102 protein-coding genes (1 of these 102 running past the window's edge) are annotated in these 115,343 nt (G+C 64.5%); 60 read left to right on the top strand and 42 right to left on the bottom strand.

The features are described from left to right. The 10 genes from modB to AC1DT7_RS11645 form a co-directional block, all read left to right on the top strand. A protein-coding gene (gene modB / locus AC1DT7_RS11690; RefSeq protein WP_478036125.1) for a molybdate ABC transporter permease subunit crosses the window boundary here: on the top strand, positions 1–467 show its 3' portion. It extends 223 nt beyond the left edge of the window; 467 of the gene's 690 nt are visible here — the last part of the coding sequence; its start codon lies off the left edge, out of view; it ends in the stop codon at positions 465–467. Continuing rightward, a complete protein-coding gene (locus AC1DT7_RS11685; protein ID WP_478036124.1) occupies positions 457–1,059 on the top strand; it encodes an ATP-binding cassette domain-containing protein in 603 nt (200 codons plus the stop codon). The genes modB and AC1DT7_RS11685 overlap by 11 nt, the downstream gene beginning before the upstream one ends. Positions 1,060–1,304: 245 nt before the next feature. Beyond that, positions 1,305–1,574, top strand: a complete 270-nt coding sequence (locus tag AC1DT7_RS11680) for a hypothetical protein (protein ID WP_478036123.1) — start codon at positions 1,305–1,307, stop codon at positions 1,572–1,574. Between the two features lie 321 nt (positions 1,575–1,895). Further along, entirely contained in the window at positions 1,896–4,331 is a 2,436-nt protein-coding gene (locus AC1DT7_RS11675; RefSeq protein ID WP_478036122.1) for a TonB-dependent receptor, read from the top strand. Between the two features lie 26 nt (positions 4,332–4,357). Further along, the gene (locus AC1DT7_RS11670) at positions 4,358–5,596 is read left to right on the top strand and encodes a parallel beta-helix domain-containing protein (RefSeq protein WP_478036121.1); all 1,239 of its coding nucleotides are present in this window, start codon (positions 4,358–4,360) and stop codon (positions 5,594–5,596) included. Positions 5,597–5,606: 10 nt separating this feature from the next. Continuing rightward, positions 5,607–6,773: an SO2930 family diheme c-type cytochrome gene (locus AC1DT7_RS11665; protein ID WP_478036120.1), complete on the top strand. Its 1,167-nt coding sequence runs from the start codon at positions 5,607–5,609 to the stop codon at positions 6,771–6,773. After that, positions 6,770–8,023 (top strand): D-arabinono-1,4-lactone oxidase, encoded by a 1,254-nt coding sequence (locus AC1DT7_RS11660; RefSeq protein ID WP_478036119.1) that lies wholly within the window; start codon positions 6,770–6,772, stop codon positions 8,021–8,023. The genes AC1DT7_RS11665 and AC1DT7_RS11660 overlap by 4 nt, the downstream gene beginning before the upstream one ends. Then, positions 8,023–9,165 carry a DSD1 family PLP-dependent enzyme gene (locus AC1DT7_RS11655; RefSeq protein ID WP_478036118.1) on the top strand — a complete coding sequence of 381 codons (1,143 nt, stop codon included), beginning with the start codon at positions 8,023–8,025 and terminating at the stop codon, positions 9,163–9,165. The genes AC1DT7_RS11660 and AC1DT7_RS11655 overlap by 1 nt, the downstream gene beginning before the upstream one ends. A gap of 120 nt (positions 9,166–9,285) precedes the next feature. Beyond that, positions 9,286–10,410 (top strand): hypothetical protein, encoded by a 1,125-nt coding sequence (locus tag AC1DT7_RS11650; protein WP_478036117.1) that lies wholly within the window; start codon positions 9,286–9,288, stop codon positions 10,408–10,410. Beyond that, the gene (locus AC1DT7_RS11645; protein WP_478036116.1) at positions 10,407–11,042 is read left to right on the top strand and encodes a TetR/AcrR family transcriptional regulator; all 636 of its coding nucleotides are present in this window, start codon (positions 10,407–10,409) and stop codon (positions 11,040–11,042) included. Before AC1DT7_RS11650 ends, AC1DT7_RS11645 begins: the two co-directional genes overlap by 4 nt. A 264-nt stretch (positions 11,043–11,306) precedes the next feature. Here the strand turns inward: AC1DT7_RS11645 and rpoC are convergent, their stop codons facing one another. Together rpoC and rpoB are read right to left on the bottom strand one after the other, a co-directional pair. Next, a complete protein-coding gene (gene rpoC, locus AC1DT7_RS11640) occupies positions 11,307–15,575 on the bottom strand; it encodes a DNA-directed RNA polymerase subunit beta' (protein WP_478036115.1) in 4,269 nt (1,422 codons plus the stop codon). 74 nt (positions 15,576–15,649) lie between these two features. After that, the gene (gene rpoB / locus AC1DT7_RS11635) at positions 15,650–19,801 is read right to left on the bottom strand and encodes a DNA-directed RNA polymerase subunit beta (protein ID WP_478036114.1); all 4,152 of its coding nucleotides are present in this window, start codon (positions 19,799–19,801) and stop codon (positions 15,650–15,652) included. A gap of 324 nt (positions 19,802–20,125) precedes the next feature. Here rpoB and AC1DT7_RS11630 point away from each other — a divergent pair, with 324 nt between their 5' ends. Beyond that, positions 20,126–21,457: a hypothetical protein gene (locus AC1DT7_RS11630; RefSeq protein ID WP_478036113.1), complete on the top strand. Its 1,332-nt coding sequence runs from the start codon at positions 20,126–20,128 to the stop codon at positions 21,455–21,457. 142 nt (positions 21,458–21,599) lie between these two features. Further along, a complete protein-coding gene (locus tag AC1DT7_RS11625; protein WP_478036112.1) occupies positions 21,600–23,039 on the top strand; it encodes a hypothetical protein in 1,440 nt (479 codons plus the stop codon). Between the two features lie 213 nt (positions 23,040–23,252). On the opposite strand, the gene rplL is transcribed toward AC1DT7_RS11625, so the two are convergent. Continuing rightward, entirely contained in the window at positions 23,253–23,630 is a 378-nt protein-coding gene (gene rplL / locus AC1DT7_RS11620) for a 50S ribosomal protein L7/L12 (RefSeq protein ID WP_372848553.1), read from the bottom strand. Positions 23,631–23,708: 78 nt separating this feature from the next. Continuing rightward, positions 23,709–24,230, bottom strand: a complete 522-nt coding sequence (rplJ, locus tag AC1DT7_RS11615; RefSeq protein ID WP_478036111.1) for a 50S ribosomal protein L10 — start codon at positions 24,228–24,230, stop codon at positions 23,709–23,711. A gap of 464 nt (positions 24,231–24,694) precedes the next feature. Here rplJ and AC1DT7_RS11610 point away from each other — a divergent pair, with 464 nt between their 5' ends. Then, positions 24,695–27,154, top strand: a complete 2,460-nt coding sequence (locus AC1DT7_RS11610; RefSeq protein WP_478036110.1) for a PhoX family protein — start codon at positions 24,695–24,697, stop codon at positions 27,152–27,154. Between the two features lie 117 nt (positions 27,155–27,271). On the opposite strand, the gene AC1DT7_RS11605 is transcribed toward AC1DT7_RS11610, so the two are convergent. Continuing rightward, entirely contained in the window at positions 27,272–28,756 is a 1,485-nt protein-coding gene (locus tag AC1DT7_RS11605; protein ID WP_478036109.1) for an FAD-dependent oxidoreductase, read from the bottom strand. Positions 28,757–28,804: 48 nt separating this feature from the next. Here AC1DT7_RS11605 and AC1DT7_RS11600 point away from each other — a divergent pair, with 48 nt between their 5' ends. After that, positions 28,805–29,290: a MarR family winged helix-turn-helix transcriptional regulator gene (locus tag AC1DT7_RS11600; protein WP_478036108.1), complete on the top strand. Its 486-nt coding sequence runs from the start codon at positions 28,805–28,807 to the stop codon at positions 29,288–29,290. Here the strand turns inward: AC1DT7_RS11600 and arsC are convergent. The 5 genes from arsC to aroQ form a co-directional block, all read right to left on the bottom strand. Further along, positions 29,287–29,625 (bottom strand): arsenate reductase (glutaredoxin), encoded by a 339-nt coding sequence (gene arsC / locus AC1DT7_RS11595; protein ID WP_478036107.1) that lies wholly within the window; start codon positions 29,623–29,625, stop codon positions 29,287–29,289. The two genes, AC1DT7_RS11600 and arsC, sit on opposite strands and share 4 nt — an antisense overlap. A 3-nt stretch (positions 29,626–29,628) precedes the next feature. Then, positions 29,629–30,291 (bottom strand): hypothetical protein, encoded by a 663-nt coding sequence (locus AC1DT7_RS11590; protein ID WP_478036106.1) that lies wholly within the window; start codon positions 30,289–30,291, stop codon positions 29,629–29,631. A 148-nt stretch (positions 30,292–30,439) separates the two neighbouring features. Then, complete coding sequence (gene accC / locus AC1DT7_RS11585; protein WP_478036105.1) at positions 30,440–31,792, bottom strand: acetyl-CoA carboxylase biotin carboxylase subunit; 1,353 nt, start codon at positions 31,790–31,792, stop codon at positions 30,440–30,442. A 6-nt stretch (positions 31,793–31,798) separates the two neighbouring features. Beyond that, positions 31,799–32,269: an acetyl-CoA carboxylase biotin carboxyl carrier protein gene (accB, locus tag AC1DT7_RS11580; protein ID WP_478036104.1), complete on the bottom strand. Its 471-nt coding sequence runs from the start codon at positions 32,267–32,269 to the stop codon at positions 31,799–31,801. Positions 32,270–32,323: 54 nt separating this feature from the next. Beyond that, on the bottom strand, positions 32,324–32,758 hold the full coding sequence (gene aroQ, locus AC1DT7_RS11575) for a type II 3-dehydroquinate dehydratase (RefSeq protein WP_478036103.1): 435 nt from the start codon (positions 32,756–32,758) through the stop codon (positions 32,324–32,326). A 147-nt stretch (positions 32,759–32,905) separates the two neighbouring features. On the opposite strand from aroQ, the gene thiS reads away from it, so the two are divergent. Together thiS and AC1DT7_RS11565 are read left to right on the top strand one after the other, a co-directional pair. Next, complete coding sequence (gene thiS / locus AC1DT7_RS11570) at positions 32,906–33,904, top strand: sulfur carrier protein ThiS (RefSeq protein WP_478036102.1); 999 nt, start codon at positions 32,906–32,908, stop codon at positions 33,902–33,904. Continuing rightward, positions 33,904–34,704, top strand: a complete 801-nt coding sequence (locus AC1DT7_RS11565; protein WP_478036101.1) for an alpha/beta hydrolase — start codon at positions 33,904–33,906, stop codon at positions 34,702–34,704. The genes thiS and AC1DT7_RS11565 overlap by 1 nt, the downstream gene beginning before the upstream one ends. Here the strand turns inward: AC1DT7_RS11565 and AC1DT7_RS11560 are convergent. Next, positions 34,701–35,294, bottom strand: a complete 594-nt coding sequence (locus AC1DT7_RS11560; RefSeq protein ID WP_478036100.1) for a class I SAM-dependent methyltransferase — start codon at positions 35,292–35,294, stop codon at positions 34,701–34,703. The two genes, AC1DT7_RS11565 and AC1DT7_RS11560, sit on opposite strands and share 4 nt — an antisense overlap. Before the next feature lie 142 nt (positions 35,295–35,436). On the opposite strand from AC1DT7_RS11560, the gene AC1DT7_RS11555 reads away from it, so the two are divergent. Then, positions 35,437–35,607 carry a CsbD family protein gene (locus AC1DT7_RS11555; protein WP_478036099.1) on the top strand — a complete coding sequence of 57 codons (171 nt, stop codon included), beginning with the start codon at positions 35,437–35,439 and terminating at the stop codon, positions 35,605–35,607. Positions 35,608–35,691: 84 nt separating this feature from the next. Here AC1DT7_RS11555 and AC1DT7_RS11550 read toward each other — a convergent pair whose 3' ends face one another. From AC1DT7_RS11550 to AC1DT7_RS11460, 19 genes are all read right to left on the bottom strand, one after another. Then, positions 35,692–37,335, bottom strand: coding sequence for a thiamine pyrophosphate-binding protein (locus tag AC1DT7_RS11550; protein ID WP_478036098.1), 1,644 nt, complete (start codon positions 37,333–37,335; stop codon positions 35,692–35,694). A 344-nt stretch (positions 37,336–37,679) separates the two neighbouring features. Next, positions 37,680–38,012 (bottom strand): Grx4 family monothiol glutaredoxin, encoded by a 333-nt coding sequence (grxD, locus tag AC1DT7_RS11545; RefSeq protein WP_478036097.1) that lies wholly within the window; start codon positions 38,010–38,012, stop codon positions 37,680–37,682. A 15-nt stretch (positions 38,013–38,027) separates the two neighbouring features. Further along, on the bottom strand, positions 38,028–38,261 hold the full coding sequence (locus tag AC1DT7_RS11540; RefSeq protein WP_299912837.1) for a BolA/IbaG family iron-sulfur metabolism protein: 234 nt from the start codon (positions 38,259–38,261) through the stop codon (positions 38,028–38,030). 5 nt (positions 38,262–38,266) lie between these two features. Further along, the gene (locus AC1DT7_RS11535) at positions 38,267–38,590 is read right to left on the bottom strand and encodes a DUF1476 domain-containing protein (protein WP_478036096.1); all 324 of its coding nucleotides are present in this window, start codon (positions 38,588–38,590) and stop codon (positions 38,267–38,269) included. Between the two features lie 127 nt (positions 38,591–38,717). After that, a complete protein-coding gene (locus AC1DT7_RS11530; RefSeq protein ID WP_478036095.1) occupies positions 38,718–39,719 on the bottom strand; it encodes an NADPH:quinone oxidoreductase family protein in 1,002 nt (333 codons plus the stop codon). Further along, a complete protein-coding gene (gene leuD, locus AC1DT7_RS11525; protein WP_478036094.1) occupies positions 39,682–40,314 on the bottom strand; it encodes a 3-isopropylmalate dehydratase small subunit in 633 nt (210 codons plus the stop codon). The genes AC1DT7_RS11530 and leuD overlap by 38 nt, the downstream gene beginning before the upstream one ends. Further along, a complete protein-coding gene (locus tag AC1DT7_RS11520; protein WP_478036093.1) occupies positions 40,311–40,496 on the bottom strand; it encodes a hypothetical protein in 186 nt (61 codons plus the stop codon). Before AC1DT7_RS11520 ends, leuD begins: the two co-directional genes overlap by 4 nt. Positions 40,497–40,646: 150 nt before the next feature. After that, on the bottom strand, positions 40,647–42,089 hold the full coding sequence (gene leuC / locus AC1DT7_RS11515) for a 3-isopropylmalate dehydratase large subunit (protein WP_478036092.1): 1,443 nt from the start codon (positions 42,087–42,089) through the stop codon (positions 40,647–40,649). A gap of 135 nt (positions 42,090–42,224) precedes the next feature. Continuing rightward, positions 42,225–42,617, bottom strand: coding sequence for a Fur family transcriptional regulator (locus tag AC1DT7_RS11510; RefSeq protein WP_478036091.1), 393 nt, complete (start codon positions 42,615–42,617; stop codon positions 42,225–42,227). Next, positions 42,610–43,017 (bottom strand): MerC domain-containing protein, encoded by a 408-nt coding sequence (locus AC1DT7_RS11505; RefSeq protein WP_478036090.1) that lies wholly within the window; start codon positions 43,015–43,017, stop codon positions 42,610–42,612. The genes AC1DT7_RS11510 and AC1DT7_RS11505 overlap by 8 nt, the downstream gene beginning before the upstream one ends. 133 nt (positions 43,018–43,150) lie before the next feature. Next, complete coding sequence (locus AC1DT7_RS11500) at positions 43,151–45,331, bottom strand: TonB-dependent receptor (protein ID WP_478036089.1); 2,181 nt, start codon at positions 45,329–45,331, stop codon at positions 43,151–43,153. A 97-nt stretch (positions 45,332–45,428) separates the two neighbouring features. Then, entirely contained in the window at positions 45,429–45,755 is a 327-nt protein-coding gene (locus AC1DT7_RS11495; protein WP_478036088.1) for a hypothetical protein, read from the bottom strand. A 267-nt stretch (positions 45,756–46,022) separates the two neighbouring features. After that, a complete protein-coding gene (locus AC1DT7_RS11490; protein ID WP_478036087.1) occupies positions 46,023–46,997 on the bottom strand; it encodes an NAD-dependent epimerase/dehydratase family protein in 975 nt (324 codons plus the stop codon). Then, complete coding sequence (locus tag AC1DT7_RS11485; protein ID WP_478036086.1) at positions 46,998–48,452, bottom strand: hypothetical protein; 1,455 nt, start codon at positions 48,450–48,452, stop codon at positions 46,998–47,000. It abuts the gene before it with no gap. A 24-nt stretch (positions 48,453–48,476) separates the two neighbouring features. After that, positions 48,477–49,328: an alpha/beta hydrolase gene (locus AC1DT7_RS11480; protein ID WP_478036153.1), complete on the bottom strand. Its 852-nt coding sequence runs from the start codon at positions 49,326–49,328 to the stop codon at positions 48,477–48,479. Positions 49,329–49,378: 50 nt separating this feature from the next. Then, positions 49,379–50,062 (bottom strand): glutathione S-transferase, encoded by a 684-nt coding sequence (locus AC1DT7_RS11475; protein ID WP_478036085.1) that lies wholly within the window; start codon positions 50,060–50,062, stop codon positions 49,379–49,381. Then, the gene (locus tag AC1DT7_RS11470; protein WP_478036084.1) at positions 50,062–50,697 is read right to left on the bottom strand and encodes a CoA transferase subunit B; all 636 of its coding nucleotides are present in this window, start codon (positions 50,695–50,697) and stop codon (positions 50,062–50,064) included. The genes AC1DT7_RS11475 and AC1DT7_RS11470 overlap by 1 nt, the downstream gene beginning before the upstream one ends. A gap of 3 nt (positions 50,698–50,700) precedes the next feature. Continuing rightward, positions 50,701–51,585 carry an HAD family acid phosphatase gene (locus tag AC1DT7_RS11465; RefSeq protein WP_478036083.1) on the bottom strand — a complete coding sequence of 295 codons (885 nt, stop codon included), beginning with the start codon at positions 51,583–51,585 and terminating at the stop codon, positions 50,701–50,703. A 146-nt stretch (positions 51,586–51,731) separates the two neighbouring features. Then, positions 51,732–52,439, bottom strand: coding sequence for a CoA transferase subunit A (locus AC1DT7_RS11460; protein ID WP_478036082.1), 708 nt, complete (start codon positions 52,437–52,439; stop codon positions 51,732–51,734). A 235-nt stretch (positions 52,440–52,674) separates the two neighbouring features. Between AC1DT7_RS11460 and AC1DT7_RS11455 the strand changes: the two genes are divergently transcribed. Together AC1DT7_RS11455 and AC1DT7_RS11450 are read left to right on the top strand one after the other, a co-directional pair. Beyond that, positions 52,675–53,100 (top strand): hypothetical protein, encoded by a 426-nt coding sequence (locus AC1DT7_RS11455; protein WP_478036081.1) that lies wholly within the window; start codon positions 52,675–52,677, stop codon positions 53,098–53,100. 1 nt (position 53,101) lies between these two features. Continuing rightward, the gene (locus AC1DT7_RS11450; RefSeq protein ID WP_478036080.1) at positions 53,102–54,013 is read left to right on the top strand and encodes a glycoside hydrolase family 25 protein; all 912 of its coding nucleotides are present in this window, start codon (positions 53,102–53,104) and stop codon (positions 54,011–54,013) included. Position 54,014: 1 nt separating this feature from the next. On the opposite strand, the gene AC1DT7_RS11445 is transcribed toward AC1DT7_RS11450, so the two are convergent. Beyond that, positions 54,015–54,929 (bottom strand): SMP-30/gluconolactonase/LRE family protein, encoded by a 915-nt coding sequence (locus AC1DT7_RS11445; protein WP_478036079.1) that lies wholly within the window; start codon positions 54,927–54,929, stop codon positions 54,015–54,017. Between the two features lie 273 nt (positions 54,930–55,202). On the opposite strand from AC1DT7_RS11445, the gene AC1DT7_RS11440 reads away from it, so the two are divergent. From AC1DT7_RS11440 to AC1DT7_RS11400, 9 genes are all read left to right on the top strand, one after another. Next, a complete protein-coding gene (locus tag AC1DT7_RS11440; RefSeq protein ID WP_478036078.1) occupies positions 55,203–55,571 on the top strand; it encodes a BlaI/MecI/CopY family transcriptional regulator in 369 nt (122 codons plus the stop codon). Continuing rightward, positions 55,571–57,214, top strand: coding sequence for a M56 family metallopeptidase (locus tag AC1DT7_RS11435; RefSeq protein WP_478036077.1), 1,644 nt, complete (start codon positions 55,571–55,573; stop codon positions 57,212–57,214). The genes AC1DT7_RS11440 and AC1DT7_RS11435 overlap by 1 nt, the downstream gene beginning before the upstream one ends. Positions 57,215–57,377: 163 nt before the next feature. After that, on the top strand, positions 57,378–58,235 hold the full coding sequence (locus tag AC1DT7_RS11430) for an MBL fold metallo-hydrolase (protein ID WP_478036076.1): 858 nt from the start codon (positions 57,378–57,380) through the stop codon (positions 58,233–58,235). After that, positions 58,232–58,915, top strand: coding sequence for a DUF4230 domain-containing protein (locus AC1DT7_RS11425; protein WP_478036075.1), 684 nt, complete (start codon positions 58,232–58,234; stop codon positions 58,913–58,915). Before AC1DT7_RS11430 ends, AC1DT7_RS11425 begins: the two co-directional genes overlap by 4 nt. A 2-nt stretch (positions 58,916–58,917) precedes the next feature. Then, complete coding sequence (gene nadA / locus AC1DT7_RS11420) at positions 58,918–59,928, top strand: quinolinate synthase NadA (RefSeq protein WP_478036074.1); 1,011 nt, start codon at positions 58,918–58,920, stop codon at positions 59,926–59,928. Between the two features lie 27 nt (positions 59,929–59,955). Continuing rightward, entirely contained in the window at positions 59,956–60,474 is a 519-nt protein-coding gene (locus AC1DT7_RS11415; protein WP_478036073.1) for a cupin domain-containing protein, read from the top strand. 332 nt (positions 60,475–60,806) lie between these two features. Further along, positions 60,807–61,703 (top strand): carboxylating nicotinate-nucleotide diphosphorylase, encoded by an 897-nt coding sequence (gene nadC, locus AC1DT7_RS11410; protein WP_478036072.1) that lies wholly within the window; start codon positions 60,807–60,809, stop codon positions 61,701–61,703. A 138-nt stretch (positions 61,704–61,841) separates the two neighbouring features. Continuing rightward, the gene (locus AC1DT7_RS11405) at positions 61,842–62,258 is read left to right on the top strand and encodes a hypothetical protein (protein WP_478036071.1); all 417 of its coding nucleotides are present in this window, start codon (positions 61,842–61,844) and stop codon (positions 62,256–62,258) included. Then, entirely contained in the window at positions 62,255–62,965 is a 711-nt protein-coding gene (locus AC1DT7_RS11400; RefSeq protein WP_478036070.1) for a ribonuclease T2 family protein, read from the top strand. Before AC1DT7_RS11405 ends, AC1DT7_RS11400 begins: the two co-directional genes overlap by 4 nt. A gap of 32 nt (positions 62,966–62,997) precedes the next feature. Here the strand turns inward: AC1DT7_RS11400 and AC1DT7_RS11395 are convergent, their stop codons facing one another. Genes AC1DT7_RS11395 through AC1DT7_RS11385 form a run of 3 tightly spaced genes read right to left on the bottom strand, consistent with a single transcriptional unit; the run spans position 62,998 to position 66,434 of the window. Then, on the bottom strand, positions 62,998–63,408 hold the full coding sequence (locus AC1DT7_RS11395) for a DUF4112 domain-containing protein (protein ID WP_478036069.1): 411 nt from the start codon (positions 63,406–63,408) through the stop codon (positions 62,998–63,000). A gap of 27 nt (positions 63,409–63,435) precedes the next feature. Beyond that, positions 63,436–64,881 carry an ABC transporter substrate-binding protein gene (locus AC1DT7_RS11390; RefSeq protein ID WP_478036068.1) on the bottom strand — a complete coding sequence of 482 codons (1,446 nt, stop codon included), beginning with the start codon at positions 64,879–64,881 and terminating at the stop codon, positions 63,436–63,438. After that, positions 64,878–66,434, bottom strand: a complete 1,557-nt coding sequence (locus AC1DT7_RS11385) for a peptide ABC transporter substrate-binding protein (protein WP_478036067.1) — start codon at positions 66,432–66,434, stop codon at positions 64,878–64,880. Before AC1DT7_RS11385 ends, AC1DT7_RS11390 begins: the two co-directional genes overlap by 4 nt. A gap of 540 nt (positions 66,435–66,974) precedes the next feature. Here AC1DT7_RS11385 and AC1DT7_RS11380 point away from each other — a divergent pair. The 4 genes from AC1DT7_RS11380 to AC1DT7_RS11365 are packed head-to-tail and all read left to right on the top strand — an operon-like array spanning position 66,975 to position 70,854. Further along, positions 66,975–67,880, top strand: coding sequence for an SGNH/GDSL hydrolase family protein (locus AC1DT7_RS11380; RefSeq protein ID WP_478036066.1), 906 nt, complete (start codon positions 66,975–66,977; stop codon positions 67,878–67,880). Beyond that, complete coding sequence (locus AC1DT7_RS11375) at positions 67,877–69,112, top strand: GDSL-type esterase/lipase family protein (protein WP_478036065.1); 1,236 nt, start codon at positions 67,877–67,879, stop codon at positions 69,110–69,112. The genes AC1DT7_RS11380 and AC1DT7_RS11375 overlap by 4 nt, the downstream gene beginning before the upstream one ends. A 2-nt stretch (positions 69,113–69,114) precedes the next feature. Then, positions 69,115–70,527: an MBOAT family O-acyltransferase gene (locus AC1DT7_RS11370; protein WP_478036064.1), complete on the top strand. Its 1,413-nt coding sequence runs from the start codon at positions 69,115–69,117 to the stop codon at positions 70,525–70,527. A 9-nt stretch (positions 70,528–70,536) separates the two neighbouring features. Beyond that, positions 70,537–70,854: a hypothetical protein gene (locus tag AC1DT7_RS11365; RefSeq protein WP_478036063.1), complete on the top strand. Its 318-nt coding sequence runs from the start codon at positions 70,537–70,539 to the stop codon at positions 70,852–70,854. Positions 70,855–71,958: 1,104 nt separating this feature from the next. On the opposite strand, the gene AC1DT7_RS11360 is transcribed toward AC1DT7_RS11365, so the two are convergent. Then, on the bottom strand, positions 71,959–73,521 hold the full coding sequence (locus tag AC1DT7_RS11360; RefSeq protein ID WP_478036062.1) for a malonate--CoA ligase: 1,563 nt from the start codon (positions 73,519–73,521) through the stop codon (positions 71,959–71,961). After that, entirely contained in the window at positions 73,518–74,999 is a 1,482-nt protein-coding gene (locus tag AC1DT7_RS11355) for a malonyl-CoA decarboxylase domain-containing protein (RefSeq protein ID WP_478036061.1), read from the bottom strand. Before AC1DT7_RS11355 ends, AC1DT7_RS11360 begins: the two co-directional genes overlap by 4 nt. A 95-nt stretch (positions 75,000–75,094) precedes the next feature. Here AC1DT7_RS11355 and madL point away from each other — a divergent pair, with 95 nt between their 5' ends. The 6 genes from madL (at position 75,095) to AC1DT7_RS11325 (ending at position 81,750) form a co-directional block, all read left to right on the top strand. Beyond that, positions 75,095–75,529, top strand: a complete 435-nt coding sequence (madL, locus tag AC1DT7_RS11350; protein ID WP_478036060.1) for a malonate transporter subunit MadL — start codon at positions 75,095–75,097, stop codon at positions 75,527–75,529. Between the two features lie 8 nt (positions 75,530–75,537). Continuing rightward, on the top strand, positions 75,538–76,302 hold the full coding sequence (madM, locus tag AC1DT7_RS11345) for a malonate transporter subunit MadM (protein WP_478036059.1): 765 nt from the start codon (positions 75,538–75,540) through the stop codon (positions 76,300–76,302). Between the two features lies 1 nt (position 76,303). Beyond that, positions 76,304–76,990 (top strand): GntR family transcriptional regulator, encoded by a 687-nt coding sequence (locus tag AC1DT7_RS11340; RefSeq protein ID WP_478036058.1) that lies wholly within the window; start codon positions 76,304–76,306, stop codon positions 76,988–76,990. Between the two features lie 736 nt (positions 76,991–77,726). Beyond that, positions 77,727–80,036 carry a TonB-dependent receptor gene (locus tag AC1DT7_RS11335; protein ID WP_478036057.1) on the top strand — a complete coding sequence of 770 codons (2,310 nt, stop codon included), beginning with the start codon at positions 77,727–77,729 and terminating at the stop codon, positions 80,034–80,036. A gap of 48 nt (positions 80,037–80,084) precedes the next feature. Beyond that, a complete protein-coding gene (locus AC1DT7_RS11330) occupies positions 80,085–81,359 on the top strand; it encodes a serine hydrolase domain-containing protein (RefSeq protein ID WP_478036056.1) in 1,275 nt (424 codons plus the stop codon). Between the two features lie 76 nt (positions 81,360–81,435). Beyond that, positions 81,436–81,750, top strand: a complete 315-nt coding sequence (locus tag AC1DT7_RS11325) for a hypothetical protein (RefSeq protein WP_478036055.1) — start codon at positions 81,436–81,438, stop codon at positions 81,748–81,750. Between the two features lie 170 nt (positions 81,751–81,920). On the opposite strand, the gene AC1DT7_RS11320 is transcribed toward AC1DT7_RS11325, so the two are convergent. Further along, positions 81,921–82,571: a hypothetical protein gene (locus tag AC1DT7_RS11320; RefSeq protein ID WP_478036054.1), complete on the bottom strand. Its 651-nt coding sequence runs from the start codon at positions 82,569–82,571 to the stop codon at positions 81,921–81,923. Next, positions 82,571–82,828, bottom strand: a complete 258-nt coding sequence (locus tag AC1DT7_RS11315; RefSeq protein ID WP_478036053.1) for a hypothetical protein — start codon at positions 82,826–82,828, stop codon at positions 82,571–82,573. Before AC1DT7_RS11315 ends, AC1DT7_RS11320 begins: the two co-directional genes overlap by 1 nt. A gap of 390 nt (positions 82,829–83,218) precedes the next feature. On the opposite strand from AC1DT7_RS11315, the gene AC1DT7_RS11310 reads away from it, so the two are divergent. The 3 genes from AC1DT7_RS11310 to AC1DT7_RS11300 all read left to right on the top strand — a co-directional run bounded on the left by AC1DT7_RS11310 (position 83,219) and on the right by AC1DT7_RS11300 (position 86,707). Then, positions 83,219–83,362, top strand: a complete 144-nt coding sequence (locus AC1DT7_RS11310) for a hypothetical protein (RefSeq protein WP_478036052.1) — start codon at positions 83,219–83,221, stop codon at positions 83,360–83,362. Between the two features lie 349 nt (positions 83,363–83,711). After that, positions 83,712–86,135: a TonB-dependent receptor gene (locus AC1DT7_RS11305; RefSeq protein WP_478036051.1), complete on the top strand. Its 2,424-nt coding sequence runs from the start codon at positions 83,712–83,714 to the stop codon at positions 86,133–86,135. A gap of 140 nt (positions 86,136–86,275) precedes the next feature. After that, on the top strand, positions 86,276–86,707 hold the full coding sequence (locus tag AC1DT7_RS11300) for a hypothetical protein (RefSeq protein WP_478036050.1): 432 nt from the start codon (positions 86,276–86,278) through the stop codon (positions 86,705–86,707). Between the two features lie 23 nt (positions 86,708–86,730). Here the strand turns inward: AC1DT7_RS11300 and AC1DT7_RS11295 are convergent, their stop codons facing one another. After that, a complete protein-coding gene (locus AC1DT7_RS11295; protein ID WP_478036049.1) occupies positions 86,731–87,651 on the bottom strand; it encodes a LysR family transcriptional regulator in 921 nt (306 codons plus the stop codon). A gap of 85 nt (positions 87,652–87,736) precedes the next feature. On the opposite strand from AC1DT7_RS11295, the gene AC1DT7_RS11290 reads away from it, so the two are divergent. After that, a complete protein-coding gene (locus tag AC1DT7_RS11290; protein WP_478036048.1) occupies positions 87,737–89,236 on the top strand; it encodes a CoA-acylating methylmalonate-semialdehyde dehydrogenase in 1,500 nt (499 codons plus the stop codon). 55 nt (positions 89,237–89,291) lie between these two features. Here AC1DT7_RS11290 and AC1DT7_RS11285 read toward each other — a convergent pair whose 3' ends face one another. Genes AC1DT7_RS11285 through AC1DT7_RS11275 form a run of 3 tightly spaced genes read right to left on the bottom strand, consistent with a single transcriptional unit; the run spans position 89,292 to position 93,839 of the window. Next, positions 89,292–90,764 carry an NAD-dependent succinate-semialdehyde dehydrogenase gene (locus AC1DT7_RS11285; protein WP_478036047.1) on the bottom strand — a complete coding sequence of 491 codons (1,473 nt, stop codon included), beginning with the start codon at positions 90,762–90,764 and terminating at the stop codon, positions 89,292–89,294. After that, complete coding sequence (gene gabT, locus AC1DT7_RS11280) at positions 90,761–92,086, bottom strand: 4-aminobutyrate--2-oxoglutarate transaminase (protein ID WP_478036046.1); 1,326 nt, start codon at positions 92,084–92,086, stop codon at positions 90,761–90,763. Before gabT ends, AC1DT7_RS11285 begins: the two co-directional genes overlap by 4 nt. Positions 92,087–92,126: 40 nt before the next feature. After that, entirely contained in the window at positions 92,127–93,839 is a 1,713-nt protein-coding gene (locus tag AC1DT7_RS11275) for an amidohydrolase (protein WP_478036045.1), read from the bottom strand. Between the two features lie 388 nt (positions 93,840–94,227). On the opposite strand from AC1DT7_RS11275, the gene AC1DT7_RS11270 reads away from it, so the two are divergent. The 18 genes from AC1DT7_RS11270 to AC1DT7_RS11185 all read left to right on the top strand — a co-directional run bounded on the left by AC1DT7_RS11270 (position 94,228) and on the right by AC1DT7_RS11185 (position 115,122). Next, positions 94,228–94,593 (top strand): cupin domain-containing protein, encoded by a 366-nt coding sequence (locus AC1DT7_RS11270; RefSeq protein ID WP_478036044.1) that lies wholly within the window; start codon positions 94,228–94,230, stop codon positions 94,591–94,593. Continuing rightward, a complete protein-coding gene (locus AC1DT7_RS11265) occupies positions 94,590–96,008 on the top strand; it encodes an NAD(P)/FAD-dependent oxidoreductase (RefSeq protein ID WP_478036043.1) in 1,419 nt (472 codons plus the stop codon). Before AC1DT7_RS11270 ends, AC1DT7_RS11265 begins: the two co-directional genes overlap by 4 nt. Positions 96,009–96,059: 51 nt before the next feature. Continuing rightward, positions 96,060–98,216 (top strand): PQQ-dependent dehydrogenase, methanol/ethanol family, encoded by a 2,157-nt coding sequence (locus AC1DT7_RS11260; protein WP_478036042.1) that lies wholly within the window; start codon positions 96,060–96,062, stop codon positions 98,214–98,216. Between the two features lie 315 nt (positions 98,217–98,531). Next, positions 98,532–100,955, top strand: coding sequence for a TonB-dependent receptor (locus AC1DT7_RS11255; protein ID WP_478036041.1), 2,424 nt, complete (start codon positions 98,532–98,534; stop codon positions 100,953–100,955). A gap of 201 nt (positions 100,956–101,156) precedes the next feature. Further along, the gene (locus AC1DT7_RS11250; protein WP_478036040.1) at positions 101,157–103,532 is read left to right on the top strand and encodes a TonB-dependent receptor; all 2,376 of its coding nucleotides are present in this window, start codon (positions 101,157–101,159) and stop codon (positions 103,530–103,532) included. Positions 103,533–103,538: 6 nt separating this feature from the next. Then, positions 103,539–104,717 (top strand): amine dehydrogenase large subunit, encoded by a 1,179-nt coding sequence (locus AC1DT7_RS11245; RefSeq protein ID WP_478036039.1) that lies wholly within the window; start codon positions 103,539–103,541, stop codon positions 104,715–104,717. Further along, complete coding sequence (locus AC1DT7_RS11240) at positions 104,714–105,271, top strand: MauE/DoxX family redox-associated membrane protein (RefSeq protein ID WP_478036038.1); 558 nt, start codon at positions 104,714–104,716, stop codon at positions 105,269–105,271. Before AC1DT7_RS11245 ends, AC1DT7_RS11240 begins: the two co-directional genes overlap by 4 nt. Then, positions 105,268–105,894 (top strand): methylamine dehydrogenase accessory protein MauD, encoded by a 627-nt coding sequence (gene mauD / locus AC1DT7_RS11235; protein WP_478036037.1) that lies wholly within the window; start codon positions 105,268–105,270, stop codon positions 105,892–105,894. The genes AC1DT7_RS11240 and mauD overlap by 4 nt, the downstream gene beginning before the upstream one ends. After that, positions 105,887–106,441: a methylamine dehydrogenase light chain gene (locus AC1DT7_RS11230; RefSeq protein WP_478036036.1), complete on the top strand. Its 555-nt coding sequence runs from the start codon at positions 105,887–105,889 to the stop codon at positions 106,439–106,441. Before mauD ends, AC1DT7_RS11230 begins: the two co-directional genes overlap by 8 nt. A 151-nt stretch (positions 106,442–106,592) precedes the next feature. Next, positions 106,593–108,242, top strand: a complete 1,650-nt coding sequence (locus AC1DT7_RS11225; RefSeq protein WP_478036035.1) for an amidohydrolase — start codon at positions 106,593–106,595, stop codon at positions 108,240–108,242. 158 nt (positions 108,243–108,400) lie between these two features. Further along, the gene (locus AC1DT7_RS11220; protein ID WP_478036034.1) at positions 108,401–108,943 is read left to right on the top strand and encodes a methylamine dehydrogenase light chain; all 543 of its coding nucleotides are present in this window, start codon (positions 108,401–108,403) and stop codon (positions 108,941–108,943) included. Next, positions 108,940–109,431 (top strand): c-type cytochrome, encoded by a 492-nt coding sequence (locus tag AC1DT7_RS11215; protein WP_478036033.1) that lies wholly within the window; start codon positions 108,940–108,942, stop codon positions 109,429–109,431. The genes AC1DT7_RS11220 and AC1DT7_RS11215 overlap by 4 nt, the downstream gene beginning before the upstream one ends. A gap of 1 nt (position 109,432) precedes the next feature. Continuing rightward, on the top strand, positions 109,433–109,825 hold the full coding sequence (locus tag AC1DT7_RS11210) for a c-type cytochrome (protein WP_478036032.1): 393 nt from the start codon (positions 109,433–109,435) through the stop codon (positions 109,823–109,825). 465 nt (positions 109,826–110,290) lie between these two features. Continuing rightward, positions 110,291–111,169, top strand: coding sequence for a LysR family transcriptional regulator (locus AC1DT7_RS11205; protein WP_478036031.1), 879 nt, complete (start codon positions 110,291–110,293; stop codon positions 111,167–111,169). Positions 111,170–111,286: 117 nt separating this feature from the next. Further along, positions 111,287–112,048: a substrate-binding periplasmic protein gene (locus AC1DT7_RS11200; protein WP_478036030.1), complete on the top strand. Its 762-nt coding sequence runs from the start codon at positions 111,287–111,289 to the stop codon at positions 112,046–112,048. Continuing rightward, positions 112,049–112,702 carry an amino acid ABC transporter permease gene (locus tag AC1DT7_RS11195; RefSeq protein ID WP_478036029.1) on the top strand — a complete coding sequence of 218 codons (654 nt, stop codon included), beginning with the start codon at positions 112,049–112,051 and terminating at the stop codon, positions 112,700–112,702. Further along, positions 112,699–113,424 (top strand): amino acid ABC transporter ATP-binding protein, encoded by a 726-nt coding sequence (locus AC1DT7_RS11190; RefSeq protein WP_478036028.1) that lies wholly within the window; start codon positions 112,699–112,701, stop codon positions 113,422–113,424. Before AC1DT7_RS11195 ends, AC1DT7_RS11190 begins: the two co-directional genes overlap by 4 nt. Before the next feature lie 267 nt (positions 113,425–113,691). After that, positions 113,692–115,122, top strand: coding sequence for an MFS transporter (locus AC1DT7_RS11185; RefSeq protein ID WP_478036027.1), 1,431 nt, complete (start codon positions 113,692–113,694; stop codon positions 115,120–115,122). Positions 115,123–115,343 lie beyond the last annotated feature (221 nt).

Genomic DNA, 115,343 nt, shown 5'->3' with positions numbered 1-115,343 from the left:
TCGGCGGCTGGTTGATGGACTGGTTCGGGGTTTCCGTCCTGTTCCGCTGGACCGGTGCGGCGATCGCCGCCGGGGTGATGGCGCTGCCGCTGATGGTGCGCGCGATGCGATTGTCGATCGAGGCTGTGGACCGGCGGCTCGAAGGGGCGGCGCGGACGCTTGGCGCGGGGCCGGGCAGGGTGTTCCGCACGATTACCCTGCCGCTCAGCGTGCCCGGTATCCTGGCCGGCGCGGTGCTTGGCTTTGCCCGGTCGATCGGCGAGTTCGGCGCGACCATCACCTTCGTCTCCAATGTACCCGGCCAGACCCAGACCCTGCCGCTCGCCATCTATTCGGCGCTCCAGCAGCCCGGCGGTGAGGCGATGGTATGGCGGTTGTCGGCGATCTCCGTCGTGCTGTCGCTGGCGGCGCTGATCGCGTCCGAACTGCTCGCGCGGCGTGCGGGAAGGGGGCTGCATGTCCTTTGATATCGCGCTTTCCAGACGGCTCGGCGATACCGAGGTGGCGATTGAGTTTGTCGCGGAGCAGGGGGCGACCGTGCTGTTCGGGCCATCGGGCGTTGGCAAGACGAGCGTGCTCAACATGGTTGCCGGCCTGCTGGCACCCGATGCCGGGCATGTCCGGGTCGCCGGCGAGACATTGTTCGATTCCGCGACGGGCGCTGACGTGCCGCCCGAGCGCCGGCGTGCAGGGTATGTCTTCCAGGAACCGCGGCTGTTCCCGCACATAAAAGTGCGGGACAATCTTCTGTACGGCGCACCCGAGGGAACGGCGATCAGGGAGGCGACCGCTTTCCTGGGCATCGATGCGCTGCTTGATCGCTGGCCGCGGACCCTGTCGGGCGGGGAGGCGCGGCGGGTGGCGATCGGGCGGGCATTGCTGAGCGCGCCGCGCTTCCTGCTGCTCGACGAGCCGCTGTCGTCGCTCGACCGGTCGCGCCGTGAGGAAGTGATGCGCGCGATCGAACATATCCGTGACGGGCTGAAGCTGCCGATCCTGATGGTGACTCACGATCCCGAAGAAGCCGAGCGGATCGGTACGCGGATCGTTCGGCTCTAGGTTCCTTGTCCGGTTGCGGACAGCCTGTGTCCGGCGCCGATCACTCCTGTCCGGAGGCTGAATGGGGCGGTTCGCCGACTCTCTGGGAAAATCGCCAGTCTTTCGGAAAGGCTGATGCTTGTCGCGCTGTCGATAGTAGTTAAGTCATTGATTCTACGTCCTCCGAGTGTTTGGCATGGGTAATGCAGTAGTACAGTCGCGGGTCGCACTGCCCGCTTGTACCGATATCCATGGAGGACCCTGAGATGCACCGTTCGATCCTGAGCCGCCCTGTCTTTGCCGCCGCCGTCGCAATGCTCGTGACCACCTCTGTTCCGGCGATGGCAAGCACCAATCCGACCGGCACCCCCGGAGGCAGCGCTGCGCCGATGCCGTCCGAGCAACCGGCCAAGAAGATCTGCCTATCGCCGACCGTCAGCGGCGCGGCGCTCGTGACCGGATCGATCCTGACCAAGAGGACGTGCCACACCAAGGCCGAATGGGAAGCAAAGGGCGTGACCTTCAAGACGAAATAAGCGCTCTGGCTGCGTTATAGCCGGGCCACCAGGAACCGCCGTCCGGATCACCGGGCGGCGGTTCCTTGGCGTCCGGCTGCTGCTCAGCAACTACGGGTTGCAGTCGAAGATGGACAACCCCTCCAGACATGGGTCGGAAATAATGCTGCGTCGCAGCAAGCCGTAAAACTGGTAAAATCGGACCAACTATCTCTTTTTATCAAGTAGATGGTGCCAAATCAGAAAACGATAGCGTTCGCTACAAAGTAGCGATAGCTTCCGAGTCGTTATCGCGTTCGGGGAGAGCAGTTGATGACGACATGTCGTAAGACAGCGTTGCTGATGAGTGTGGCCGCAATCTGGGCAGTACCTGCTGCCGCGCAGGTAACGACCGGACCGCCTCCCGAGGCGAGTCAGCCCGGGGGGAAATCCTCCGCACCGGCCGATGATACGGATCGCGGTCAACTTCAGGACATCGTCGTCACCGCGCAGCGCCGCGAACAATCGCTGCAGAAAGTGCCGATCAGCGTCACGGCATTCAGCGCCGCGACCATCGCCTCGCTCAGCGCCGAATCCATTGGCGACCTCGACAGTTTTACGCCCGGCCTGGCGATCAACGATACGTCGGTGACCCAGCCGAGCTTCGCGATCCGCGGCGTGCAGACCGACGATTTCGGTATCGGCACGGAGCCGTCGGTCGGCATCTTCGTCGACGGCATCTATTCCGGGCGCTCTGGCTCCGCGCTGATCTTCTTCAACGACATCCAGCGTGTCGAAGTGCTGAAAGGCCCGCAGGGCACGCTCTTCGGGCGCAACACGTCAGGCGGCGCGATCTCGATCGTCACCAACAAGCCGAAGGATACGCGCGAGCTGATAGGCACGGTGCAGGTCGGCAATTACGGCAAGGTGCGGGCCGACGCGACGGTGAACATCCCGCTGACCGACACGCTCTTCCTGCGGCTCAATGGGGTCTCGAACTATCGCAAGGGCTATTTGACCGATGCGGTCACGGGCGAGAAGCGCGAGGGCGAGAACAACAAGTCGGGGCGCGCTGCGCTACGCTGGGCGCCAACCGCCGACACGGATTTCGTGCTTACTTACGATCATGACGACACGCACAAGGACGGCCCGTTCGCGATCGGCATCAGCGATTTCGCGCTCAGCACCGATCCGAGGGGGCCATACACGAACGACGTGATCGGCGACAAGGAAACGCGGATTCTGAACGCCGTCTCCTTCACCGCGACTCATCATGCCGGGCCGCTGACCTTCACCAGCATCAGCTCTTTCAAGCATTTCGAGACTCACAATCGCGAGGACGAGGACGGCACGGCCGACCCGACCCGCTATTTCGATACCGAGAATATCGAGAAGAACAGCAGCCTCTATCAGGAATTCCGCGTCGGCTTTGACAATGACCGGCTGAGTGCGATCGCCGGTGCCAGCTATTTCCATGAGCGCGGGCGGCAGACCAGCGCGGTGACCTTGCTGAGCGACTCCGTCGACCGGCTGCTTAACGAGGTCGCTGATTTCCCGGTCTTCACCATCCTGAACCAGTTCGGCGGCCTTCCGGTCTTTGGCCAGACCTTCCAGGAGGACATGAACAACCGAGCCGCCAACGATTCCTATGCCGCGTTCGGCGACGCGACCTACAAGGTGACCGATCGCCTGAGCCTGACGGCTGGCATCCGCTACACGCACGACCTCAAGAAATTCACCTGGACGAATGGCGGCTTCACCTCGCCGGGGCTGGACGCCATCAATGCTCCGGGCGCGCTGTACAATGCGATCATCGGCGTCGATGCGTTCCCGGCGGATGCGGCGATCAGCGTGGGCGACTTCCTGCGCCAGCCGTTCATCATCGGGCCGAACGGATTGATATTCGACGAGGGCACGCTTGAGGGTGTGCCGTTCACGCGCCGTGCCGTGTTCAGTGATGTCAGCCCGCGCTTCGTGATCCAGTATGACCTGGGTGACGACGTGCATCTCTATGCCTCGGCATCACGGGGCTACAAGGCCGGCGGTTACAATTCCACCGAGATCAACTCCTTCTTCCAGCCGGAAAAGGTCTGGAATTTCGAAGGCGGCTTCAAATCCGAGCTGTTCGACCACCGGGTGCGGTTCAACGCGTCAGGCTATTATTTCAAATACAAGAACCGCCAGTCGATCAGCCTGGAGCCGAGCACCAACCCAAATTGCGTGCCGCCGGTCGCGGCCGGCACGATCTGCCTGCCGCAATATGTGACACGGTCCGGCGATTCCGAGGCCTATGGCATCGACCTGGAGACACAGTTTGTGCTGTCGCGCGATTTCAGGATCGGGGTGACGGCCGGCGCGATCAATTCGAAATGGGTCACGCGGATCGAGCAGGGTGTCGACATCTCGGGCCAACCTACCGGCGAGCCTGCGTTCCGGGGCGTCTTCAGCGCGCACTATGATCATGACATCGGCCACGGATCGATTTTCGCCGACGCCAGCTACAGCTACACTTCACACCAGCGGCTGAACGATGCCCAGCGGGCGATCGATGCCGGAATCGCGCCGTTCGTCGACTGGTCGAAACTCGGTGCGCTTCGATCTGATCGCAACATCGTCAATGCGAAGATCGGCTGGCGTTCGCCCGACAACCATTTCTCGATCTCGCTCTATGCCGAGAACCTGCTCGACAAACGCTATTACCGGACGCTCAATACGATCTCGGCCGATATCTTCCAGACGCCCTATGTCCGTGCCGATCGGCCAGGCTTTTACGGGGCGGAACTGGGCTTCAAATTCTAGAACAGAAGCAAAGTGGAGAGAGAATGATGGCGAACAGGATCGCATTTCTCGGCTGCGTCGCAGTGCTTGCCCTGGTGGGCGGTTGCAGCAGCGGACCGAAGACCGATGCCCAAGGCTTCGTGATCGATCCCGATTTCGAGAAGAACCTGCAACAGAAGCTGCTCGACGCGAAGCCCGGTGCGGTGATCGATATTCCGGCCGGCAAATATGCACTGAGCCGCAGCCTGAGCCTGACCGCCAATGGCGTGACGGTGAAGGGCGCCGGCATGGACAAGACGATCCTGTCTTTCGCCAGGCAGACCTCGGGTGCCGAGGGCATGCTCGTCACCGGCGACGACTTCACCATCCAGGATCTCGCCTTCGAGGATTCGAAGGGCGATGCGCTGAAGGTCAACGGCGTGAAGAACACCGTGATCCGCCGCGTGCGCGCCGAATGGACCGGCGGCGGCAAGACCTCGAACGGCGCGTACGGCCTTTATCCGGTACAGGTGACCAATGTGCTGATCGAGGGGGCGGTGGTGAAGGGCGCGTCGGACGCCGGCATCTATGTCGGCCAGTCGAACAACATCATCGTCCGCGACAACCGCGCCGAGGGTAATGTCGCCGGAATCGAGATCGAGAATTCGAACAACGCCGATGTCTATGGCAACACGGCGACGGGCAATACCGGCGGCATCCTGGTGTTCAACATGCCGAACCTGCCGGTGCCGGGCAGCAAGACGCGCGTCTACAAGAACAATGTGGTCGCCAACAACCACGCCAATTTCGGCGCGAAGGGCAGTGCGGTCAGCTCGGTCCCGCCGGGTTCGGGTGTAATCGTCAATTCGAACGACCAGGTCGAGATCTTCGACAATGACGTGAAGGACAACAAGACCGCCAACGTCATCATCTCGAGCTATTATTCGACCGGGTTCGACACCACGCGCGGGATCGCCAAGGCCTATGACCCCTATCCGGAGAATATCTACGTCACCGGCAACCGCTTCTCGGGCGGCGGTGACGATCCGGGCGGGCGGTTCGCGCCGATGAAGGCGCTGGGTGGCGGCAAATTGCCGGACGTGTTGTGGGACGGCTTCGTCAATCCCAAGCTGAAGACGCCCGGCATCTGCGTGCAGAATGGCGAGGCAAAGCTGCTCAACGTCGATGGCCCGGGCAAGTTCGCCAAGCCGCGGATCGACACGAGCGTGGATTGTGCGCCAGCCGCCCGCCTGCCGGAGATCAAGCTGCCTGAAGCGATGACGAAGGACAGCGGCAAACCATCTTGATCGGCCTGGCATGACTTTGCGTTTCCTTGTCGCCCTGCTTGCGGCCCTGTTCCTGAACGCCTGTGGCGGACGGCCCGATGCGGTGACCTTCCACGCCGAGGGTAATCCGGAGAAGCTGTCCGACTGGGGCCTGTTCACCGTATCGGGCGGGCGCATCGCCGCCCGGCCGGGCATGGTGACCTATGAGCTGCAGACGCCTCTGTTCAGCGATTATGCGCAGAAATGGCGGACGATCTGGATGCCCAAGGGTGTCCATGCGACCTATAACCCGGATCGCTGGTTCGACTTCCCGGTCGGCACCGTCGTCACCAAGACCTTCTATTTCTCGACGCCGGCCGGCGCGGTGACACCGCAGACCAGCGGCGAGGTGCTGAAGGTGACGCCCGCTGCCTACCAGACGGGGGTGAACGGACTCGATCTCGGGCATGTCAGGCTGGTCGAGACGCGGCTGCTCGTACGGCGCGAAAGCGGCTGGGTGGCCTTGCCCTATGTGTGGAATGCGCAGGGCACCGACGCGACGCTGGAGCGGACTGGCGCCGATGTGCCGCTCACCCTGGTCGACGGCGGTACGCGAACGCCGTTCGATTACAGTGTGCCTAACCAGAACCAATGCGGCGGGTGCCATGTGCAGGATTTCCGCACCCGGGCGATCGAACCGATCGGTCTGAAGGCGCGCCATCTCAACCGGATCTTTCCGGGCGAAGGGGGCGATATCAACCAGCTCAGGCGGTTGGCGGTGAAGGGCTATCTCTCCGGCGTGCCGGGCGCGGGCGTGCCACAGGATGCGAACTGGCAGGATGCCGGCGCGAGCATCGACTCACGCGGGCGGGCCTATCTCGATATCAATTGCAGCCATTGCCACAACCGGGTCGGTGCTGCTCGTACCTCTGGCCTATGGCTTGATGCGGCGACCACCGACGCGCGCCTGCTCGGCATGTGCAAACCGCCGGTCGCGGCGGGGCGTGGCACGGGGGACCGTCCGTTCGACGTGGTGCCCGGCAAGCCCGATGTTTCTATCCTGCCCTTTCGCCTCGCCAGCACCGACCCGGGCGTGATGATGCCCGAGCTTGGGCGCAGCCTGGAGCATAAGGAAGGCGTCGATCTCGTCACGCGGTACATCACCGCGCTGAAGGGCGACTGTACCGAAAATGACGGACCGGGAGAGCGTGCGCGATGAGCTGGGCGAACTGGTCGGGCAGCGTCACGGCAAGCGCGCCGGTGCTTCGGCCGAGGACCGAGGCGGAACTGGCAGCCGCGGTACGAGGGGCGGGCAAGGTGCGGGCGGTCGGCGCAGGGCATTCCTTCATGCCGCTCTGCCAGTCGGACGGGGTGATCCTGTGCCTCGAAGACATGGCGGGCACGATGACCGTCGCGCCCGACCGCAAGACCGCGCGCATCCCTGCCGGATGGAGCATCAAGCGGCTGACCGCCGCCCTGTGGGACGAGGGGCTGGCCCTCGCCAATCAGGGCGACGTGAACCCGCAATCGCTGGCCGGCGCGATGGGTACGGGTACGCATGGCACGGGGCGCGACCTGGGCAACCTCTCCACCTTCGCGCGCGGTTTTCGCCTGGTCGGAGCCGACGGTGAACCGGTGTGGTGCGACGCGACGACCAGTCCCGACCTGTTCCAGGCGCAGCGACTCTCGCTCGGCATGTTCGGCATCGCCACCGAGATCGACGTCGAAGTGATTCCTGCCTTTCACCTCGCCGAGCGCGTCGAGAAAAGGCCATGGGGCGAGATTCGCGAGCGTTTCGACGAACTGGTCGAGCAGGAGCGGCACATCGAATTCTGGCTGTTCCCGCACGCCGACAGCGTGATCCTGAAGACGCTGCGGCACTGCGACCCATGCGATCCTGCGGCGTCCACCAAGGACATCGAGGAAGCGACCTTCCGCCGCCTGCTGGATCTCGGCGCCTGGGTGCCGGCCCTGATCCCGATCTTGCAGCGGGTCATGATGAAGACCAACATGGATGGCCGCCGGCGCGGACCCGCCCATGCCATTTTCCCTTCCGACCGCACGATCCGGTTCGAGGAGATGGAATATGAGATGCCGCGCGCGGTCGGGCTGGAGACGCTCGATGAAGTGGTGAGCTGGATCAGGCGGAGAAGGCTGCCCGTGTCTTTCCCGTTCGAGTTTCGCGTGGTCGCGGCGGACGATATCTGGATGAGCCCCATGAACAGCGGGCCCGTCGCGGCGATATCGATGCATCAATATACGAAGATGCCCTGGCGCGGCCTGTTCGCCGATGCCGAGGCGATCTTTCGCGAGCATGGCGGGCGGCCACACTGGGCGAAGCGCCATACGCTGTCGCGCGCCGATGTGGATCTGCTCTATCCGATGGCGGAACGCTATCGCGAGGTACGGCGCTCGGTGGACCCGGGCGGCAAGTTCCTCAACCAGCATATGACGGAGTTGTTTTCCTGATGGACGACCTGGCCCTACACGCCCATCTGATCGGCCAGCAGGGCTCGCGCAGCGCGCTCAACACGCCGGTGCTGGTGCTCGATATCGGCAAGCTCGACCGCAACATCGCGGCCATGCAGGCCCTGGCCGATGCAAAGGGTGTCGCGCTCAGGCCGCATGCCAAGACTCACAAGAGCGTCGATGTCGGCCGGCGCCAGATCGCCGCCGGCGCGGTCGGCCTGTGCTGTGCCAAGATCGGGGAAGCCGAAGTGCTTGCCGATGGCGGGATCACCGGCCTGCTCATCACCTCGCCGGTCAGTGCGCCTGCTGCGATCGAGCGGCTGGCCGCGCTGGCGAAGCGAGGCATCGGGCTGATGGCGGCGATCGACAATCCCGACATGGCCGCACGGTGGGATGCCGCACTGGCCTCGGTGGGGGCGATGCTCGACGTGGTGATCGATGTCGATCCCGGTATCAGGCGCACCGGTGTCGCCTCGCCCGAAGCGGCGGTGGCGGTAGCCGAGGCGATCGCGCGCTCCTCGAACCTGACCTTTCGTGGCGTCCAATATTATTGCGGCATGCAGCAGCATATCGAGGATTATGCCGCGCGGCGGGCGGCGATGGTCGATCGCACCGACTATCTCCAGACCGTGATCGCCGCGCTGACCGAGGCGGGATATCAGCCCGAGATCGTCACCGGATCGGGCACCGGCACGCACCGGATCGATCTCGAACTCGGCTTGTTCACCGAGCTTCAGGCCGGATCCTATGTCTTCATGGACAAGCAATATCTCGATTGCGACCTGAGCGATGGCGGCGCGGTGCCGTTCGAGACATCGCTGTCGGTAGATGCACGGGTGGTCAGCGCCAATCACGATGCGCTGGTCACCATCGACGCCGGCTTCAAGTCGCTGTCGACCGATGGCGGCGCGGCGCAGGTGCAGCGTGGCGCGGCGCCCGAGACGATGTTCATGTTCATGGGCGACGAGCATGCGGCACTGATCGCGCCCGATATCGGCACGCGCCTTCGTCCCGGCGATCCGGTCAGCCTGACCGTGCCGCACTGCGACCCGACAGTGAACCTCTACGACCATTATCATGTCGTGCTGGACGATACGCTGGTGGAGATCTGGCCGGTCAGCGCAAGAGGCCGGGCGCGGTGACTCCATAATGCTCCGACAGGGGTCTTCTTGTGTCCCCGCGAAGGCGGGGACCCAGTCTGGGCTCCCGCCTTCGCGGGAGCACAAGGAAGTCGAATGTGTCGTTTCCCGGATGGATGCTCGATGAATCTCTCCGCCGATCGCGTACTGGCGATTTTCGTCGTCGGCGTGATCGGTGTCCTTATCCCCGGGCTTCAGCCGCAACTGCTCGGCGCGCTGGCGGCCGAGGGGCGCTTGTCCGTCGCTGCGCTCGGTATCCTCGCCACCGTCGAACTGCTGGCGATGGGGATTGCGGCGGGTGCGGCGGGCTTTGTCCTGCCGGTAACGCGGCTCAAGGCGATTGCCGGTGCTGCCTTGATACTGACCGGCGCTGCCGATCTGGTTACGCCCATGCTCGGCACCGGACCGTTATTCGGCGCGCGCATTCTGGCGGGCTTGGGGGAGGGGGTGCTGATCTGGATCGCGATCGGCTTCATCATTCGTAATGACCGGCCCGAGCGCTGGTCGGGCATCTACCTGGCGGTGCAGACCCTGGCGCAGTTCGCGGTGGCGAGCGCGATCGGATATGCGGCAGCCGGCAGTGCCGGCGGGTTCACCGCTTTAGGCGCCGTTACCGTGGCGGGCCTGCTCGCATTGCCCTGGCTGCCCGGCGCCTATCCACCCCTGACGGCGAGCGACGATGCTGGTGGCCCGCCGCCGGCCCCCGGTCTCGTGGCGCTGGGCGGGGTCGTGCTGTATCTCGCCTTCATCGTCGCGGTCTGGGTCTATGTCGAACCGCTCGGGCTCGAGCGGGGCGTCTCGCCGGCGACGATCCATCTCGTCGCGCCGCTGTCGCTCGGCATGCAGGTGCTCGGTGCAGCTGCGGCGACCTTGCTCGCCGGGCGCTTGCCGGCACGCGGGACGATCGCGATCATCGGTTTGATCAATCTCGGTCTGCTGGCGGTCATGGGGGCCCCGCCCTCCGCCACGGCGTTCGTCGTCGCGACCGCCGCGTTCGGTTTCCTGTGGCTGTTCGCCCTGCCGTTCCAGATCCCGCTCGTCATTGCCGCGGATCCAAGCCGGAGGGCGGCGCTGCTGATCGGTGGCGCACAACTGACCGGGTCGAGCCTCGGGCCGTTGCTGGCCAGCGTGCTGATCGGGGACAGGGACGTCGCGCATGTGTTGTGGTTCGGGGCGGTTTGCGCGATTGCGGGGATAGCGGCACTGATCGGCGCCGTGGCGATGGGGAAGAAGACGGGAGAGGCGTGAGCATTTCGGAAATTGCCAGCGAGAAGCGCCCGCTGCCGAAGCAGGAGCGTGCCCAGCAGACCTATGAGTTACTGCTCGACGTTGCCGGGAATCTCCTCGCCGAAGTCGGCATCGATCGGATCTCGACCAACATGATCTGTTCGCGTGCCGGGCTGACGCCGCCGGCGCTGTATCGGTACTTCAAGAATAAATATGATGTGCTGGAGGCGCTCGGCCTGCGCCTGATGGCGCGGCAGAACGTGGTGCTCGAGCACTGGATCGCCCGCCATGCGGACGAGGGGATCGATGCGCTGCGCGGCGGCATCGAGGAACTGCTGCGCGAGACCGCGGCGGTGACCCAGAGCGAGCCCGGCGCGGTATGGATCCTGCGGGCGCTGCACGCTTCGCCCCGGCTGGTGCATGTCCGCCTGGAATCGCACCGTTACGTCACCGACAAGCTGGTCGAGGCCTATATGCGGTATATGCCCGGGGCCGACCGCGACGCGCTGTGGCAGGAAGTGCGGCTGTCGGTGGAACTCGGCTTCGCCGCCGATGAGATGCTGCAAGAGGAGACACGCGTGTCGGCTGACGCGGTGTTCAGCCGGGTGGCGCGGATACTGCAGGCGGATAGCGCGGTCAGGCCCGAGGAGTAAGGGCAGCGTACTCTAAATTGGAGCAGAAGCAGGCACTTGGCCGTACGTTTTTGCTCCCCGGTGAAGGCCGGGGCTCAGTTGGGGGACGATCGTGGCAGGTGCTGTGCTTCGTTACGACCACCTTTCCAACTGGGCCCCGGCCTCCGCCGGGGAAGCGAGATTTTGTACATGTTGAGCCGATGCCGACTGTCTTTCCCCTAAAGAAAAACCGCCGCCCGGGCTTCCCCGGACGGCGGCAATTCATTTCAGCGTCGAACGGCTGGATCAGCTGTTCAGATACTCGCCGGCATCCTCGTCGGTGCCGGTGCCCGAGGGCGTGACCGACGCCAGGGCATCGCTGCCCGTGTCGTCGCGCACGTCGCGGGCCAGCTCCGCCGCACGCTCTTCCGCCGCCGAGTTCGGGGCGATGAGCACTTCCTGCAGACGACGCTGCTGGACGCGAAGGGCTGCGTCACGGCTGGAGGCCGCAACCCGCAGGCGGTTCATGCCCGCGCCGGTACCCGCCGGGATGAGGCGGCCGACGATGACGTTCTCCTTGAGGCCGATCAGCGTGTCCTGCTTGCCCTGTACCGCTGCCTCGGTGAGGACGCGGGTGGTCTCCTGGAACGACGCCGCCGAGATGAAGCTGCGGGTCTGCAGCGACGCCTTGGTGATGCCGAGCAGGACGGGCTTGCCCTGTGCCGGGGTCTGCTTCTTGTCGATCTTCGAGTTGATGTCGTCCATCTCGTCGCGATCGACCTGCTCGCCGGCCAGCAGCGTGGTGTCGCCGCCATCGGTGATCTCGACCTTCTGCAGCATCTGGCGAACGATCACCTCGATGTGCTTGTCGTTGATCTTCACGCCCTGGAGACGATAGACCTCCTGGATTTCCGACACGAGATATTCAGCGAGCGGCTCGATGCCGAGCACCTCGAGAATGTCGTGCGGATCGGGCGAACCGCCGATCAGGTTGTCGCCACGCTTGACGTAGTCGCCTTCCTGGACGTCGATCACCTTCGACTTCGGCACCAGATACTCCACGACCTCGCTGCCGTCCTCGGGCTGGATGCCGATCTTGCGCTTGGCCTTGTAGTCCTTGCCGAACACGACGCGGCCCGAGACTTTCGCGATGATCGCGTTTTCCTTGGGCTTGCGTGCCTCGAACAGCTCGGCGACGCGCGGCAGACCGCCGGTGATGTCGCGGGTCTTGGCAGCCTCGCGGCTGACACGAGCCAGAACGTCACCACCCGAAACCTGCGCGCCGTCCTCGACCGAGAGCGTTGCGCCCGGTGCGAGCATGTAGCGGCCGGCTTCGCCCGAACCGGAGTCGAGCAGGGTCAGGCGCGGACGCAGATCCTCCTTCGACTTGGTCGCGGCGCGATATTCGGTGACGACGCGCTGCGAGATGCCGGTCGCTTCGTCGGCCTGCTCGGTGAGCGTCTTGCCCTCGATCAGATCGACATATTTCACGATACCGGGGTTCTCGGTGATCACCGGCATGGTGAACGGATCCCATTCCGCCATCCGGTCGCCCTTGGTGACGATGTGGCCATCATCGAACAGGACATAAGCGCCGTAGGGGATGCGATGCACCGCCCGCTCACGCCCATCCATGTCGACGATCGCGAGCTCGCCCGACCGGCTCAGCACGACGCGGCGGCCGCGCTGATCCATGATGATGCGCAGATCGCGATATTCCATCGTCCCGTCGGCAACTGCCTCGAGGTTCGACTGCTCGTTGAGCTGCGCGGCGCCCCCGATGTGGAACGTGCGCATCGTCAGCTGGGTGCCCGGCTCACCGATCGACTGAGCGGCGATGACGCCGACAGCCTCGCCAATGTTCACCGGCGTACCACGGGCGAGATCGCGCCCGTAGCACTTGCCGCAAACGCCGATCTTGGTCTCGCAGACCAGCGGGCTGCGGATCTTGCAGGACTGAGTCCCGATCGCCTCGATCTGCACGATCATCGGCTCGTCGAGCAGCGTGCCCGACGGGATGATGACCTCACCGGTCTTGGTGTCGATGATGTCCTCCGCGGTCGTACGACCGAGGATACGCTCGCCGAGCGACGCGATGGTCGAACCGCCCTGGACGATCGCGCGCATTTCAAGCGCACGCTCGGTACCGCAATCATTCTCGATGATGACGCAATCCTGCGACACATCGACCAGACGGCGGGTCAGGTAACCCGAGTTCGCGGTCTTCAACGCCGTGTCCGCAAGGCCCTTGCGGGCGCCGTGGGTGGAGTTGAAATACTCAAGGACGGTCAGGCCTTCCTTGAAGTTCGAGATGATCGGCGTTTCGATGATCTCGCCCGACGGCTTGGCCATCAGGCCACGCATACCGGCAAGCTGCTTGATCTGGGCCTGCGAACCGCGGGCACCGGAGTGGGCCATCATGTAGATCGAGTTGATCGGGGCTTCGCGGCCGTTCGGCAGCTTCTTCACCGACTTGATCTCGTCCATCATGGCGTTCGCCACCTGATCGCCGCAACGGCTCCAGGCGTCGATCACCTTGTTGTACTTCTCCTGCTGCGTGATCAGGCCGTCCTGATACTGCTGCTCGAAGTCCTTCACGAGGGCGCGGGTCTCATCGACCAGCGGAACCTTCGCGTCCGGAATGATCATGTCGTCCTTGCCGAACGAAATGCCCGCCTTGAACGCGTGCTTGAAGCCGAGCGCCATGATCGCGTCGGCGAACAGCACGGTCTCCTTCTGGCCGGTGTGACGATACACCTCGTCGATCACGTCGCCCACATCCTTCTTGGTGAGGAGGCGGTTGACGGTGTCGAACGGCACCTTCGAGCTCTTCGGGAGGCACTCGCCGAGCAGCATGCGGCCCGGGGTGGTCTCGTAGCGCTTGAGATACTGGTTGCCGGCCTCGTCGGTCTGCGGAACGCGGCTGATGATCTTGGTGTGGAGCGTCACCGCGCCAGCCTCGATCGCCTGATGGACCTCCTGCATGTCGGAGATCATCATGCCCTGGCCGGGCTCGTCCTCCTTCATCATCGACAGGTAATACAGGCCAAGCACCATGTCCTGCGACGGCACGATGATCGGCTTGCCGTTCGCCGGCGACAGGATGTTGTTGGTCGACATCATCAGGACGCGTGCTTCCAGCTGGGCCTCGAGGCTCAGCGGGACGTGGACGGCCATCTGGTCACCGTCGAAGTCGGCGTTGAAGGCCGAGCAGACCAGCGGGTGAAGCTGGATCGCCTTGCCCTCGATCAGCACGGGCTCGAACGCCTGGATGCCGAGACGGTGAAGCGTCGGCGCGCGGTTCAGCATGACCGGGTGCTCGCGAATGACTTCGTCGAGGATGTCCCAGACTTCCTTGCGCTCCTTCTCGACCCACTTCTTGGCCTGCTTCAGGGTCATGGAGAGACCCTTGGCATCCAAGCGGGCGTAGATGAACGGCTTGAACAGCTCGAGCGCCATCTTCTTCGGCAGGCCGCACTGGTGCAGCTTGAGCTCGGGACCGGTCACGATGACCGAACGGCCCGAATAGTCGACGCGCTTGCCGAGCAGGTTCTGACGGAAGCGGCCCTGCTTGCCCTTGAGCATGTCGGACAGCGACTTCAGCGGACGCTTGTTGGCGCCCGTGATCGTGCGGCCGCGGCGGCCGTTGTCGAACAGGGCGTCGACGGCCTCCTGCAGCATGCGCTTTTCGTTGCGGACGATGATGTCCGGCGCACGCAGCTCCATCAGGCGCTTCAGGCGGTTGTTGCGGTTGATCACGCGGCGATACAGATCGTTCAGATCCGACGTCGCGAAGCGACCGCCATCCAGCGGCACCAGCGGGCGCAGCTCGGGCGGGATGACCGGAACCACCTCGAGGATCATCCATTCCGGGCGGTTGCCGGAATCGATGAAGCTCTCCACGACCTTCAGGCGCTTGATGATCTTCTTCGGCTTCAGCTCGGATTTGGTGACTGCCAGCTCTTCCAGCAGGTCCTTGCGCTCGCCCTCGAGATCCAGGCTCTCGAGCATGATGCGGACTGCCTCGGCGCCGATGCCGGCCGAGAACGCGTCCTCGCCATATTCATCCTGCGCGTCGAGCAGCTCGTCCTCGGTGAGGAGCTGATACTTCTCGAGCGGGGTAAGGCCCGGCTCGATCACGATATACGCCTCGAAGTACAGCACTCGCTCGAGCTGTTTCAGCTGCATGTCGAGCAGCAGGCCGATGCGCGACGGCAGCGACTTCAGGAACCAGATGTGCGCGACCGGGGCGGCCAGCTCGATATGGCCCATGCGCTCGCGGCGGACCTTCGAGACGGTGACCTCGACGCCGCACTTCTCGCAGACGATGCCCTTGTACTTCATGCGCTTGTACTTGCCGCACAGGCACTCGTAATCCTTGATCGGACCGAAGATGCGCGCGCAGAACAGGCCGTCACGCTCTGGCTTGAACGTGCGATAGTTGATGGTTTCCGGCTTCTTGATCTCGCCGAACGACCAGGACCGGATGCGCTCTGGCGAGGCGATCCCGATCTGGATCTGGTCGAAGGTCTCGGCCTTGGCGACCGGATTGGCGAAGTTGGTCAGTTCGTTCATGTCTCAATTCCCTCCTGGGAAAAATTCGGTGCGGGCGGGGGAGGGGGCGCTGCCCGAAGGCAACGCCCGATCCGTCATGCCGCCGCGATCGCGACGCCGTCCGAGTCGAATTGCTCGACGCTCTTCAGCTCGACGTTCAGGCCCAGCGACCGCATTTCCTTGACCAGCACGTTGAAGCTCTCCGGAATGCCGGCCTCGAACGTGTCGTCACCCTTGACGATCGCCTCATAGACCTTGGTGCGCCCGACAACGTCGTCGGACTTCACCGTCAGCATTTCCTGCAGCGTATAGGCAGCGCCGTACGCCTGGAGTGCCCAGACCTCCATCTCACCGAAGCGCTGACCACCGAACTGTGCCTTACCGCCCAGCGGCTGCTGGGTGACGAGGCTGTACGGGCCGATCGACCGCGCGTGGATCTTGTCGTCCACGAGATGGTGCAGCTTCAGCATATAGATGTAGCCCACCGTCACCTTGCGATCGAACTGATCGCCGGTGCGGCCGTCGAACAGGTCCGACTGGCCCGAGGTGTCGAGCCCGGCGAGCGTGAGCATCGCCGAAACGTCAGCCTCACGGGCACCGTCGAATACCGGCGTTGCCATCGGCACGCCGCCGCGCAGGTTCTGCGCCAGTTCGATGATCTCGTCGCTCGTACGCGCGTCGATCTCGGCATGGTATTGCTCGCCATAGACGGTCTTGAGGCGATCCTTGACCGTGTCGGGCATCTGGCCCGGCTTGGGGTCGGGGTTCGCTTCGCGCCAATCCTCGAGCGCCTGGGCGATCTGACCGCCCAGGCCGCGCGCGGCCCAGCCAAGATGCGTCTCGAAAATCTGACCGACGTTCATGCGCGACGGCACGCCCAGCGGGTTCAGCACGATATCGACCGGCGTCCCGTCGGCGAGGAACGGCATGTCCTCACCCGGCAGGATGCGGCTGATGACGCCCTTGTTGCCGTGACGGCCGGCCATCTTGTCGCCCGGCTGCAGCTTGCGCTTCACCGCGACGAACACCTTGACCATCTTGAGCACGCCCGGGGGCAGCTCGTCGCCACGCTCCAGCTTCTCGCGACGATCATGGAACTTGTCCATGATCAGCTTCACGGCATCGTCATACTGCGCCTTGACCGCTTCCAGATCGCTCTGGGTCTTGTCGTCGGCGACGGCGAACTTCCACCATTCGTGGCGATCGACGCTGTCGAGCAGGTCGGCGTCGATCTCGGCGCCCTTCTTCAGGCCCTTCGGCGTGGCGGTGGCGGTCTGGCCGAGCAGCATCTCGCGAAGGCGCGACCAGGTCGCGCGGTTCACGATGGAGCGTTCGTCGTCCGAGTCCTTCTTCAGACGCTCGATCTCCTCGCGCTCGATCGCCATCGCGCGCTCGTCCTTGTCGATGCCGTGGCGGTTGAACACCCGGACTTCGACGACGGTGCCGGCAACGCCCGGCGGCAGGCGGAGCGAGGTATCGCGCACGTCCGACGCCTTTTCACCGAAGATGGCGCGGAGGAGCTTTTCCTCCGGCGTCATCGGCGATTCACCCTTGGGGGTGATTTTGCCCGCCAGGATGTCGCCCGGCTCCACTTCCGCGCCGATATAGACGATGCCAGCCTCGTCGAGGTTGCGGAGTGCTTCCTCGCCGACGTTGGGGATGTCGCGCGTGATGTCTTCCGGCCCGAGCTTGGTGTCGCGCGCCATGACTTCGAATTCCTCGATATGGATCGAGGTGAAGACGTCGTCCTTCACGATACGCTCGGAAATGAGGATCGAATCCTCATAATTGTAGCCGTTCCAGGGCATGAACGCGACGAGCGCGTTGCGGCCCAGCGCAAGCTCGCCGAACTCGGTCGACGGGCCGTCGGCGATGATGTCACCGGCGCGGACGTTGTCGCCCACCTTCACCAGCGGACGCTGGTTGATGCAGGTGTTCTGGTTCGAGCGCTGGAACTTCATCAGCGTGTAGATGTCGACGCCCGACTGGCCGGCCTCGACCTCACCTGTCGCACGGACCACGATGCGGGCCGCGTCGACCTGGTCGACGATGCCCGACCGCTTGGCCGAGATCGCGGCGCCCGAATCGCGCGCCACTGTCTCTTCCATGCCGGTGCCGACGAACGGTGCCTCGGCGCGAACCAGCGGCACAGCCTGACGCTGCATGTTCGAGCCCATCAGCGCGCGGTTGGCGTCATCGTTTTCCAGGAACGGAATGAGCGATGCGGCGACCGAGACGAGCTGTTTCGGCGAGACGTCCATCAGGGTGATGTTGTCCGGGATCGCCATCAGGAATTCGCCTGCCTGACGCGACGAGACCAGATCCTCGACAAAGCCCTTGGTCGAATCGAGCTCGGCGTTGGCCTGCGCGATCGTGTGCTTGGCCTCTTCCATCGCCGACAGATAGACGACGTCGTCGGTGACCTTGTGGTCCACGACCTTGCGGTACGGCGTCTCGATGAAGCCGTACTTGTTGACGCGGCTGAAGCTGGCGAGCGAGTTGATCAGGCCGATGTTCGGGCCTTCCGGCGTCTCAATCGGGCAGATGCGGCCATAATGGGTCGGGTGAACGTCGCGGACTTCGAAGCCTGCGCGCTCACGGGTGAGACCGCCCGGGCCAAGCGCCGAGACGCGACGCTTGTGCGTCACTTCGGAGAGCGGGTTGGTCTGATCCATGAACTGTGAGAGCTGCGACGAACCGAAGAACTCGCGCACCGCGGCGACCGCGGGCTTTGCGTTGATCAGGTCGTTCGGCATGACGGTCGACACGTCGACCGAGGACATGCGCTCCTTCACGGCGCGCTCCATGCGGAGCAGACCGACGCGATACTGGTTCTCGAGCAGCTCGCCCACCGAGCGCACGCGGCGGTTGCCGAGATTGTCGATGTCGTCGATTTCGCCCTTGCCGTCCTTTAGGTCGACCAGCGTCTTCACGACCGCAAGGATATCCTCGGTGCGAAGCGTGGTGACCGTGTCCTCGGCGTCGAGGTCGAGGCGCATGTTGAGCTTGACGCGGCCCACGGCCGACAGGTCGTAGCGGTCGGGATCGAAGAACAGGCCGCTGAATAGCGACTCTGCGGTCTCGAGCGTCGGCGGTTCGCCGGGGCGCATGACGCGGTAGATGTCGGACAGCGCCTGCTCGCGCTCCTCGGCCTTGTCGGCCTTGAGCGTGTTGCGGATCCACGGGCCGGTCGCGACATGATCGATGTCGAGCAGCTCGATCCGGTCGATGCCGGCCTTGTCGAGCAGCTCGAGATTCTCGGCGGTCACTTCGTCGCCGGCTTCGATATAGATCTCGCCGGTCGCGTCGTTGACCAGATCATAGGCCGAGTAGCGGCCGAAAATCTCTTCGGTCGGGATCAGCAGGTCGGTCAGGCCGTCCTTGGCCGCCTTGTTGGCAGCGCGCGGAGAGATCTTCTGGCCCGACGGGAACACGACTTCGCCGGTCTTCGAATCGATGATGTCGAACATCGGCTTCTGGCCGCGCCAGTTCTCGGCCTGGAAGGGGATGACCCAGCCGCCCTGGCCGCGGACGAAGGTCACGCGGTTGTAGAAATAGTTGAGGATTTCCTCGGAGTTCAGGCCGAGTGCGTACAACAGTGCCGTGACCGGCAGCTTGCGCTTGCGGTCGATACGGACGTTGACGATGTCCTTCGCGTCGAACTCGAAGTCGAGCCACGAGCCGCGATACGGGATGACGCGGGCAGCGAAGAGATACTTGCCCGACGCGTGCGTCTTGCCGCGGTCATGATCGAACAGGACGCCCGGCGAGCGGTGCATCTGGCTGACGATCACGCGCTCGGTGCCGTTGATGATGAAGGTGCCGTTCTGCGTCATGAGCGGCATGTCGCCCATGTACACGTCCTGCTCCTTGATATCGAGAACCGACCGGGCCTCGGTATCGGCGTCCACCTCGAACACGATCAGACGCAGGGTAACGCGCATCGGTGCCGCATAGGTGATGCCGCGCTGGCGGCACTCGTCGGTGTCGAACTTGGGGGGCTCGAGCTCGTAGTTCACGAAGTCGAGCTCGGCGGTGCCGGCGAAATCGCGGATCGGGAAGACCGAACGCAGCGTCTTTTCCAGGCCGGACACATAGCCGATCGAGGGATCAGACCGCAGGAACTGTTCGTAGGATTCGCGCTGAACCTCGATCAGGTTCGGCATCTGCACCACTTCGTGGATGTTGCCGAACACCTTGCGGATGCGGCGCTTAAGCGTGCCGCCCTCGATTGCCTTGGTCGCCATGGAGTTTTTTGCCCTACCAGCCAGAATTTCATGCCCGGAATCCACCGGGCGGGCACGCATGAAGACGCAAAAAGCCGCGAGTTCTCCTTTTCGGAAAACAGCAGCTCCTGGCGTCTATGAAACCTCAACTCCCAATACGATCGACATGCTGCGCGACGGCACGTCATTTCCCGAAAGCTGTGGTGGAAGGCCGGATATAGGGAGGGTGTTGGAAACTGTCAAATAGCGCTTGCAAAATCGATTCATCGGCGGAGTGCCACGGCTTGGCTTGATTCCGGTCTTTGCGCGGGTCCGATTGCGGGTTCCCTTCATTGAGGCTGCGTCATGAAACACAAACCCGCAACCCGCCGCGCGTTCGCCGCGCTTGTCCCCGCCACCTTGCTGCTGGCCGTTTCGGGTCACGCACAGGAGACCCAACCCGCCACGCCGCCGGCCGCTCCGGTGCAGCAGACGGTTGCGCCGCCGCCGGTCGTGCCGACGGTGAGTCCTCCTGCTGCGACGGCGCCCGCGGCGACGCTCGCTTCGCCACCCCCGGTGGCGCCAACCGTGACGGCGCCGAGTGTCGCCCCTACCGTGACAGCCGCGCCCGAAGAAGCGGCTCCAGTGCCGCAGACCGCCACACGCACAACCACCACACGGACCCAGACTCGCTCCACTCCTGTCGCCCGCACCCCGGCGCCCGCCCGCGCCCAGCCGGCACCAGCGCCGGCCCCCGTCGCTGCAGCGCCAGTTGCGGCCCCGATGGAAGTGACGCCCGCGCCGGCTACTTCGGCGCCGGTCGAGGCGACGGCTCCGGCACCCGCTACCGAGACCGTGTCTCAGAGTGCCGCCACGCAACAGTCGGCGCCGATCTGGCCGTGGCTGCTCGGCGGCCTGGTGGTGCTGGTTGGCGCCATCGCCTTCATCATGATGCGCCGCCGCCGCGCTTATGAAGAGGAGGCCTATTATGAAGAGCCCTATGTCGAAACCGAGGCGGTAGAGGCCGCGCCGATCCGTGACGAGCCGGCGCCGTTTGCGCCCGACCCCGAGCCGCAGTTCCTGCGCACCACCCCGCTCGCCGCCGCAGTTCGCAACGAGCCGGCACCCGTTGCGGCTGAGGACGCTGAACTGGTGAAACCAGAAGAGGAAGAAGTTGCTTCTCTGACCGAGGGGGAGGCGCCGGTCCCCGATCGCCCATGGCTCGAAATGTCGCTTCGCCCGGTACGTGCGGGCACCAATGTCGATGAGGCGCTGGTCGAGATCGAGCTGACTGTTGGTAACTCGGGCTCGGTCGCGGCGCAGGACGTCCGCATTTCGACCTTCATGTTTGCCGCCGAGCCCGCCAATGGCAGCGAGATGGAGCGCATGCTGATCGAGCGCGGCGATGATGGCGTGCCGCCGGTGACAATCGAGCCGGGTGAGGGAACCCGCGTCGATGCGACGCTGGCGCTGTCGAAGGCCGATCTGATCGAAAGCACCAATGGCGCGATCCTGCCGATCATCTTCGCCGATGCGCGCTATACCCTGCCGGACGGCAGTGAAGGGCGCACCTCCGCTTCGTTCACCATCGGCGTGAGCGAGGAAGGCACCCCTGCCATGTCGCCGATCCAGCTCAACGAGCGGTCGATGCATGACGAGGTCGAGGCGAGGCTGCACGGGGTTCCCGAGCACGCCTGACACCTGACCAATCAGAGGGGCCGGGCCTGTCTTCCGCCAGCGGAGGGCAGGCCCGGTCGTATTGGCCGAACGACTTGCCGCAGGGGAAAAAGCTGTCGTATCGCGTTCAGAAATGCCGCGCTAAGGCAATTAGGTGGGGACCATGACCAAGTTTGCCGCTCGCCGGGTGCGGGTAATGACAATGCCGCTGGTGCCATTGGTGTGGCTGGCCGCAATGAGTGCGCCGCTTCACGCGCAGAGCGCTGCCACGCCGACACCTAGTCCGACGCCCTTGCCCAACCTGGTTCCGGGTCTGGAGAATTTCAGTCTGCAGCCGGGGCCTGGGACGACGGTGTCGCGACCCGCCACGCCGCCACCCGTCGTGCGCACGACGCCAACGCCAGCGCCCACCCCCACGTCCGCGCGGCCCACCACGCCTCCGCAACCACGCGCGACCACCGCCCCGGCGCAACGGGCGACGTCGACCCCAGCGCCAACGCCACGCTCGACCCCGATACCGATGGCGACACCGACGCCCGCGCCGACCGCGCCCGAGACGCCAATCCCGGTCGTGCCTGCCGAGCCGGTGCAGGCGGCGCCAACCCCCGTCGCAAGCCCGACGATGGCGCCGGTGCCAGCGCCGGCCGCCGTCGCCGAGTCGGGCAACTCGTCATGGCTGCTTCTTGGCGGGGCAGGGGTGCTTGCCTTGCTGCTCGGGGGGCTTGGCTTCTGGTTCGTGCAGCGCCGACAGGGCGAGGGCGAGGGCGAAGAGGATATCTTGCCCGACCGGCAGGACCATGCCCGGTTCGACCTGGCTGTCGAGACGCCGGATGCTCCGGCCGACCCGGTCGGAAGTCCCCCGGCCGTCCGGCCCGCGGCACCGGTGCCACCGCCGCCCGCTGCGCCTGCCCAGGCGACGTTCGATCTCGGCACGCCGCCGAAGCGCGGGAAGCACGCGGTATTCGATCTCGGCGCCGTGGCGTCGGACCTGCCACCGCCTCTGGTCGAGCCCGAGGACGTGCCATCGACCCAGCCGGAGGAAGCCGCGCCACCGCCTCCCGCGCCACCGCCTCCCGCGCCGCCGCCGGTCGCCGCAGCGGCGACGCGCGCAACGCTTGACATCGAGCTCTATGCGAAGCGCGCGGGCACCAATCTGCTCAGCGCCGCGGTCGAATATGATATCGTGGTGCGCAATATGGGGGATGCGGCCGCCCAGAGCGTTCAGGTGGACGTGCGGCTTTTGAGCGCCGGGGCGGAGCAGGACGGCTGGATCGGTACGCTGTTCTCGAGCCCGATCGAGCGGTCGATCACCCAGACATTCGATCTGCCGCCGCGCGGTGCGATCGAACTGAGCGGCATGGCGATGACGCCGAAGGAACTGGTCAGCGTGATGACCGTGCAGGATCGCAAGCTGTTCGTGCCGGTGCTGGCGATCAACCTGCTCTATGACTGGGAGGGCGGTGCAGGGCAGACCGCGACATCGTATGTGGTCGGCATCGACCGGGCCGACGGGGCGAAGCTGGCGCCGTTCCGGCTGGATGGCACGCCGCGCATGCACGAGGGCGTGACGACGCTCCCCTATATCATCTCGGTCAGGCGCTAGTTCGGCACGCCGACGAGGCGCTTCGCTGGCCCTTGCCGTGGCTCGACGGATTTGTTGGGCATATTATCCAGCCCGGGCAGGTGACCGAGCCGAACCCGCCAACGTTACTTCCAGTCGATCCGGATGAGAAAAAGGGCGGCCCCTTTCGGGACCGCCCTTCGTCTTGTCGCGAGTTTCCGGGGTGTCCCGGAATGACTTACGCCGAAGCGGAAATCACTTGACCTCGACGGTCGCGCCAGCAGCTTCGAGCTGAGCCTTGATCTTCGCGGCCTCGTCCTTCGAAACGCCTTCCTTGACGGCCTTCGGAGCCGACTCGACCAGCGTCTTGGCTTCGGTCAGGCCGAGCGAGGTGATCGCGCGGACTTCCTTGATGACGTTGATCTTCTTGCCACCGTCGCCGGTGAGGATCACGTCGAACTCGGTCTGCTCTTCAGCAGCCGGGGCAGCAGGACCGCCAGCGGCCGGGCCGGCAACGGCAACGGCAGCGGCGGCGGAAACGCCCCACTTCTCTTCGAGCAGCTTCGAAAGCTCAGCGGCTTCGAGGACGGTCAGTTCGCTCAGCTGGTCAACCAGCGCGTTCAGGTCTGCCATGTGTATTCTCCATGTCGGGGCAGATGCCCCATTGGTTCAGTTCAAAAAGTGTCGGGTCTGATTTCAGGATTCCTGAAATCAGGCAGCTTCCTTGTCCTTGTCGGCATAGGCAGCGAACACGCGTGCGAGCTGCGCCGCAGGAGCCTGGGTGACGGTCGCGAGCTTGGTTGCGGGTGCAACCAGGAGGCCCACGATCTTGGCACGCAGTTCATCCAGCGAGGGCAGCGTTGCGAGCGCCTTCACGCCTTCGACGTCGAGGACAGTCGCGCCCATCGCCCCGCCGACGATTTCGAACTTGTCGTTCGTCTTCGCGAATTCGACCGCAATCTTGGCTGCGGCGACGGGGTCGATCGAGGTGGCAAGGCCTACCGGCCCGGTGAGCAGATCGCCCAGCGAGAGATAGTCGGTGCCGTCGAGCGCGATCTTGGCAAGCTTGTTCTTCGAGACCTTGTAGGTCGCGCCGGCATCACGCATCTTGTTGCGCAGCACCGTCGACTGAGCGACGGTGAGGCCGAGGTTGCGGGTGACGACCACCACGCCGACCTCGTTGAAGGTGCGGTTCAGTTCGGCGACGAGCTCGGTCTTTTGAGCACGATCCATGCCATTCTCCACGTGTCTGACCCGCTGGCCGAAGCCACCGGGCCGGTTGAACCGGAGACGCGGAAAACCCGCGCTTCCGGGGTGTCCGTCGATTGGGGGCATGGGAACTGACCGTACAGGACGGCAGCAGACCGGTCGCGCTGATGCACGAGCGGAAAAATTCCATTCCCCGTCTAGGCGGGAGATTAAGGCCGGAGGATTCCGGCCACCCACTGTCTCGGACGGTAGCTTGCCCGGCGCGAACGCCCGGCGAGCGAGCGCTGGCCCTTAGCCGCTGAAGCGCGAAAGTCAACCAAATGGTGAGTAATCGCCGACAACTCGAGTCCGCCGGTGCCGTTGTATTCGAACTGACGCCGTTCCGTCACGATACCGTCAAGGAATATCCATCAGGCCGTCAGCTAGGCCGCACAAGAGGGCGCGGCAGCGACTCCGAAGCGGATCGCGATCTATCTGGGGGCATCCATATGACAGACTCGAGCAGCGTCACGTTCGGTTATGACGACGGCGACATCGACACCAATCGTAGCGGCGGTGGTTCGCTGAACGATATGGTCGAGCGTCGCTATTCGCGGCGCGACGCCCTGCGCGGCGGCGTGTCGGCCGCGGCCTTTGCCGTGTTCGGCGGCGCGGTCCTCGCTGCCTGCGACGACGACAAGGCGCCGACCGATCTCGCGCCGTCGGTGACCGCAGGGTCGTCGGGCGCCACCAGCTCGGGCCGGATCGTGACCCTGACCGGGATTTCGGCTGACGATGTCGGCGTCGCCTCGCAGGGCTTCACCCAGGTTTCGGGTCCGCCGGTGACGATCACCAATGCGGCAAACGGCGCGGCGACGTTCATCGCCCCCAGCGTGACCGCAAGCACGCAGCTCGTCTTCCGCTTCTCGGCGGTCGATACCAAGGGCCAGACCTCGACGGCCGAGACGACCATCACGGTCGCGCCGGCGACCCTCGGTTTCGCTGCGGTCGCAAAGAACCGGCTCGACAAGGTCAGCGTGCCGGAAGGCTATAGCGTGTCGATCCTCTACCGCCTCGGCGATCCGATCTCGTCGAGCACGGGTGCGTACAAGAACGACGGCACCGACACCGACTTCGCCAACCGCGCCGGCGATCACGGCGATGCGCTCTACTGGTTCGGCCTCGCCGCATCCGGCAATGCGCGCGACGACAACAGCAGCACGCGCGGCCTGCTGGTGATGAACCATGAGAACATCAATCAGCCCTATCTGCACGTGGCAGGTGCCACGACCGTTGCCGGCGCCCGGCCGGAGGCGGAAGCGCTGAAGGAAATGGAATGCCACGGTCTCAGCGTCATCGAGGTGTCGAAGAGCGGTAGCAGCTGGAGCTATGCGCAGAGCGGCGCGCTCAATCGCCGCATTACGCCGCTGACGCCGACCGTGTTCAACGGCCCGGTTCGCGGTTCCACCCATCTGCGGACCGTTTTCTCGCCGACGGGCGTTGCCGGCCGCGGGACGGTCAACAATTGCGCCAATGGCCATACGCCCTGGGGCACCGACCTGACCTGCGAAGAGAATTGGGCGGGGTATTTCCGCCGTCCGACCGCTGCCGACAATCCTCGCCGCACCCCGAAGGAAGTGGTGGCGCTTGCCCGTTATGGCGTCACCAGCGCGACCGGCAACTATGGCTGGGCAACGGTGGTGCCGTCCAACCCGACGAACACCAGCTATCGCCGCTGGGACGCGCAGGCGACCGGCGCCAGCGCGACCGACGATTTCCGTAACGAGCACAACCAGTTCGGCTGGGTCGTCGAGATCGACCCGTACGACAAGACCAGCGCGCCGCGGAAGCGCACCGCGCTCGGCCGCATGAATCATGAAGGCTGCTGGCCGTCCAACTTCGTTCCGGGCCGCAAGCCTGCCTTCTACATGGGCGACGATGCGGTGAACGAGTATCTCTACAAGTTCGTCTCGGCGACGGCGTGGTCGTCGGGCGATGCGAATTCGGCCGATCGCCTCGCCATCGGCGACAAATATCTCGACAACGGCACGCTCTATGTTGCCAAGTTCAACGCGTCGGGCAGCGGCGAGTGGATGCCGCTGGTCCATGGCAGCGGACCGCTGACCTCGGGCGCCGCACCCTACGCCTTTGCGGATCAGGCCGATGTGCTGACTCACGCCCGCCTCGCAGGCGACGCGCTGGGTGCGACCAGGATGGACCGTCCCGAATGGACGGCGGTTAACCCGGCCAATGGTGAAGTCTATCTCACCCTGACCAACAACTCGACTCGCACACCGTCCAACACCGACGCGGCCAACCCGCGCGCCTATATCGATCCGCCGAGCAGCTCGGTGTCCAACCGCAACGGCCACATCATCCGCCTGCGCGAGACTGGCGACACGTCCGAGGCACTTACCTTTACCTGGGATATCTACCTGTTCGGTGCCGGTTCGGACCTCAATGCCGCCAATATCAACCTGTCGGGGCTTGATGCGACCAATGACCTGTCCAGCCCGGATGGCCTCTGGTTCGGCCGCCCCTCCAACGCCTCGGGTCTCGTCACGCCGGTGCTGTGGATCCAGACCGACGACAGCGCCTATACCGACGTCACCAACTGCATGATGCTCGCGGCGATGCCGGGCACCGTCAACGACGGCGGGGTGAAGACGATCACCAACACGCCGACCGGCGGTGCGGGCATCACGCAGGCGACCCGCGTCGGCAAGGCACCAGGCACCGCGCTGCGCCGCTTCCTGGTCGGCCCGGTCGAAGCCGAGATCACCGGCGTTGATTCGACACCGGACGGCCGGACGCTGTTTGTGAACATCCAGCACCCCGGGGAGAACGGCAATACCGGCAACATCACCAGCAACTGGCCGGCGAGCCAGACCGCCCCGGCTCCGGGCGTCCGTCCGCGCTCGGCGACGGTGGTGATCACCAAGAACGACGGCGGCGTGGTCGCGCTGTAAGCGACTGCTGTTCGGATCAAGGAGAGGGCCGGGGTCACTCCCGGCCCTTTTTCGTGTCAGGCGAGCAGCGCGATCAGTGCCCCGAGCAAGGCCGGCGGATCGTCGGGGGTCTCATCGTCAGGAGGCGGTCAGTCCGATGGTCGACAGGTACTGCTCGATCCGTTCGCCGTCGGGCCTTGTCGCCGACACCCCGATGTAACCGTCCGGACGGATGAGCAGCAGGCCACCCTCGGCCAGCTCGAGATGGCCCTCGATGTCGCGGAATTCGCCATCCGCACCGATGTGATGGATGTGCAATCCCACGCGAGGCATCGGCAGCGACGCGGCGTCGATTCCGCGCGCTAACAGGGTCCAGTGCGGTCCGCGCAACAGGTCGAACAGTCGCCTCGGCTGGCCACCCGCGCCTAGCAACGGCGCATCCGGCATGCGGTCACCCGCCGCCACGCCGGCACCGGCCAGTCTCAGCGACAGCGACGACGTCGCATAGCCGAGATCGAGCTGATGTACCTCGCGCCCGCGCCGCATGTCCCCCTGCTTCGCCTTCTCCAGCAGATCGGTCGACAGGCCGAGCATTTCCGCTGCGATCGGGCGTCGTTCCTCTTCATAGCTGTCGAGCAGCGCCTCGGGCGCGCCCGCCAGCACCGCGCTCAGTTTCCAGCCGAGATTATAGGCGTCCTGCACGCTGGTATTCAGGCCCTGGCCGCCCGTCGGCGGATGGATATGGGCGGCGTCGCCCATCAGGAACACGCGGCCGGTGCCGTAACGGTCGGCGAGACGCGCGTTCATGCTGTAGGCCGACGCCCAGGCAACGTCGCGGACCGTCAGCGCATTGTCGGGCAGACGTGCGTCGATGAAGGCCTGGATTCCGGTAACGGAGAGATCGGCATCCCCCTCGGCCGGGATCGGTGCCTGAAGCTGGAACAGATTGCCGCCCGGCAGGGGGCAGAAGGAGAATTGCCGCGCCATGTCGCCTTCGTTGAACCGGTGCCACGCATCGCGGGGCAGGCCATCGAGCAGGACATCGGCAACCATCGCGCGCACGCCCAGCGTCTTCCCGGGAAAGCCGATCCCCAGAGTCTGCCGGATAAAGGACCGTCCCCCGTCACCGCCGACGAGATAGCGGCAGCGCACGGTCTCGATACCGTCCGGCCCTATGATGTGCGCCGTGACCGTGTCGGCATCCTGTTCGAACGCGCGCAGCTCGCGGCCATAACACGGCGCATGCCCAAGCTCGGCCAGTCGCTCGCGCAGGATCGCTTCGGTCTGGAACTGCGGGATCATCAGCGGCGTGCGATAAGGCTCGGTGGGGGTCGGCAGCGCGGGGGCGATGCCCTGGGTCTCGGCATGGGTTCCGTCGGCGCGATGGTCGCGGAACGGCGGATAGACGCTGCCCGCCGCGCTCATCCGGTCGATCACGCCGAGATCCTCGAACACTTCCTGGGTCCGTGGCTGGATGCCCTTGCCACGCGATCCGGCGAAAGGCCCGGCGAGCTTGTCGATCAGCCGGAAGGAAACGCCGCGCCGCGCCAGATCGATCGCGAGGGTAAGGCCGGCAGCCCCCGCGCCGCAGATCAGGACCTCGATGTCATTCCGGTATTCCATCGTCCGACTCCTATGTGTATGATGCACATATCTTGTCCGGAGCACCGCATGTCAATAAATAAAGTGCATAATGCACATATTTCCGCGAACCTACCCGATCTGCACCGCGCGCTGATTGATATCGTCGGCGTGATGAACCAGCCGGAACGTGACGAGCAGATGCTGGAAATGGCGGGGCTCACGCTCGAGCGGGCGTTGTTCCCGCTGATCGTGCTGATCGAGCGGCTCGGGCCGGTCGGGGTGGTCGATCTGGCTGGCCGGGTAGGGCGCGACTATACCACCGTCAGCCGGCAGGTGGCGCGGCTCGAGGAGCTCGGCCTGGTGACGCGCAGCGCCAGTGCGACTGACCGGCGCATACGTGAGGCGACGATCACGCCCCAGGGCAAGCTTGCCACGGACGCGGTCGATGCGGCACGCGAACGAATGGCTCTTGGCTTGTTCCGGGATTGGAGCCGCGGTGATTTCGACGAGCTGATCCGGCTGATGCGGATGCTGGCCGACGGGATGAGAGACGCGCCGGCCCCGATCGCCTAGAGAATCTCGCGCACCTTCTCCGGCGGCCGGCCAAGCCTGACGCCCTTCTCGGTCTCGACCAGCGGGCGTTCGATCAGGATCGGATCGACCATCATCGCATCGAGGATCGCGTCGGCCTCGGCATATTTCAGGCCGCGCGCCGCATCCTCGGCCATGCGCAGGCCTTGGCGTGGCGTCATGCCGGCGCGCTCGTACAGCGCGGCCAGCTTCTCGCGGGTCGGCGGGGTCTTCAGATATTCGACGATCTCGACCTCGACGCCGGGCGTCTCCTGCAGGATCGCCAATGTCTCGCGCGACTTGGAACAGCGCGGATTATGCCAGATCGTCGCCTTCAACCTTCAACTCCCAACCTTCAATATACGCACTCGGCCCACCCAGCAGGCGAGCAGGGCGAGCAGCACATAGGCGAGCAGTCCCAGGATTGCGAGCGACGGGGGTGGGGGATCGACGATCGTCTTCGGTTCCGGGCCGAACCAGTTGAACGCCTGGAAAGCCGCCATCGCCACCGCCAGCGCGGCGACCGGCACCCAGGGTCCGCGCGTCTTCCGGACGAACCAGGCAAGCGTGCCGAAGGCGAGCGCGAGTTCGAGCGGCATCTCGATCGCCGGATAATTCCACAGGCCAAGCCCGAAGGGCGGCGATCCGCCCGCGAGGGTCAGGTCGGGCCGGTGGACGAACAGATCGATCAGCCAGTGCGAGAATACCACCGCACCGCCGATAAGGGCTGCCGGCGTGCTCCGCGACCACAGCCGGATCAGCAGCGCGAACCCTGCCGACCAGGCCAGCGCCCCAACCAGGCTGTGGGTCCAGGGCATGTCGTACAGGTCCATCGGGTTCGTCGCGGTGATGCCGGGAACGAGCCGCATATGCTCGACCCCGAGCAGCACGAAGGAGAAGAAGGCGAGGTCGACGAGCTGCGCCGCGACGAACAGCGTGCCGAGGCGCGGTGCCTTTGGTGAAGTGGCAGCGACGAATGCAGCGCTGTAATGGCCGATGAACATATGAGCCCCTCCCAAAACTCCCTCTCCCAGCGGGAGAGGGAAGGGGCCCGCTGCCCAAGGCAGTGGGAAGGGTGAGGGTGCCGGCCCTCACTCGCCCTCATCCGGCGCGTCGCGCCACCTTCTCCCACAAGGGGAGAAGGACCCCCACTCAATCCTCCTGCCGCGCCAGCCACTCCTCGAGCCACTTGATCGTATAATTCCCTTCCTGGAAATCCTCGTTCTCGATCAGGGCCTGATGCAGCGGGATGGTCGTCTTCATCCCCTCGATCACAAACTCTTCAAGCGCCCGGCGCAGGCGGCGGATCGCGCCCTGGCGGGTGGTGCCGTAGACGATCAGCTTGGCGATCATCGAGTCGTAATAAGGTGGCACGCGGTATCCGGCGTAGAGCCCGCTATCGACACGCACGTTCATGCCGCCCGGCGCGTGATATTGCTTCACCAGCCCAGGCGAAGGCGCAAAGGTTCTTGGGTCCTCGGCGTTGATGCGGCACTCGATCGCATGGCCGCGGAATACCACGTCCTGCTGGCGCAGCGTCAGCGGATGCCCTTCCGCGATGCGGATCTGCTCGCGAACGAGGTCGAGGCCGGTGATCATCTCGGTCACCGGATGCTCGACCTGAAGCCGGGTGTTCATCTCGATGAAGTAGAACTCGCCGTCTTCCCACAGGAACTCGATCGTGCCCGCGCCGCGATAGCCCATGTCGGACATCGCCTTGGACACGATGCCGCCCATGCGCTCGCGGTCTTCCGCGCCGAGAACGGGGGAGGGCGCTTCTTCCAGCACCTTCTGGTGGCGGCGCTGCAGCGAGCAGTCGCGCTCGCCGAGATGGATCGCATTGCCCTTGCCGTCGCCGAAAACCTGGAACTCGATGTGTCGCGGGTTGCCGAGATATTTTTCCATGTACACGGTCGCGTCGCCGAACGCGGCCTTTGCCTCGCTGCCCGCCTGCATCATCAGCGTTTCGAGCTGGTCCTCGGACGTGCACACCTTCATGCCGCGCCCGCCGCCGCCGGAGGCGGCCTTGATGATCACCGGATAGCCGATGTCGCGCGCGATCGCCTTAGCCTCGGCCACGTCGCTGATCGCGCCGTCCGACCCTGGAACGAGCGGCAGGCCCAGTGCACCGGCGGTGCGCTTCGCTTCCACCTTGTCGCCCATGGTGACGATATGCTCTGGCTTGGGCCCGACGAAGATGATGCCGTGCGCCTCGACGATCTCGGCGAAGCGGGCATTCTCGGAGAGGAAGCCGTAACCGGGATGGATCGCATCGGCATGGCTGATCTCGGCCGCCGAGATGATGTTGGCGATGTTGAGATAGCTCTCGCCCGCGGGCGGCGGGCCGATGCAGATCGCTTCGTCGGCGAGCCGCACATGCATCGCATCGGCGTCGGCGGTGGAGTGCACCGCGACCGTCTTGATGCCCATCTCATGGCATGCGCGATGGATGCGCAGCGCTATTTCGCCGCGATTGGCGATCAGGAGCTTCTTGATTTCAGCCAAGGTGCGTTACTCGACCACGACGAGGGGCTGGTCGAACTCGACCGGCTGGCCGCTCTCGACCAGGATTGCCCGGACGATGCCAGCGCTTGGCGCGAGGATCGGGTTCATCACCTTCATCGCCTCGACGATCAGCAGCGTGTCCCCCGCTGCAACCGTCTTGCCGATGCTGATGAACGATGCCGCGCCGGGCTCGGGCGACAGATAGGCGGTGCCGACCATCGGCGATTTGACCGCATTGGCGGCAGGAACCGGCGCAGCGACCTCGACCGGCGCAGCGGCAGCCGCCACGGGGGCGGCAGGGGCGGCGGCATATTGCACCGCCGGCGCAGCGGCAGCCGCCTTGCGCGCGATACGGATGCGACGCCCGCCGTCCTCGACCTCGATCTCGGTCAGCTGGGTTTCGTCGAGCATTTGCGCGAGCTGGCGGACCAGCTCGACATCGATCCGCATCGGATCGGAATTCGTTTCTTCGGCCATGCGACCCATGATCTCCCTTATTGGGCCAAAAACCCTATTAAGCGGGGTGTCCTGTCAGAGACGGGCGGCGGCTTCAAGCGCAAGCAGGTACGAAAGCGCGCCAAAACCCGCGATAGTTCCCCTCGCGGCACGACCTACCCAGCTCAGATGCCGGAAGTCTTCGCGCTTGTGGGGGTTGGAAAGATGCACCTCGATCACCGGCGTCTTGATCGATTTGATCGCGTCGTGGATCGCGACCGAGGTGTGCGTATGGGCGGCGGCGTTGAGGATCACCGCCTTTGCCCCGGTGGCCTGCGCCTCATGCAGCCAGTCGACGAGATGCCCTTCGTGATTCGACTGGCGGACGTCGATCTTCAGGCCGAGCTCCCGCGCCCGGTCCTCAAGCTGCCCGGCAATGTCGTCGAGCGTCTCGCTGCCGTAGATCTCCGGCTCGCGCAGGCCGAGCAGGTTCATGTTCGGACCGTTGAGGACGAAGATGGTGTCGGCCAAGGAGGAGCCTTTCGGTTGCGGGCAGCGTCTCGCCCTCTATATCGCGGGCGGCCCTCCTTTAGCCGTTCGTGTCGAGTGAAGTCGAGACACAGCGGTGCGGGAACAGGCTTCTCGACTTCGCTTCAGGCGAACGGCTAGGGAAGATCAATGCATACCGATCATACCGTCTCGATCCACGTCAACGGCGAGCATCGCCGGGTTGCCGCCGGCCTCACGCTCGCCCAGCTCGCGGCCGACCTCGGCCTCGCCCCCGAAAAGGTCGCGGTCGAGCGCAACCTCGAGGTCGTGCCCCGCTCGACCCTCGGCCAGGTGATCGTGGAGGATGGCGACGAGCTCGAGATCGTGCATTTCGTCGGCGGCGGCGACGTGACCCCGGCTCTCGACACCTGGACCGTGGCCGGCCGCACCTTTCGTTCGCGGCTGATCGTCGGCACCGGCAAATACAAGGATTTCGCCCAGAACGCCGCTGCGCTCGAGGCCTCGGGTGCCGAGATCGTCACCGTCGCGGTACGCCGCGTCAATGTGTCGGACCCCAATGCGCCGATGCTCACCGATTTCATCGATCCGAAAAAGGTAACCTACCTCCCCAACACCGCCGGCTGTTTCGACGCCGAGTCGGCGATCCGCACGCTGCGCCTGGCGCGCGAGGCGGGCGGCTGGGATCTGGTGAAGCTCGAAGTGCTCGGCGAGGCGAAGACGCTCTATCCCGACATGGTCGAGACACTGCGCGCGACCGAGGTTCTGGCCAAGGAGGGTTTCCTCCCCATGGTCTATTGCGTCGACGATCCCATTGCGGCGAAGCGGCTCGAAAATGCCGGTGCCGTTGCGATCATGCCGCTCGGCGCGCCGATCGGCTCCGGCCTCGGCATCCAGAACCAGGTGACGATTCGCCTGATCGTCGAGGGCGCGGGCGTGCCGGTTCTGGTCGATGCCGGCGTCGGTACCGCGTCGGACGCTGCGGCAGCGATGGAACTCGGCTGTGACGGCGTGCTGATGAACACTGCCATCGCCGAGGCGAAGGACCCGATCATGATGGCCGCGGCGATGAAGGCCGGCGTCGAGGCGGGGCGTCTCGCCTATCTCGCCGGGCGCATGGGCAAGCGCCGCTATGCCGATCCGTCCAGCCCGCTTGCCGGTCTGATCTGATGAGGGCTGCCGGCGTCCTCGCCCTGCTCGCGGCGACCACGCTCGCGGCCTGCGGCAAGCCGGCGGTCACTTATGACAATGTCACGACCGTGCCCGAACAGGCACCGAGCCCCGTCGGTCAGGCGGTGCAGCTCAAGGCACGGGACGGTGTCACCGTCTTCGGCCGTTATTATCCCGTTGCGAAGCCAAAGGCGCTGATCCTGCTCTTCCATCAGGCAGGATCGAGCAAGGATGAATATGCGACGATCGCCCCGCGGCTGAACCGCGAAGGCTATAGCGCTCTCGCAATCGACCAGCGCTCCGGAGGCGGTCTGTTCGGGCCCAATGAGACGGCGGCGCGTATCGCACCGGTCCCCGGCAGGACGGAGGACGACATCTACCCGACCGCCGAGCCGGATCTTCAGGCGGCGCTCGACTGGGGCGTTCAGCAGAAGCTCCCACTGATCCTGTGGGGCAGCAGCTATTCCGCCGCGCTCGTGTTCGACGTCGCGGCGCAGAATCCGGGCAAGGTGGCGGCGCTGCTCGCTTTCTCTCCGGGCGAATATATGCCGGATAAGCATTTCGTCGATCGCGCCGCCCGTACACTGGCTATTCCGGTGTTCGTGACCTCGTCGAGCGACCCGGAGGAGGTCGCCGCTGCCAGGGTAATCGCGACGGCGGTGCCGGGCGGCAGGGCCGATCACTATGCGCCCGCCCTTGGGGTGCATGGCTCCTCGACCCTGATCGAGGCGAAGGACCCTAAGGGCGCCGACGCCAACTGGACTGCGGTGACGGCCTTTCTGAAAAAGGTCGCGCGCTAGACCTTTCGCGCCAGCCAGACGGTCGCGCCCCCGCAGCCGGGGTCCTGGGCGACATGCGCCGTCTCGACCAGGCCTGCCTTCAAGAACGCCCCACGATATTCAGCCGGGTCGAGGCTGGCGTGATAGAGCGGGTCGCCGCAATAGTCGCCGATCGCAGTGCCGCGCTTCGGCCCGCTGTTGAACAACAACCGCCCGCCGGGCTTCAGCCAGGTCGCCATGCGCGCGATCATCGCTTCCTGGTCGTCATGCTCCAGATGGAACAGGCTGCTCCAGGCAAGCGCGCCTTCGAAGTGGTCTTCGATCACCAATGTGCGCATGTCGCCGTGCAGCCAGCCATGGCGCGGGAAGCGGGTGCGGGCGAGGTCGATCATCGTTTCCGAGCTGTCGACACCCGTCACCGCGAAGCCGTGATCGACCAGATAGCGTGCGATCGGCTCGCCCCCGCCACACCCCAGGTCCAGGATAGCGCCGCCACGCTGCAACGGCAGGACGAAACGCTCGATCCAAGGGCGCTCGACGAAACTGCCCCGGCGATCCCGATCAAAGGCGTGGGCATGGCGCTCATAATGCTCGCTGATCCGGTCAGGCATCGGCCGTGCCACACGCGTTTTCAGTATGTTGTGGGGCGGGAACACGACGAAGCGTAGGAACCGCTTCCACGATCAGCCGTTCTTTACGCAGGAGTGGCTGGCGCCGGCCATCGGCGCCACACGATAATCAAGGAGCACGCACATGGGTGAACTCGTCGACAAGATCAAAGGCAATGTCAATGAAGCCATCGGCAAGGCCAAGCAGCAGAGCGACAATCCTGCCACGCGCGATGAAGGCGCTGCCCAAGAAGTAAAGGGCAAGGCCCAGCAGACGATCGGTAAGGTAAAGGGCGCGCTAGGCGACGATATCTGACACTATTGATGTCATCTCGTTAAAAGGCCGTCCCGGGTGACCGGGGCGGCCTTTTTCATTGCCCCGCGGCGGAAGTGACGCCGCTCAACGCTTCCGGATCGCCGATATGGTCGTACCGGCGGTGATCGCCTCGATGTCGGTCTTCAGGTGCAGCAGCCTGACGCCCGTTTCCGTCATGGCGCGTTCGAGCGCGGGGGCGAACGCCTCGGTCGTCTCCACCGTCTCGGCCCAGCAGCCATAGGCCCGGCCGAGCGCGGCGAAGTCGGGATTGCGCAATTCGGTGCCGGAGATGCGTCCGGGATATTCGCGCTCCTGATGCATGCGGATCGTGCCGTAGCCGCCATTGTCGATCACCAGCACCAGCATGTCAGCGCCATGCGCGACCGCGGTCGCCAGTTCCTGCCCGTTCATCAGGAAGCAGCCATCGCCCGCCAGCGCGACCACCATGCGGTCCGGATGCCGCAGCGCCGCCGCCGTGGCCGCCGGCACGCCATAGCCCATCGCGCCCGCCGTCGGGGCAAGCTGACAGCCGGGGCCGGCATAATGCCAGTAACGATGCCACCAGCCCGAATAATTGCCCGCGCCGTTGCAGATGATCGAATCCCCCGGCAGCCTCTCACGCATCGCTGCGACGCACGGGCCGAGGTCGAGCTTCAGGTCGCGCGGGGCAGGGGTGGACCAGGCCTGATAGTCGCGACGCGCCTCGTCGGCGGCAAAGCGATGCGGCGCGTTCGACGCCGCGAGTGCAGCCGCGAATTCGGCCATGCCCGCGCAGATCGCGAGATCGGCCCGATAGGCGCTGTTCAACTCGTTCGGATCGGGATGGACATGGATCAGCACCTGTCCCGGATGATCCGGCGTGATGAGCGCATAGCCATCGGTCGTCGCCTCGCCGAGCCGTGGCCCGACCACCAGCAGCACATCGGCTGCCTTGATCCGCGCGACCAGCTTCGGGTTCGGGCCATAGCCGAGATTGCCCACCCAGGCCGGTGATGCATTGGGAATCGCATCCTGCCGGCGAAAAGCGGAGGCGACGGGAAGGGCATTGCGCTCCGCAAAAGCGGCGAAGTCCCGTGCGGCGGCAGCATCCCAGCCGGCGCCACCGATGATCGCGACAGGGGCTTTGGCGGTTGCGAGCAGGTCGAGCGCGGCGGTGACTGCATCGCCGGCTGCCGGCTGGGCCGGCCGATCGATCCTCGGCCGATCGACCGCCACGACCTCATCGAGCAGCATGTCCTCGGGCAGGGCAAGCACGACAGGCCCAGGTCGGCCGGACATCGCGATGCTCCACGCCCGTGCGACATATTCCGGGATTCGGGCCGCATCGTCGATCTTCGCAGCCCATTTCACGACGGGCCCGAACATCGCCGGAAAATCGATCTCCTGGAATGCCTCGCGATCCTTCGTCCCGCGGTCCACATCGCCGATGAACAGCACCATCGGCTGCGAATCCTGCATCGCGACGTGAACACCGATCGAGGCGTTGGTCGCGCCCGGCCCGCGCGTCACGAAGGCGACGCCGGGCCGCCCGGTCAGCGCGCCATCGGCACAGGCCATGAAGCCGACTCCGCCTTCCTGCCGGCACACCACCAGGTCGATCTCCGGTGTGTCGTGGAGCGCGTCGAGCACGGCGAGGAAGCTCTCGCCGGGGACGGTGAAGATACGGTCGCAGCCTTGCGCGACGAGCTGGTCGACCAAGATGCGGCCGCCGGTGCGTTGGTTCGTCATGCCGCTGTCGTAGAATGCATTGCGACCGAGTTGAACCCCTTGCCCGAAACCCTAGCATGTGKGTGTCGGTGAATCTTACAACGAGGCCTATGGGCCTATGTCCGTTAACTATTGGAAATCGCGGATTTCCGTCCCTCGACCGAACTGGCACACGGGCTGCATAGTCCGCAATATGCCGAGCGTTTATCGCTTCAGCAGGACGGGCCGATGCTCCCTCCGATCTCGCATCGGTCCGTCCTACCCGGCCTTCCAAGCCACATCGCAGAAACGAAAACAGGCCCCGCACCGGTCGTAACCGTGTGCGAAGCCCGTTTCTTACATTTTGGCCGCACCCGGCCGCGCGTTTATCCCGCCGAAGTGACGCCCTGATCCGCCATAAGCTGGGCGAGCTCGCCGCTTTCGTACATTTCCATCATGATGTCGGAGCCGCCGACAAATTCACCCTTCACATAGAGCTGGGGAATGGTCGGCCAATCCGAAAAAGCCTTGATGCCCTGGCGCACGCCCTGGTCCTGCAGCACGTCGACGCTGTCGAACTCGGCGCCCAGGTGGTTGAGGATGGCGACCGCACGGCTGGAAAAGCCACATTGCGGGAAGAGCGGGCTGCCCTTCATGAAAAGAAGTACGTCGCTCTTGCCGACCATCTCGGCGATGCGGGCCTGTGCGTCATCGRTCACTTCGGTCTACTCCTGTTACTCTGGAATCGCGGTGGTGAGCTGAAGCGCGTGGAGCACGCCGCCCATCCGTCCGCCCAGCGCGGCATAGACCGCCTGGTGTTGCTTGATTCGGGGCAGGCCCCGGAAACTCTCCGACGTCACCCGCGCCGCATAATGATCGCCGTCACCGGCGAGGTCGGTGATCTCGACCCGCGCATCGGGGATGCCCCCGGTGATCAGCGCCTCGATCTCTTCGGCTGCCATCGCCATTCTGGTTACTCGGACTGCATGAGCTGGCGACGGGCCTCGATCGTCTGCTCCTCGATCGCACGGCGCACCGCACCCTCGTCGAGCTCGATCCCGGCCGCATTGAGGTCGCTGACCAGCTTGCGGATCACATCCTCGTCGCCCGCTTCCTCGAAATCGGCCTGCACGACCGCCTTCGCATAGGCGTCGGTCTCTTCCGGGGTCAGCTTCATCTGCGCCGCCGCCCACTGGCCGAGCAGCCGGTTGCGCCGCGCCGTGATGCGGAACGCCATTTCCTCGTCGCGCGCATATTTGGTCTCAAAGGCTCGCTCGCGATCGTCGAAAGTGCTCATGGTCGGTCGTTCCCCTTGGGCGTTTTTACGTGTCACGGTCGAGATAGGGTGGGGGACGCAGTCACGCAACCGCGTAGGAGGGGTCGAGACCCCTTCGCCACACGCATTGCTCGCCGCAGTGAACCACCTACGCGGCGACGGTCACCACCAGCTTGCCGATCGCCTGGCGCGCGGCCATCCGCGCGATCGCCTTGCCGCCATCCTCGAAAGCGAAGGTCTCGGTCACGCGCGGCGCGATCCTGCCATCCTTCCACAGGCGGAACAGGCGCTCGATATGCGCCTGGTTGGCCTTGGGGTCGCGCGCGGCAAAGGCGCCCCAGAACACACCGCACACGTCGCAGCTCTTCAGCAGGGTCAGGTTGAGCGGCAGCCGGGGGATGCCGGCCGGGAAACCAACTACCAGATACCGTCCCTCCCACGCGATCGAGCGCAATGCCGGCTCAGCATAATCGCCGCCGACCGGGTCATAGATCACATCGGCGCCGTTCGGGCCGAGCGCGGCCTTGAACTGGTCGGCCAGCGCCTTGGACTGGGCCTTGTCGAACGGCGCGCGCGGATAGACGAGAGTCACATCGGCGCCGGCGTCTTTCGCAACGGCAGCCTTCTCCTCGGACGACACGGCCGCGACGACCCTCGCGCCGAACGCCTTGCCCAGCTCGATCGCCGCCAGCCCAACACCGCCGGCCGCGCCCAGCACGAGCAGCGTATTGCCCTCGGCGAGGTGCCCGCGGTCGAGCAATGCGTGGATGGTGGTGCCGTAGGTCAGCAGCAGCGAGGCACCCTCGGCGAAGCTGCGCCCCTCGGGCAGGCGATACAGGCTGGTGGCGTTCAGCGCGACCTTCTCGACCAGGCCGCCCGATCCGGTGGTGGCGATCACCCGGTCGCCGACCGCCCAGTCGGTCACGCCCTCGCCGACACTGTCGACAATCCCGGAAATCTCGCTGCCCGGCGCGAAGGGCCGGGGCGGCTTGAACTGATATTTGTCCTCGATGATCAGGACATCGGGATAGTTGATCGAGCAGGCCTTGACCGCGACCACCACCTGGCCGGGGCCGGCTACCGGATCGGGAAGCTCGTCGATGACGAGGGTTTCAGGGCCGCCCGGCGCCTTCGACAATAGTGCCCGCATAGATCCGTTCTCCGCTCATCCATGGCCGGTGCTCGCCGACACCGGACTCATATTTCGAAATCGCGGTATCCCTTGCCAGCGTCAGGCCGATCTCGTCCAGCCCTTCCATGAGGCACTGGCGACGGAACGGGTCGAGATCGAAGGAAAAGCGGTCCTGGAAGGGCGTCGTCACCGTCATCGTCTCGAGATCGACGGTCACCGAATCGGTCGTTGCCACCTCGACCAGCCGGTCCACCGCTTCCTGCGGCAGAACGACGGGTACGATGCCGTTCTTGAACGCGTTGCCGGAAAAGATGTCCGAGAAGCTCGGCGCGATCACCGCGACGATGCCCATGTCGGCCAGCGCCCAGGCGGCATGCTCGCGGCTCGATCCGCAGCCGAAATTGTCGCCCGCGATGAGGATCGGGCTGCCGGCATAACGGGGATCGTCGAAGATATTGCCCGGCTGGGCCCGCACCGTCTCGAACGCGCCCTTGCCAAGGCCTTCGCGGGTGATCGTCTTCAGCCAATGGGCCGGGATGATCACGTCCGTGTCGATGTTCTTCGCGCCCCAGGGATAGGCTTTGCCGGAAACCTGAGTGATTGGCTTGGTCATTCTGCGGCCTCCGGAAATGCGGGCAGTGTCGCCACGTCGCGGGGGATGAAGACGCTGGCACTCAGGCTCTTCGCCAGCATCGTGAATCGGCCGACCGGAGAGACCGACGCGGCACGGCGGTGCCGGAAACGGGAGAAAGCGGCCGGCGACACGGCGCAGGCTGCGAGGAGGGTTCTGTTCATCGACGGTCTTCCCCCAGCCGGTGCGTCGGCAATCGACGCGTGGCCGTGCCTATTTGCTGGTCTTCGCTTCGGTCTGTGGGGCGGCGGTCGCGGCATAGGCGGCGATGCCGCTCAGCACGGTACCCAGGATAAGCAGTACAAGTGCCTTCTTCATGGTCTCGACCCTCCCATCAGGTCGCGAACGTCGCTCAACCGCCCGGTGACAGCCGCTGCTGCCGCCATCGCGGGTGAAACCAGGTGCGTTCGCGCTCCAGGCCCCTGACGCCCTACGAAATTCCGATTCGAAGTGGAAGCGCAGCGTTCGCCGGGCGGCACTTTATCGGGGTTCATCGCAAGGCACATGGAACAACCCGGCTCGCGCCATTCGAACCCGGCCTGGAGGAAGATGCGGTCGAGCCCCTCGGCCTCGGCCTGGCGCTTGACCAGCCCGGAGCCCGGCACGACCAGCGCGCGCACCCCGTCGGCGACGTGCCGGCCGTTCGCCACGGAGGCTGCGGCGCGCAGATCCTCGATCCGGCTGTTGGTGCAGCTGCCGATGAAGACATGCTCGATCGGCACGTCCTGCATCGCCGTGCCAGGCGTCAGGCCCATATAGTCGAGCGATTTACGCGCTGCCGCCCGCTTGGCGGGATCGGCGAAGCTGTCGGGATCGGGTACAACTCCTGTGATCGGCACGACATCCTCGGGGCTAGTGCCCCAAGTCAGCGACGGCGCGATATCGGTCGCGTCGAGCCACACGCTACGGTCATAGGCGGCGGCGGGGTCGCTCTGCAGCGACGTCCACCAGGCGACCGCCTTGTCCCAGTCGGCGCCCTTGGGCGCCATCGGCCGGCCCTTGAGATAGGCAAAGGTCGTCTCGTCCGGCGCGATCAGGCCGGCGCGCGCGCCACCCTCGATCGACATGTTGGCGACGGTCAGCCGGCCCTCGACCGACATGGCGCGGATCACCTCGCCGGTATATTCCAGCACATAGCCGGTGCCGCCGGCCGCGCCGATCTTGCCGATGATCGCCAGGATCACGTCTTTCGGGCTCACCCCGAAACCGAGCGACCCGTCGACACGGACCTCCATCGTCTTCGACTGGCTCAGCAACAGGGTCTGCGTGGCGAGCACGTGCTCCACCTCGCTGGTGCCGATGCCGAACGCCAGCGCGCCCATCGCGCCATGTGCCGAGGTGTGGCTGTCGCCGCACACCAGGGTGGTACCGGGCAGGGTGAAACCCTGTTCCGGGCCGACGACATGGACGATTCCCTGCTCGGGCGCGACCGCGTCGATATAATCGATGCCGAATTCGGCGGTGTTGCGCTGGAGCGCGTCGAGCTGCGCCGCGCTTTCGGCATCGGCGATCGGCAGGCGCTTGCCCGCCGCGTCTAGCCGCGCCGTGGTCGGAAGGTTATGATCGGGCACCGCCAGAGTAAGGTCGGGCCGGCGCACCTTGCGCCCGGCCGCGCGAAGGCCGGCAAAGGCCTGCGGGCTGGTGACCTCGTGGATCAGGTGGCGGTCGATATAGATCAGGCAGGTGCCATCATCTCGCCGTTCGACGACATGAGCAGCCCAGATCTTTTCGTACAAAGTGAGCGGACGGGAAGCCATGGCGCGGCATCTAGCCCTTTCTTGCGCGCAATCAAGCGGCAGTGGCATTTAGTTGCGCATAGCCTGGGTGCGGGCGCGGGCTGGTGCGGCCTTTGAAATGCGCTCTTCCTCGAATTTTCAAACAGCCGTCAAGCCTCATGAAGCGCGCCGGCCGCAGCGATCGCAAAGGCCGGCGACCTCGACGATATGGCGCGACACGGTGAAGCCGGAGGCAGCGGCCAGCGCGTCGAGGGCGTCGATCGTGGAGCCGCCTGCAACCTCGGTCACGTCGCCACATGCGCCACAGAACAGGCTGATTTTTCGAGCGGCACTGCCCGACACATAGCCGCGAGCGACCACTACCTTTCGGATAGTGCGGTGGTCGATCAATTCGCGGAGCGCGCGGAAGACCGTGTTGGGCGGCACGGTCTCGCCTTCTTCGAAGAGCAGCTTCTCGATCTCGAGCGCACCCAATGGCCGGGACGCATTTTCCAGCAATCGCAGGACCGCGTCCCGCACATGGCCGGGGCGCCGCCGCTTCCTAGCCATGACGGTGCCCGCGATGGCGCAGCTGCCAGTTGGCGACATGTGCGATGACGAGGCAGAGGCTGCCCGCGATCGTGACCGGCGTTTCATAGCTGCTGTCGGGCAGGAACAGTGCCCCGCCCGAGAGCAACGCAAGGCCGATGGCCCCTGTAACGAGCGGCCCCCAGGCGCGATGACGCCATGTTCCCTGCACCAGCGCCGTGCCCGATGCGGGCAGGGCGAGGAGCAATATCCACAGATGCAGTTGCTCGGGCAGGGCGATCAGCCTGGACAGGGCGGGCAATGCTCCAAGGATCAAGGGCAATCCGGCGCAATGGATCAGGCACAGGATCGACGCGCCGACCGCAGCCCGCTCCACCCAGTCGGTGACGGGGGCGCGAACTGCCTGCTGTGCGCAGCGCATATCATTCTCCACTTCTTCGCAGGCGGCGATCGATGGCCTCGGGCCACACCCTGCCGCCGGAACGGCGACGCCCGCCCGTCACCCGGTCTCCCGCGGGGGAGACCGGGCGGAGCGCGCACCGTCTGGTGCCGGACTAAATGCCGACGCGGACCGTAACGCGGAGGTCGCGTCCGGAAAGCGGCGCGAAGTCCTTGAGGAAGCTCGAATGGCGCCTGGCATCGACGTCGAACAGGTTGTTGGCGCTGAAAAGCAGCGAGACCTTGTCGTTGCCCGCGATCGGCTTGAAGCTGATCGACGCGTTGACCAGCGTATAGGCGTCGGTCTCCGTCTCGAACGGGGCGATCCTGTTCTGGTCGAACACATGTTCAACCTCGACCCGGCCGTTCACCCTGTCCGATTGCGCTTCGATCCCACCGAGCACCCGCATCGGCGGGATACGCGGTACCGGGCCCTGATCAACGATGTTGGCATGGACATAGTCGCCCAATGCATCGAGGTTGATGGTGTAGCCGCCGATCCACGCGACACGCACTGATGCGTTGGCTTCGAACCCGTAATAACGCGCATCGGCCTGCTGGAACTGGAAGCAGGGCAGGTCGGCCTCGCGCCCGCTCGGTGCTGCCACTGCCTCACAGACCGACGTATCGACCTGATTTTCGGAGATATAGTTGGAGAACCAGTTGTAGTAAGCCGATGCGTCGAAATTGAAGCCTTCCTGGTGGACGTGCAGCGTGCCTTCGATGCCCCAGGATTTTTCGAGTCTGAAGTCGGGGCTCCCCAATTCCCAGGATTGCGTGCCGGCATGGCCGCCGCGCGCGAACAGCTCTTCGGCAGAGGGCGCCCGCTCGGTGCGGGAGAGGTTCAGGCCCAGGCGGACACCATCGGCGAGTGCGTAGGAAAGACCGGCCGATCCGGAAAAGGCATCGAAATGGCGCTTGCCTGCAAAGAAACGCAGGTCGCCATCAGCCGGGTTCGCCTCCAGGTCGCTCACTTCGTAGCGCAGGCCGCCTTCGACACGCAGGGCGCCCAGATCGACCTGCTGCAGCGTGAACAGGCCGATCTGGCTCGTGGAGTTCTTCGGCAGGAAGGCTTCGTCGCCGACGACGTTGAAGTCGCGGTTGAAGAACTGAACGCCCGAAGCACCGCTCCAGCCGCCATGATTGTCCTGGACCAGCTCGAGCCGGCCTTCGATCCCCTTGTTGTAGAAGGCAGTGCCGACCGATCCGTCCTCCTCCAGCTCGAAGTGCCGGTAATTGGCATAACCGGCCCGCAGGCGGATCTGCTTGAGGAAGCCGCCGCCGGTATCGACCTCGCCGCGCAGGTCGAAGCGGTTCTGGAGCAGGCTCAGGCGCGGGGCTTCCTGTTCCTGGCCCGATTCGGTCGCGTAGCGGATCGGCACGCCGTAAAAGCTGTCATAATGGCTGTAGGAAATGCCGAGGTTGCCGGTGTCGGTTATGATCGACGCCCCGACGCCTGCGGTCCATGTCTTGGCGAAGCTGTTGGGGAGCGTGTTCTTTAGCGCCGCAGATGCCGCGAAGTCGGGATCGTCGGGCGTGGTAGGGCCGGCCGCAGCGGTCAGCGCCTGGGCGCGGGCGGCTGGCGAAAGCACATAGCCGCCGATGCGCAGGTCGTCGCTTTTCAGATAAGATCCGTCAGCGTGCAGCACGATCTTGCTGCTCACGGCGACATCACCCGCGCCGGCAACCGAGCGCTCGTTCGCGGCCGAGCCATAGCTGCCGATCGCGTTGAAACGATAGCCGTTCTCCGGCACGCTGCGGGGAATGCGGCTGTCGATCACGTTTACGACACCGCCGATCGCCGACGATCCGTAGAGTAGGGCAGAGGGGCCGCGCACGATCTCCACCCGTTCGGCGAGCAGCGGATCGATCACGACGGCATGGTCGACCGAGGTGTTCGACACGTCGATCGATCCGATGCCGTCGGTCAGCACGCGGACCCGCTCGCCCTGGAAACCGCGCAGGATCGGGCGCGAGGCGCTCGGGCCGAACGATGTCGCCGAAACGCCCGGCTGGCGCGCAAGCGTCTCGCCGATGCTTGGCCGCAACTGGCGCGTCAGCTCTTCGCCGGTCAGGATCGTCGTTCCGGACAGAACGTCTTTCTCGCTCTGCTGCAGAAGGCCGGTAACGACGATGTCGTTCGCCGGGTTGCTGGCTGAGATCTGCTCATCGGCGGGCGCCGCATTGGCGGCATCGGGTGGCGTGTCGTTCGGCGTTGCTGCGAAGGCGACGTTGGGGGCAATGGCGGGAAGGGCGAGCGCGATCGATGCCGCGCTCAGCAGGTATATATAACGCATGGAAAAATGCTCCGGGAACCTTGTCTACAGGACGGACTGGGAACGCCACGCGCGTGGATGTGCACGCAGGCGCATCCCCCTTTAGCGATGGCGGTCCTCAGGCTTGGAGCAGGGTAGGTGGAGCGCGGCTCTGCCAGGCGTGCGAGCGCTGGACGATAGCGGTGTGAAGTGCCGCCGGGGCGGCAAAGCTGAAAGCCGTGGCTATCGGGGTATGGAAGGCACCCGGTTCCGGGGTGAGATAATGGCCGGCATGGGCGATCTGGCGACAGATCGGGCAATCGGCCGGCTGGTCGGAGGATTTGCCATCCGGCAGGTTCGCGCTCGGAGTCGTGCCCAGCAGTTTTGCGGCGATGGGGGCGAGGCTCGACGCGGGGTGTTGGTGCGTCTGCGTGAGAAGGCTCTGCCATGAGAGGCTGAGGGTCATCGCTAGGAGAAGGGCGTACCATCCGGAGCGCATCCGCGCGGTCAGCGGGCATCGTGCGGACGCGCAGCGGGGCAGGGCGCGACGCCGTCGCTCCCCTTTGCGCCCCACACGCGCATCCGACTGAACACCCAGTGCCATATGAACTTTATGTTATGTTACAAAGTCTCTAGAATCAAGCCTTGCGAGGCCGGATTGTTGCAGTGGGTCCGCCCGTCACCACTTGTTGCGGCGGCGCGGGCATATGCTGCTGTCCGACGACCGGGGCGACTAATCTGCGACGAAGGTCCGGTTCGGGACTTCCTTCGGTGACACATAATCCGCGTCATGCGCGAAGGGCAGGTCGGCATTGTTGCGCAACGCGTCGAGCACCGCTGCGAAATCCGTCGCGCATCGGAAACCCAGCACCCGCTCCGACAGGCCAGAATCATAAACCCGGTCGATCGAGCGGGGCAGGTGCCAGCCCTGCCGGGCATAGAGCTCGGCCGCATCGGGGAAGTGGCGCGCGATCACGGCCGGCGCATCGGTCTTCAGCGCCGCCACCTCGTCGCGGACGAAGGGGGTGGGCGCCGAGGCGATGAACAGGCCAAAGCCGATCTCGGGAGCCCGTTCGAGCGCGACGATATGCGCCTCGGCTGCGTCCTCCACCGTCAGGCGGCGGTGCAGCAGTTCGTTCGCCTTCATATTCTCGCCCGACAATTCTCGGTGCGTGTCGTCATCCTCGGGGAAGAAGCGCGAGGTGCGCAGGATGACGACCGGCAGGCCGTGATCGGCATGGACCAGCCGGCACAGCTGCTCCGCGGCAAGCTTGGTCACACCGTAGATGTTGCGCGGTTCGAGCGGGGCCATCTCCTCGTCGATCCACACCGCTGTCTCGCCCCGCGCTTCGCGGATCGCGGTCGAGATCATCAGCGAGGTGGTCGAGGTGACGACGAACCGGCTCGCCTTGGCCGCGACCGCCGCCTCGAGCAGGTTGAGCGTGCCGCTGGCGTTCACGTCGATGAACGCCTGGTTCGGATAGCGCACGATATCCGGCTTGTGCAGCGCGCCGCCATGGATCACGGCCTCGATCCCGCGCTCGCCGAACACCCGATTGATCAGCACCCGGTCGGCGACGGTGCCGATCACATCGGTATCGACGCTCGATGCAACGTCCAGGCCGGTCACCTCATGGCCCTTTGCGCGCAGCCGCGGCGCCAGGAAACGACCGAGCCAGCCGCTCGATCCGGTCAGCAGGATACGCATTCAGGGCTTCCGTTCGGGAAGGGTCGCGATCCACGCCTCAAGCGCGGCGGTGTCGCGCATGTTGCCCGGAAAGGCATGGACCGGGTCGAGCGGCACGTTGGACCCGCGCTTGCGTCCGCGATAGACCTTCATCGGGATCGACATGCGCGCGACGCCGCTCGGCAGTTCGTCCTTGCGCACGTCCATGTACAGCGTGTCGGCGCTGGTCTGTTGGCCGATCTGGATCGCGCCGAGCGCCTTCCACATGTCTGCCGCGTCGAGACAAGCCGATCCGCAGCCGGCATCGGTGATGAAATAGACCGGCCCGCGCGGTGGCGCAGGCGGATCGCCCGCCACCGGCGGCTCGTCGTCTTCGGCGTCGTGCCACAGCTTCTCGCCCTTCGCCCGCGCCGCCTGCATGCCGGCGATGGTACGGTCGAACCACTTCTTCGCTTCGGGCGAGAGGATCGTCTTGCGCGCGTCCCTGGCCTCGACGAGCGACGCGATATTGGCTTCGGATGGGCGCCAGTCCACCGCGTCCGCATCGGTGCCCAGCCCGGCGAAGCGCTGCTCGCCCCATAGGATCGCTGCGATCTGGCGCGACCAGTCGGAAGAGCCGCCGCCATTGCCGCGCAGGTCGAACACGATCGCGGGGGCAGCGACCAAGGCTGCCCGATCCGCCTTCATGCCGGCGATCAGCCCCGGCAGGGCGCGGCCCGATTCGGAGGAAGGATCGCCGTTGAAGCTGTTGATAGAGAACCAGCGGGTTCCGTCGGCCAGAGTCCGTGCCCCGATCGGCGGGCTGATCGACTGGCTCGCCAGGTCGAGGCGCGAGGCCAGCGCTTCGGGCATGACCGTCTTCCAGGTCAGGCTGACCTGTTCCGGCCGGCCGCCCACCTCGAACACGCAGGTCACGGGGCGCCTGATGAAGGGATTGCCGCGATCGACGAACAACTCGCCGCCGCGCAGGATATGGCGCGACGTCAGGGACCAGCGGCCTTCGAAGGCGCCGACATTCTCCGCCGCAAGGGCATCTGCCGGGATGCCGTCACACGACATCAGCCGCGCCCCCAGCCGCAGCGGCGCGTCATCGGCGCGCGACACGACTCGCTGCTCGCCCGCGCTGTCGAAGCCGGTGATGAAACCAGGCCATTTCGTATCGAAGCGGGGGGCGTCGCCGGTCGAGCGGAAACTCATATGGCCGTCCTCGAACGAGGCGACATATGCCTTCATCGCATACCAATAGCCTGCGAAATCATGCACCTGTCCGGCCCGCTTCATCGCCAGTGCGAGGCCGGCATCATTGCGGCTGGTGAAGCCGGGGTCGAGCGTGTTGATCGGGCCGGGATGGTTCGCCGCGGCATCGTCGTGCAGCGCCCTGGCATCCTGCCGCAGCGTCTGCGCCCAGTCGCGCTCGACAAGAGGAGCGGTGGCGGGCGCCGCGAGGAGAAGCGGGAGGAGGAGGGCAATGGTCATGCGCTCCCTCTACTCCCATGCGTATTACCGATGCAATACAGTCGGATGCCTGGCCAGCGCGGCGTGGATGAACGCCACGCTCTCGGCGAGGAGGGGCGCCTTGCCGCGGAACGGCTTTGACAGCGCCATCACCACCCCTTCATGGCCGAGCCCGGGCAGCACGCTCACCGTCACGGGCGCCCCCAATGCCTTCAGCCGCGCCTCCAGCCGCAGGGCGTTGCGCGGCCTGACGGTCGTGTCCTTGTCGCCGGTGACGAGCAGCATCGGCGGCGCATCGGCCCTCGCGAAGTTGATCGGCTGGGTCATCATCGGATCGCCCACGCCCATCATTGCGGCCTCGGATCGCGGCGACGTCCAGGGGTAGAAATCATACGGCCCGCTCAGCCCGACCGCAGCCTTGATGATGCCCGGATCGACGCCTTCCTCCTTCAGCCAGCGCTGGTCGAGCGCCAGCATCGCAACAGTATAAGCTCCGGCCGAATGCCCCGCGATCGCGATCCGATCCGGGTCGCCGCCGAACTCGGCGATATGGTCGCGCGTCCATCGTACCGTCTGTGCACCGTCCTGCAGGAAGGCAGGGAAGCGCACGGCCGGTACCTTGCGATAATCCGGCACCACCACCACGAAACCCGCCTTGGCGTAGGCCCGCGCGGCAAAGGCATAGGCGCCGCGGCTGCCCTTGGCCCAGCCGCCGCCATACCAGAAGATCAGCACCGGCCGCTTCGCACTGCTCTCACCGGCGGGCCGCCACACGTCGAGCTTCTGGCCATGCGTGCCGAAGGGAATCGCACTGCCCGGCCGGCTCGCACCGATACCGCCACCGACCGCGCCGTCGAGCAGGCTCAATAAACCGGGCGGGGAAATGAAGGCCACCATCAGCCCCACTATCACGACGAGGGCGATCGCGGCATTGGCAAGGCCGCGCTTCACGCCCGGAGGTCTGCGGTGACGATGCCCGCGGCGGCAAGCTCCGCCTCATGCGCTTCTTCGCGCCAGCTTTCAGTCAGCGCCGCCTTCTCCCATTCGAGCATCGCCGGATGATCGAGCACCCGCGCGACCCAAGCCGCACCGGCGGCGCCGACATCGAGGCCATAGGTGCGCACGCGAAACGCGACAGGCGCGTAAAAGGCATCGACCGCGGTGAACACCGCGCCCGCAAGCCATGGGCCGCCGAAGCGCGAAAGCCCCTCGGCCCAGAGTTCGCCGAGCCGCGCGATCTGCCGCGCCAGCGCGGGCGAGGGCGGATTGGGTGCGACCCGCACGCCGACATTCATCGTGCAGTCGTTGCGTAGCGCCCCGAAGCCGCCATGCATCTCGGCCGCGGCGCAGATCGCCCAGGCCCGTGCCGCTTCATCCTGCGGCCAGACGCCGGCATGGCGCTCGGCGAGGTAGAGGGTGATGCCGAGCGAGTCCCATATCGTCCGCTCGCCATCGAGCAGCACCGGCACCTGGCCGCTCGGCGAGAAGGCGCGGAAGTCCTCGTAATTATCCGGCTTGGCAAAGGGCTCGAACCGTTCCTTGAACGGGATGCCGAGCGCCCTCATCAACAACCAGGGCCGAAGCGACCAGCTCGAATAGTTCCGGTTGGCGGTGATGAGGGTATAGGCCATCAGGCCAGATACTGCGCCGTCGTCTTCGCCGCGAGTTCGTCCGCCGTCACGCCCGGCGCCATCTCGACGAGGCGGAAGGGCGACTGATGATCCGGCCGCTGGAACACGGCGAGATCGGTGACGATCATGTCGACCACATTCTTGCCGGTCAGCGGCAAGGTGCAGGCCGGGATGAACTTCGGGTCCCCGTTCTTCGACGTGTGCTCCATCACCACGATGATCTTCTTCACGCCCGCGACCAGATCCATTGCGCCGCCCATGCCCTTGATCATCTTGCCCGGGATCATCCAGTTGGCGATGTCGCCATTCTCGGCGACTTCCATCGCGCCGAGCACGGTCAGGTCGATATGCCCGCCGCGGATCATCGCGAAGCTCTGGTCGGATCCGAAATAGGCCGATTGCGGCAGTTCGCTGATCGTCTGCTTGCCGGCATTGATCAGGTCCGGATCCTCCTCGCCCGCATAGGGGAAGGGGCCGATGCCGAGCATGCCGTTCTCGGACTGGAGCGTCACCTCGACACCCTCGGGGATATGGTTTGCTACCAGCGTCGGGATGCCGATGCCGAGATTGACGTAGAAACCGTCCTGCAGCTCGCGTGCGGCGCGCGCCGCCATGTCGTCACGGGTCCAGGCCATGTCTTACTTCTCCGTCGGCGCGGGCGAAGCCCAACGCTTGTCTGCAGTGAATATATCGTCGAGCCCGCCCTTCAAGGCGCTGCCATAAACGGGGTTGGGCAGTACGAACCAGCCGGCGCCCCATTTCGCCGCAACCGGCTCTGCGAGCGTGGTGTCGCGGCGCGGGATAGGCGCGAGGCCGGCGTTGAACAGGTCGCTGAAATCGCCGAGCTGATCGCCGCCCATCGCGAGCACGCAATATTTCGCGGCGATCGTCGCGCGGCGGCCGTCCTTCTTCGATCCCATGGCGTCGTCGCCGGCAAGATAGAGCGTCTCGCCATGCACTGCCGGGCCGAGGCCGGCGCCGTCGATGGCGGCGGTCGTCTGGGCCGCGTTGGCGGCGGAGCGGTTGGTGTTGAAGATCACCGTCACGCCCAGCTTGCGCAGTGCCGTCAGCGCCTGAAACGCGCCGGGGGTAGGGGCCACCTTGCCGGCGCCGGTCTTCTCCCAGGCCTGCCAGGTCGCTTCGTTATAAGGCCCGGGATGTGCTGCATCCCAATATTCGAAGCCGAGGTTGAGCAATACAGTCTCGTCAACGTCGAACACGGCGGCAAAAGGCTTCTTCCCGCACGGCACGAAGCCCGGTGAGGCAAGCGTCGCGCCGGTGGCGAGCACGACGCTGTCGCGCGGGCGCTTACGTACCTGCTGCGCGACATAGCCGGTCAGCCCGCGCCACGCCTGAGCGCTAATCGCCGCCCCTTCGCCTGAGCCATAGAGATATTGCATGCCGGCGGGGACGGTCGGGGCGGGGGACGGAGGCGCGGGCGGTGCCTGAACGACCGGCTCGGGCGGGGGGGGGGTAATCTGCACCGGTGCCTCGGCATGCACGCAGGCCGTCAGGGTCAACATCAGTGCGAGCGCCACACTTATGCCCCTCCCGCTTGCGGGAGGGGTTAGGGGAGGGCATGTCCCCAAGGGAGAGGCTCCGTCATTATCGACAGGCCCTCCCCCAGCCCCTCCCGCAAGCGGGAGGGGGGAAGAAGGGGCGGATAGCGTCACGCCGCCACTCGCTCGCGCACCGTCCTGAACTCGATTTTCTTGTCGTAAGGCGAGCCAACGATCAGCCGCTTCACATAAATGCCGGGCAGGTGGATCGTGTCCGGATCGAGCGATCCAACCGGCACCACTTCCTCGACCTCGGCGACGCAGATCTTGCCCGCGGTCGCCATCGGCGCGTTGAAATTACGCGCGGTCTTGCGGAAGATCAGGTTGCCGCTCTCATCGGCCTTCCAGCCCTTGATGATCGACAGGTCGGCCCGGATGCCGCGCTCCAGGATATATTCCTGCCCGTCGAAGACCTTCACTTCCTTGCCCTCTGCCACCTGCGTGCCGACACCGGTTTTGGTGTAGAAGCCGGGAATGCCGGCGCCGCCCGCGCGGCAGCGCTCGGCGAGCGTACCCTGGGGGCAGAATTCCACCTCGAGCTCGCCCGCCAGATATTGCCGCTCGAACTCCTTGTTCTCGCCGACATAGGAGGAGATCATCTTCTTCACCTGCCGGCTGCGGAGCAGCTTGCCCAGGCCTTCGCCATCGACGCCGGCATTGTTGCTGGCGATGGTCAGGTCCTTGGTGCCCGCGTCGCGAATCGCGTCGATCAGCCGCTCGGGGATGCCGCACAGGCCGAACCCGCCCGCGCAGATGGTCATGCCGTCGAACAGGAGCCCCTCCAGCGCTGCCGCTGCATCGGGATAGAGCTTCTTCATCGCAATGGTCTCCGCAAACATCCTCTTGGGCGCGCATAAGCCATTGGCGCGCGCGCCGGTCAATCGCGCGCGTGCTGCAACTGCACCTGCAGCGAATGCATCCGTCCAGTCGTCCTTCGATTCAATCGGGCGTGCTGCGGATATAGTCGAATCGACCCTAGTTGCGCTTGTTGGAGCGGCCCGATTCCTCAACCATCGCAGAACCACGGCGAAGGCTTTTGAAGGGGAGGCGCAGATGTCGACCACACTTGATGCGGTTAGCTGGTTGCAGGTTATCGGACTTGGCGGGGCGATGGGGGTACTCGGGCAGGGTATCCGGGCGATCGTCGGGCTCAAGAAGCTCAACGACACCGCCAGTGGTACGACCGCGAGCCTTGGCGACCTGATCCAGCCGAGCCGGATCTGGATATCGTTCGGCATCGGGTTCATCGCCGGCGCGCTCGCCGCGGTGAGCCTCATTACCGATCTCGCCCATGTCACGACGCAGCAGATCTTCATGCTGATGGCGGCTGGCTATTCGGGCGCGGACTTCGTCGAAGGCTTCATGTCCCGGCAGGAGGTCGCCCTGACGGTCGCCACGACGCCGGATACGAGCGCAACCGCGCCGGCCGGAGCCCCGGCGCTGGCGCCTGCGGTGTCGGCTGACGGATCGGTGGGCTGAGATGGCCGCGCAGATCCTCGTCACCGGGCAGGTGCAGACGACCTCGATCGTCAATCTCCGCCAGGGCGCGCCGTCCACCAGCGCACCCATCCTGCGCAAGGCGCAGACCGGCACCACGCTCGGCGTCTCCGCGATCGTCGCGGGCGATTCGGTCGACGGCAATCCGCTCTGGTACAGGATCGCCGACGATGCCTATGCTTGGAGTGGCGGCTGCGGCCCCTTCATGCCGGGACCGGCGCCGTCGATCGTGCCCCTGACCGGCACGCCGGTTACGCCAGCTCCCGCGATCCCGTTCCCGCCCGCCGTGCCGCTGGTGATCGATCTCTATCACGGTGATGCGGTGACCAGCTTTCCGCAGGCCTACACGGCCGGGGTGCGCGGGATCATCCACAAGGCGACCACCGGCGGCACCGGCCGCGACGATCTCTATGACGACCGGCGGACCGCAGCAGTCGCGGCAGGCATGTTGTGGGGTGCCTATCACTGGGGCACCGCAGCGCCCGCCCAGCAGCAGGTCGACAATTTCCTGTCCTGGGCCAAGCCCGACGACAAGACCCTCGTCGCGCTCGATTACGAAACGACCAGCGGTAATCAGATGACACTGGATATCGCCCGGGAATTCCTCACCCTGATCGAGCAGAAGCTTGGGCGAAAGGCGGTGATCTACAGTGGAAATCTGATCAAGTCGGACCTTGGCGACCGGGTCGATCCGTTCTTCGGCGCACACCGGCTGTGGCTGGCGCAATATGGTCCGACGGCCGTCGTGCAGAAGAGCTGGGCGACCTATTGGCTGTGGCAATATGCCGAGAAGGTCGCGAACATCCCGGGCCTTCCCGGCAATTCCGCCGGTGCGCTCGACCTCGATCACTTCAACGGCACCGCGGCTCAGCTGGCGGCGCAATGGCCTGGCTGAGTCAGTAGGCCAGCGTCAGGCCCGGGCGCGGCCAATCCACGCGGACGAGCTGCCCCGTGCCCGACAAGGTAATGAAGGCGGTCCGCCGGTCAGGACCGCCCCAGCAGATATTGGTGGTGAAGGGATCGGGCGTCGCCACGAACTCGACCAGCTCGCCCGTCGGTGAGATGACGCTGATCCCGCTTTCGCCGATCGTCGCGATGCAGATATTGCCGCTCTCCTCTACGCCCAGCGAGTCGAAGAATTTGTATCCCGCGGGCCGATAGAGCGGGATGCCGGGGCCGCCGAGTCCGACGGTGTTATCGATCCTTCCCGGCGCGGTGAGGTGGAACGCCATCAGCCGGCAGGTATAGGTCTCCGCCGCGTAAAGCGTCGACCCGTCGGGCGAGAGGCCGATGCCGTTCGGATTCTCGCTGGGGAAGATCACCTCTTCAAGATGGCTGCCATCGGCCTTCGCATAGAAGATGCCGGTGATGTCGCGCTCGCGCGGACGGTTCTTGCCATGGTCGGTGAACCAGAAGCCGCCATGGGCATCGAACACCAAATCGTTCGGCCCGCGCAGCACGCAGCCGAAATCGCCGTTTTTGTAGAGCGTCTCGACCGCGCCGGTGGCAAGATCGATCCGCTCGATCCGACCGCCGGAATAATCGTCGGCCTGGCCGTGCGGGATAAGCAGCCCGCTGCGCTCGACATAGTTGAACCCACCATTGTTGCAGCAATAGAGCTTGCCGTCCGGCCCCATCGCCAGCCCGTTCGGCCCGCCGCCCGGCTCGGCCACGGTCTCGGTCGATCCGTCGGGTCTCACCCGCGTGATCCGCCCCGCGGCGATCTCGACCAGGATCACGCTGCCGTCGGGCAGCGCGACTGGCCCTTCCGGAAAGCGCAGCCCGGCGGCGACGGTGATGAACTGGCTCATGCCTCTCTCCTGTTTTTTGGGGGAGCCTATATCGCAACACCCCCGCCGTCATGCCGGACTTGTTCCGGCATCCATTTCTGCACCGGCGGCGCGGCTGGTTGCCTCTGCGGAGCCGTTCCACGCGCCCGTGCCGGCAGGGGTTTTGGCTCGATGGGCTCCGGAACAAGTCTGGGGTAACGAGCTTTGGCAAGTCCGCATTCATCCACCGTTAAGCTGATTGACTACAGATGTAATCACGACGATTACAGATGTGGTCATTCCGGGGAGCGAGTCGTGAGCGAACGGATCAGCGATGCCGAACATGCGGTAATGGAGGTGCTCTGGGATGAGTCGCCCCTGACCGCCCAGGACGTGGCCGAGCGTATCCCGCCGGGGCGGCACTGGTCGGCCAATACCGTCAAGACTCTGCTCGGCCGATTGCTCGCCAAAAACATCATCGCGCATCAGGAGGATGGCCGCCGCTACCTCTATCGCCCGCTGGTCAAGCGGGGTGATTATGTCGAGGGTGAATCGCGCCGGCTCATGGACCGGCTGTTCGGTGGCAAGCTTACGCCGTTGGTCGCCCATCTCGCCGAACGCGACGCGCTGACCAATGAGGACATTGCCGAGATCGAGGCGCTGCTCAAAGGCCTCAAGTCGTGATGGCCCCCGCCTTTATTCCCTGGGCGATCGAGGCGCTTATCGCCTCGGCCGTGCTGATGGTCGCGGTGCTGCTGCTCCGCGGTCCCGTCCGCCGCGCCTTCGGGCCCGACATCGCCTATGCGCTCTGGGCGCTGCCGGCGCTCCGCCTTTTCCTGCCGCCCTTACCCCAATCCTGGCGCGAGATCGCAGTCGCGCCAGTGATCCGCGCGAGCGAGCAGATCACCGTCTATGTGATCGAACCGCTCGGCGGAGACGCCGCTGCGCCCGTCGCCCAAAATCCCTCGCTTGGCCCCATATTGGTCTCGCTATGGGTGCTGGGCGCGGCGGCGTTCATTGCCTGGCATGCGACGGCGCATGTCCGCTTCGTCGGCCGCATGCTCGCCCAGACGGCGCGCGAGACGGAAATCGAGGGCGGCATCCAACTGATCGAGACCGATGCCGCTAGCGGCCCGCTCGCCTTCGGCATCTGGCGCAAATATGTCGCCTTTCCGCGCGATTTCTCCGAGCGATACGATGTGGAGGAGCGCGACCTCGCGCTCGCCCATGAGCTCGGCCATCATCATCGCGGCGACCTGATCGCCAACTGGATCGCGCTGGTCGTGCTCGCGCTCCACTGGTTCAATCCCATAGCCTGGCGTGCCTTTCGTGCCTTTCGTGCCGACCAGGAGATCGCCAACGACGCCCGGGTGCTCGCCGGCAAGAACCCGATGATGCGGCACACCTATGCCTGCGCGATCGTCAAGGCAGCCCATGGCGGCGCCGTGTCGGCCGCATGCCATCTGCACACGATAGAGGATCTGAAGGGGAGACTGAGAATGCTGACCACCAACAGGACGTCGCGTCTTCGCCTCGTCAGCGGCTTTGCCGCAGTTGCGATGCTGACCGTGGCCGGGCTGGGCCTCACCGCGTCCGGCACCCAGGCGGCCGAGCGGGTCCGTTCCGGCATGGAGAAGGCGACCGGCGTCAGTCTTGCGGAACTCAATCCAATGACCGCCATTGCCCCCATGGTCGCTCCTGCGCCCGTTCAGGCAGTTGCACCTCTTGCTGCGCCGGAGGCGATCGCCGCTGTCGGATCGGACCCCGCGCCGATGCCGGTCCAGGTAACGGACGCCGTGCCCGTCGCACCGCCGGCTCCCGCGGCTCCTCCCACTTCTCCGGCTCCGCCCGCGCCACCGGCATTGGGCGAAGACGATGGGGGCGTCACGACGACCGTCTCGCCCGACGGCAAGGTCACCAGGCGTCAGGTCGTCCGCATCGTACGCCGCGACAGGAATGGCGAGATGGTGACCGGCGATTTCCGCGACATGCCCAACATGGCGGACATTCCTGACGTCTCGTCGCGCAACTGCCCGGGTGACGGCGGACGCCACGAGATGGTGCTCAACGAGAAGAAGGGCAACAAGCGGGTGATCATCATCTGCACCAACCGCATCGAGAAGGTCGCCCGAGAAGGCGCGGCGGTGGCGGCGCGGAGCAAGGATATCGAGCGCAACGCCTATCGTTCGGCGCTAGAAGGCCTGCGCCACGCCCAGGCGCGGATGCGGTCCGACCAGGCGATGGGAGAGGTCGCCCGCAACGAAGCGATCAAGGCGATCGACGAGGCGATCCGCGACATGGAAGACAATCTGAACAAGGCGAACTGAGCTATCGTCCCTTCCGTCCAAAGGGGCGGGGGGTGGGGGCTCTTCCGGCAATGCCGGGAGAGCCCTTATGCCGTCGCGGCACGGCCGCTCCCCAAGCGCAGCTCTCCCCCAATCAAGCAGGGACAGGCTTGCGTAGCGGCGCCCGACCCGCCATCTGCACCCCATGAGCGAGCAACTACCAGGCGTGGCCGAGCAGCTCGAACCGCTCGTCGTCCGCGTCCTCGCGCCCAATCCGTCGCCCTTCACCTATACCGGCACCCAGACCCATCTGGTCGGCACGCGCGACCTCGCGGTGATCGATCCCGGTCCGGACGATGCAAACCATGTCGAGGCGCTGCTGCGCGCGATCGCCGGCCGCCCGGTGACCGCCATCGTCATCACCCACACCCATCGCGACCACAGCCCCGCCTCCCGCGCAGTGAAGGCGGCGACCGGGGCGCCGATCATCGGTTGCGCGCCGCTTGCGCTAGACGATCTCGGGCCGCGTGCCGACGCGTCGTTCGACAGCGATTACGCGCCCGATCATGTGCTGGCCGATGGAGAGTCTGTATCCGGCGAGGGCTGGACCCTCACTGCCATCGCCACGCCGGGGCACACCTCGAACCATCTGGCCTTCGCGCTGCCCGAAACCAAGGCGCTGTTTTCCGGCGATCACGTCATGGGCTGGTCGACGACCATCGTCTCGCCGCCAGACGGTGACATGGCGGCCTATATGGCAAGCCTCGACAAGCTGATGCACCGCGACGACCGGATCTATTATCCCGCGCATGGTGACCCGGTGGAGAATCCGCGCCGTCTCGTCCGCGGCATGATCGGCCACCGCAAGCAGCGCGAGGGCCAGATTCTCCGCTTGCTCCGCGCCGAGCCCCAGCCGGTCCCGGCGATGGTCGAGCGCATGTATGTCGGAATCGATCCGCGGCTGTTTCCGGCCGCGGAGCGATCCGTGCTTGCCCATCTGATCGATCTGCGCGACCGGGGCGTTGTCTCCCTCAGGGGCGACGACTGGGAGATAGCCGCATGAAGTTCCTCGGCAAGTTCGCCGGCGCGCTGGCGCTGATCGCGCTGTTCATCGCCGGCGGCTTCTGGGCGCTCGGCTATTATGTCAGCGGCAAGATGAAGGGTCCCGATCCGGTGACGATCGCCAGCGCCTCGCTTCAGGGTCTGAAGGAGCAGAACCGCCTGTCGGCCTTTGCCGCGCGTTTCGTGGCGGTGACGACATCGACCCAGTCGCAATTCGGGCTGAGCGCGAAGAAGACGCTGATCATGCCCGGCATGGTCCGCTATGAGGTCGATCTGGCGAAGCTTCGGCAGAAAGACGTGACCTGGGACGCTGCCACCCGCACGCTCGGCGTGGTGCTGCCGCCGATCGAAGCCTCTCCGCCGCAGATCGATCTCACCCAGATGCGCGAATATGGCGAAGGTGGGATATTATCGGCCTTTACCGACGCCGAGTCGAAATTGCAGGACGCGAATCGCCGGGCCGGCCAGCAGGAGCTGGTGCGCCAGGCGCATGAAGCGGTGCCGATGAACCTTGCCCGCGATGCGACGCGCCGGGCGGTCGAACGCAGTTTCGCCATGCCGCTCAAGGCGGCGGGGATCGACGTGACGGTCAAAGTGCGCTTCGCCGACGAGGCGAAGGACAATAGCGAGGTGTGGGACACCACCCGCTCGCTGCAAGAGGTTTTGGGGAACAGGAACTGATCATGGACGCACGTAACGGCATTGGCGGCACGCTGACCGGGCTCGATCTCCGTGCGGAGATCGACCGGCTGCGCAAGGAGCGTAACGCGGTCATCCTCGCGCATTATTACCAGAAGCCCGAGATCCAGGACCTGGCCGATTTCGTGGGCGACAGCCTCGATCTCAGCAAGAAGGCGGAGGCGACCGACGCCGACGTGATTGCGTTCTGCGGCGTCCGCTTCATGGCCGAGACGGCGAAGATCCTGTCACCCCAGAAGATCGTCGTCCTGCCCGACATGAACGCAGGGTGCAGTCTGGAGGACAGCTGTCCGCCCGAGCAGTTCGCCGCCTTCCGCGCCGCGCATCCCGATCATATCGCGCTGACCTACATAAACTCGTCGTGCGAGGTGAAGGCGCTGAGCGACATCATCGTGACCAGCTCCTCGGCCGAAAAGATCCTCGCCCAGATCCCGAAGGACCAGAAGATCATTTTCGGCCCGGACAAGAATCTCGGCGGCTATCTCGCTCGCAAGACCGGGCGCGACATGCTGCTCTGGCCTGGCGTATGCATCGTGCACGAGGCGTTCAGCGAGACCGAGCTGCTGAAGCTCCAGCAGCAGCACCCGGGCGCGCCCGTCGTCGCACACCCCGAATGCCCGCCTTATATCCTCGATCACGCCGACTATGTCGGGTCGACGCGTGGCATCCTGGAATATGCGCTCGCGATGGAAGGCGACACGCTGATCGTCGCGACCGAGCCACACATCATCCATCAGATGCAGAAGGCGGTGCCCGACAAGACCTTCATCGGCGCGCCCGGTGCCGACGGCAACTGCAACTGCAATATCTGCCCGTACATGGCGCTCAACACGATGGAGAAGCTCTACGTCGCCCTGCGCGACCTCGAGCCGCGCATCGAGATCGAGGAGGGCCTTCGCCTTCGTGCCAAGAAGAGCCTCGACGCGATGCTGTCGATGGCGAGCGCGACGGTCGGTATGGGCGATCTCGGCCCGGTGAGGGTGACCGGCGACTGACCATCGAGCGGAAGGAGAGGTCGGACCATGTTCTTCCGCAAGAAAAAGGCGGCGAAAGACCGCATTGACGATCAGGTCGTCACCACGCCGTTCCGCCGGATCGTGACCGGGCATGACGAAGCAGGCTGGTCGATCGTGCACGCCGACGACATGCTCCGCCCTGTCGTTGCCGGTACGAGCGAGGCTGCCGTCGCGCAGGTCTGGTCGACGCCGGAGGTGCCCGCCAACCTCAATGACGATAGCGATGGCGCACGCCGGCCTGGGGATGAAGGCGGCTCGATGATCCGTGTCGTCGACTTCCTGCCCGGCCGGCAGTCGCGCACGCACCGGAGCTGGTCGATCGATTACGCGATCATCCTCGACGGAGAGATCGAGCTTCAACTCGACGGGGGCGAGATCGAGCAGCTCGAAACCGGGGATATTGTCGTGCAGCGCGGCACCAGCCATCTCTGGCGCAACACCGGCACCGAGCTGTGTCGGGTCGTCTTCGTCCTGATCGAGGCGATCCCGGTAGCGATCGACGGTCACCTCCTTCGCGAAGAATAGCCGAATCTCCTTCGCCCGTACCGTCGCCATCTCACGCTTCGCCGCATTGATCGGCGAGATCGCCGGACGCACCAAACTGCTCGCGCTCAATACTACGGGCCAGCCCGTGCCGGCGACGTAGGGCCCGGTGGCGACTGAAGTGAAGCATCTTGCCAGTTAGGCCTCCGGGGCGACGGGCGCTTCGGCGTAAATGTCGGTCGGAGGTCATGCGTTCATCGAGAATGAGACGTTATCCATCCGATCGCGCAGAATAGTCCATTTCAGGCCGCTCAACGCTTGCGTTGGCGGGCACCTGAAGACATCAGGCAGACGTGACTGTTGCGGAGCGGGTGATGACGGCGGACATTCTGAACCCGGCGGGGCAGGGCACGCCCCATGCGGGCACATGGGCCTTGCCCGGTTTCGATCTCGGCGCTTTCGTCGCTGCGACGCTGGCCGAGGATCTGGGCGATGCGGGGGACATCACCTCGATCGCGGTGATCCCGGCCGATGCTCGCTTCACCGGCGTGATGGACAGCCGCGATGCGATCGTGGTCGCGGGCCTGCCGATCGCCGAGGCATTCTTCCGATCGCTCGATCCCGAGGTGCGGATCGAGCGGCTGGTGCAGGATGGTGAGAAGGTTGCTGCCGGCACCGACCTGATGCGCTTCGAGGGCAGCGCGCGCGCGATGCTCACCGCCGAACGCTCGGCATTGAACACCGTGCAGCATTTGTCCGGCATCGCCACGCTGACGCGCTCCTATGTCGACAAGATTCTCGGCACCGGTGCCGTGCTGCTCGATACGCGCAAGACCATCCCGGGCCTGCGGATTCTGGAGAAATATGCGACCCGCATGGGCGGCGCGACCAACCATCGCATGGGGTTGTGGGACGCGGCGATGATCAAGGACAATCATGTCGCGGTCGCGGGCGATATCGGCGAGGCGGTGCGCCGCGCCAAGGTCGCGGGCATCGGCCGGATCATCGTAGAGGTCGATTCGGTCGATCAGATCGAGCCGGCACTGGCCGCAGGCGCCACGCATCTGTTGCTCGACAATATGGATCCGCCGACGCTGCGCGGCGCGGTGACCCTGATCGGCGGGCGCGTGCCGACAGAGGCGTCGGGTGGCGTGCGGCTCGACACGATTCGCGCGATCGCCGAAACCGGCGTGACCTTCATCAGTGTCGGCCGGCTGACCCAATCCGCGCCCGCGGCTGATATCGGCCTTGATTTCACTGCTGCGGCCTGACGGTTGCGTGAGAACAAAAGAGGACTAAGCTGCCCGTCGTGATGGTGGAGGGGTGAGTCGGGTAACGGCTCGAGTCGATCGTTTCGTATGGGGTAAGACAGCACCGATTAAGTGAGATCAACCGGGGGGGGCGCATCGATGACCAGGCCGAATTCGATCATTCAGTTCGAACGTTTCTATCTTGCCGCGATCGGCGTCGATGTCGTGAACACGATCCTCTCCTGGTCGGATCGCGAAGAGCGGGCATTGCTGCAGCCGCAGATGTTCGGCGACGCTACCTTGCAGCTGGCCACCGCGATCGGATTCGGCATAGCCCTGCTTCTGTGGTTCTTCGTTGCCCGCAAGGGTAGCGCGATCGCCAAATGGGTGCTCGCCGTGTTCGTCGTTCTGGCGCTCGGCTGGACGCTCTACGCGATCCCGACCGGCCATTATTCCATGGGGCTGAGCGGCCTGCTCGGCCTCTTTTCGACTGTGCTCCAGGCTTATGCGGTCGCGATGCTGTTTCGCGGCAATGCAAGGCCGTGGTTCGGTGCAAAAACAGGAGTCGTTGCATGAAGCCTGCCGTTGTCGTCGCGTCTCTGCTTGCCGTCATACCCGGCGTCGCCCAGGCCCAAGCCTATAAGTGCGAGATTCCGGCCAATCTCGCCCGGCCTCGGCCCGACCTGCCGAGCCGCAGCGAGCCGAAGCGCGTGCTGCCGATCGGCAGTTATACGCTCGCGGTGACCTGGGCTCCGCAATATTGCCATGGCAATGCGCGCAGTCCTTCCGCCCGGCTCGAGTGCGGCAGCGGAAACCGTTTCGGTTTCACTCTGCACGGGCTGTGGCCCGATGGGGTCGGCAAGGAATGGCCGCAATATTGTACCGCCGCCACGATCCTGCCTCGGCAGGTGATCCGCAAGCATCTCTGCGCGACGCCGTCAGTACAGTTGCTGCAACATGAATGGGCTAAGCACGGAACCTGCATGGGCACGACGCCGACAGCCTATTTCGAACGGTCCACCGGGCTTTATGCAAAACTGCGCTATCCTGACATGGATGCGCTCTCGCGGGGCAACGCGACGGCGGGTGGGCTCGCGGCCGCGATGGCGAAGGCGAATCCCGGCCTTCCTGCCAATGCGATCCGGGTGACCGCCAACCGCCAGGGCTGGCTCGACGAACTGTGGATCTGCCTGGACAAGCGCTTCGCTTATGAGCGGTGCAAGGCAGGCACCGGCGGTCTGCCAGCCACAGCGGCGCTGAAGATCTGGCGCGGACCGCGTTGACGCGCGATCGCTGAGACGGGCCTCTTCAGGCGCTATCGGTCGATCACTGCGGTCGACGGGTGGTGTTTATCGAGATGGCGCTTGATGATGCGCAGGTTGCGGGTGTTCGACCGGAAAAAGAAATCGGGCACCGCGCCGACCCAGGGGATCAGGCCGAGCAGGAAGTCCACGCCGATATTGCCGGCCATGCGGGCGACCTGCGATTTGGACATGCCCAGATTGCGGGCCTCCCATGCCATCCATGCACCCATCAGGGCGGCAACGGCGCCACCGCCGATCGGAATGATGTCGAGGATCACGTCGAGTCCGACCCGGCGGTTGATGCCCGGAATGACGAAGAGCCCTTCGAGCAGATGCTCCATCGCCACGACGCGCCGGCGCACCGATGCTGCATCGCTACCGGTGAAACTGCCGGCAATATTCCCGAGGGGCTCGGGGCTCATTCGGGTCGCTCGGTTGGCCATATCACCTCATTTGGTGTCATTACGCAGGTGATTCAACGGGTGCCAGGCGCGGGAGTTCCCCTGCCACTGCCCCAGCCGCAACGCGACGAGCGACCAGCGCAGCGGCCGGGCGATCGGAATATAGGCGATATCGTCCGCCAGTGCTGCGTCCGCCTCCGCGATGCGGGCGGCGCGCAGCTCCAGCGTGGGGGCGTCGCGCGCCGCGTCGATCGCTGCCTGGGCCTCGGCGCCGCAGGGCTGGCAGGCAGTGGCGAGATACCAGCGCGCACTGTCATAAGGGGCGACTGCATCGATCAGCCGCAGATCGGCTTCGGCATCGATCGCAACCCTTTGGGTGTCGATGCCGATCCGGTGAAGCCCCGCCGCGACGATGCCATAAACCAGCGTCGATCCCGGACCCGGCGGGAGCGCGATACGGAGCACCAGTGGGCCATCATGCGCCGTACGCCAGGCGCGCACCCGGTCGGGCGGGGACATGGCATCAAGGACAGGTGCAACCCACCCCGGCGCTGGCGCCGATGCCGAATCGAGCCGATCGGGCAGGAGCTGCGCGGTCGGAGCCCAGCCCGTGGCAAAGGTGCCGACGATCGCCTGCCGGTCGATCGAGCGGGCGACCAGCGAACGATTGGCTGCCTCGGCGAGGAAACCGTCACGATTGGCGATGGCGAGACCGAACAGGCCGGCCGCCGGATCGAGGCGCTGGTTCGCCGGTGCGATCTCGGCGTTGGCGATCAGCGGCCAGTCGGCAAAAGTGCCGCCGGTGACCAGATCGGACTCATGCGCCGCGAACCGCAGAAGGGCGCGCGAGGCACGTTCGCCGATCAGGCGGACATTCTGTTCGGGTCCGGGCTCGGCCGCGTCGTCGTCGGGCGAGCGGGCCGGATCGAAGGCCGGGCGCAGCATTACGCCGTCGCGATAGGTTTGGGTGACGCGGAATGGCCCACTGCCACCGGGCGGGCGGGTGCGGAACAGCGCAAGCTCGGGCTGGGCGAACAGCTTCAGAAGGTCAGGACGCGGGCGCTTCAGCCGCACCTCGATGACCTGCGGCGTCATTTCGACGATCTCGTCGATTGCGCTGAGAAAGGGCATGATCGGATTGCGTGAGCGCGCGGCAATCTGACGGCGCAGGATCGACACCACCTCCTGCGCGTCGACCGGTCGGCCGTCGCTCCATTCGGCCTCGCGAAGACGGAAAATATAGCTCATGCCGTCGTCGATGACGATCCAGCGCTCTGCAATTCCTGGCTCGATCTGTCCTGCGGCGTCGAAACGCACCAGGCCCTGGGCGGTGGAATCCAGCAACAGTCGGGCTCCGATGCCGAGCGGCCCCTGCGACGAGTCGGCGAGCGCGGGCACGCCACCGATTGCGCTGACCACCACCGGGCCAGCATCGGATCGTCGGCCGCAGCTCGTCAGCAGGAGCATGGCCAGGAGCAACACGCGGCCCTTCATCGCGTTTCCCGATACAACAGGCGGCTGGGATGGATATTCATCGCATTATCCTGCCATCCCCGGACGCCCGGCGCCACCAGTGACCGGCTGACATAATGATAGATCGGCAGGATCGGGGCGGCACGCAGCAGTCGTTCCTCCGCCGCCTGAAGCAGCGCGGTGCGTGCGGTCGGCTCTGCGGTGGCGAGTGCCCGAGTGACCAGGCGGTCATATTCCGGATCGGCGAAGCCTGAATAATTGACCGCACCCGCGCCGCTCAGATGCACCGCAAGGAAATTCTCCGGCCGCGGAACATCGGCGATCCACCCCGAACGGGCGAGCTGGAAGTCACCCAGCCGTAAGGCCGCGAAATGCAGTGCCGCCTCGCTGTTGAGCAGCCGCGCCTCGACGCCATATGGTCGCCACATCGCCGCCAGCGCCACCGCGATCCGCCGATGATCGCCGCCGCTGTTGAACCGTATGTCGAAGACGAGGGGATGCCGGGGGCCATAGCCGGCCGCGCCGAGCAGGCGCCGGATCTCAGCCGGGCGGTCGGGTTTCGCGAAAACCTCCGGATCGCGCCCGCCGAGGATCGGTGGGACCAGGCCGCGCGCGCCCGTCTCGCCGGTGCCCATCAGTCGGGTCGCGATCCAGGCCCGGTCGACCGCCATCGACAGCGCGCGGCGAATGCGAACATCGTCGAACGGCGGTTTCCGTGTGTTGAAGGCGAAATAATATGTGCCGGCATAAGGCGCGATCCGGGCCGCGCCAGGAAGATGTTTGCGTACCCATTCGAGCCGGCTGCCCGGAATGTCGCTGACGGTATCCGCTTCACGCCCTCGGAACCGTCGCAGCGCCGCCAGCTTGTCCTCGGCCGGCTGCCAGACGATGATCGGGGTTGGGGCAGGGCGGTTGTGCCACGCCGGATTGCGTGAAAGGGTCAGCCGGTCGCCGAGCCGCCAGTCGGTCAGCCGATAGGCGCCCGAGGTGACGAGCGGGCGGTCACTTGTCCAGCGGTCCCCTACGGCAGCGATCCGGTGGATCGGCAGTGCTGCAAGAGCCGGCTGGGCGAGCAACTCCGCAAGCCAGGGCAAGGGGCGGCGCAGCGTCACGGTGACGGTCGCCGGGCCGTCCGCCAGGATGTTGTCGATGCCTTCGAACAGCTTGGCATTGGGCGCCATGGTCTTCGGATCGCGCAGCCGCGCGAAGCCTTGTGCAAAGGTGGCAGCGGTGATCGGCGTGCCGTCCGAGAAGCGCAGGCCCGGCCGAAGCGTGAAGCGGCAGGAGAGGTTGTCCGGAGTGCAGCGCACGGCGCCCGCCAGGCCCAACTCGGCCCGTCCATCGCCGCCATGCCGCATCAACCCCTCGAACTGGTCCTCTGCGACACGAAGCGAGGTTAGGTCGGAGATTTTCTGCGGATCGAGATTCTTCACCTCGTCGTCGGACAGCCTGACCAGTCCGGTATGCGCGCTGCCTTCCTGACGCTTGCTGCAACCACCGGCGAGCAGTGTCAGAATCGCGGCGCAGGCAACCATGCCGAGGGGGCGGAGCTCGATGAGGGAGGGGGCGGCCACAGCCGTTCCTACCGCCTTGTCGGCGGGCCTGCCACCTACGCGTGACAGGTGCCGGAAAAGGGAAAACAATAGTCGACGCCGCCGAATTCGATCAGCGAATCCTGGTGGAATCCATCGCGATCATTGTCAGGTGTCAGGATGAGTGTGCGTATTTTTCCTGATACTAGTGCGAGGGGCGGCCTGGCTGAATTTCGCATCTGTTCTATCGGTGAAAATTATCCGGCCGATATCGATCTATTATTGATAATAAGGGCGGCATCTCCTGAATCGTCAATATAATTCGACCGTACTTGCCAATAATGAAGTAATATTGTCGAATATTTATTGTGCGGGGTGCGTACAAATTTGCCGTTACCCCGTAAAATTCGGCAAACGATAGATTCTTCATAGACAAGTTGGAGCCATCCGGCACATATAGCGTTACGGATTAGAATAGTTGCTCCCACCGAAAGTATGAAAGCCGTGTTGCAAGGTACAGTGCAAGTGCCGCAGGATGCTGCGCGCCCTCAAGACCCGATTTCTTCGACATCTCGCCCATCCTTGCGTGTCCTGCTCGACCGGACGGCGGTGCTCCTGCTCGGTACCGCGGTCGGGGCGGCGATCGGCTGGGCGTTCCAGGTGGGGAGCAGCGCGTCCGCAGCGGCGGCACCGTCGCCACGGACAGTCCTTTCCCGGCCGATTCCCGTCTCAGTCCAGGCGGAGGATACTCTCATCCGCCAATATGCCACGCCCTTTCAGCAGCTCGTGAAGACGGTCGCCACCGGCAACCGCATCAAGGTCGGCGTGTTTGGCGACAGCTTCGGCGACGGCGTGTGGTGGGGCCTCGCACAACAGCTGCCGAACAAGGCGGGCTATGACGTCGTCAAATATAGTCAGCCCGCCACTGGCTTCACGCGATACAAAAGCCTTAATCTGGAAAGCCACGCCGCCGAACAGCTCGGCGATGCGTCGCTCGACATCGCGATCATCTCGTTCGGTGCCAATGACGCACAGGGCATCATCACGCCGCAGGGCAAATACGCCAAGTTCATGGGGCCGCTTTGGCAGCAGGAAGTCGGCGGGCGCCTCGACCGTTATGTCGCGCTGATGCGCCGCCACCATGCGATGGTCTATTGGGTCGGCCTGCCGCGCATCGGCAAGGAATCGCTCGACGCCGATGTCATGGCGATCAACGACTTTTATGCCGAGCGGATGGGGAAGCTCGGCGTGCCGTTCATCGATACTCGCCCGGTCGCCTCCGATGCGCAGGGCAATTTCGCGACCTGGTTGAACGATCCAAAGACGGGCAAGCGCACCCTGATCCGTGCGGCCGACGGCGTTCACATGTCGATGACCGGCTATCTGTGGATCACCCATGGGCTAGCCGGCCGCATTCGCAACTATGCCGACGCCGCGCGCAGCGTCGCCGGCAGGCCCGCCACCGGGGGTGGGGAAGGTGCGAAGTGAGGCTCGCCTTGCTGACACTGGCGGCGCTCTCCGCCCCCGCCGACGCGTCGAACTGTGCCGGGTCGTTGTGCGGCCCTGAGGCGCTGGCACCCTATTTCGCCCGGCTTGAGGCCGCGCGCGACACAAAGGGGGACGAGCCAATCCATATCCTGCAGATCGGCGACAGTCACACCGCCGGTGACGGGGTGACGGGTGCCTGGCGCGACCTGCTCCAGGCACGGTTCGGCGCCGGAGGCAGGGGCGTGTTGCCGCCCGGGCGGCCATATGACGGGTATATCACGCGGGGCATGACAGCTGCGATGTCGACGGGCTGGGCCATAGGCGCAACCTTCGGCAAGGGCGCGGTCGCGCCGCGGCCGCTGCTTGGCCTGTCGGGCTTCAGTATGACCGCGATGCGTCCCGGGGCAAGTATGACGCTGAACGCGGCGGCGGGCATGGCGTTCGACCGGTTCCTGCTCTGTGCTGTCGGCGGGCCTGATGTTGGAGGCGTCATCGTCCGCTTTGACGGGCGGGATCGGGACCGGCTGGATTTCAACGCTGCGTCCCAACGGCCGATCTGCCGCACGATCCGCTCCGCCACGTTGCATTCCTCGGTCGAGATCGCTGCCGAACGCCGTTCGCTCACCATAACGTCCTGGGCGACCTTTCGGGACGCAGGCGGCATCGCCCTGTCCAATCTCGGCGTCGTGGGGTCACAACTGGCGCATTTCGCGCGGACCGACGATGCCGTCGTCGCTGAGGAACTCAAGGCCTACAAACCCGACCTGATCGTGCTCGCTTTCGGCACCAACGAAGGGTTTGCCCCGCATTTCGACCCAGTCGTGTTCGAAGCGGTGCTGCGCTCTCAGATCACCCGGCTACGCTCGCTTTCCGGCGACGTCCCGATGCTGTTGCTCGGTGCGCCCGACTCGCTTAGCCGTCAGCCCGCGCTTCGCACCAACGCGCCCGGTGCCCTGGTCGAGTGCGAGACGGCCGGCGCCCGGCCGGCCTTGTTCGCGCCGCCCGCCTCTGCAGCCGTGCGCGATATCCAGCGCCGCGTCTCAGACGAACTCGGCCTGGCCTTCTGGGACTGGCAGGCCCGCATGGGCGGCTCCTGCGCAGCTCGTGACTGGGTCCAGCGCGATCTGCCGCTGATGCGCGGCGACTATGTCCATTTCAACACCGCGGGCGGACTGGAGATCGCACGGCGCCTCCAGGCCGACCTCGACAGGGGAGCCGCTCACGCGGAATAACCATGCTGTTTCCGACGCTCACCTTCGGCGTTTTTTTTCTTGTCGTTTTCACCCTGGTCTGGTCGGTGCGCTCCAACGAGTGGCGCAAGATCCTGCTGCTCGTGGCGAGCTGGGTCTTTTACGGCGCATGGGACTGGCGGTTCGTGCCGCTGCTGATCTTCTCCGCGCTGATGAACTGGGCGGTCGCGGCCGGCCTGGCGAACGATCGCTTCGTCGACCGGCGCAAGCTGTTGCTGCTCTGCGGCGTCGCGGCCAATCTGATCATCCTCGGCTTCTTCAAATATTTCGACTTCTTCACCGAGCAGGTCGGGGCGACGCTGGCTGCGATCGGGTTCGAACGCGACCTGCCGATGCTCAGGGTGATCCTGCCGATCGGCGTCTCCTTCTTCACCTTCCAGGGCATCAGCTATGTCGTCGACGTCTATCGTCGACGCGTCCAGCCGGCGGCGCTGCTCGACATATTGCTGCTGATGTCCTTTTTCCCGCACCTCGTCGCCGGGCCGATCGTCCGAGCGGCGGATCTGGTGCCGCAGTTCCAAACGCGCCCGAAGCTCGACCGGTCGATGGTATCGATGGCGTTGCTGCTGATCGTGTGGGGGCTGTTCAAGAAGACCGTCATTGCCTCCGAACTCGCGGTCAGTTTTGTCGATCCGGTATTCGCCGATCCGGCCTCGCACTCGGCGCTCGATCTAGTCTTCGCCGCCTATGGCTATGCCGTGCAGATCTATTGCGACTTCTCCGCCTATACCGACATGGCAATCGGGCTGGCGGCGCTGCTTGGTTATCGCTTCCCGCGGAATTTCGACCAGCCTTACCGCGCGACCTCGTTGCAGGAATTCTGGCGCCGTTGGCACATCACCCTGTCGCAATGGCTGCGCGACTATCTCTATATCGAGGCGCTTGGCGGCAGTCGCGGCGGCAAGATCGCCACCTATCGCAACCTGATGCTGACCATGCTGCTCGGCGGCCTGTGGCACGGTGCCAGCTGGACCTTCGTCATTTGGGGCGGCCTGCACGGCGGCGCGCTGGCGGTGGAACGCTTCTGGGCCGACTATGCGCCGAAGTCGTGGCCGCCGCTGCCGGTCTGGGCGAGACTGCTGCTCACCTTCCATGTCGTCCTGCTCGGCTGGATCTTCTTCCGAGCTGCGAGTTTCGACGACGCCATGGCCTATCTGGGCGGTATGCGCGATCCGTTCGATGGCCCGGCCGGCCTTACGGCCTCGCCACTGATCGTGCTGTTGATCGGTTTCGGGCTCGCCATCCATGCCATGCCGACACGCTGGATGGCGGGCGCGGCGATCCGCATCCGTACTTTCCCTGCGCCTCTGGTGGGTGTCGGCCTGGCCGCCCTGATCCTCGTTATCGACGCGATGCGTTTCGAAGGCGTCGCCCCGTTCATCTATTACCGCTTCTAGGAGGACCGCATGAAAGGCATGTCCGAATTCCCTGTGGACTTGCCCGGCCCGTCCGGACAGGAGCACGCCCTGCGCTGGACTGCGATCACCATCGCGGTGGCGACGCTGTCGCTGGCGCTGACCAACGCGAATTCGATTACCAGCTGGGGCGCCGAGCAGACACCGGGTCCGCGCGTGGCGCAGTTGCTCGACCGGGCGGACCGCTGGCGCGAAACCACCGACCGCGCAGGGCTGGGCACCGCGCGCGCGGCGATGCACCGGCTGTGGAAGAAGATGGAGGAGGCTGAATGGCCGGGCGATCATGCCAGGAGCCAGGGGGCGGGATAGTCATTGTCGAGCGCGTCACGCGCAACACGCCATGCAGGATGCCCTGTTGTAGGCCGCGAGGCAGGCGGCATAGATGCGGGGGTTAAGGGTTGGGCGGTGGTTACTCCCATGACTTTTCTCCGTGGGTTTGGGTTTCAGTTGCGATCTGAGACCCTGCCTATGCGGCGAGCATCGGGGGACAAGCGGAGAAAGCGACTTTGCGGGGAACCGGCTGCGCGAGCGAAGCGAGGAAGCTGGGCGAAAGGCGCTTCGTAGCGCGCTGGGGCGAGAATTGAAGGGCGGCCGAACGGTCGCCCTTTTTCGAAGCAGCTTTTGGGGGCGTGACGCGACGTTTGCTGCAATCCACTCCGGTGCCTGTTTTCCTCGCCCGCTAAAATGGAGGCTTGATTTACTCACCCGGGACGAGCGCAATCAGGCTACGGTTCAGGGAGAGCGTTCTAGGGCGGTACGGCGTTCGTCGGCGTGCGTCCGCAGTAAATAAACTCAATATAATCATGTGCTTGTGGTGCGGACGGCGGGACTCGAAAACGCTCTAGCGGGCTTGGAGGGGAATTAGGGGGCAAAGTGCGACGGATTACCGATAATACATGTCTCCTAGTTACCCTAGAGGCCCCTAATTTGGCCACGCTTTTGGCCACGGCGTCACGGCGTATTGTGCATGGGGCGCCACACCTTCGGTCGCCGGCGCGTCAGGGATTCTCAGGCCGGCGCGGCCTTGAGGCGGGCGATGAGATATGCCGCCGAGTCATCATCGGTGCGGTTTTCATACGCGCAAGCTGTCAGCATCCTCGAGCGTCTGCAATCCACCATCTCGGCCAAGGAACAAACCTCCGAGACATCTGCCTTTCTGGCGAAAACTGCCATTCCCGACCCGTCTGCCAACTACCGAAGCGGCCTTCACCGGATGGCTACTTGCTATGTCACTGTCTGGCGCGATTTATCGACTCGGCCTCGGATCCGGACATCGATGTGTATAAGGTCGCTTCGGGCACTTTGCTGACGCTGCGTTCCTGTCCGGCAAAGAAGATCCGCCACGTCTGCTACCCCCCATCGGCGCAGGGTGCGAGCTGGGCTCAATCGTCCCATTACCCTCGAAGGGGCCGTCTACCCTTTCTGAAAAGATTTGCTCGTGGTTCGTACTGCCCCGTGGACCAGGGGCTCGAACGTGCCGCAGAAGCACTCCCGAAGGTCCTTCTTCTGAACCTTGCCCATTGCGTTCTTCGGCAACTCGTCAACGAACAAGATGCGCCGCGGCTGCTTGAATCGGGCGAGCCTGTCCGAAAGATCCTGTAGGATGACCGTCTCGTCCATTGCACTCGGATCACTGGGTACTACCACTGCGATAACGCCCTCGCCCAAGTCAGGATGGGGAACCCCGACAACGGCCGCCTCGCGCACTGGACCAAGCTCCTCGAGGGCGGTCTCCACTTCAGCCGGATAGACATTGAACCCGCCGGAGATGATCAGGTCCTTTGCTCGTCCGACAATGAAAACATATCGATTCTCGTCTATGTAGCCAAGGTCGCCCGAGACGAAATAGCCTTCGTGAAACTCTGCCATCGTCTTGTCCGGCAGTTTCCAGTATCCCAGGAACACATTCGGCCCGGCAATTTCGATGTTGCCGACGTCGCCTTGCGGGAGTTCTGCGCCGGACTGTGGATCGGTGATCCGGATTCTGATCCCAGGCAGCGCGGACCCGACCGAACCAGGCACACGCGTCCCGTCATACGGGTTAGACGTATTCATGTTGGTCTCGGTCATCCCGTAGCGCTCCAGGATCGCATGGCCCGTGCGGTTCGCGAACTCCCGATGAACTTCCGCAGACAGCGGAGCGGAGCCCGAGACGAACAACCGGACGTTTGTGACGAGTTCCTGATCAAGGCGCTCGTCGGCCAGGAGCCTGATGTAGAAGGTGGGAACGCCCATCATGACCGTTGCCGTCGACAGCGCGTCAATCACGGCGTCCGGCTCGAAACGAGGGAGAAGGATCATCGACGCGCCGGCCGCGATCGTCACATTCGTGGCGACGAAGAGGCCGTGCGTGTGGAAGACGGGGAGCGCGTGGAGCAGGACGTCCTCTCGCGAGAAGCGCCACGCTTCTCGCAAAGTCATTGCGTTCGAGACTAAATTCTCGTGGGTGAGCATGGCGCCTTTCGACTTTCCGGTCGTGCCGGAGGTGTACAGGATCGCTGCAAGGTCGTTTGCGCCGCGCTCGACCGTTTCGAATCTGTCTTCTGCGACGGACGCAAGATCAGCGAGGCTACCGTCCCCGGTCGCGCCGAGCGTCTGGACATCGGAGACTCCGATCCTGCGCGCCAAAGGTGCGAGGGCCTCGATTTTGCTGGGATCGCAGACAAGGAGCGCAGGCTCGGCATCGCTCAGAAAGTGCTCGAGTTCGGAGGCGGTGTACGCAGGATTGAGCGGCAGGAAGACCGCACCGCACCGTATCGTGCCAAGGTAGAGCATCAGAAAATCGATGCTCTTCTCGGCCTGAACCGCGACCCTGGCGCCGGGCGTCACGCCGCGGGTACGCAAGGCGTTGGCGAAGCGTGCTGACCGTTTCTCGACGTCTGCATAGCTGACCGTTCTGCCGTCATGGAGGCGGGCGAAGATCGCGGCCGGCTCGGTGCTGCCCTTGATTGAGAGTGCGGCGTAGAGGTTGCTCAAGCTCGGGGTTCCCTTGATACTGGTGCGAAGCGGTCGACGAGACGGCGGAACGGCGCACCCAGAGCGAGCGTGTTGCGGTGCGCATACTCTTCATGATTTTCCTCGAGCCGATCGAGATCGTAGAGATAGTTCACCATCAGGCCGCCACTCTTGCGGATGCCGTTGACTGTGATGTCCGCGCGCCAATTCAGGCGCTCCAGACGGGCGCCATTGCCCAGATGGAACCGTGCGACAGGATCAGCGGGTTCACCCCTGCTCGTCTTTGCATCGACCATGTAGGCGGTCGCGGCAGCCTCCATGTCCCGGCGCAATTCATCGCCTGTCTCGTCACTGATGATCTGTTCCGCGGCCGCAGCGATCCGCCCCTCAAGGGAGGGCGCCGCTCCAGCGATGTGGTCGCGAAACCCGGGCATCGGTGAGAGTGTCGCAAAGGTTGTCAATTCGGGATGGTCCCGCTTCAGGTCGTTCGCGACCTGCTTGATCAGGAAGTGTCCGAACGAGATGCCACGCAGACCGGACTGGCAATTACTGATGGAGTAGAAGATCGCGGTTGTCGCATTTCTCGGATCGACGATGTCGCGATCTGCGGACAGAATGTCCTGAACAGAGGTTGAAACCTCCTGCGTCAGCGCGACCTCCACGAAGATCAGCGGCTCGTCCGCGAGCGCGGGATGAAAGAAGGCGTAGCAACGCCGATCCGGCGGATCCAGTCGCCGCCTTAGTTCGTCCCAGTCGCCGATGTCATGAACGGCCTCGTAGAGTATGAGGCGCTCGAGCACCGCCGCTGGCGTTGACCAGTCCAGGCGCCGCATCGCGAGGAAGCCGCGATTGAACCAGCTCTGGAGGAGGTGCGAAAGGTCAGCATCAACGCGAGACAGACGTGACTTGTCTGTCGCTGCGGCGCGCAGCAAATCCTGGCGCATCCTCACCAGGCTGCTCGTGCCGTCAGGAGCAAGGTTCAGGCGGCGAAACAGCTCCTGACGCGGCGCTTCGACTGCTTCGGCCAGCCCGGGAAGGCAATGAGCGCCCTCGGCTCTGTATCTCTCCCAAGCCCGCAAGATTACCGACGGCTCGGGGTCGTAATGCTCCGCCAGATGAACGAAGAAGTCGGCGCGTTCGGAGATGCTCGCGAGACGGTACGCTGACAGGAGATCGGCTGCGAGTGCTACCCCTGATGCTTCGCCGCGACTGGAACACAGTGCCCCGGCCAGCCGCTTGAGACGCTCGAGGGTTCCGTCTGCGTCGCCCGACAACGCCTGGGATACGATACCGTAGCGGCGAGCAAGCTCCCTGCCTCTTCTGGAGAAGCCCTGCAGCAGGCGGGCGAGCGTGGGCATGCCCTCGACGGGGCCGCGCGCACGAGGCTGGGGTTTCGCCGACACGCGAGGATCGCCGATGGTGGGCGACCCGCTTGAGCGGCCCATGTCGCGTTTCGCCGCGCCCCTCAGCAAGCTCAATTCCGTAGCGGGTTTTCTCACCACTGCATCCCTCTCGCTCCTGATTCTCCGTTATTGTATTCTGGGTTGCCGTTTTTTCAAGGCTGTGCATACTTGGTAAAGAAAGAGAGGATCTGATGGCGATTTACGGGACCGGGCTTCTTGCCGCCTGCACGATGTTCGGTGTCTTGCTCGGCGACCTCTTGGGCAAGGCGATCGGCGTCAAGGCGAACGTGGGCGGGGTCGGCATCGCGATGCTCCTCCTCCTCCTGGCCCGGATCATGCTGGCACGTCGTGGCGCGCTCTCTCCCGGCCTCAGGCTGGGCGTCGAGTTCTGGGGCGCGCTGTATATCCCGATCGTCGTGGCCATGGCGGCGCAGCAGAATGTGGTCGCCGCGCTGGAAGGTGGTCCAGTGGTGATCCTTGCTGGCGCGCTGACGGTTCTCCTGTGCTTCGCCATGGTAGGTATCGTCGGCAGGTTCGGAGGGCCGGCGGAGTCGATGGACGAGCTCGAGGCGAGAAGCGCCGTCGTTCGAGAGGCGCCGCCGGTCGCCACCGGCCGTCCGAATTGAGCGCGGAGATGGCTTTCCTCGACAAGGCGTTTGCCGCCAATGGCCTTGTGGCGGCGTTCGCTCTCGTGGCTGTCACCATGCTCTTCGCCGAGTTCATCTCCCGGAGACTCACAAGGGGAAGGGTCCACGCTTCCGCCATAGCCATCGTACTCGGGCTGGCTGCCGCGCTTGCCGTTGGTCTGCGGACGGGGGGAGCAAAAGGGGTCGCGGATTTGCCGGCACTGGCCGGCATCGGACTGCTGGGTGGTGCGATGCTGCGGGATTTCGCCATCGTGGCGACCGCTTTCGAGGTGGATGTGAGCCAAGCCCGTCGGGCGGGGTTGATCGGGTTTGTGTCGCTGCTGATCGGGACCGTGCTGCCGTTCGTGGTGGGCGTGGCGGTCGCGTGGTCGCTCGGCTACACGGGTGCCGTGACACTGACCACGATAGGAGCGGGGGCGATCACGTACATCGTCGGGCCGGTCACTGGCGCCGCCCTGGGCGCCACCTCGGACGTGATCGCGCTGTCCATTGCGACCGGCGTTTTCAAGGCAGTGCTCGTGATGGTCGGGACCCCCTTCGTCGCCCGGCTGATCGGCCTGGACAACCCTCGCAGCGCGATGGTCTTCGGGGGGCTGATGGGCACGGTCAGCGGAGTTTCCGCGGGTCTCGCTGCCACTGATCGGCGCCTTGTTCCTTATGGCGCGCTCACGGCCACTTTTCATACCGGTCTGGGCTGCCTGCTCGGACCGTCGTTGTTCTACTTTGCCGTGCTGGCGGTAACGGGAGGCTGAATTGTCGATCGAAGGCGAGGACATAGAGGTCCAGGATGGTGACCGGCTGCTACTTTCCGACCGGATTCGGAATGCGCTTACCGACGAGATCGCGCTGGGCACACTCCCGGCCGGGGCCCAGCTCGACGAGCAGCAACTGGCCGATCGCTTCGGTGCCTCGCGCACACCGGTCAGGGAGGCGCTGAGGCAGCTGGCGGTCACCGGCCAGGTGGAAATGCGTCCGCGACGGGGTGCCGTCGTGACGAGGATGACGCCCGAACTGATCATGGACTTGTTCGAGGCGATGGCGGAGATCGAGGCGCTCTGCGTACGCCTTGCGACCCACCGCATGACGCCGCTCGAACGCAGCTACCTTCAACGGCTGCACGACAGCTCGGAGGCGATGGTCTCTGCTGGCGACGTGGATTCGTACGATGCGTTCAATCGCGAGTTTCACAAGAGGATCTACACCGCGACCCACAATTCGTTTCTCGCGGAACAGGCACTGGCAACTCGGATGAGGCTAAGCTCCTTCCGCCGGACTCAGCTGCGCCAGGACAAGCGCATCGGCCAGTCGAGGGAAGAGCATGCCGGTATCATGAAAGCGATCGCCGAAGGCGATGGCGACAAGGCTGCACGTCGGATGCGCGCACACATGTTGAACGCCGCGAGCGCCCTCGAACGATACATCGCGGGGCACGACGCCTAATCTCTGACCGAGGCCCGGGCGGAGCAGGTCCGCGTCAGCCGACTTCTGAAGCCTTTTGGCGCCGTGCACGCGCGCACGCTCCGCCTAGGCACCACACCTTCGACCGAGACGATGATGAATAGGAGGCAGCGAACTCGCGGCTTGCGGATGCAGGCGCCGTTGCGCCGCGACCGCCTTTCCGTCCCGTCCTTCCCTAATGGCGAGAGTCGCCCCGTCGCATTCGCGCACAGGCCTCCAGCCTCGGTAAGACCGCGATGTCCTTAAGGGTTCATCGGTGCTGGTAAGATGTACGCTGCCACCGCTTACGGTGGTGACTTGTATGCCGGGTTCGTTGACAATCCCGCGCTATGGATACGAAATGGCGCATTTCTGCCGTTTTTGCGTACCCGCCGCCGTGCCACGGTTATTGCGCGACCCGGACCATTGTGACAGTTTCGTTCCAACAACCGCTTAGACGTGAAGCACACGTCGACACCCTTGTCAGTCGAGCGATCGGCGACTGGGCCTGGGAGAGAGGCGGACCTGTCGCCCCGTGCCATCAGGGCGCGGTCAAAGGACCGGGTGGCGCAAGATGTCGCGGCCTGGGGCGCAAGGGCTGGCGTGCGTCGTGCCCGCCCGTCTCGAATTGTTCGACGAAGCTCCGAGGCGTCAAGCCTCGGCACCTTGATGTTTATCTTACACGAGAGGGGGACCAATGCGCTATCCAGGGAAGATCAGGTTCGTATCATGCGTCGCGATGGCCTGCCATCTCGCATCCGGTGCGGCGGCCGCCGCGCCGCGGGACGCCTCGGTCAAGTCCACCGACACCTCCGAGGGGGCGGACAGCAAGGAGGCACCGACGGACGACATCGTCGTCACCGCCACCCGCAAGGAGGAGCGGCTGAGCAAGGTCCCGATCAGCGTGTCGGCATTCTCGCAGGCGACACTGGACCAGCGCAGCGTCAAGGCAATTGACGATGTGGTGAGGCTGACGCCTGGGCTGAGCCTGACACGTACTGCATACGGCAATGGATCCGGCAACACGATCGCCATCCGCGGCATTGCTTCCGGCGTAGGGGCTTCGACGACCGGCATCTATGTTGACGATACACCCATTCAGGTGCGTCAGTTGGGCTTCACGGCAGCGAACGCCTATCCGCAGATCTTCGACCTGGACCGTGTCGAAGTGCTGCGCGGACCTCAAGGAACGCTGTTCGGCGCCGGCGCTCAGGGCGGTACGGTACGCTTCATCACGCCGGCCCCGAGCCTCTCGAGCACGCGGATCTACGGTCGAAGTGAGATTGCCTTCACTCAGGATGGTTCGCCCAGCTACGAGGCCGGGGCCGCGATCGGCACCCCCATCATCAAGGACATGCTCGGTATCCGGGTGAGCGGCTTCTATCGGCGCGACGGCGGATGGGTCGACTGGAAGCCATATTTCTCGACCGGCGGCTCCGAGAAGAACGCCAATCATCAGGAAGCCATGGTCGGACGTGCGGCGCTGACGTTCGCTCCCACCGACGCAATCAAAATTACTCCGGCCATCTTCCTGCAGCGCACCAAGGTCAACGACACGGTCGCTTACTGGGAGTCGACAAGCAATCCCGCCGAGGGCCGTTTCGTCAACTCGAACCGGAACCAGCAGCCGAGCGACGACAAGATGTATCTGCCGTCGCTGAACGTGGAGTTCGGGCTTGGCCCCGTCACCCTCTCCTCGGTTACGTCATTCTTTCACCGCGACTATACGACCACCTTCGACTACACCGAATACCGTTCGGGCGTGTACACCGGTAACGGCCTGCCGCCTTTCCCCGAATTCAACTCCATCAGCTACTTTGGCAACAGCCAGCGCAACTTCAATCAGGAGGTGAAGCTGCAGGCCGATGTGGGACCGCTGAAGCTTCTGATGGGTGGCTTCTACAGCAACAACCGCCAGCGTGCGGTGCAGAGCGTCTACGACCCCACTTTCGCGCGCCTGATCCAGCAGGTCTATGGCGTCACGATCGAGCGACGCTTCGGCACCGGCCTGTTGCCGGGAGACATTTCGGGCATCACGGACATCGCGGGTCGCGACACCCAACTGGCGGGGTTTGGCCAGGTCGATCTGACGATCGCGGAGCGCCTCACATTGACCGCAGGGGTACGCCTGTCGCACCTTAAATACGACTATACCTCGGTTCAGCGCGGGCCTATTTACGGGGGGACCGTCTCGACGGCGGGTTCAGCGGAATCGAACCCCGTGACGCCAAAGTTCGCGGTGAACTACGAGACGGGGGGCGGATCGATCTTCTATGCCTCTGCATCCAAGGGTTTCCGCATCGGCGGAGCGCAGGCGCCGATCAAGGCGGTCTCCTGCGCCGCGGATCTGGGGCTGCTCGGCCGAACCACGTCGCCGGAAACCTTCTCGCCTGATTCGACATGGGATTACGAGGTCGGCGCCAAGGGCCACGCGCTCGGAAACACGCTTCAGTTCGACGTCAACGTCTACCAGATCAAGTGGACCAACATTCAGACGTCGTTCTATCTTCCCCGCTGCGGCTTGAGTTACGTCGACAACGCCGGCAGCGCGACCGCCGAAGGCATCGACCTGAGCGTCCAGGCCCGGCCGGCGCCGAATTTCACGGTTGGACTCAATCTCGGCCTGGTCAATGCCCGCTTCGAGGACACCCTGCGGGTCAACACCATCAACCTCGTGACAAAGGGTGACAAGCTGCCAGTCTCGCCGCTCACGGCGAGCATCAACGCGCGCTATGATCTTCCGGAGGGCAATCTTCCGCTGTACATCCGTGGTGACTATAATTTCCGGTCGGCGATCCGGAACATCAGCAACAAAAACCCGCTGAACTACAACTATAACGCGCGTACTCGGGCGCCGCAGGAGGAGAACGGTGCCGCCATCCGTGTTGGCGGCAATTTCGGAAACCTCGATGCGTCACTGTTCGTGACCAATCTCTTCAACGAGCATCCGCTGCTCAACGAATACAATCAGACCCGCACCGACCCTCTCCTGATGGCGATCACCAATCGACCAAGGACGATCGGCCTGACCTTGGCGTACAGGCAGTGATCCAGAGCCACCGCAGCCTCTCTCTCGCCGCACTATAAGGAGCAAGACGTGTCGAACCACACCAACGGGATGGTCGCGGGGCAGACCATCGTCTCGAGCGGACATCGTCTCGGTCGCGATCACAAGCACCCGGCCGTTGCGGGGAGGATCGCCGGCCTGGTCGCGATCGGCTCGTTCCTCTGCTCGTGCATGGTGGTGGCGGCCGACGTGAAGCTGCCTTCGGGCAACGTGCTTTTCTGGAAGCCCGAGCAGCGGCCGGCCGGGTTCCGCAATATGGAAAGGATCTTCCCGACGGCGACGGTGAAGGCCGGCGGCAAGGTGTTTCCGCTCGCTCCGGCGGTGGGGCCGGCGTTCGACGTGCGGTTTACCGACCGGGGCCGGACACTGACCACTGATGGCTTCATGAAGGCCAACAACGTCGCGGGCATCCTCATCATCAAGGATGGAAAGATCCTGACCGAGAAATACGGTCTCGGGCTCACCCGCAACGGACGTTGGACCTCGTTCTCGGTGGCCAAGTCGGTGACCTCTACCCTAGTCGGGGCGGCGATCAGGGATGGCTACATGAAGAGTGTGGACGACCCGATCACGCGCTACGTCCCTCGACTCAGTGGAAGCGCCTATGACGGCGCCACGATCCGTGACCTCCTGACGATGAGCTCCGGCGTTCGCTGGAACGAGGACTATGCAGATCCCTCGTCCGATGCCGCCAAGCTCAAGGCGTTCGATCATGATTCAGAGTTCGACGTCGTCGACTATATGTCCCGTCTTCCGCGCGAGACAAAACCAGGGGCGACGTTCCACTACCGGACGGGCGACTCCCATCTGCTCGGAATCGCGGTGGCGAACGCCACGGGACGCCCGCTCTCCACCTACCTGTCGGAGAAGATTTGGAAACCGTTCGGCATGCAGGCCGATGCCTATTGGGTGACAAGCAAAAAGGTTGTGCTTGGCGGCTCCTATCTCAGCATGACGCTCCGGGACTTTGGTCGGTTCGGGGTTTTCACGCTTAACGGAGGCAGGGCTGCGGGACGCGATGTCCTGCCGGCCGGCTGGACAGCAGAGGCGTCCAAGCCGCTCTATCCGACGGGGACGCCAGGGGCGTCCTACGGATACCAGTGGTGGGTCTCCAACGATGGATCTTACCGCGCCGTTGGCATCTTCGGGCAGTCGATCAGGATCGATCCCGCCCGAAAGCTCGTGATGGTGATCCTTTCCGCGTGGCCCGAAGCCGGTGGAGCGGACCGTTACAAGCTGAACGAGGCCTATGTGAACGCGGTGAAGACAGCGGTCGACCGGCGCTACGACCGCCGCCGGAACTGATCTCTGAACTAGCCGCGTCGTTGCGGGCCGGACCGTTACGATCCTTTGCCCGTTTACCAATGGCCAGGTCGAACGGATGAACCGGGGAATCAAGGAAGCGACCGTCAAGCGCTACCATTACGACAACCGCCGCTTCCGGGTCGGCGATGGCCAGAAGCGCGCTCGTGCTATCTGGTCCCGCGCGCAGTCCAGCCTGAAGGGTGCCAGACAGCAGCGTGCCCGAAATCCAGCCAGGCCCCTCCAACAGGAGCGTTTCACCTTCGCCATAGTCCGCAAAGCGGATGGCGCGCACCTTCGCCCAACCATGGTCGAACCCGACGATCACAACCTCTGGGACGACGGTCTCTTCGCCAATGCTTCGACGCCGCGGAAGCCGCGTGAGGATGGGTGAGTTTGGCGACGGGCCCGAGCGGACATTGGTGCCGGCGGGATCGGAATCGGCGAGGTGCGCGGCGATCAGGCATCCTGCACGGCCAGTGCCGGGGGGGACGTCACTGGCCATGCTGGCGCCGCCTGCGAGAATACCGCAGGCAAGCAGCGTAACTGTAGCGAACAGTCGCATCAAGAACTCCTGCGATGCGCGTAAAGGACGGCCACCGCCACGAGGAGGAGCGCGAGCGGAAAGGCGATGGCCGCGCTCAGAAAGGCGCCTTCGATGAAGGCGGGTGCCTTCTGTTCCTCGAAGCGGAAGAGGACACGGAGAAGGACGATCACGCCAGCGCCGAGCGCAACCAGCAGCGGCAGTGTCGCCGCCGCAAACTTCAGCGGAACGCGCTGCGCGTCGTTAGCCGCCTCGAAATGGCGTGGCGGGGTCGACTGAGTGGGGCGGCGGAGCAACGCCCACAGGCCGAAGCCGCCGAGCGCCGAGCCGATCGGAAAGATGAGTATCGTCAGCCCGGACAGCATCAGGATGACGATGCGGCCCCAGGCTCCGCCGCGCAGCAGGCCGATCCCGCCCAAGAGGCTGGGGATAAACAGGAAGATGGCGAGGAAGAGGAAGATCGGGATCGCGAAGGCCAGGACAATATTGCTGAACCGCCCGGGGATCGCCCAAAAACTCGCGATCGTAACAACGCCTGCCACCACGCCAGCCAATCCCAATGCAATGAGCAGGACAGCGAGTGCCTTGACCGCGGTGTCGGCGGAATAGGGGCGCGGAGAGGCGCTGACGGGGGCAATGCCTCTCCGCGCCGAGGGGCGGTCGGACTGCATCAGTGCCAGCTCGGATTGGCGGCTAGGATCAGACCGAGGAAGAGGGCGAACAGCGCAAGCGCTATCGCGAGCAGGAGGAGGATCCCTATCGCCAGCTCGTTGCGACCTTTGGTGCGTAGTGTCCACGCCCCGAAAAGCGCCGTGATCGGCAGGGCGAGGATCGGCAGCCAGAGTGCGATCATCGCTCCCGGCTCGCCGTAGCGCATGCCTTCGACGAAGAAATAAAATCCCCATACCCCGTTGGAGAGCTCGCTCACCGCGAAGCGAACGAGGGTCGTTCGCGACCGCCACGGCGATGCCAGCGTTGATCTTCTCCGCATTGAACCCCGGCGCATCCTTCTGGCGCCTGTCGTTCTGGATGAAATAGGCAGGGCGCAGGATCGTTGCGGGCAGATCATAGGCCTCGATCATGCGCTCGACGGTCATCTTGCTCGCGAAGTGGGGGACGTCGGCATAGCCCTTGCCCTTGAACACCGAGAGATAGACGATGCCTTCAAGCCGACTTGAGGGGCAGCGTTCAGCGCGAGCATCGCCTGGGTCAGCTCGTCGGGCGCATTGGGGGCGAGCAGGAAAAGCGTGCTGACCCCGTCCAGCGCCGCACGGATGCTGTCGATGTCGGCTAGGCCGAGCTTCGCGAACGGAGCTGCATGGACGATAAGGCGATGTGGCAGGGCGGGCAGGAAGCTGTGAGGCGATGGTCGATCGACCTCGCCATGCTGGTGGCGATAGGCCTGCTGATGGGCTTCCTGGGCCCGTTTGCCTCGGAGCGCGCGCCCATCGTGGCACGCTAGTGTACTGGATAATCTGCATGGTCTCGTCGCAGTCTGATCTCACGATAGAGAGCGCTTGAAGGACGCTGTGAGCAAGGCTTTCATTGGCTACGGCAATCCCGGAAATCCGGGATCGATTAGGCGCGCCTCTGCCGGGTCGCTCGAGCGCAGATAAGCGGGTCGGCTCTTTCACCGAAAGCACGTTAGAAAAGTAAGGGACGGTACAGATTACGGTGACCAACCGTCACCGCCGCTTGGCGTTTTCGCACCTTGCTGCATTGCGGTGGTATCCACAGACTGAGCGAACAATCAGAAAATAAATTTCAGGGGAACCAGACGGCTGCGCGCCGCCAGGATCAGGGAGTTTTGCATGCGAAAAGGGTTTAATCGTTATCGTAGGGCCGTTGTCGCTGGCGCATCGCTTGCGGCGATCATGGCCTCGGCCCCGGCGCTAGGCCAGGCCTCCGTCGAACCGGACGCAAAGGAGGATGGGGCGGCCCCCGTCATTGGCGAGGATATCGTGGTCACCGCCACGAAACGGTCGGAAAGCCTCTCCAAGGTGCCGATCTCCATCGCCGCCTACTCCCAGGAAAGTCTCGATTCCCGCGGCATTCGCGACGTACGCGACGTGATCGCGCAAACGCCGGGTCTGGACATCAGCCGCCAGACCGGCGGATCCGGCAACCAGACCAGGTTCATCATCCGCGGCATCGATTCCAATGCCGGTGCGGCGACCTCGGCCGTCTATATCGACGACACGCCGATCCAGGCCCGCAACTCGTCGCTCAACTATAACGGCACCACGGTGCCCTTCATCTTCGACGTCGAACGCGTCGAGGTGTTGCGCGGCCCGCAGGGCACCCTGTTCGGCGCCAGCGCGCAGGGCGGCGCGATCCGCTTCATCACGCCGACGCCCAGCCTTACCAAGTTCAGCGCCTATGGCCGCGCGGCGGTCAACTTCGTCGACGGCGGCGGGACGGGCTATGAGGCCGGCATCGCGGTGGGCGGGCCTCTCATCAAGGACGTGCTCGGCTTCCGGGCAAGCGTCTATCATCGGTTCAATGCCGGCTGGATCGATCGTCAGAGCTGGCTCGACTCGACCGATCGCACGGAGAATGCCAACAGCGACAAGACGTTTGTCGCCCGCGGCTCGCTCCTTTTCCAGCCGACCGACTGGCTGACGATCTCGCCGAGTATCTATTATCAGGAGCTCAAGTTCCGCGATCGCCTCGATCTCTGGACCAAGTGTCCGGCGACGACCGGCTCGCCCGGCAGCGCCGGTAACCTGAACCCGTGCCCGCTCGGCGTGTCGGATCCGTCGAAGGGCAAGTTCCTCAGCTACGCCACCATCGAAGAGCCCAGCACCGACCGGTTCGTCCTGCCGGCGCTCAAGGTTGTGGGCGAGTGGGGCGCGACATCGGTCACGTCCGTGACGTCGCTGTTCCGCCGGCACGTCGTCGATCTGAACGATGCGACGTTCATCAACGCCCGCAACTATTTCGGCAACGCCTATCTCTTCCCGATCACTCCCACCATTCTTCGTACGATCGGAACCCAGAACCCGGACATCCACCAGCGCCTCTTCGCGCAGGAACTCCGCCTCGGCGGAGGTGAGGCAGACTCGCCGCTCCGGTATACCCTCGGCCTCTATTATTCGAAGAGCTCCGTCGAGACGGATCTCCCGATCAACCTCGCCAATTACCCGGACCTGTATTTATATCGTTTCGGGCGAACGCCCGCGCAGGCCGGTGTCCCTCCCATGGTCGGCGACTCGATCTATTACGGGCAGGAAAAAACGAGCGAACAGGAAATCGCGGTGTTCGCCAACGTCGATGTCAAGCTGGCCGACCGGGTCACCGCCACGCTGGCCGGGCGCTATTCGCGCAACAAGCTCGATTTCGACGTGACCGAGCGGGGCGTTTCCTATTCGCCAACGGGCATCTCGGTGAACAAGGGGCAGCAGAAATCCAACCCGTTCCTGCCCAAGGCGAGCCTGTCGTTCCAGGCAACGCCGAACTCGCTATACTATGCCACCTATGCCCAGGGCTTCCGCACGGGCGGCGTGAACAAGACGCTTCCCGACAACTGCCTGGCCGAAGCGGCGCAGATGGGTCTCAACCCCGGCACGTTCACGCCGGATCGTACGCACAGCTACGAAGTGGGCACCAAGAGCAGGTTGCTCAATGGAACCCTCAGCTATGAGGCGAGCGCCTATGTTGTGAAATGGAAGAACATTCAGCAGCAGCTTCGCCTGCAGTGCCTGTTCACGCTAGTCCAGAACACCGCCTCCGCCACCAGCAAGGGGTTCGACCTGAACGTAACGCTGCGTCCCTCGCGGCAACTTACCGTCGGATTCGGTGTCGGTTATGTCGACGCGAAATATGACAAGACGGTCCAGATCGGAACGGCTCCGCAGGTCTTGAAGGACCAGACCCTCGGCGCCACGCCGTGGTCGGTCAACACCAACATCGAATATCATTTCGACGTTGGTCAGGCCGACACCTTCATTCGCGCCCAGTATAATTTGAAGGCCGCGAACAAGGGGCTGTTCCTGTTCCAGAATTCGGCCTCGACGACCTATGATCCGACCCGTGTCTATGCGCAGGATATCCAGAGCCTGGATCTGCGCGCGGGGACGACCATCGGTCCGGTCAACCTGTCGGTCTATGCCGAGAACGTGCTCAACAACTTCGGCTATTTCGTGAACGCGCCGACCTATGTGCGCGGGCCTGTGTGGCGCGGCTCGACGGCACGGCCACGTACCATCGGCTTGCAGCTCATCGCACGGTATTGATGGCCCGGGTGGCGCAACGCGGCGGGTTGACCGCGCCGCGTTGCGCGCGTGGGCCAGATGGCCGCCGCCCCTTGACCGGTCAGACCGGGCAGGGGCGGTGATAGGTTGCCGGACAGACCGCGTTACATGAAGGAATGGCGATGCTGACGACTCTACTCCTGGCCGCTGCGCTTGCCGGTCAACCGGCTACCGTCAAAGGTGTCTGGGAGCTTGACGCCGGCGCCTCGGTCCATAATCGCGTGATCGGCGAAACCGTTTCCATCGGAGGTGACGAGCGGCACGAGAGCTACTCTGCGGTCGTCACTTTCCAGGGCAAGACCAGCGGGGCGAAGTTCGACGCCGAGATCGACGGACCGGAGGTACCGCTCTACGCGCTCGACGGCAAAGTGGTCGGCCGCGCTAGGGTCCGGAGCGTCGAGGGCGGACGAACGATCACCGAGCTGATGCCGACCCAGGGCGTCCAACGCATCATCGATCATCGGGTCTCGATCGACGGGAAGTCGATGCTGTCGCTGCTCCTCGATCGATCGGGCAATGTTCTTTCGATCCTGGTGTTCAGGCGGACGTCCTGAGGCCGCCCAAATAATCTCGACCCCTATTCCCGGGGCCTGACCGTCGCCGCCTCCCGATCGGGTAACTGGCCGAACCGGTTGACGACGAGATCGTCGATGAAGTCGATCACCGCGCGGACCGCGGGCAGGTCGCGCTGGTCGCGATGCACGCCCAGCCAATAGCTGCGCTGTTCCTCGACTCCGTCCAATATGCGCACCAGCCTTGGGTCGTGGTCGGCAATGTAGCTATGCAGCCACCCCGCGCCGACGCCGCTCACGATCGCATTATACTGCGCCGTGCTGGAGGTTGAGCGGAACACGACCCGATGACTCTCCATGCTATCGGCGACGCGCAGCTCCGGCAGGTCGATAAGATCGTCGATATAGCCGACCATCGCATGTTGCCGGAGATCGGCAACGGTCTCAGGGAGGCCCCGGCCGGCGATATAGTCATGGGACGCATAAAGGCCGAGGCGATAGTCGACGAGGCGCCGTACGAAAATCGGGCCGGCGCTCGGAAGGGTCAGGGTCACGGCAAGGTCGGCCTCGCGGTTCGCCAGATGGACGAGCTGGGACTCCGGCACGAGTTCGAGGCGCAGCATGGGGTGCGCGGCGTTCAGCTGCGACACATTCGGCGCGATCACATGCGTGCCGAACGCCTCCGGCGTGGAGAGGCGAACCGTGCCGCGGATCGCCGTGTCGGGATCGTCCAGATCGGCGGTTGCGGCAATGATTTCGGCCTCGACGCGCTCTGCGCGTGCGAGCAGCGCCTTGCCCGCCTGGGTCAGCTGGGCCCCGCGTGGCGTACGTTCGATGACACGGACGCCGAGCCCTTGCTCCAGCGCCCTGACCCGACGCGCCACCGTGGTCTGGTCCAGGCCGAGGTGACGACCGGCTTGGTTGAGTCGCCCGGCGCGCGCCACCGACAGGAACAGTCGTAGGTCGTCCCAGTTCAGTTTATGCACGGATGCAACTCCGCTCTGCGATCATGTGCATTTTTGCGCATTCGCTTCGCGCGTAGCCCATCTGGGCAACTTGATGGGAGTTTTTATGCGCATCCTCGGCAATTTCGTGGACGGGGAGCATTGTCTTCCCGAGTCCGAGCGTACGTCCCCGGTATTCGCTCCGGTCACGGGCGACATTCAGGCGGAGGTCCGTCTGTCGGACGATGCCGATCTCGGTCGCGCGGTCGCGAGCGCGAAGGCGGCCCAGGCCGCCTGGGCCGCTACCAATCCGCAACGCCGCGCCCGCGTGATGTTTCGGTTCAAGGAACTGATCGAGCAGAACATGGACGCTCTCGCCGACATGCTGGCGTCGGAACATGGCAAGGTCATCTCGGATGCCCGGGGTGATATCCAGCGCGGTCTCGATGTGGTCGAATTCGCCTGCGGCATCCCGCATCTGATCAAGGGCGAATATACCGAAGGCGCCGGCCCGGGCATCGATGTCTACTCGCTCCGCCAGCCGCTCGGCGTCGTCGCCGGCATCACCCCGTTCAATTTTCCCGCGATGATTCCCTTGTGGATGCTCGCTCCGGCGATTGCGTGCGGCAACGCCTTCATCCTGAAGCCGTCCGAGCGCGATCCTTCCGTGCCAGTGCGCCTCGCCGAGCTGCTGATCGAGGCGGGCCTGCCGCGCGGAGTCCTCAACGTGGTGCAGGGTGACAAAACCGTGGTCGACGCCATTCTCGACCATTCCGACATCAAGGCCGTCAGCTTCGTCGGATCGTCCGACATCGCGCAGTATGTCTATGCCCGTGGGGCCGCGGCCGGAAAGCGCATGCAGTGCATGGGCGGCGCGAAGAACCACGGCATCGTCATGCCCGACGCGGACATCGACCAGGCCGTCGCCGACATCATGGGCGCCGCCTATGGCTCGGCTGGGGAACGGTGCATGGCGCTTCCCGTGGTGGTGCCAGTCGGAGAGGCGACTGCGGTTGCGTTGCGCGAGGCGCTGCTCCGCGAGATCGCCAAGCTGCGCGTCGGCATATCTGCGGACCCCGACGCGCATTTCGGCCCTGTCGTCACCGCACAGCACAAGCAGCGGATCGCGGACTACATCCAGATGGCGGTGGATGAGGGCGCCGAGCTCGTCGTCGATGGGCGCGATTTCTCGCTGCAGGGCTATGAGCAGGGCTTCTTCATGGGCCCGACGCTGCTCGATCATGTCGCTGACGACCATCGCAGCTATCATGAGGAGATATTCGGCCCGGTGCTGCAGATATTGCGCGCGCGGACACTGGAAGAGGCCACCGCCTATGCCACCCGGCATCAATATGGGAATGGCGTGGCGATCTTTACCCGGAGCGGACACGCCGCGCGCGAGTTCGTGAGCCGCGTCGAAGTTGGCATGGTCGGCGTGAACGTGCCGATCCCGGTGCCGGTCTCCTACCACTCCTTCGGTGGCTGGAAGCGTTCGGGGTTCGGCGACCTCAATCAATATGGCATGGACGGCGTGCGCTTCTACACGCGGGTCAAGACGGTGACGCAGCGCTGGCCGGCGGCGGATGTGGCTGGGGAAAGCAGCTTCGTCATTCCGACCATGGCGTGATGTCCGGCGAGGCGCGCGATCGCGCGCCTCGCCTCGGCAGTCGGTTGAGCTTCTGTCACGCAGCTGCGGACACCTGGGCGCAGATCAGCTTGTACTGGAGATAGTCGTCCATCCCCAGATGTGACCCTTCCCGGCCCATGCCCGATTCCTTGATGCCGCCAAAGGGGGCGACTTCGGTGGAGATCGCGCCGGTGTTGTGGCCGACCATCCCATATTCCAGAGCTTCCGTGACACGCACGCTGCGGTCGATGTCGCGGGTGTAGAAATAGGCGGCCAACCCGGCCCGGGTATCGTTGGCCAGGTGGATGGCCTCCTGCTCGGTCTCGAAACGCACCAGCCCCGCCACCGGCCCGAATGTTTCCTCGCGGCAGATCAGGGCGTCCGACGGCACGTCGACGATCACGGTTGGGGCGAAGAACGTGCCTGGCCGGTCGAGCGGGGCGCCGCCGGTGGTCACCCGGCCGCCGCCAGCGATGGCGTCATCGACATGCGACTGCGCCTTGGCGACCGCGCGGGCGTCGATCAGCGGGCCCTGGTCGGTGGGGCCTTCCAGCCCCGGCCCGACCACGAGCGCGCCGACGCGCCTCGCCAGCCGCTCCGCGAAGCGATCGTAAATGCCTCCCTGGACCAGCAACCGGTTGGCACAGACGCATGTCTGGCCCGTATTGCGGAACTTGGAGGCGATGACGCCCTCGACGGCCGCGTCCACATCGGCATCGTCGAATATGATGAACGGGGCATTCCCACCCAGTTCCAGGGACAGCCGCTTGACCGTCGACATGCACTCGGCCGCCAGTTTCTTGCCCACCGCGGTCGACCCGGTGAAGGTGAACTTCGCCACACGCGGATCGGAGGTGAGCACTGCGCCGATCGGCGCCGCGTCGCCGACCACCACGTTGAACACGCCGGGCGGCAGGCCCGCTTCCTCTCCCAGTTTCGCCAGCGCCAGAGCCGACAGGGGGGTGAGTTCCGAAGGCTTGAGCACCATCGTGCATCCGGCGGCGAGCGCGGGGCCGGCCTTGCGGGTGATCATCGCGAGCGGAAAATTCCACGGTGTGACGGCAGCCACCACGCCGACCGGCTGGCGCAAAACGCTGAGCCGCTTGTCGGGCAGGTGCGGAGTCAGCACCTCGCCGCGTACGCGCCGCGCCTCTTCCGCAAACCATTCGAGGAAGCCGGCGGCATAGGCGACCTCGCCGCGCGCCTCGGCAAGGGGCTTGCCCTGTTCGGCGGTGAGGATGCGGGCGAGATCCTCGGCATGGGCGAGCATGAGGTCGCTCCACAGCCGCAGGATTCGCGCACGTTCCTTGGCAGGACGGGCGGACCATGGCCGGACCGCCGCCGAGGCCGCCGTGACGGCGCTCTCCGCGGCTGCGCCATCGAGATTCGCAACCTCGCCGACCATCGTCCCGTCGGCGGGATTGCGGACCGCCAGGGTCGCGTCGCCCTCCACCCAACGGCCATCGATATATCCGCCCGACCGCAAAAGCTCGGCGCGTGACAGACCCAACATTGTGGGCACGGTCATGCCGGGGCCGCCTCGTTTCCGACGTTCGCCTCGACCGCGGCCCGCGTACCGGGCACGAGCGCTGCCTCGAGCGCATCCAGCCCCTCGTCCAGGAGGGCGTCGCTCGCCGTCAGCGGCACCAGGATGCGAATGGTTTCGCCCTGTGTACCGCAGGACAGCAGGATCAGGCCCGCCTCCAGCGCCCGCGCGCGCAGCGCCTTGGCGCCCTCGCCATCGACCTTGCCTGTGGCCGCGTTCATCACATCGAACCCGATCATCGCACCATGTCCGCGCAGATTGGCGATCGGGACGGTGTCGTTGCGCTGCCCGGCTGCCGAGATCCGCTCCCGTATCCGCGCACCCATCGCGTCGGCGCGGGATAGCAGAGCCTCGTCCTCGATCACGTCGAGCACCGCCAGCGCCGCCGCGCAAGCCACCGGGGATCCGCCATAGGTTCCGCCCAGGCCGCCCGGCTCCACCGAATCCATGATCGCCGCGCGCCCAATCACTCCCGACAGGGGGAAGCCCCCGCCCAGCGACTTGGCGATGCATACCAAGTCGGGCTCGACGCCCGAATGCTCGACCCCGAACATCCGGCCGGTGCGTGCGAAGCCGGTCTGCACCTCGTCGACGATCAGCAGGATACCGTGCGCGTCACACCGTTCCCGTAGAGCCTGCAGCAGCTCCGGTGGCGCCACGTTGAACCCGCCTTCGCCCTGGATCGGTTCGATGATGATAGCGGCGACGCGGGCCGGGTCGACATCGGCGGCAAAGAGCATGTCCAGCGCGGCAAGGCTATCCTGGGTGTCGAGGCCCTTGCTCGCCGAAGGGAACGGGACGTGATGGATCTCGCCCGGGAACGGGCCGAAGCCGCGCTTGTACGGGCTCACCTTGCCCGTCATCGCCGACGCGAGGAGCGTGCGGCCATGGAAGCCGCCGGCAAAGGCGATCACGGCCGAACGGCCTGTTGCGACGCGGGCGATCTTCACCGCATTCTCGGTCGCCTCAGCCCCCGTCGTGAACAATATCGTCTTCGCCTCTCCCGAAAAGGGGGCGAGCCGGTTCAGGCGTTCCGCCAGAGCGACATAGCTTTCATAAGGGGCGACCTGAAACGCGGTATGGGTGAATCGCGCCAGCTGGTCGTGGACGGCGCTCATCACACGGGGATGCCGATGGCCGACGTTCAGCACGGCGATGCCGGCGGCGAAGTCGACAAAGCGGCGTCCCTCGACATCCCAAAGTTCGGCATTTTCGGCCCGGTCGGCGTAGATCGCGGTGGAAGAGCCGACGCCGCGCGGCACGGCCGAGCTGCGGCGCTGCGCGAGGCTGGAGTTGGTGGTCATGTAAAACGCTCCGGTATCTTGGGATTCAGGGTGTGGGAAATCAGGGGGTCGGCAGCGAGCGGTCGTAGCGGACGCTGCCGTCGAGGATGGTCATTTCGACCGGGATTTCGGACAGTTTTGCCTTGGGCGCCGTCAGTGGGTCCGCGCCCAGCACGACGAAGTCGGCGAGCTTGCCGAGTTCAATGCTGCCCCGCGACTTTTCCATGAAGTTGGCCTCGGCCGACCAGATGGTGAACATCTTGATCGCCTCCATCACGGTGACGCCTTGCTCCGGTTGGACGATCTTGCCGTATTTCGTGTCCCGGTTGACCGCCCGCTGGATCGAGAACATCGGATTGGTCGCAAAGGGCTGGGTGCCGACAGTGTCGACGCCGCCTGGTGGCCGCAGGCCGAGGTCGATCAACCGGCGCAGGGCGAAGAACTGGACGCCCGGTTCCTTGATATTGACGTCCGTCAGACGCCAGAGAAACGCGATCTGCGGTGATGGAATGACCTTGTCGGCGACCATGCGTTGCAGGCGGGCTTCGGTGCGGCTCGGATCCTGTACCAGGAAGTGACCGAAATGCTCGATACGATCGCGCGCATCGGGGCGGGGAGCCGCCTTCTGAGCCGCCTCGAACGCGGTAAGGGCCATGTCCTGTGCGCGGTCGCCGTTCGCATGGATTTCGACCTGCCAGCCTGCCTTGTGTGCGGAGACCACCTCCTGGGTGAGCTGCTCCTGCGACCGGCTGGTGCCGCCGGTGTTGTCGGCAATAAATGTGGTGCCGGAGCCGTTCCAGAACGGCTTGTAGACCGCCGCTGTCGTTCCCCACACGCCATCCAGGATGATCTTGACCGCACCTAGGCTCAGCGTGTCGTCGCCGAACCCGGTGTGCAGGCCGGTCGTGAGGAGCGCCGTGAGTTGGCTCGGCTGACGAATGAACGGGTTCATCCGGACGCGTACGGGCAATTCGCCGGCCGCTTTCAGATCCTGGTAAGCCTGATAGGTCTCGGCGCTCGACAGGTCTGAAACCGTCGTCACGCCGCGCTTGAGATAGAAGTCCACAAGGACCTTGCGCGCGGCCTCCTTTTTCTCCGCATAGGAAAATGCGGGGGTGGGGAAATCGACCTTGTAGTCGCGCACGATCATTACTTCGCCGTCGGGCGTGCGTTCAAGTCGGCCGGTCGATCCCTTGGGTGGGTCGGGGAAATTACGATCGAGCTTGAGCGCGACCGCTGCCGCGTGGTTGATCAAGTTGTCGTGCGCGCTCCAGTCCAGTCGCACAGGATTGTCGGGAAATGCAGCGTCCAGTTCGGCGCGTGTCGGCATGACCTGATTGTAGGTACCATTGCCACGTAGCCGGGCACCGGCAGGCAGTGTTTTCTGGGCCTCCTTCAACCGGGCGATGATCGCCTTGCCATCTTTTAGCGGCGGGACCTGAATGTCGATGGTATGAGCCTCGACCTCAGCCATGCCTTCGATATGCGAGTGGCTGTCGATGAAGCCCGGCAATACCGTGCGCCCCTTGAGGTCCAGCACGCGCGTATTGGGACCGATCCAGGAACCGGTGTCGTCGATCGCCACGATACGATTACCCAGGATTGCAACGGAACTCGCGATCCGGTTCGTGGGATCGACCGTGATGACCTTGGCATTCGTCAGCACCATGTCGGCGCTGCCATGGGAGGGGGCCGTTTGCGGACTGGCAGGTGCTACCGCAACTGAGAGTGCCGCGACGGCGCAGGTCGCGCCCAACATTTTTAGAGTTCGCATCTTTGGCTCCTTGCTGCATGCCTGCCGCATCCTGGATTGGTCGCTCCATGGCGCGTCAAACGGAAGGAGGAAAATAGCCGCAGGCTGGTGACGTCGTGTCAACACGAGAACCGAGGCGCACCGATCGTGGTCGACCATGATGACTGAGGCGGGTGTGCCTCAGGGTCGCGGGCCAGGCCCTTTTCATGGGCGCAAGATGCCAGGAACAACAGGGCATGCCCGCGAGATGCTTATGTATTCGTGCGGCGCGAGAGCGGGGTTTTTCTGATACCCAGCTCAATCCACTGTGATCTGGTGATTTTCAAACACCATCGCGGTCCGCGAATTCAACTTCAGTCCGGCCACCCTCTGTCGCAGCGTGTTTTCACCGAAAGGGCGAGGAGGATCTGTGACAGCCATCAAATTTAACCCCGACGAGCTATTTGCGTCGCTGGGGCAGGGGAAGCCGGTTCCGGCGCCGATCGGCTCGCCCGTGTCGGAGGTCCGCTCCACCTCTCGCACCTCGGCATCGGCCCCGGCGACGCGGTGTGGCGTGTGGGAATGCTCGCCGGGACGGTGGCGTCGCCAGGTCACCCAAGCTGAATTCTGCCACTTCCTGGAAGGGGCATGCGTCTTCGAGCCGGACGAGGGGGAGCCGCTGCATATCAAGGCAGGCGACGTTATCTATTTCCCGGAGAATAGCTCGGGGGTTTGGGACGTCCAGCAGACGAGCCGCAAGATCTTCATCCTGTTCGATGAAGGACGGCTTGCATGAGCGATCGTCAAGCCGCGGGATCTCGCGGCGAGGCCGACTACCGGCAAACCAGCTTCTGGCTGGAAACGACTCCTGACGACCTGACTCCTCGCCCCCGCGTTGACGGTAACCTGAATGTCGATGTCGCCATTCTTGGTGGCGGATTTTCAGGCTTGTGGACGGCCTATTACCTGCTGCGAGAAAATCCCTCGCTCGACGTGGTGATCGTCGAGCGCGACATCGTGGGCTACGGGGCATCGGGGCGCAATGGCGGGTGGTGCTCCCCGCGCTTCCCTGTCGATCCGAACCCGCTGATGAAGAGGTTCGGCGCGGATGTCGCCCGCCGCACAATCCTGGCACTCCAGGCATCGGTTCGCGACATCGGTGATATCGTCGAAAAGGAATCGATCGACGCGCACTATGTGCAGGGCGGTTTGCTCAGTGTCGCGATCGGCGAGCATCAACTGCCGGCTCTCAGTCGTACCCTGGACATTTACCGGAGGCTCGGTCTTGGTGACGGCAATCGCCTTCTCAGTGCCGGGGAGGCGAGGGAGCGCGTCGCGGCGAAGAACCTCGCCGGCGCGTTGAGGACTGAGGCGGGTGCATCGATTCACCCGGGCAATCTCGTGCGAGGACTCGCCCGTGCCGTCGAGCGGCTGGGCGGCAGGATCTTCGAGCAGACCGGCGTCGAACGGGTCGAGGGCGGCGAAAAGGCGCGCCTGATAACGTCTGATGGCACCATATACGCGCGCAAGGCGATCGTCGTCGCTGCGGAAGCGTATCTTCCCAGTCTTCCGAAGTTCCGGCGGCACGTGTTGCCGATGTCGTCGATGATCGTCCTAACCGAGCCACTCCCAAAAAGCGTATGGGACGAAATCGGATGGGCCGGACACGAGAGCCTGAGCTCGCAGTCTCACCTTAAAAATTATCTTACCAGGACGGCGGATGGCCGCATCCTGTACGGTAGTCGCGGCGCACTCTACACTCTTGGCTCGACGACACCGGATGTGACCGCGCAAAGCGCGCGCTTCTACGATTGGATGCGCGATAGTTTACGCGAGTGGTTTCCCGCTCTCGAAAAAGTGGGCTTTTCTCACGCATGGGGCGGCTATTTGGGTGTCCCCCGAGATTGGCTGCCAACCGTCGCCTTCGACGACACAAGCCGGATCGGGCAATTGCACGGCTATACCGGGCGTGGGGTGTCGACCAGCCACCTCGCAGGTAAACTGCTGGCGGGGCGCATCACCGGAAAGACAACGGGTCTGGAAGATCTGCCGCTGCACCGTGACCGGACCCGCTTCTGGGAGCCCGAGCCGTTACGGTGGCTCGGCGTGCGCTATGTGCAGACCGCCTTTGGTCGCATCGACCGCGCAGAAAAGTCCGGCCGCAAGGCACCATGGGACGCGACACTCGCGGAATATCTTGGCGAGCAATAGGCCCGTACATCCCTGAACGTTGCGGTCCAGCCGCTTCGCGGAGACAATATCATGCCGACCTTCCAGCGTGCGCGACGCCTGAACTCCCGGCGGCCCGAGGTTGTCGCCCTGGCGTGTTCGAGTCTTGCACTGCTTGGCGCGATGGGCCTCCAGGCCAGGACTTCCCGTGTCGGAGACGGGGGCGCTGGCGCCACCGACGCCACATGGACCATGACGGGCAGAACCTATGACGAGCAGCGTTTCAGCCCGCTCACCCAGATCAATGAGGGAAATGTCGGTAAGGTCGGACTAGCCTGGTACGCGGACTTCGACCTGTCGCGCGGCGAGGAGGCGACACCTCTCGTGCTGGACAGCGTGCTCTACGTCTCGACCGCCTGGAGCATGGTCAGGGCGTTCGATGCGGCGACCGGCAAGCCGCTTTGGACCTATGACCCCGAAGTCCCGCGCAAGCAGCTGGTGAAGGCCTGTTGCGATGCCGTCAACCGTGGCGTCGCGGCGTGGAACGGACGCATCTATGTCGGGACGCTGGATGGCCGGCTGATCGCGCTCGACGCCAAGACCGGCAAGCCGGTGTGGGATGTTCGCACGACCGACGATTCTGCGCCCTATACGATCACCGGCGCGCCCAGGATTATCAAGGGCAAGGTGATCATCGGGAACGGTGGCGCCGAACTCGGTGTCCGCGGCTATGTCGGCGCTTATGACGCGGCCACCGGGCGCAAGCTATGGCGATTCTACACCGTTCCCGGCGATCCTGCCGTACCCGATGGGGAGGTATCGGATCGCGTCATCGAAGCAGCGCGCAAGACTTGGTCCGGCGATGCCTGGTGGAAGCAAAAGGCCGGCGGCGGCACCGCCTGGGACGCCTTTGCCTATGATCCCGACCTCGATCTCTTGTATATCGGCACGGGCAATGGCTCCCCCTGGTCCCGCGCAGCCCGCAGCGAAGGCAAGGGCGATAACCTCTATCTGTCTTCGATCATCGCGGTGCGCCCCGACACCGGCGAATATGTCTGGCACTATCAGCAGGTGCCGGGCGATGAGTGGGATTACACCGCGACGCAGCATATCATCCTCGCCGACCTGATGATCGAGGGCCAGAAACGCAAGGTGCTGATGCAGGCACCGAAAAACGGCTTTTTCTACGTGCTCGACCGCGCCACCGGCAAGCTAATCTCCGCGGAGAAATATGTCCCGGTGAACTGGGCGTCCCGGATCGATCTCGAAACCGGCCGGCCGGTTGAAAATCCGCAAGCGCGCTACAGCGAAACGGGCAAGCCCTTCTACGCTACCCCCAGTTCTCTGGGCGGGCACAACTGGCCGCCTATGGCCTATGACCCGAAGGCGGGGCTCGTTTATATCCCTGCGCAGGAGCTGGCGGGCCTGTTCGTTGCCGATCCCGATTATCGCAAGTCATCGACCGGATATAATACGGCGACGAAGCTGGGTACGCGGGACGCTTCGCTTACGCCCCCGATACCGCAAGCCAAGGGCTATCTCCTGGCGTGGGATCCGGTCCGCCAACGCGAGGTCTGGCGCGCGCCGCGGGACACGTTCGGGAACGGGGGCGTCCTGGCGACGGCCGGGGGGCTGGTATGGCAAGGTACCGGCACAGGCTTTTTCAAGGCGATGCGCGCGAGCGACGGCAAGGAACTCTGGTCGACCTGGCTTCGGACCGGCGTCCTCGCCGCACCGATGACCTACACTATCAAGGGCAGGCAATATGTGGCTGTGCTGGCCGGCTGCGGAGGCGTCTACGGATCGGCCTGCCGCATGGTCGACAAGGACGGTCGTCGACCAAATCTCGACCGCTTGCTGGTTTTCGCCCTTGGCGGGAAAGCGAAGCTGCCGCCCGCACCCGCGGCGCAGCCCATGGTGCTCGATCCGCCCGCGCTGACGGCGTCTGGACCGCAGATCGCGGCGGGCCGTGTCAAATATGCGCGCTACTGCGCCGTCTGCCATGGCTATGATGCCGTGAGCCTCGGGAACCAGCCCGACTTGCGCTACAGCCCGTTGCTTGGCGACGACGCCTGGTTTTCGGTGGTGCTGGAAGGCGCGCTCGGCGAAGCCGGCATGGCGAGCTTTGCCGATGTGCTGGATCGCGCCGGCGCCGACGAGATACGGCAATATCTCATCGGCAAGGCGCATCAGAGCAAAGAGGAGACGCCCGGAGCGGCTGCGCCCAAGCCTGTCGAACATTCGAGCTGAAGGGCACCGACGGTAGCGAAGCGCGAACGCTTTTCTATTGTATGCCCTGGAACACGGCCGCCATGGGCGGTGGCCATCATCATCCGCAGCATCGCCGCCTAAGTGACTTTTCCGGCGGGCAAAGTCGAAATTCTTATACGGCGTGACGAGCCACATGACCAAGCGTCCCGAAGCCGCCGCTCGGTGACACTCGATCAACATGAGGTCCAGTGAAATCACCTGCCGCGCCGTGCGGCCCTCTCATAAGACAGGGTGAGACCACGATGTGCGACAGCAATGAATGCTGCGACATGCTTCAGGATGGGGGAGACGAATATGAGTGCTTACCGGCACTTGGCGACCTACAAGTCGTGCGCACTGCTCACGACGTCGATGCTGGCGCTTGGCCAGCCAGCTTTCGCTCAGCAAGTCGATCAGCCGGCATCGGAAGCTCCGGTGCCAGGGGAAGATGGCGACATCATCGTGACGGCGACCAAGGTCGCAACGCCGCTCAGCCGCGTGCCGATCAGCGTGAGCGCTTACAGCCAGGAAACTCTGGACGTTAAGTCGATCCGCGAGGTCCGCAGCCTGGCAGCTCAAACACCCGGCATCGATCTTGCGGAAAGCACGACCACATCCGGCGGTTACCGCCTGGCGATTCGCGGCATTGATTCCAACGCCGGCGCGGCCACGACGGCGACCTATATCGACGAAACGCCGATACAATCGCGCAACTCCGCGCTCAACTATTCGGGTAACACGTTCCCACAGATCTTCGACCTCGACCGTGTCGAGGTATTGCGTGGGCCCCAGGGGACTCTTTTCGGTGCCAGCGCCCAGGGCGGTGCGTTGCGCTTCATCACCCCGACGCCCAGCCTCACCAAGACGAGCGGCTACGGCAGAGCCCTGGTCAGCGCGACGGCCCATGGCGGCTTCAATTATGACGTCGGCCTTGCGGCCGGCGGACCCATTGTCGAGGACAAGCTCGGCCTGCGCGTCAGCGTAAATCGCAAGCAGCTCAGCGGCTATGTCGACCGGGTGAGCTGGCAGGCGCCTGAAAATCGCAACAAGGACGGCAACGACGACAAGAGCTGGATCGCCCGCGCGGCGCTGCTCTGGCAGCCGGTCGAGGGCGTTACGATAACCCCGGCGATCTACTATCAGAAGCGTGATATCGGCGACACGTCGTTCTTCTGGGCGGAAAAGTCCGATCTCGGCGAGCACCGGTTCGTCAACGGGAACGCTGGGTCGAACGACTATCACGATCGTTTCGTTCTGCCCTCGCTCAAGATCTCTGCGGATATCGGCGCAGTGAACCTGACTTCGGTTACGGCTTATTATGATCGCGATGCACGAGAGAACCGGGACCTCACCAACTCGAACGATCGCCTCGAATATGGCGCGGCACCGATCACGCCGCCGGGGACGACGAACCGCTTCATTGGCGAGTTTCCGGTTCTCCCGGGAACGCGGGAGCTATTCAGCACGATGCGCGCCCATACGACGCAGCGCGACATCACGCAGGAACTCCGGCTTTCCAATTCCAACCCGGAGGCGCGGCTGAAATGGCAGGTCGGCGTGTATTTCTCGCAGGGAACCCTACGGAGCACGCCAATGCTCGAGGCGCGTCACCACACCGCGCTGTACAAATATGTGACCGGCGTCGACATCGTCACCGGCAAGGGCAGTGACAATATCGGCGGCATCTATAATTACATCGGCAATGAGCGCACGCGTGAGCGTTCGATCGCGGGCTTCGCCAATCTGGATTACGAACTGCTGGACAAGTTGACGGTCACGGTCGGCGGCCGCATCTCGAAGGATCAGGTCGATTTCAACGTCGTGGAGCGTGGACCCGATTACGGTGTGGTCGGCCAGGTCGCGGCCAGCGGGCGCCTGCGCACGTCACCGTTCACGCCAAAGATCGCGCTGACCTGGCGCCCGGACCGCAGCAATATGGTCTACGCGTCGTACGCCGAGGGATATCGCACCGGAGGCGTCAACAAGGGTGTGGCGAACACCTGCCTCAACGATGTGGCCGAACTCGGCGTCTCGAATATCCGCACCTACCAGCCCGATCGCACAAAAAGCTACGAGTTGGGCTCAAAGAACAAGCTGTTCGGCGGCGCGGTTCGCCTCGAAGGCAGCGTGTACGTCATCAAATGGGAGAACATCCAGCAGCAGGTGCGCCCGCCGTGCGGGTTCAGCCTGGTGATCAACTCGGGCAAGGCGACGAGCCGCGGCTTCGACCTCAATGTCGATGTCATGCCGACCAAGGGGCTGAATCTCACGGCGGCGGTCGGCTATAATCGCTCAACCTATGACGACACCGTGCAGATCGACAAGCCGGGAACGGTGCCGATCGTGGTTGCGAGACAACGGCTCGGCTCGACGCCTTGGACGGTCAACACCGCCGCGGAATATTCCTTCCTGGCGGGCGGTCACGACGCGTTCATTCGTGCGCAGTACACCTATCGCGCGCCGAACACCGGGCCGTTCAACTGGCAAATCCCCGCCTATGGGACACGCACCTATGATCCCACGCGTCTGACGGATCAGGCGATCCATCAGGTGGACCTGCGCGCCGGCTATTCGTTCTCCGCGTTCGATATTCAGGTCTTCGCGGAGAACCTGTTCGATGCGGCCCCGCGCCTTGGCTATGCGCCGCCCTATGTGAACCCGACGTATCGCAGCGGTATCCACTATGTGCGGACGATCCGGCCGCGCACGATAGGCCTGATGGCGACCACGCGGTTCTGATCCTGCGTTCGGTGCCTAGCGCGGACTGGCGAGCCCGCCGGCCTTGAGTCGGCGGGCTTCTCTTTTGACCAGCGCAAGCGCAGTGGGTGGTGTTCTCCTGTCAACGCAGCGTGCCGCGATCTCACCTTCTGCCTGTCCCTTTCGGCGGCGTAGCTTCCACTTGGGCTCCGTGCCTGGCAAAAGATAACAGGGGGAAACGGCATGACGAGGATTAGGGGGCTGAGGGGCGCCGCCAGCTTGCTGGCGATGGCGTTGAGCACCACTGGGGTATTGCCTGCCTTCGCACAGGACACGCCGTCGCCCGCCGCTCCGTCCGCGCAGGTCGAGCCGGCCGAAGCGGCCCCCGGCGATATCGTCGTCACCGCAACGCGCCGCTCCGAGGCGCTGTCCAAGGTTCCGTTGAGCATTCAGGCAGTTTCGGCCGCAAGTATTGACGTTCAGGGCATTCGCGACATCGGCGACATCGCCCGCACCACCCCAGGTCTGACGCAGCAGGCCACGAGCATCTTCGGCGGCTCGAACGTCTCCATCCGCGGCATCTTCTCCAACATCGGCGCGGCCACCACGGGGGTGTATATCGACGATACGCCGGTCCAGGTTCGCAACGGCATCGATGCAGGATTGCAGCCGATTTACGGCAATATTTTCGATCTGGACCGGGTGGAGGTGCTGCGCGGACCGCAGGGAACGCTGTTCGGCGCCGGGTCGGAAGGCGGAACGATCCGCTACATCATGACGCGTCCCGGGCTTCACGACTGGTCGACCTATGGGCGGACCGAAGTGGCGTTCACCGAGCGCGGCAGCCCGACCTATGAGGCAGGCGCTGCAATTGGCGGCCCGCTCATCGAGGGTATTCTCGGTGCGCGCGCCAGCGCCTGGTATCGCAAGGAAGGCGGATATATCGACCGGATTGCCAGTACCGTCGTCAGTGACGGCCGGACGATCGACAAGGACAGCAATTCCCGCGAGATGGCTGCGTTCCGCCTCGCTTTGCTGTGGCAGCCGTCCGACTCCCTTTCACTGGAGCCTGCGGTCACCTACCAGTTCAACAATCTGCGCGACACCAACCTCAACTGGGACATTGACGGCCGGTACAAGCAGGAAGGCAAGAGCCGTCAGCCGGCAAACAATGCATTTCTGATCGCGTCCAACACCGCGAACCTCGATGTGGGCGGCGTGACGATCACGTCGGTGAGCAGCTATCTGAACGGGCTTGGCACCTTCAATCTCGACGAGGCCTATTTCGACACCGCGACGGTATCCGGATTCTTCGACGCGACCGATCCCAAACGGGGCGGCAATGCGATCGCGCTGCCGGAGGTCGCCGACTTCACCGCCGATTATCGGACCCGCACCCGCCTCAAGCAATTCTCGCAGGAAATGCGTGTCGCCTCGATGGACGCCACCGCACCGATCACCTGGGTTGCAGGGCTATATTATCAGGACACACGCTCCAATTCGAAGCAGCGTGAATACGAACCGAAGTTCGATGCGCTGTTCCAGGCGCTTGTCGGCCTCAACACGGAAGATATCCTGGGCAGCCCGTTGCTGCCCGGCGGGATCAGCTATCTGCAGAATGTTGCGGTCCGCGAGGGCCAGTTCGCCGGCTTTGCCGACGTGAATTTCAAGCTTACCAACCGGCTCAAGCTTGAGGTCGGCGGGCGCTACGCCTGGACCCGTTACTCCTTCGACCGGTTCCAGGACGGTCCCTGGAACGGGGGGCCGCAGAGCACCTCGGGGCGTCAGCGCGAGCGGGCGTTCACGCCGAAGGTCGGCATCAACTATGACGTCGACGGCGGCGTGCTCTACGCCAACGCCGCCAAGGGATACCGGATCGGCGGTGCGAATGCGTCGCTCGCCGGCAATCTGGCGTGCCAAAACGAGGTGCAGCAGGTTCTCGGTCAGCCCGACGTGCCGCTGTCGTACAAGTCGGATTCCGTGTGGAGCTACGAGATCGGCGGCAAGGGCCACGCGCTCGGCCGTAGGCTCACCTTTGCAGCCAGCGCCTTCTACGTGGACTGGAGCAATATCCAGGGCAACGTCGCACTCAAATGCCTGTTCAGCTTTACGTCGAACCTCGGTCATGCCGTCAGTCGCGGTTTCGACTTCAGCACGAGTGCCCGGGTGACCGACGCCCTGACGCTGGGCGCGGACCTTGGTTATGTCGATGCGCACTATGACCGCGATTATCGCTTCAACGGTGCGTTGCTGGCCAAGAACGGCGACGCACTTCCGACGCCGGATTTCACCGCACATATCTTTGCCGATTATCGGCAGCCGGTGGGCTCAGGCTCAGGCTATGGGCGCGTCGACTATTCTTATGCGAGCCCTTACCGGACGCAACCGTCCGCCGATGTCGTAGGTGCCGATGCGACCATCGCGCAGGTCGATCGCACCTCCCAGCTTTCTGCACGTGTAGGCTATGTCGTGGGAGGCGTGGACATTTCGGTATTTGCGGACAATCTGTTGAACGATGGTGGCAGGCAGTTCCAGTCCCGCTGGGGCGGCTCGGCCTATTATCTGTCGCTGCGCCCGCGACCGCGCACGGTCGGTCTCACCGCTACGATCAGGAGGTAGATGGTAATGGTTGAACGTCGCAAGGTCGCCCTGCTGGGGCTGACGTGCCTGGCGAGCCTGGTCGGCTCGGTCGGGCAGGCGCAGGATACGAGCAAGACGGTGCTTCCGGTCGAGGAAAGCGACACCGCGACGCTGCCGGCCGCCGGACCGCACCGGCTGTTTCTGTGGGACGCTTATTCTACCGCCGGGGCGACCGTAATCGATGGCGATGACGAGGGGCTGAAGACGCTCGGCATGGTGCCGATCGCTCGAAACGGCGGCTTCAACATCTCGGGCGACGCCTCGAAGGTCTACGTCACCGAAACCTATTGGACACATGGCGATCGCGGCACGCGCGAGGACCTGCTGACGACCTATGACGGTCTCACTCTGGCACTCGACAAGGAAACGCCACTGCCTGGACGCCTCCTTGTAGTGCCCAAGAACCAGCAGGTTGCGACCAGCGGCGACGAGAAGCTGGCATATGTCTATGACATGATCCCGGCGTCATCGATCCACGTCGTCGACATCGCCGCAGGCAAAGTCCTGTCCTCGGTCGACGTGCCGGGCTGTGCGCTCGCCTATCCCTATGGCGCGCGCAGCTTCGCGACGATCTGCGGAGACGGCACGATCGGTACGACCACGCTCACGGCAGGGGGGGAAGGCAAGCTGTCCTTCACCAAGCCGTTCTTCGATGCCGACAAGGACCCGCTGTTCGAAAACTCCGTGGTCGATCGCAAGACGGGCGAAGCGTGGTTCCTGTCGTTCAGCGGTAAAATCTATCCGGCCAAGCTCGGCGATCGCCCGGTGGTCGGACAGCCCTGGTCCATCACTCAGGCTGCTGGATTGCCGGTTGCATCGACCGGGGTTCAGGAACTGGCCTGGCGCCCCGGTGGCGGCCAGATCCTCGCCGTGCATCGAAAGCTGCGCCGACTTTACGTTCTGATGCACGCCGGCAATTACTGGACGCACAAGAAGGACGGCACCGAAGTCTGGATCCTCGATGCGGACAAGAAATCCCTGATCAAGCGTATTGCGCTCAAGGGTCCGGCCAAGAGCCTCACGGTCACGCAGGACGATAAACCCTTGCTCTTCACCTATGGGGGGGAGGGCGGAAGCGGCCTTGCAGTCTATGACGCGGTGACCGGCGCGATGCTGCGCGGTCGCCGTGCGCCGGGCTTTGTCGGCGCGGTCCCTGGCGTATGATCGATCTGCCATTCGAGGGTGCAGGGTCGCTCGTGCTGGCCGCGCGCGTCCTCGCCATTCTGCTGTTCGCATCGGCGTTGCTGGGCAAGGCCCGGCACTGGACGGCGTTCACCGGCGTCGTTGCCAATTACAAGGTCCTGCCGGAAATACTGGCGACGCCGGCGGCCGCCACGGTCATCGCCCTCGAGGCTGCCGTCGTCATCGGAATGGCCATCGCGCCGGTGGCGCCTGTGGCGACTGTGCTGGCCGTCGTGCTGCTTCTGGTGTTCGCCGCGGCAATGGCGATCAACCTCGCCAGAGGGAACAGCGATATCGATTGCGGCTGCTTCCAGTCCGCGTTGCGACAACGGCTCGACTGGTTGCTGGTCGTGCGCAACATCATCCTCGCCGTCCTCATCGTTCCCGCAGCCGCCGACATGGCGCTGCCTGCGGTGGCGTTGGGATGGCTTGATGGTCTCGCCGCCGGGGTGGGGCTGTTTCTCATGCATAGCGTCGCGTCGACGCTGATCGCGCTGCGCGAGCCCGCAGCCGCCTTCCGACGGAGATTCGTGTGATCCTCATTGTATCCCAGGCGCTCCTGTGGGGCGTGCTTATCCTGTTGGCATTCGCGGTTCTCGCACTGGCTCGGCAGGTCGGCGTTCTGCATGAACGCATTGCACCGGTCGGCGCACTTGCTCTGGGGCAGGGGCCACAGCCGGGCGAGGTCGCGCCGAAACTTGCCGCTGCGACGCTCGATGGTCGCGAGATACGGATCGGCGGTGCCAGCATGGCTGCGAAATCGACGATGCTGTTCTTCGTCGCGCCAAGCTGCCCGATCTGTAAAAAGCTGATTCCCACGGCGCTGCGGTTTGCGGATGTGGAAGGCGTCGATCTGCTGTTCGTTGGCGACGGCGATCGGGAGCAACATCGTTCCATGGCGGAGCGTCATGGCATCGGGTTCGACCGCTTCGTGAACAGCAGCGAAGTGGGCCAGGCCTATCGCGTGGGCAAACTGCCATATGCGGTGCTTATCGATCCGCGCGGGACGATCGTGTCGCAGGGCCTCGTCAATACACGCGAACATCTCGAGAGTCTGCTGGTCGCCGGTGAGAGTGGGTTCGACACGATCCAGGAGTATCTCCATGCCAAACGGCACGGGACGGCCCCGGACGCAGTCGGAGTGTCGACGCATGGCTGATTCACCCTTCGACCGCCTGACCGAACAGCTTACGCGCGGTGTCGCGAGCCGCAGTTCCAGGCGCAGCGTCCTCACCAAGCTCGGCATGATGCTCGTCGCCGCACCATTTTTCCCGGCGCTTCCGGTAGCCCGAGCCCAATCCCGGGACGTCAGGCAGCCGAAGCAACTCACCGATTTCGAACGCAACGCCCAAAGTACGGATCCGCTACGCTGCGATTATTGGCGGCACTGCGCCATCGACGGCATCATCTGCGGGTGCTGCGGCGGGGGACCGCATACCTGTCCCCCAGGGTCGGAGCCGTCCCCCACCGCCTGGGTCGGGACCTGCCTCAATCCCGATGATGGTCGCTCCTATCTGATCGCCTATCGTGACTGTTGCGGAAAATATGCCTGCCAGCCAAGCGGCGAGGACTGCCTGTGTACCGCAACGGATCGGGAGTTGCCGATCTACCGGCCACAGGCCAACAACGACATCATCTGGTGCTTTGGCGAATCCAGCATGATGTACCATTGCTCGACCGCCGCGCTGGTCGGCTTGGCGGAGTGAGGAAGCGCGACGGCGTCGGGTAAGCGCCCGACGCCGAGACGTCTACTCCATCTGGTCTCGGTGCGGGCCGGTCACCGACACCCGCCAAGATGTCACCTCGACGTGCCGTTCCCGCAGCCTAGCCTTGCGTCTTCGATACAGGGAGATGCCCGTGCTTCGTTCACTCGCCAGTTTCGCCATCGCGGCGACCTTGTGTCCTACGGTCGCGACGGCGCAGGAAAAGGCCGACCTGCTGATTACCAATGGTCATGTCTATGCGGGCCGATCCGAAGGGACCGATACCGCGATAGCCATCCACGGTCGGCACATCGTCGCAGTCGGAACCGATGCCGCTCTCGCGAAGTTGCGCGGTTCTGCGACGCGGGTGCTTGATGCCGCCGGCGGCTGGATCCTGCCGGGCCTCGAGGACGACCATGTCCACATTCTGCAAGGGGCGCACGCGCTCACGCAGCCAGACGTCCGCGAGGCGCCCGATCTCGCAGGGGTGCAGCACATCGTGCTTGAGGCGAGCCGCCAGCAGGCCTCCGGATGGGTCCAGGCGGGCGGCTGGATCGTCGACGTGTTGCCGGGCAAGGTCCCGATCAGGCAGATGCTTGACGCCGTCGTTCCAGATCGCCCGGTCGTGCTTTGGTCGCTCGATCGGCACGGAGCCTGGGCAAACAGCAAGGCGCTCGCCCTGGCCGGCATAACCCGCGCAAGCGTCGATCCTCCCATGGGGGAAATCGTTCGCGACGCGAGTGGCGAGCCGACGGGCTGGTTGAAAGAAGCGTCCGCGGTCGCGTTGATATCAAAGGCTATCCCCGTGCCGACGGTGGAGGAGCATCGCCGGCTGTTGCTCCTTGCCATGGGGGAGGCCAATCGCAACGGAATCACCGCGATAACCCATGCCGCGCTGGGGGGCGGAATCGACGAGTTCAAATTGCTCAGCGCGATGGACTCGGCCGGGCAACTGACGACCCGCATCAATTATGCCCTTGGGGTCGACCCGGGCTTCACCCAGGCGCAATTCGACCAATATCAGGCGCTGTGGCGCGCCAACCCCGACACGCCGCGCCTGAAGCTCGGCGCGGTGAAGTTCTTCATGGACGGCGTGCCGCAGGCGCACACCGCGTTCCTGCTCAAACCATGGGGGCCGCAGCCGGAAACAGGGCATCCCCTGATGCTGGCGGGTGAATTTCGAAGGTGGGCCGGCGCATTCGATGCTGCCGGGTGGCAATTGATGATGCACGCCATGGGGGACGGGGCGGTCCGCATGGCGCTCGACGAAGTCGCGGCGCTCAACGCCACCAAGGCGCCCGCCAGGGGGCGGCGGCACCGCGTCGAGCACGCCTTTCTCATCGATCCCGCCGACATGCCGCGTTTTGCCAAGCTGGGGGTGATAGCGAACTTCCAGCCGCTCAACCTGTTTCCGCCGCGCACAGCCCCGTCTGTCCAGCGCTCTCCATCGGACGGGGCGCGCTGGGCTGGTATCGTTGCCGCCGGAGGCCGCATTTCGTTCGGAAGCGACTGGCCTGTCTATCCATTCGACCCGTTCGGACGAATTTACGCAATCGCCTCTGGACGCAGCGACCAGCGGATGGATCCGCTTGCCGTGATCGAGGGCTACACGGTGGGCACCGCTTATGCGACGTTCAACGACGATCGGCTCGGAACACTCGCGCCGGGCAAGCTCGCCGACATCGTCGTGCTCAAATCCTATCTGGGTCACCGCATACCGACGAACCGCGACGAGATCCGGGTTAGCGCCACGGTCTTCGACGGCACGATCGTCTATCAGGACCCGGCAGTCATCGTCCGATAACGTGGCGGGAGAAGCTGGCGGCATGCTTAGCCCGGTGATGTCTCGTCACCGGGCTCGTTGGCAAACTCACCTTTCAAAGTGCGGCGCGATGGGTTTTCATGCCACATCGCCGAAGTAACGCAGATACGTAGGTGAACTGGGGAGGTAAGGCGAACATCATGGTGGACCGGAGTTTCGATCGTCTGGCCGAGCGCCTGACCAGGTCGGTCGCTCGCGCCAGCTCCCGCCGAAGCGTGCTCGCCCAGTTCGCGGCTGCGCTGGTTGCCGCACCTTTCTTTCCTGTACTACCCGTCGCGCGCGCTCAGTCCAAGCCTAAGCAACTGACCGATTTTGAACTCAAGGCGCAGAGTCACGATCCGAACCGATGCGATTATTGGCGGCATTGCGCGATTGACGGCACCATATGCGGTTGCTGTGGCGGTGGCCCGCACACATGTCCGCCAGGATCGGAGCCGTCTCCGACCGCCTGGGTGGGGACTTGCCTCAACCCCGACGATGGCCGATCCTATCTGATCGCCTATCGCGATTGTTGCGGACGCGGATCCTGTCAGCCTTCCGGCGCGAATTGCCGATGCACCGCGACCGACCGCGAATTGCCGATTTATCGCCCGCAGGCGAACAACGACATCATCTGGTGTTTCGGCGAATCGAGCATGGCTTATCATTGTTCGACGGCCGCTCTGGTCGGACTGGCAGAATGATCGCCATGCGCTACGTTGCGATGGCCGCCCTTGTCATCATAGGCGTGATTGGCGCCGGCGTTTTCGTGTCGGCCGTGCGTGCCGAGACGGCGCCGCTCCCGGTTGGGCAGGCCAAATATTATGAGGGTTGTGGCGGCTGCCACGGGCTCAACGGCGTGTCGGCGCGAGAGCAGATTCCGGTCCTGCGCTCCCAGGTCGGGCTTTTCCTGTGCAGCAACGAGGGGCGTCGGTATATTGTCCAGCTTCCGAACGTATCTTTTGCCGCAATGGACGACGCCACGCTCGCCGCGACGATGAATTTCGTTGTCTTCAAGCTCGGCGGCGACAGCGTCCCCGAAGGCGCGCGGCCCTATTCGGCGAAAGAAATCGGGGTATTGAGGAAAACTCCTCTCAAGAACCAGCCGCTGGTGGTGCTGCGCGAGCAAGTGCTGAGCCGGGCCGCTGGAGCGTGCGCTCGTGGCGATGTGTCGACAACCGTACGAAACTGAAATGATGAAGGCGAGACGAGTGATGATGTTGCGTATGATCGGTGTCGCGGTTGCTATGGCGGCCGCTTGCGGAGCGGTACCGGCGAACGCGCAGGATGCCACCGCCGGCGGCGTAACGTTCAAGCAGCGTTGCATGATGTGCCACACGATCACCGCAGGCCAGAAGGGCACCACGGGGCCCAATCTCCGCGGCGTTGGCGACCGCACAGCTGCAAGCACCGCTTTTCCCTATTCCAGTGCGCTCAAGCAGTCGAAGGTGCAGTGGACGGCAGCCAACCTCGAGCGTTTCCTGACGGCACCCAACAAGATGGTGCCCGGCACACGGATGGTCGTGGCCGTTTCAGACGCAAAGAAGCGCGCCGAGGTGGTGGCGTATCTGATGTCGCTGAAATAAAATGCGCGATGAATGAAGCCCAGCGCTGAAGTCCCGCATCGCCGCTCGTCCGCGGCGGGGCCGCCGCGAATGCATCGCGGCATCATCGGGTTCGCCTAGGATATAGCGTCGCGCCGTATATCCATCGGCGCGGGCAACTGATCGCGAATACTTTTACCTGGGCGAGATCCGGCCAACTCGATCGGCTTGTCGCCGCGGGGCGGCAAGTCGCGTCCTCCAAGGAATCCGGCGAAACGCGCGTCAGCGCCCGAGCAGCCTGTTGCAGATGAGCAACGAAATTAAGCGGGTGTGTCCGGGAACCGGCGCCTGGCGGCATCGGTGTTGACATTTAGACACCGCGGCGCATCATCACAAAATTGAAACATTGACTTGGGGCGGTGGAGGCCGATGGTATCGCAGTCGGACGAGCAGCGTGGCACCGGATTGACCCCTGCGCAGCGCAGGGCGCTTCCGCCTTTCGCGGCGATGCGGGCGTTCGAGGCGATCGGTACCTGCGGTGGGATCCGCCGCGCGGCCGTCGCTATGTCTCTCGACCATGCGGCAGTCAGTCGCCATCTTCGATCGCTTGAACAATGGGCGGGGGTACCGCTTGCCGACCGTAGTTCCGGCGGCGGTCTCACCAAGGAAGGCGCACGCTTCCATGCCCGGGTCTGTGTCGCGCTGGCCGAACTGGCCTCGGCGAGCGCGGAACTCACCCACCGGAACGACAATCGCCACCTGCGCGTATGGTGCGTTCCCGGCATCGCATCCCAGTGGCTGAGCGGTCGTCTCGGGACGTTCAGTTCCTTGCATCCCGCAGTGGAACTCGAGGTTCAGCCGACCGACAACATTCCGCATTTTGCGTCTCACGAGACCGATGCCCATATTTCATACGCGATCGACGGAGAGCCCTCGCCGATCCTCGATGCAGACACCCGCTCGGTGGAAATCCTGCGTCCACCGATCGTGCCAGTCGCCAGCCCGGAATTTCTCACGAAAGCGCCGCGCTTCGAAACGCCCGAAGACCTGCTCGGAGCACCGCTGCTCCATGAAGCCAATACGGGCCAGTGGCTCCGATGGTTTCGCGCCCATGAAGTCAGCGTTGGCGATACGCTTGGCGGGGCGAAGCTCTGGCATGCGCACATGACGGTCGCGGCCGCACGGCGCGGGCAGGGCATTGCGCTGACCAATCGCCTGCTCATCGCCGAGGACCTGGAGTCCGGCGCACTTGTCGAGGTCGGTGATTTTTCCCCGGTTTTTCTTGGGGGGTATGTGTTCACCGCGCGGCGTGAGCGCTGGCAGGAGCCGGTCATCCTGGGCTTTCGCCGTTGGCTCGAAAGCGCGATGCACGAGGCCCAGGCCTGATTAGGGACGGTGATCCCGAGTCACCACCGCCAAGGTACAAGTCATCTTTTCGTGGACCGGGCCGCAGACCACGATGAGGACGTGACCTTGCCTAGCCCGACATCCCTTGACGCCGTGATGAGCGGGACAGCATCGCGGCGCACCCTGCTCGGCGGGCTGCTGGCTTGCTCTGCCCTTGCTTTGGGTGGGTGTGAGCCGCCACGTGCCAAGGGATCGATCCGCATCGGCTCGTCGCCCACCGGCGTCCCCTTCAGTTTTGTCGATCCCGCGACCAACCAGTTGACCGGTTCGATGATCGACATGGCCCTCGCCGTGGCACGCGCAGCGGGAATGCCCGCGGATACCGCGATTACTCCGTTTTCGGCGCTCATCTCGTCGCTCGTCACGGCGCGTATCGACATGATTGCCGCGGCGATGTTGCGGACGCCGGAGCGCGAGAAGATCGTCGCGTTCAGCAAGCCTCTCTACGGATATGGCGGTGGCCTCGTGGTGCCCGCCGGTGCGCGCAGATTCCCCGACCTTGCTGCTGTGCGCGAACTCCGCGTCGGTGCCCAGGTGGGAACCCGTTTCACCGACCAGCTGGCCGATGCAGGCGTCCAACGGGTCTCGACTTACGAGAGTCTTTCAGATGTCCTGCGCGATCTGGATCACGGTCGGATCGATGCGGGTTATGGCGACGAACCTGTGCTGGCCTACCAACTGCGCTTGCGGCCGCGAGAGCATGTGCGCCTGGCGACAGAGTTTACCGGGCCGGGCAAGGAAGCCCTGTGCCTGATCATGCGAAAGGACGACCCAATGGTCGCCCGAGTCAATGCCGCGATCGATAGCTTGCAGACCACCCGGCTGCCGGCGATACGCCAGCACTGGGGGCTCTCCTGAATGACTGAGTTCTTTTCGGACGCGTGGGTGTTTCTGCCCGTGCTGTTACAGGGCCTGGGCATGACCATCCTGCTCACCTTGTGCGCACTTGGCTTCAGCCTGCCGCTCGGGCTTATCTGGGCCAGCATGGCCGGGTCGCGGATTGTCCCCGTCAGGATCCTCGCCAGCACGGTGATCAATGTCGTGCGCGGCATTCCAATCATCGTTCAATTGTTTTGCGTGTATTTCGTGCTGCCGGAGGTGGGCATAAACCTCTATCCCTTCGTCGCCGGTGTGGTCGGGCTCGGAATCGCCTATTCAGTGTACCAGGCCGAGAATTTTCGGGCGGGCTTCGAAGCGGTCGATCCGTCACTCCTCGAAGCGGGACGTTCACTCGGTATGGACGATCGCCAGGTGATGCGCCGGATCGTCCTTCCTCTCGGCATTCGTATCGCGCTGCCGCCGTTCGGGAACACGACGGTCATGCTGCTCAAGGACTCGTCGATCGCGTCGACCATCACGATCGCGGAGCTGACCCGTGCGGGTCAGCTGCTCGCCATCTCCACCTTCAAGAACGGCACGGTCTACATCCTTATCGCCCTGCTGTATCTCGCGGCGAGCCTGCCGCTGGCTGCCGGCGTGCGTTTCCTCGAGAAGAAGATGTCGCGTCGATGATCGAGATACAGGGTATTCACAAGACGTTCGGGACCAACCACGTTCTCTGCGGCGTCACCTTCTCGGTCATGCCGGGAGAAGTCGTATGCCTGCTCGGGCCGTCTGGGTCCGGCAAATCGACCGTCTTGCGTTGCATCAATGGCCTTGAGCATATTGATGATGGCCAGATCAGCGTCTTCGGTCAGCCGGTCACGAAAGGAACACTCGGGACGATCCGGCGATCGGTCTCGATGGTCTTTCAGCGCTTCAACCTTTTCCCCCACCGCACCGTGCTCGAAAATGTGATCGAAGGTCCGGTCCATGTGCTCGGCGAGGCGCCCGCCGAGGCTGCCCAACGCGGACGTGAATTGCTCGAAAAAGTCGGCATGGCCGAACGCGCTGACGATTATCCGTCGCGCTTGTCCGGTGGGCAGCAGCAGCGTGTCGGCATCGCGCGGGCGCTGGCGATGCGTCCGAGCGCAGTGCTGTTTGACGAACCAACCTCCGCGCTCGACCCGGAGCGGGTCGGCGAGGTGTTGCAAGTGATGCGCTCGCTGGCGGAGGAAGGGATGACGATGATCGTGGTCACCCACGAAATCGCCTTCGCACGCGAGGTCGCCGATCGTGCAATCTTCATGGATGGCGGCCGCGTGGTGGAAGAGGGGGCGGCGCGGGAAATGCTCGTCAACCCGACCCAGCCGCGCACGCGACTCTTTCTGGATCGGGTGCTCAACCCGTTATGATCCTGCAATTGTGATCTGGTGATCCAGAAACACCAGCGCGACCCGCAAACTCAACTTCAGTCTCGACCTGCCCTGTCCCAGCGTGCGGCCCTGAGAGCGCGGCCTTCCCGACTGTGGCGCGAACAATCCGCAGGTTGAGACGGCGCCATCGGGCCGAGCAGGGAAGGGGACGACCCGCCATGCGACGCCCGCCATGGACGCGCCGGTCACCGTCTCGGTGGAGTGCAGCACAAGCACCCACTGACAGTTTGTCCGAGGAGAGGACCAATGAAGGAAGTGTCGCGGCCTGACGTCGGCGGTAGCAGGCGTCGGCTCGTCTCCATTGTGGGCGGATCGATCGGCAACCTCGTCGAATGGTATGACTTTTACGTCTATTCGGCGTTTGCGCTATATTTCGCGCCCGAGTTCTTTCCCTCGAGCGACCGGACTTCCGAACTGCTCGGAACGGCCGCGGTCTTCGCGGTGGGCTTCCTCATGCGTCCGCTGGGCGCTTGGTGGATGGGGATCTACGGGGATCGCCATGGCCGCAAGGCAGGCCTCACCGTGTCACTCGTCCTGATGTGCGTGGGCTCGATGATGATCGCCTGCGCACCTAATTACGCCACTGCGGGGCCACTCGCTCCCGCGATCCTTCTTCTGGCGCGGATGCTCCAGGGTCTCAGCGTAGGCGGCGAGTATGGCGCAAGCGCCACGTATCTTTCCGAAATGGCCGAGGACCGGCACCGTGGCTTCTGGGCCAGTTTCCAATATGTAACCCTTATCGGCGGCCAATTGTGCGCGCTGATGGTGGCGCTCGTGCTCGGCCAGTTTTTGAGCGACAGGCAACTGGAAACTTGGGGCTGGCGGGTGCCGTTCGCTCTAGGCGCAGTCCTGGCTCTCTTCGCGTACACATTGCGCCGCCGCCTTGCGGAGACTGACTCCTTCAAGGCGATGGGGAAGGACCGTCAGGAATCATCGCTAACCGCCTTGTGGAAGCGCTATCCTTGGCTGTTTGTCAGGATAATCATTATCAGCGGCGGCGGCGGCCTGACCTTCTATGCGTACACCACCTACATGCAGAAGTTTTTGGTCAATACCGCCGAATTTTCGCGCGGGACCGCCACATACGTGATGTCCGCGGCTCTCATTGTCTACATGCTCGCACAGCCATTGGCGGGTCATGTCTCCGACCGGTTCGGTCGAAAACCCAACATGATCGTGTTTGCGATCCTCGGAACGCTTGCGACCGTGCCCGTGTTCATGCTGATCGGAGGTACGTCCTCCGCCATAAGTGCCTGCGTGCTCATTACCGGGTTGCTGCTGATTCTGTCGGCCTACACATCGATTAGCGGGCTGTTCAAGGCCGAGCTATTTCCGCCGCACATCCGTACTCTCGGGGTCGCCCTGCCATATGCGATCGGCAATGCCCTGTTTGGTGGGACCGTCGAATATGTGGGCCTGTCGTTGAAGGCGGCGGGACTTGAAAAACCTTTGGCGGGGGTTTGGAGGGGATTGAAGGGACATAAGACGCTGATACTGCATACTTCGTCTTCCCCTCCAATCACCTCTGGGCCCCTGATTTGGCCTCGGAATTGGCCACAAAACAAGCGATATCCCGTGGCACGAGTGAGAACGCACTTACCACATCATGCCACCAAAGAGCCGCTTCCAATCCGCTCAAATTGGTGGAAGCACGAACCCGCTGCGCGGGAGGGTTAGTGCGGCGCGGTTGAGGTGAACGAACGAGCGTTGCGCGCCGGTTGAGCGCTGCGGGAGGCAGGCAGAGCATCGGGGTTCCACGAGAGGAGCCCTGCCATGAACAGCCTTGTCCCGATTATTGCCGTCAGCCCGCTACGCCAGCGTCTCATCGACGAGATGGATATACGCCGGTTCGGCCGCGAGACGCAGCGCAACTACATCCGCGACGTCGGGCGGTTCGC

The organism is Sphingomonas sp. P3_C6, assembly GCF_056402595.1.
The sequence above is the reverse complement of the archived record's forward strand: the minus strand, read 5'-3'. Positions and strand labels throughout refer to the sequence as shown.

Coding starts and splice junctions, on each gene's coding strand:
- leuD (WP_478036094.1), bottom strand. CDS start 40,314: ATGACCAAGCCAATCACTCAGGTTTCCGGCAAAGCCTATCCCTGGGGC.
- AC1DT7_RS11460 (WP_478036082.1), bottom strand. CDS start 52,439: ATGAAGAAGCTCTATCCCGATGCAGCGGCAGCGCTGGAGGGGCTCCTG.
- AC1DT7_RS11530 (WP_478036095.1), bottom strand. CDS start 39,719: ATGCGGGCACTATTGTCGAAGGCGCCGGGCGGCCCTGAAACCCTCGTC.
- AC1DT7_RS11185 (WP_478036027.1), top strand. CDS start 113,692: ATGAAGGAAGTGTCGCGGCCTGACGTCGGCGGTAGCAGGCGTCGGCTC.
- AC1DT7_RS11490 (WP_478036087.1), bottom strand. CDS start 46,997: ATGCGTATCCTGCTGACCGGATCGAGCGGCTGGCTCGGTCGTTTCCTG.
- leuC (WP_478036092.1), bottom strand. CDS start 42,089: ATGGCTTCCCGTCCGCTCACTTTGTACGAAAAGATCTGGGCTGCTCAT.
- AC1DT7_RS11685 (WP_478036124.1), top strand. CDS start 457: ATGTCCTTTGATATCGCGCTTTCCAGACGGCTCGGCGATACCGAGGTG.
- AC1DT7_RS11610 (WP_478036110.1), top strand. CDS start 24,695: ATGACAGACTCGAGCAGCGTCACGTTCGGTTATGACGACGGCGACATC.
- AC1DT7_RS11625 (WP_478036112.1), top strand. CDS start 21,600: ATGACCAAGTTTGCCGCTCGCCGGGTGCGGGTAATGACAATGCCGCTG.
- AC1DT7_RS11325 (WP_478036055.1), top strand. CDS start 81,436: ATGAACCGGGGAATCAAGGAAGCGACCGTCAAGCGCTACCATTACGAC.
- AC1DT7_RS11425 (WP_478036075.1), top strand. CDS start 58,232: ATGAAGTTCCTCGGCAAGTTCGCCGGCGCGCTGGCGCTGATCGCGCTG.
- AC1DT7_RS11335 (WP_478036057.1), top strand. CDS start 77,727: ATGGCCTGCCATCTCGCATCCGGTGCGGCGGCCGCCGCGCCGCGGGAC.
- rplJ (WP_478036111.1), bottom strand. CDS start 24,230: ATGGATCGTGCTCAAAAGACCGAGCTCGTCGCCGAACTGAACCGCACC.
- AC1DT7_RS11510 (WP_478036091.1), bottom strand. CDS start 42,617: ATGGCTAGGAAGCGGCGGCGCCCCGGCCATGTGCGGGACGCGGTCCTG.
- AC1DT7_RS11435 (WP_478036077.1), top strand. CDS start 55,571: ATGGCCCCCGCCTTTATTCCCTGGGCGATCGAGGCGCTTATCGCCTCG.
- AC1DT7_RS11300 (WP_478036050.1), top strand. CDS start 86,276: ATGCTGACGACTCTACTCCTGGCCGCTGCGCTTGCCGGTCAACCGGCT.
- AC1DT7_RS11290 (WP_478036048.1), top strand. CDS start 87,737: ATGCGCATCCTCGGCAATTTCGTGGACGGGGAGCATTGTCTTCCCGAG.
- rpoC (WP_478036115.1), bottom strand. CDS start 15,575: ATGAACGAACTGACCAACTTCGCCAATCCGGTCGCCAAGGCCGAGACC.
- AC1DT7_RS11505 (WP_478036090.1), bottom strand. CDS start 43,017: ATGCGCTGCGCACAGCAGGCAGTTCGCGCCCCCGTCACCGACTGGGTG.
- AC1DT7_RS11260 (WP_478036042.1), top strand. CDS start 96,060: ATGCCGACCTTCCAGCGTGCGCGACGCCTGAACTCCCGGCGGCCCGAG.
- AC1DT7_RS11400 (WP_478036070.1), top strand. CDS start 62,255: ATGAAGCCTGCCGTTGTCGTCGCGTCTCTGCTTGCCGTCATACCCGGC.
- accB (WP_478036104.1), bottom strand. CDS start 32,269: ATGGCCGAAGAAACGAATTCCGATCCGATGCGGATCGATGTCGAGCTG.
- AC1DT7_RS11485 (WP_478036086.1), bottom strand. CDS start 48,452: ATGACCATTGCCCTCCTCCTCCCGCTTCTCCTCGCGGCGCCCGCCACC.
- AC1DT7_RS11430 (WP_478036076.1), top strand. CDS start 57,378: ATGAGCGAGCAACTACCAGGCGTGGCCGAGCAGCTCGAACCGCTCGTC.
- AC1DT7_RS11405 (WP_478036071.1), top strand. CDS start 61,842: ATGACCAGGCCGAATTCGATCATTCAGTTCGAACGTTTCTATCTTGCC.
- AC1DT7_RS11200 (WP_478036030.1), top strand. CDS start 111,287: ATGAGCGGGACAGCATCGCGGCGCACCCTGCTCGGCGGGCTGCTGGCT.
- AC1DT7_RS11230 (WP_478036036.1), top strand. CDS start 105,887: ATGGCTGATTCACCCTTCGACCGCCTGACCGAACAGCTTACGCGCGGT.
- AC1DT7_RS11445 (WP_478036079.1), bottom strand. CDS start 54,929: ATGAGCCAGTTCATCACCGTCGCCGCCGGGCTGCGCTTTCCGGAAGGG.
- madM (WP_478036059.1), top strand. CDS start 75,538: ATGGCTTTCCTCGACAAGGCGTTTGCCGCCAATGGCCTTGTGGCGGCG.
- nadA (WP_478036074.1), top strand. CDS start 58,918: ATGGACGCACGTAACGGCATTGGCGGCACGCTGACCGGGCTCGATCTC.
- AC1DT7_RS11275 (WP_478036045.1), bottom strand. CDS start 93,839: ATGCGAACTCTAAAAATGTTGGGCGCGACCTGCGCCGTCGCGGCACTC.
- AC1DT7_RS11680 (WP_478036123.1), top strand. CDS start 1,305: ATGCACCGTTCGATCCTGAGCCGCCCTGTCTTTGCCGCCGCCGTCGCA.
- madL (WP_478036060.1), top strand. CDS start 75,095: ATGGCGATTTACGGGACCGGGCTTCTTGCCGCCTGCACGATGTTCGGT.
- AC1DT7_RS11650 (WP_478036117.1), top strand. CDS start 9,286: ATGAATCTCTCCGCCGATCGCGTACTGGCGATTTTCGTCGTCGGCGTG.
- AC1DT7_RS11265 (WP_478036043.1), top strand. CDS start 94,590: ATGAGCGATCGTCAAGCCGCGGGATCTCGCGGCGAGGCCGACTACCGG.
- AC1DT7_RS11370 (WP_478036064.1), top strand. CDS start 69,115: ATGCTGTTTCCGACGCTCACCTTCGGCGTTTTTTTTCTTGTCGTTTTC.
- gabT (WP_478036046.1), bottom strand. CDS start 92,086: ATGACCACCAACTCCAGCCTCGCGCAGCGCCGCAGCTCGGCCGTGCCG.
- AC1DT7_RS11480 (WP_478036153.1), bottom strand. CDS start 49,328: ATGGTGGCCTTCATTTCCCCGCCCGGTTTATTGAGCCTGCTCGACGGC.
- AC1DT7_RS11255 (WP_478036041.1), top strand. CDS start 98,532: ATGAGTGCTTACCGGCACTTGGCGACCTACAAGTCGTGCGCACTGCTC.
- AC1DT7_RS11500 (WP_478036089.1), bottom strand. CDS start 45,331: ATGCGTTATATATACCTGCTGAGCGCGGCATCGATCGCGCTCGCCCTT.
- AC1DT7_RS11630 (WP_478036113.1), top strand. CDS start 20,126: ATGAAACACAAACCCGCAACCCGCCGCGCGTTCGCCGCGCTTGTCCCC.
- AC1DT7_RS11665 (WP_478036120.1), top strand. CDS start 5,607: ATGACTTTGCGTTTCCTTGTCGCCCTGCTTGCGGCCCTGTTCCTGAAC.
- AC1DT7_RS11565 (WP_478036101.1), top strand. CDS start 33,904: ATGAGGGCTGCCGGCGTCCTCGCCCTGCTCGCGGCGACCACGCTCGCG.
- thiS (WP_478036102.1), top strand. CDS start 32,906: ATGCATACCGATCATACCGTCTCGATCCACGTCAACGGCGAGCATCGC.
- AC1DT7_RS11220 (WP_478036034.1), top strand. CDS start 108,401: ATGGTGGACCGGAGTTTCGATCGTCTGGCCGAGCGCCTGACCAGGTCG.
- rpoB (WP_478036114.1), bottom strand. CDS start 19,801: ATGGCGACCAAGGCAATCGAGGGCGGCACGCTTAAGCGCCGCATCCGC.
- AC1DT7_RS11205 (WP_478036031.1), top strand. CDS start 110,291: ATGCGGGCGTTCGAGGCGATCGGTACCTGCGGTGGGATCCGCCGCGCG.
- AC1DT7_RS11450 (WP_478036080.1), top strand. CDS start 53,102: ATGGCCGCGCAGATCCTCGTCACCGGGCAGGTGCAGACGACCTCGATC.
- AC1DT7_RS11675 (WP_478036122.1), top strand. CDS start 1,896: ATGAGTGTGGCCGCAATCTGGGCAGTACCTGCTGCCGCGCAGGTAACG.
- AC1DT7_RS11395 (WP_478036069.1), bottom strand. CDS start 63,408: ATGAGCCCCGAGCCCCTCGGGAATATTGCCGGCAGTTTCACCGGTAGC.
- AC1DT7_RS11310 (WP_478036052.1), top strand. CDS start 83,219: ATGGACGATAAGGCGATGTGGCAGGGCGGGCAGGAAGCTGTGAGGCGA.
- AC1DT7_RS11600 (WP_478036108.1), top strand. CDS start 28,805: ATGTCAATAAATAAAGTGCATAATGCACATATTTCCGCGAACCTACCC.
- AC1DT7_RS11465 (WP_478036083.1), bottom strand. CDS start 51,585: ATGTTGACCCTGACGGCCTGCGTGCATGCCGAGGCACCGGTGCAGATT.
- AC1DT7_RS11210 (WP_478036032.1), top strand. CDS start 109,433: ATGATGAAGGCGAGACGAGTGATGATGTTGCGTATGATCGGTGTCGCG.
- AC1DT7_RS11215 (WP_478036033.1), top strand. CDS start 108,940: ATGATCGCCATGCGCTACGTTGCGATGGCCGCCCTTGTCATCATAGGC.
- AC1DT7_RS11190 (WP_478036028.1), top strand. CDS start 112,699: ATGATCGAGATACAGGGTATTCACAAGACGTTCGGGACCAACCACGTT.
- AC1DT7_RS11475 (WP_478036085.1), bottom strand. CDS start 50,062: ATGGCCTATACCCTCATCACCGCCAACCGGAACTATTCGAGCTGGTCG.
- AC1DT7_RS11415 (WP_478036073.1), top strand. CDS start 59,956: ATGTTCTTCCGCAAGAAAAAGGCGGCGAAAGACCGCATTGACGATCAG.
- AC1DT7_RS11605 (WP_478036109.1), bottom strand. CDS start 28,756: ATGGAATACCGGAATGACATCGAGGTCCTGATCTGCGGCGCGGGGGCT.
- AC1DT7_RS11590 (WP_478036106.1), bottom strand. CDS start 30,291: ATGTTCATCGGCCATTACAGCGCTGCATTCGTCGCTGCCACTTCACCA.
- rplL (WP_372848553.1), bottom strand. CDS start 23,630: ATGGCAGACCTGAACGCGCTGGTTGACCAGCTGAGCGAACTGACCGTC.
- AC1DT7_RS11555 (WP_478036099.1), top strand. CDS start 35,437: ATGGGTGAACTCGTCGACAAGATCAAAGGCAATGTCAATGAAGCCATC.
- AC1DT7_RS11560 (WP_478036100.1), bottom strand. CDS start 35,294: ATGCCTGACCGGATCAGCGAGCATTATGAGCGCCATGCCCACGCCTTT.
- AC1DT7_RS11285 (WP_478036047.1), bottom strand. CDS start 90,764: ATGACCGTGCCCACAATGTTGGGTCTGTCACGCGCCGAGCTTTTGCGG.
- AC1DT7_RS11365 (WP_478036063.1), top strand. CDS start 70,537: ATGAAAGGCATGTCCGAATTCCCTGTGGACTTGCCCGGCCCGTCCGGA.
- AC1DT7_RS11470 (WP_478036084.1), bottom strand. CDS start 50,697: ATGGCCTGGACCCGTGACGACATGGCGGCGCGCGCCGCACGCGAGCTG.
- AC1DT7_RS11495 (WP_478036088.1), bottom strand. CDS start 45,755: ATGACCCTCAGCCTCTCATGGCAGAGCCTTCTCACGCAGACGCACCAA.
- AC1DT7_RS11320 (WP_478036054.1), bottom strand. CDS start 82,571: ATGCAGTCCGACCGCCCCTCGGCGCGGAGAGGCATTGCCCCCGTCAGC.
- AC1DT7_RS11670 (WP_478036121.1), top strand. CDS start 4,358: ATGGCGAACAGGATCGCATTTCTCGGCTGCGTCGCAGTGCTTGCCCTG.
- AC1DT7_RS11240 (WP_478036038.1), top strand. CDS start 104,714: ATGATCGATCTGCCATTCGAGGGTGCAGGGTCGCTCGTGCTGGCCGCG.
- AC1DT7_RS11540 (WP_299912837.1), bottom strand. CDS start 38,261: ATGGCGATGGCAGCCGAAGAGATCGAGGCGCTGATCACCGGGGGCATC.
- AC1DT7_RS11305 (WP_478036051.1), top strand. CDS start 83,712: ATGCGAAAAGGGTTTAATCGTTATCGTAGGGCCGTTGTCGCTGGCGCA.
- AC1DT7_RS11550 (WP_478036098.1), bottom strand. CDS start 37,335: ATGACGAACCAACGCACCGGCGGCCGCATCTTGGTCGACCAGCTCGTC.
- AC1DT7_RS11455 (WP_478036081.1), top strand. CDS start 52,675: ATGTCGACCACACTTGATGCGGTTAGCTGGTTGCAGGTTATCGGACTT.
- nadC (WP_478036072.1), top strand. CDS start 60,807: ATGACGGCGGACATTCTGAACCCGGCGGGGCAGGGCACGCCCCATGCG.
- AC1DT7_RS11195 (WP_478036029.1), top strand. CDS start 112,049: ATGACTGAGTTCTTTTCGGACGCGTGGGTGTTTCTGCCCGTGCTGTTA.
- AC1DT7_RS11250 (WP_478036040.1), top strand. CDS start 101,157: ATGACGAGGATTAGGGGGCTGAGGGGCGCCGCCAGCTTGCTGGCGATG.
- AC1DT7_RS11535 (WP_478036096.1), bottom strand. CDS start 38,590: ATGAGCACTTTCGACGATCGCGAGCGAGCCTTTGAGACCAAATATGCG.
- AC1DT7_RS11245 (WP_478036039.1), top strand. CDS start 103,539: ATGGTTGAACGTCGCAAGGTCGCCCTGCTGGGGCTGACGTGCCTGGCG.
- AC1DT7_RS11660 (WP_478036119.1), top strand. CDS start 6,770: ATGAGCTGGGCGAACTGGTCGGGCAGCGTCACGGCAAGCGCGCCGGTG.
- AC1DT7_RS11390 (WP_478036068.1), bottom strand. CDS start 64,881: ATGAAGGGCCGCGTGTTGCTCCTGGCCATGCTCCTGCTGACGAGCTGC.
- AC1DT7_RS11520 (WP_478036093.1), bottom strand. CDS start 40,496: ATGAACAGAACCCTCCTCGCAGCCTGCGCCGTGTCGCCGGCCGCTTTC.
- AC1DT7_RS11655 (WP_478036118.1), top strand. CDS start 8,023: ATGGACGACCTGGCCCTACACGCCCATCTGATCGGCCAGCAGGGCTCG.